Raw genomic sequence first — 113649 nt, forward strand, 5'->3', positions numbered from 1 at the left:
ATCGGGTTTCCCGTGCCGGGCAAAAGAGCGCTCAACCGACGCTTTCAGCGCGGCAATATAGGCCGGATGTTCCGCGTAGTCGCGGATAAAATGCACGTCGGGCAGCGAACGGTAGCCGGCAAAAACGCTGCTGAGACCATCCCATACCGCGGCAACCGTCGAACAGGAGAACTGCGGATAAAGCGGCAGCACAATCAGCCGCGTTACGCCCTGCGCCATCAGGCTATCAACCGCGCTTTTCAGGCTGGGATTGCCGTAGCTCATCCCCAGCTCAACGGGAATATCCAGCTGCGCGGCCAGCGCGTTACGCTGACGTTGACTGAATACCATTAGCGGCGAGCCTTCCTCCATCCATACCGAAGCGTAAAGCTTCGACACGCGCGGAGAGCGGATCGGTAGAATGATGCAGTTCAGGATCGGCCACCACAGCCAGCGCGGCGTATCAACCACGCGCTTATCGCTGAGAAACTGTTTCAGATAACGTTTAACCGCTGGCGTGGTTGGCGCATCGGGCGTACCCAGGTTGACCAGCAAGACGCCGGGTTTATCTTGCCTCATCGTATATCCCTGTTATTTCAATTGGATTAACTTGTTTTTCGCCCTGATTTTACCCTGGCTGAGACCGATAAGCTCGCCGGAAAAACCTTTCCTTACAAGAGATGAAAACGCTTAGCGGCAAAGTATAGAGGAAAGCGCGAAAGCAGCAGAGTGAGCGGGAACCGCGTGCAGAAAAAGAAAGGAATCAGGAATATCCAGCGGATATTCCTGACGGTGGGGCAAACGCGGCGCGTTAGCCCAGGATTTTCGCCAGCTCGGCGCTGACTTCGGTCACTTTACGCGTACCGTCGATTTTATGGTACTGCGTATTGCCCGCCTGCGCTTCCTGCTGATAGTAGGCCACCAGCGGCTCGGTCATTTCATGGTATTCCACCAGGCGCTTACGTACGGTCTCTTCCTGATCGTCTTTACGCGTGGTCAGCTCTTCGCCGGTGACGTCGTCTTTACCTTCAACCTTCGGCGGATTGAAGGTAACGTGATACACGCGGCCTGACGGCGCATGCACGCGACGACCAACGATACGCTCAACGATCAGTTCGTCAGGCACATCGAACTCCAGCACGCAGTCAATCTTGATGCCGGCGTCTTTCATCGCATCGGCCTGGGGAATGGTGCGCGGGAAACCGTCCAGCAGGAAACCGTTGCGGCAATCTTCCTGCGCAATACGCTCTTTTACCAGCGCGATAACCAGCTCATCGGTAACCAGTTTGCCTTCATCCATAATGGCTTTCGCCTGTTTGCCCAGCTCCGTACCGGCTTTTACCGCCGCACGTAGCATGTCGCCCGTGGAGATTTGCGGAATACCGTATTTCTCCATAATGAACTGAGCCTGTGTGCCCTTACCTGCGCCCGGAGCGCCGAGCAGAATAATACGCATTGCGTAAATCCCCTTGCGAATTCATGATCTAACTGAGAAGGCCAAGAACATACCATTAAGCCCCGGTCATCACAAGGAAACGGGACTGGAAGCGGCTCTGGCGATAATGGGTGCGTTACCTGCGGCTATCATTAACCGATTTATCCTCAGGATCCAGCCTGACGGCGGAGAACCGCTGTTTTTCAGAATCGATGCCGCGATAAAAAAGCCGGCTCGCAGGCCGGCTTAACGCTTAACTTAATGATACTCAGGCCAGCAGCAGCTGGTTCATACGGCGAATAAACTGGTTCGGATCTTCCAGCGTGCCGCGCTCAGCAAACAGCGCCTGATCCAGCAGCAGCTCAACCCATTCAGCGAAGCGCGCTTCATCTTGCGTATCCGCCGCGCGTTGCACCAGCGCGTGATCCGGGTTCAGCTCAAAGATATATTTTACCTCCGGCGCCGCCTGCCCGGCCGCCGCGAACAGTTTGGCCATTTGCGTGCTCATTTCATTGGCGTCGGTGGTCACGATAGCGGGCGTATCGGTCAGACGATGCGTCAGGCGCACCTCTTTTACCCGCTCGCCCAGCAGCGATTTCACGCGATCGACAAACGGCTCCAGCGCCTTTTCCGCTTCCTTCTGCGCTTCGTTCTCTTCGTCAGCCAGCTTATCCAGCGTTTCGTCCGCCTTGCTGACCGACTGGAAGGCTTTACCATCGAACTCGGTCAGGTAGCTCATCATCCACTCGTCGATACGATCGGAGAGCAGCAGAACCTCAATGCCTTTCTTACGGAACAGTTCCAGGTGCGGGCTGCTTTTCGCCGCGGCGTAGCTGTCGGCAGTGATGTAATAGATCTTCTCCTGCCCTTCCACCATCCGGCTGACGTACTCTTCCAGCGAGACGGTTTGCGTCGCGCCTTCGCTGCTGGTGGTGGCAAAGCGCAGCAGCCTGGCGATCGCCTGCTGGTTCGCATGATCTTCTGCCGGCCCCTCTTTCAGCACCAGGCCGAATTCGCTCCAGAACTGCTGATATTTCTCAGCGTCATCTTTCGCCAGCTTATCCAGCATCTGCAGAACGCGTTTGGTTAACGCGCTGCGCAGGTTTTGCGTAATGCGGTTATCCTGCAGGATTTCACGCGATACGTTCAACGGCAGGTCGTTGGAGTCGATCAGGCCGCGCACAAAGCGCAGGTAGTTCGGCATAAACTGTTCAGCATCATCCATAATAAAGACGCGCTGTACGTAGAGTTCCAGGCCATGCTTATGATCGCGGTTCCACATATCCCACGGCGCGCGCGCCGGAATATAAAGCAGGCTGGTATATTCCTGCTTGCCCTCTACCCGGTTGTGGCTCCAGGCCAGCGGATCGCTAAAATCGTGAGCGATATGCTTATAGAATTCGTTGTACTCTTCGTCGCTGACCTCCGCCTTGTTGCGGGTCCACAGCGCCTGAGCCTTGTTGATTTTTTCCCAACTGGTGGTGTCGCTCTCTTCATCTTTCGTTTCGATCTCTACCGGCAGCGCGATGTGATCGGAATATTTACTGATGATATTGCGCACGCGCCAGCTGTCGAGGAACTCGTCTTCGCCTTCACGCAGGTGCAGCGTGATTTCACTACCCCGATCCGCTTTGGTCAAATCGTCGATGGTGTACTCACCTTCGCCCGCAGATTCCCAAAACACGCCCTCTTCCGGCGCGGCGCCGGCGGCGCGGGTGCGTACGGTGACCTTATCGGCGACGATAAACGCGGAGTAAAAGCCGACGCCGAACTGACCAATCAGCTGGCTGTCTTTCGCCTGATCGGAGCCGAGCGACTCAAGGAAAGCTTTGGTGCCTGATTTAGCGATGGTGCCGAGGTTCTCGATCACTTCATCGCGACGCATACCGATGCCGTTATCGCTCAGCGTCAGGGTGCGGTTTTCCTTATCGACAGAAACCCGAACGCGCAGCTCACCGTCGCCTTCATACAGATCCGGCGTGGAAAGCGCGCGAAAACGCAGCTTATCCGCCGCATCCGAAGCGTTGGAAATCAGCTCGCGCAGAAAGATCTCTTTATTCGAATAGAGGGAATGGATCATCAGGTGCAGAAGCTGTTTAACTTCTGACTGGAAACCACGCGTCTCTTGTCCTTTCATGGTTTTGCTACCTCAACTGATACAGGTTTATCGAACGTTGAGGAAGAGATGGGGATGGGAAAAATATTTTCAAGCTGGCACAGGCGAATGTGCCAGCAAGTGGTCAATATTTAATCTTGTGGCGTCCGGCAAGCGAATGCGACAGCGTGGTGCCATCGACCATTTCCAGTTCGCCGCCGACCGGCACGCCGTGTGCGATGCGGCTGGCATCGACGCCGTACTGCGCGCAGAGCCCGGCAATATAGTTCGCCGTGGCTTCCCCTTCCACCGTGGGATTGGTCGCCAGGATCACTTCCTGAATGGCTTCTTTTTCCAGCCGCTGTTCCAGTCGATCCAGCCCAATATCATGCGGGCCGATGCCGTCCAGCGGTGAAAGATGGCCCATCAGCACAAAGTAACGTCCGGCAAACTGCCCGGTTTGCTCGATGGCATGAATATCTGCCGGACTTTCCACCACGCAGATTTGCCCGTTTTGCTGGCGACGCGGGTTCGCGCAAATGGTGCAAATTTCCTGTTCGGTAAAGGTGTGGCAGTCCGTACAGTGTCCAATCTCTGACATAGCGCGCGTCAGCGCCTGAGCCAGGCGCATGCCTCCGCTGCGATCGCGCTGCAATAGCTGAAACGCCATGCGCTGCGCTGATTTCGGGCCAACGCCCGGCAAGCAGCGCAGCGCTTCCATTAGCGACTCCAGCAAAGGGCTGGTTTGCATCAGAACGGCATCTTAAAGCCCGGCGGCAACTGCATGCCAGCGGAAACGGAAGACATTTTCTCCTGCTGCGCTTCGGCGATACGGCGCGCTGCATCGTTGAACGCGGCAGCAACCAGATCTTCCAGCATATCTTTGTCATCTTCCAGCAGGCTTGGATCCACCTCTACGCGACGGCAGTTGTGCGCACCGTTAATGGTGACTTTAACCAGGCCAGCGCCAGATTCGCCGGTCACTTCCATTTCAGCGATCTCTTGCTGTACCTGCTGCATTTTGTCCTGCATCTGCTGGGCCTGTTTCATCAGGTTACCCAAACCGCCTTTACCAAACATAGTTTTCTCTCTTTGCTCAGGCCGCGTAAGCCGTTACCGGTTATGCGGCGATTCAAACGGGGCGAATACTCTCCTCATCCAGATCGGCGTCAAAAAAACGACGCAGCGTCTGAATATGGCTATCCGCAATGATGGCCTGGCGCGCCTGCGCCAGTTTTTCTTCATAAATCTTCTGACGCCACTCCAGAGGCGTCAATATCGCAGGATTATCATCTTCAATGATAGTCAATTCAACCGGCTTACCGCTGGCGCTGCTTAATGCCTCGATTAACACCTGCTGCGCTGAAGCGGAGTTAAGATGACGCTGGCTGCTGCGTAAATGCAGACGGAGGCCCTGCGCCGTTTCCTCTTTCCAGGCATTAAGCGCCAACTGCTGCACCAGTTTCGGCAGCGTCAGGGAGGCAATCTCTGCGGCCCAGGCGTCGCGCTGCAGCGCTTCCTCGGCCAGCCTGGCGGCCAGCTCCGGCGTTTTTTCATGCTCCAGCGCGGAACGCAGCGCCTTCGGCGTGGCTACCTGCGGCGCTTCGATTTCGGTGGCCGTATTCTGGGCTTTCCAGCGGTAGGCCTCTTTCTTAACCGGCGCCGCCGGTTCTGCCGCCGGTCGTCTGGCTGCGCGTTCCGTTACCTGAGCGAGACGTTCCAGCGCCGAGCCTGCCGGCCGCGCGTTTTGCGCTGCCGGCTCACTCTTTTTTGTTTTGTTTGCTCCCTGCTGGCGCAACAGCTGAGTACGCGCCTGCAGTAGCTGGCTGGTGGTGTCTGGCAGAGGCGATCCCGGCGCGCCGGAGGCTGTCGCCGGTGGCGCTTTCGTCGCCTCCGGCGCGGAAAACGCCGCGGCGGCGGAAGGCGGCGCCTGCACGTTGGGCTGCGGCGTTATCACCGGTCGCGTGACCGGCTCGGCGATTTCTACCTGCGGGTGAAAAGCCAGCGCGCGCAGCAGCGTCATTTCTACGCCCATGCGGCGATCGGGCGCCAGCGGCAGCTCTTTACGCCCCATCAGGATGGTTTGGTAATAAAGCTGCACATCGGCTGGCGGAACAACGCGCGCCAGTTCGCGCAGGCGTTGTTCAACCGCCGCATACTCATCGCTGAGCGCGGCAGGCAAGAGTTGGATCATGGCGATACGATGCAGCAGGCGTAGCATTTCAACCAGCAGCGCCTCCCATTCAACGCCACGGCTGGCCGCCTGCTGCAGCAGCGACATGGTTTGCTGACCGTCGGCGGCCGCTAATGCCTCAATCAACGCCAGCGGCTGATCGTCATCCAGCGTTCCCAGCATCGCGGCGACGCTTTCGGTGGTCACCTGCCCCTCTCCGCTGGCGATCGCCTGGTCGGTCAGGCTCAGCGCATCGCGCATACTGCCGTCCGCCGCACGCGCCAGCAGCTGTAACGCACGCAGCTCCGCCGTAATGTTTTCCTGCTCCAGCACATATTCCAGCTGCTGCCGAATTTGTTCGACATCCAGCGCTTTAAGATGGAATTGCAGGCAGCGGGAAAGAATCGTCACCGGCAGCTTTTGCGGATCGGTGGTTGCCAGCAGGAATTTAACGTGCGCCGGCGGCTCTTCCAGGGTTTTTAGCAGGGCGTTGAAGCTGTGACGCGACAGCATATGCACTTCATCGATCAGATAGACTTTAAAACGGCCGCGCGCGGGCGCGTACTGCACGTTGTCCAGCAGATCGCGGGTATCTTCAACTTTGGTGCGCGAGGCGGCATCGATTTCAATCAGATCGACAAAGCGGCCCTGTTCGATTTCACGGCAGTTATCGCAAACGCCGCACGGCGTCGCGGTAATGCCGGTTTCGCAATTGAGCCCTTTGGCCAGCAAACGCGCAATGGTGGTTTTCCCGACGCCTCGGGTGCCGGAAAAAAGATAAGCGTGGTGGATTCGTCCCAGCGACAGGCCGTTCGCCAGCGCAGTCAATACATGCTCCTGACCAACGACATCGGAAAACGCTTGTGGACGCCACTTGCGGGCAAGGACCTGATAACTCATTCGTTCACGAGATGTGTTGAAAACCAGTGGGACATGCTAACACAGCCCCGCCGCTACGGCGAGGCTGAAGGCGGGTAACTCAATGACCCGGGAAGGCGACCAGGCTGTAGCAATCAATACCCAGCGCGTTAAGGCGGGCTTCGCCGCTTAAATCGTACAGATTAATCACGAAGGCGGCGTCTTTCACTTCTCCACCGGCGCGGCGGATAAGCTTAACGGTGGCTTCAATCGTGCCGCCGGTAGCCAGCAGATCGTCTACTACCAGCACCACATCACCCGGCTTAATCGCATCGCGATGCAGCTCAAGCTGGTCGCTGCCATATTCCAGAACGTAGGTTTCGCTCCAGGTTTCACGCGGCAGTTTGCCCGGCTTACGTACCGGCACGAAGCCAACGCCCAACCCCAACGCTACCGGCGCGCCAAACAGGAAACCACGCGCCTCGGTGCCGACTACCTTAGTAATTCCCCGATCGCGAAAGCGCGCAATGAACAGATCAATCGTTGTGGCGAAAGCGCGCGGATCTTCAAGCAGGCTGGTGACATCACGAAACAGGATACCCGGCTTCGGATAGTCCGGAACGCTTTTAATACTGTCTTTAAGAAATTCAAGCTGCTGTGCAGTCGCGGTCATAATGTTATGCCTGGTGAATACTAAACTGACTCGCGCAGCTTCGCCTTACGCTGACGGACAATTCCGCAGACGAAAAATAATGAAATCAGGGAAGCCACGCACGAAAACGAACAAATCTAAGCAAACCGCAGGACAAATGCAACTCTGATTGCCATGCTGGCAGTTTAAGTATTTGAAAATAGATAAGGTAAAAAGTTAATTTATGTTTTTCTCGTCGTTTTTTTCCCGCGCGACTACCGGCATTCGCCACATAAACAGCAACAGCGCCGCTAACATGCACAGCAGCATAATGCGCAGCCAGAATAGGTTCACCAGCCAAATCGATACGGCGAAGGTGCCGATCATAAGTAGCGTGGCGCGCAGCTTAACGCCCGGCGGCAGCGCCCGATGCTGCTGCCAGTGGCGGATATAGACGCCGAACCAGGAACGATACAGCAGCCACTGATGAAAGCGCGGCGAAGAACGGGCGAAACACCAGGCGGCCAGCAAAATAAAAGGCGTGGTAGGCAGCAGCGGTAAAACCACGCCCAGCGTGCCCAGCACGATAGCCAACCAGCCAATAATAAGTAAGATGATGCGCTGCATACTCTGTCCCGTGAAAAATCTATCGGGATCACTTTATCACAGCCCCCAGGCTGTGCTGCAGCCGCTGACGGGCTATTTTATCTATTGTTATTTACAGGTTTAAAATCGGCGCTTAATAAGGACTTCATTATGGGACTGTTATCCTGGCTACTTGTTGGCCTGTTGGTTGGCCTGGCGGCGGGCAAACTGATGCCGGGCCGCGGCAGCTGGCTGCCGACGCTGATTTTAGCGACGATCGGCGCTCTGGTCGGCGGCTATGTTAGCGTCTATTTTAACTGGGGAACGTTAGCCAGCCTGCACCCACGTGCGCTGTTGCTGGCGCTTGCGGGCGCATTACTGCTGGTGGCGGTATCGCGAATTATACGACGTTAAGGAGCAAAGCATGTCGCTGGAAAACGCCTCTGAAGACATTAAACTGGCGGTAGAGCTGATTATGCTGCTTGAGCAAAACGAAATTGCGCCAGAAACCGTGCTGGCTGCGCTGGAGATCGTGCGCCGCGATTTTGAAAAAAAACAGCAGAAGCCAACGCTTACCTGACAGCTGGCGGGCTCAGGCTGGGACTGGTTTTTAGCATATCAATCAGCGTTTCCACCAGTACCGGCGCATCCTGCTCAATGTCGAAGCTCTCCGGCATAAACAGCCAGTTTTCCATAATGCCGGTGATATAGCCGCGAATAATAATGGCCGCCCGTCGTATATTGAGCTCGGCGGGCAGCTGGCCTGCCTTAATGCAATGACTCAGCGACCGCTCTATCTTTTCGTAACATTCAAGATAAAGATTCTGCTGCATAATTTGTAACGGCAGCATTTCTCCCACAAACTCGCATTTATGGAAAATAATTTCCAGCAGTGAGCGCCGCCGCTGGTCGCGTGCCGGGGCTTCAAAAACATAACGCAGTATCGCGCGCATGACAGAAAGTGGATCGTCCGGGTATTTTGCCTGATACTCTTGCTCAACGTCCTCCAGGCCAGATTCAGACTGCGCCCAGATCTCATTCAGTAGATCGGTCTTGTTTTTAAAATGCCAATAGATAGCGCCACGCGTCACGCCAGCCGCAGTGGCAATATCAGCAAGCGAGGTCGCCGAAACACCGAATTCCGAAAATCGTGCAATAGCGGCATCAAGTATTTGGTGCCGTGTTTCAAGGGCTTGCTGTTTGGTTTTTCGTGCCATAGTGAGTGCTTTTACCAAGCGGCAGATTTACATACATTTGCGAATGTATGTACCATAGCATGACCATAATTTAAATGCAGCAATGGCTCAACGGTTTGTGATCCATTGACCGATCGATATTGAACAATCGAGGTTGATTTATGAAAAATAACAGAGGGTTAACGCCTCTGGCGGCCGTCCTGATGCTTTCAGGCAGCTTTTTGCTAACAGGATGTGATGATAAGTCTCAGCAGGCAGGCCAACAGCAGCAGGCACCTGAGGTTGGCGTAGTAACACTGAAAAGCGAACCGTTGAAAATTACCACTGAGCTACCGGGAAGAACTTCCGCTTATCGCGTGGCTGAAGTACGTCCGCAGGTTTCAGGCATCATTTTGAAACGCAACTTTGTTGAAGGCACCGATGTTAGGGCTGGCGAATCGCTGTATCAGATCGATCCGGCACCTTATCAGGCTGCCTATAACAGCGCGAAAGGCGACCTCGCTCAGGCCCAGGCCAATGCCCAAATCGCTGCGGTAACGGTAAAACGCTATCAGCCGCTGCTGGGAACGAAATATATCAGCCAGCAGGATTACGATCAGGCGATGGCCACGCAAAGCCAGACGGCCGCCGCTGTCGCGGTAGCCAAGGCCAGCGTGGAAACGGCGCGTATCAATCTGGCCTACACCAAGGTAACGTCTCCGATTAGCGGCCGTATCGGCAAATCCTCCGTGACCGAAGGCGCGCTGGTGCAGAGTGGCCAAACCACCGCCCTGGCTACCGTACAACAGCTCGATCCGATGTATGTCGACGTTACGCAGTCCAGCGATGAATACATGCGCTTGCGTAAGGAGCTGGAATCGGGCCAGTTACAGCAAACCGACGGCAAAGCCAACGTGACGCTGATGATGTCTGATGGTAGCGACTATCAGCAGCCGGGTACGCTGGAATTCTCGGATGTTACCGTTGATGAGACCACCGGCTCGATTACGCTGCGTGCGGTCTTCCCGAATCCGGATAATCGTCTGCTGCCGGGAATGTTCGTCCGTGCGCGTCTGGAAGAAGGCACCAATCCAAACGCTATTCTGGTTCCGCAACAGGCGGTAACCCGTACGCCAACCGGTCAGGCAACGGTGATGGTCGTGGGTCAGGACAACAAAGTGGCCGTGCGTACCGTAAACGCTCAGCAGGCCATTGGTGATAAGTGGCTGGTAACCCAGGGCGTACAGGCTGGCGATCGCGTTATTTCGGTCGGTCTCCAGCGTGCAAAACCTGGCGTGCAGGTCACACCGCAGGAAGTAACAGATGACGCTAAAGCGAATCAACAGTCGCCAACGCAATCTGAAAAACCTCAGTCTTAAACAGGAGCCACTGATACATGGCTAAGTTCTTTATCGATCGCCCCATATTCGCGTGGGTAATCGCCATTATTATTATGCTGGCGGGTGCGCTATCGATTCTTAAGCTGCCGATTGAGCAATATCCGAACGTTGCTCCTGTAGCGATACAGATTAACGCGACCTACCCAGGGGCGGATGCTAAAACGCTGCAGGACTCGGTAACGCAGGTTATTGAGCAAAATATGAACGGCATTGATGGACTGATGTATATGTCCTCAAGCAGCGATTCATCCGGCTCGCTGCAGCTTACCCTTTCCTTCCAGTCTGGTACCGATGCGGACATCGCCCAGGTGCAGGTGCAGAACAAACTGCAGTTGGCGATGCCGCTTCTGCCGCAGGAAGTTCAGCAACAGGGCATCCAGGTTAAAAAATCCTCCAGCAGCTTCCTGATGGTTGCGGGCTTTGTGAGTGAAGATGGCAGCATGACGCAGAACGATATTGCGGACTTTGTCTCTTCTAACATCAAAGATCCTATCAGCCGTACTAGCGGGGTGGGCGACACGCAGCTGTTTGGTGCGCAGTATGCTATGCGTATCTGGATGGATCCGCATAAGCTGAATAACTATCAGCTGACGCCGGTTGACGTGATAAGCGCGATTTCCGCGCAAAACGCCCAGGTAGCGGCCGGTCAGCTGGGCGGTACGCCGCCGGTGAAAGGCCAACAGCTTAACGCCTCGATTATTGCGCAAACGCGCCTGACCTCCACGGAAGAGTTCGGTAAAATCTTACTGAAGGTTAATCCGGATGGATCTCAGGTTCGTCTGCGTGACGTGGCAACTATTGAGCTGGGCGGTGAGAACTATGAAATCATCGCGCGCTTTAACGGTCAGCCTGCCTCCGGTCTCGGGATTAAGCTGGCAACCGGCGCCAACGCGCTGGATACTGCCGAAGCGGTAAAAGCCGAGCTGGCACAGCTTTCCCCTACTTTCCCCGCCGGGCTGAAAGTGGTTTATCCTTATGACACCACGCCGTTTGTTAAGATCTCTATCTTTGAGGTTGTAAAAACGCTGTTCGAAGCCATTGTGCTGGTGTTCTTGGTGATGTACCTGTTCCTGCAAAACTTCCGCGCCACGCTAATCCCAACGATTGCGGTGCCGGTTGTTCTGTTAGGAACGTTCGCCATTATTAGCGCGTTCGGCTACTCGATAAATACCCTGACCATGTTCGGTATGGTGCTGGCTATCGGCCTGTTGGTGGATGACGCCATCGTGGTGGTAGAAAACGTCGAGCGCGTCATGGCTGAAGAAGGGCTGTCGCCAAAAGAGGCGACGCGTAAATCGATGGGGCAGATCCAAAGCGCACTGGTCGGTATCGCGCTGGTTCTCTCCGCCGTATTTATACCGATGGCCTTCTTTGGCGGCGCGACCGGGGTTATCTATCGGCAGTTCTCCATTACGATTGTTTCCGCAATGATATTGTCGGTTATCGTCGCATTGATTCTGACCCCCGCGCTCTGCGCCACCATGCTTAAGCCGATCAAAAAAGGCGATCACGGCAAAACCACCGGTTTCTTCGGCTGGTTTAACCGCCTGTTTGACAAAAGCACTAACCACTATGTGGATAGCGTTGGGCATATCGTGCGCAGCACCGGTCGTTATCTGCTGCTCTATCTGCTGATTGTAGTAGGCATGGCCGTACTGTTTATGCGTCTGCCCACCTCGTTCCTGCCGGAAGAAGACCAGGGGCTGCTGTTGACGCAGGCTCAGCTGCCGGCCGGCGCAACGCAGGAGCGTACCCAGAAGGTGCTCGATCAGATCTCTCACTATTATCTGACCAAAGAGAAAGCTAACGTCCAGTCGGTGTTTACGGTTAACGGCTTCGGCTTTGCGGGTCGTGGACAGAACACCGGTATCGCCTTCGTCAGCCTTAAGCCGTGGGAAGAGCGTAGCGGCTCAGAAAACAAGGTGCCGGCGATTGCGGGTCGCGCCATGCAGGCGTTGGGCGCGATTAAAGATGCTATGGCCATTCCATTTAACCTGCCAGCAATTATCGAACTGGGTAACGCTACCGGCTTCGACTTTGAGCTGATCGATCAGGCTGGCCTGGGGCATGATAAGCTGATGCAGGCGCGTAATCAGCTTCTGGGCATGGCGGCACAGCATCCTGATACGTTAGTCGGCATGCGTCCTAACGGTCTGGAAGATACCCCGCAGTACAAGCTGACGGTCGATCAGGAAAAGGCTCAGGCGCTGGGCGTTTCCATTTCCGATATTAACACTACGCTGGGTGCTGCCTGGGGTGGCTCGTACGTTAACGACTTTATCGATCGTGGCCGCGTGAAAAAAGTGTATGTGATGGGTAAAGCCGAGTCACGTATGCTGCCGAACGACATCAATAAATGGTATGTACGCGCCTCTAACGGCGAAATGGTGCCCTTCTCGGCCTTCTCTTCCGCGCAATGGCAATATGGTTCGCCGCGTCTGGAGCGCTATAACGGTCTGCCATCCATGGAGATCATGGGTCAGGCGGCACCGGGCCGCAGTTCGGGTGATGCGATGGCTCTGATGGAACAGCTTGCTTCGAAGCTGCCTCAGGGCATTGGCTATGACTGGACCGGTATGTCCTATCAGGAACGCCTCTCTGGTAACCAGGCGCCTGCGCTCTATGCCATTTCGCTGATTGTGGTGTTCCTGTGTCTGGCGGCGCTCTATGAGAGCTGGTCAATTCCGTTCGCCGTTATGCTGGTAGTGCCGTTAGGGGTTATCGGTGCCCTGATCTTTACCACGCTGCGCGGACTGAGTAACGACGTCTACTTTGTGGTGGGCCTGTTGACTACCGTGGGGCTGTCGGCGAAAAACGCCATATTAATTGTTGAATTCGCCAAAGATCTGATGGAAAAAGAGGGCAAAGGACTGGTAGAAGCCACGCTGGAAGCAACCCGCATGCGTCTGCGTCCTATCCTGATGACCTCCCTGGCCTTTATTCTGGGCGTATTGCCGTTGGCTATCAGTACCGGCGCAGGCTCCGGTGCTCAGAACGCGGTAGGTACAGGCGTAATGGGTGGTATGGTTACCGCTACCATTCTGGCTATCTTCTTTGTTCCGGTGTTCTTCGTTGTGGTGCGTCGCCGCTTCGGCAAACATAAGGATGAGCTGGAACAAGGCCATCCTGTTGAACAGCAACATTAATTAACGTTATATACTCTCCGGAGGCCACTTAGGTGGCCTCTTTTTTTATGCATCGTCAGGCTCCGCCAACCCTCCCCTCACGCCTTTTATCCCCGGCGCGTGTTTAAGAATCTTTGTACGTACTGTTCCAGCCCGTTGCATAAACCAAATGAAAGGCGCATAATAATTGTTATGATATAACATATCAAAAGGAGCAATAATGAAACCGGGTATTCATCCTCATTACCGTACCGTCGTTTTTCACGACACCAGCGCCGATCACTATTTTAAAACCGGTTCGACGATTAAAACCGATCGGACGATGGAAATTAATGGCGAAATCTTCCCTTACGTTGCGCTGGAGGTTTCTTCCGCTTCCCATCCGCACTATACGGGCAAGCAGAAAGACTACAGCCGTGAAGGGAGCTCTGCGCGTTTCAATCAACGCTACGGCCGTTTTTTTGCTAAGAGTGATTAAGGAGAAGGAAGGATTATGAAAGTTTTAAGCTCGTTGCGCGCCGCTAAGTTACGCCATAAGGAGTGCAAGATAGTCCGTCGGCACGGTCGCGTATATGTGATTTGTAAAAGTAATCCACACTTTAAAGCGGTTCAGGGCGGAAAGAAAAAACGTTAAACGCGTGCAGGCTGGCGATTCTGCTGGCCTGATATAACCTGCTTTTTCTTCAGCGTTTTTTAAATACCTGATTCCGGCCGCAATAACAATGAGCGATCCGCGGTGGTTTAAGCCGTGATTGTAAGAAAATTGTATCCTTTTATGTCAATAAAACAGGCTATTTAACCCTTATTGTTGCTTTAAACTCAGAAAATTCAACAGGCTGTGTTTACATTAGCTACCCAGAATCGAGTTAATGCGTGACATCTACTGGCATAAAATCAGGTCAACCTTTAATTAACCTTGCTTGTCTTCTGGCATACTTAATCTCACTCTTATCTTAACCCCTGATAAACTCTGCGGAGGTAAAGTGCGAAAAATTATCCCGTGCGATATTTTGCAAGTTGACAGAGATCCGCTAAAATTAAAAAATATCATTTTACAGAATATTCCCAAAATAGAAAAAATGCTGATCGGAGACCTACAATGGTATTCGCAAAATGCACTTTTAGTTCCGGGATCGGTTAACGTTATTTCTGTAGAGCCCATAAGTAACGACAGATATAAACTGTACTATCAATTCGACTGGAATGTATTCAATGCCTGTCTTGACATTAATCAGACAGAAACCCAACGGGAAAGTGTTGAATTTGAAGTAATTCCTGGCGCACTGGCCTTTAACTTTATTGATGATACGCGTCCTTCTACTGCCGATGAACTATAACTTTACTCATACCTTATCTGAAAAGAGCAAGCTTACGTTATATTTACCTTGTCTGATTAACTAACGAAACTTAATATTAACCATATAGTACAGTGCTTTTTTCGCTGTTTCGCATGCAGACAATGGTCGATGTATGGAGGGAAAAAAGATGGACGAATACTCACCGAAGCGGCATGATATTGCCCAGTTGAATTTCTTGTGTGAGAATCTGTACGACGAAAGTATGGCAACGTTGGGTGACAGCCATCATGGCTGGGTCAACGATCCTACGTCTGCTTCTAATTTACAACTTAATGACCTAATCGAACATATTGCTTCATTCACTATGAATTATAAAATAAAGCATGCTGGCGATGAGGATCTCATTGTTCAAATTGATGATTACCTCGATGATACTTTTATGCTATTCAGTAATTACGGCATTAATGTTCAGGATCTGCAACGCTGGCAGCGTTCTGCCAGACGTTTGTTTAACCTTTTCGCAGAAGAGTGCGCCCAGCTTCCTTTACAGCCAAGCCATTCGTTTTAGCAACCATTCATTTATTATGGTTTAACCATGACAGAAAAAATTATGACCAAAACTGACTATCTGATGCGCTTAAGGCGTTGCCGATCAATTGATACGCTTGAGCGTGTTATTGAAAAAAATAAATATGAATTACCGGATGATGAGTTGGCCGTTTTTTATTCCGCCGCCGATCATCGCCTGGCTGAATTAACGATGAATAAGCTGTACGATAAAGTACCGGTATCCGTATGGAAATATGTACGCTAAATAGATAATAAATTGCGGGATGGGTAAAAATGGTGGGGGCCCTGCCAGCTACATCCCGGCACACGCGTTACCTGCTGCGGCTGCTTCCTTCCGGACCTGACCGAATTCACAAGTTAGCGTTGCGGGAGAACCAACCGGGCCCCCATTGACGCGCTCCGTTACAGAGCGGAGGCATTATCAATGATGCCCGGGGTAAATGCAAGCCGCACGCCCGCAATCGTTGTTTTATTAAACAACTTCCTGCTTTTCTTTGATAATTTTCTCTCGTCATTCGTTTACAGGTTTTGCATATTTCTTCAGACGCTGCTTTTTGCGAGGATAAAGCGCAGGCCATAAAGCAGGAGCAGCTATGGAAAATGATTCTTTCTCACAGCGCGTTATACAGGTTATCGCCGCTATTCCCTGCGGAACCGTTGCCACCTACGGCGACGTAGCGCGACTGGCCGGCTCGCCGCGTGCAGCACGCCAGGTTGGCGGGTTGCTAAAACGTCTGCCCGCCGATAGTCGCCTGCCCTGGCATCGAATTATTAACCGCCACGGACAAATTTCGCTGCAGGGCGATGATTTACTGCGCCAGCGTGATGCGCTGGAGGCGGAAGGGATTGAAATCAGTGACGAAGGACAGGTCGATCTGGCGCGCTACCGCTGGCAATGGTAAGGGGCCAGCAACGCTGGCCCAATAAACGCGCTTAAAAGCTGGTTGGCGCAGGTATCGATGAGGATGGCGTAACCTGAGTCGGCGACGTTGCCGGAACGGTAGTCACGGCGCCGCTTTGGGTCGGTATCGCTACCGATGTCGCAGGCACCAGAGTTAAATCGATTTTTGTACCGCCATGATTAACTGCCGTTTTAACCGAGTCGGTCATAAAGATGACTTTATTATTCTGCGTGATCGCGGCGCTTAAGAGAATGCGCGCGTCAGGCTGAATATCGGCCGGATTAAAGGGCAAGACGAAATGGAACGGCGCCTGTTTGCCCTGGGTAACGACAACGCGCTGCGCCAGTACTTTGGCCGGTGCGTTAGCCAGGGATGCGTCTGAAAGCGTTACCGTTAATGCCGCGTCGGGCGGTAACGCTATTTTTTGCCGAATATAAATCGAACCGCTCACGTTTGGCTGGGCAATAACCGGTTGTCCTGCTAACTCTGCGCCCGGAGCCGGAACGGGAATATTTGCACTTTTATCTGCACAACCTGCAAGGGCAACGGCCAGCGCTGCTCCGCTCATTACATGCCAGAATTTCATTGATAACTTCTCCTTCTGATCAATGTCGTATCGGCGACAAATTGGCCGAAACAGCTATAAGGGGCTGTATGTGCTTAATTCTGGCACAGGATCTACTTTTTTACCTGGCGGCTGCCGGGTTCATTTTTATTAACTGAAACTTTAGCGTCTGTCGACGGTTGCAGGAACTGGTCGGATCTCGCAAACTAAACCGGTAATGTTATCGAGGAACGTCTCATGAGCCAGGCATTAAAAAATTTACTTAATCTGTTGCAGCTGGAAAAAATTGAGGAAGGCCTGTTTCGCGGCCAAAGCGAGGATTTAGGTCTGCGCCAGGTATTTGGTGGGCAGGTAGTCGGCCAGGCGCTGCATGCGGCCAAGCAAACCGTACCTGCCGAACGTAATATTCACTCTTTCCATAGCTACTTCTTACGTCCCGGCGATAGCCAGAAAGCGATTATTTATGACGTCGAAACGCTGCGTGACGGTCACAGCTTTAGCGCGCGTCGCGTTGCCGCTATTCAGAACGGTCAGCCTATTTTCTATATGACCGCCTCTTTCCAGGCACCGGAAACCGGTTTTGAACATCAAAAACCGATGCCTGACGTTCCTGGCCCGGAAGGCTTACCCGACGAGACGGAAATCGCCCAACGGCTGGCCGCCATGATCCCGGAAAAGATCCGCGCGAAGTTCCTCGCCGAGAAGCCGTTAGATATTCGTCCGGTGACGTTCCACAATCCGTTAAAGGGCCATGTCGATTTGCCGACGCGCCAGGTATGGTTACGCGCTAACGGCGTAATGCCTGACGACGCGCGTATCCATCAATATTTGCTGGGCTACGCTTCCGATCTTAATTTTCTCCCGGTTGCGCTTCAGCCGCACGGCAAAGGTTTTCTTGAGCCGGGCATGCAGGTAGCCACCATCGATCATTCTATGTGGTTTCATCGGGCGGTCGATTTAAATCAGTGGCTGTTATACAGCGTGGAAAGCACCTCGGCCTCCGGGGCGCGCGGCTTTGTACGCGGAGAATTTTATACGCAGGAAGGAATACTGGTTGCTTCAACCGTGCAGGAAGGCGTAATGCGCCAACGCAGCTGATACGATCAAACAGGACGATGCCGGGCATCGTCCTGTTTTGGTTAATTCAGATTACTGATTATAGGCATTCTCGCCGTGGCTGTTGACGTCAAGGCCTTCACGCTCCTGCTCTTCCGGCACGCGCAGTCCAACCAGCATATCCGCGACCTTGAAGCCAATAAAGGCCACCACGCCGGTCCAGACGATAGTCAAAATAACGCTAAGCAGCTGTACCCAAATCTGATGGCCCATGGTAACGCCCTCGGCGTAACCGACGCCGCCCAGTGAAGAAGAGGCGAAAACGCCGGTCAGAATGCAGCCGATAATGCCGCAAACGCCGTGTACGCCGAACACATCGCAAGGGTCGTCAACACGCAGCCATTTTTTCAGCACCGTGACGCCCCACAAGCCGGCCAGGCCGCCGATCAAGCCGATAAGCAGCGCACCGCCAACGCCAACGTAGCCACAGGCAGGCGTGATCGCGACCAGCCCCGCGATAAAGCCTGAACTGGCGCCAAGCAGCGAGGGTTTGCCACGCAGCGCCCATTCGCCAAAGGTCCATGTCAGCACCGCACCCGCCGTCGCCACTACGGTATTCAGAAAGGCCAGCGCAGCAATCTCGTTTGCCGCCGCCGCTGAGCCGGCGTTAAAACCAAACCAGCCAACGTAGAGGATGGCCGTACCGGTAAATACCATCGGCAGGTTGTGCGGCTTAAAGGCCTCTTTGCCAAAGCCCGCGCGTTTACCGACCAGGTAAGCGCCAACCAGACCGGCAACGGCAGCGTTAATATGAACCACGGTCCCGCCAGCAAAATCAAGCGCGCCATCCTGCGCCAGGAAGCCGCCCGCCCAGACCATATGGGCAATAGGCAGGTAAGACAGCGTCAGCCAGATGACCACAAAGATCAGGACGGCCGAAAAGCGGATACGCTCGGCAATAGAGCCAACAATCAGCCCTACGGTAATACAGGCGAAAGAGGCCTGGAAAACCACATGGATATATTGATAGAAGGTGCCGCTTAACGCAGTCAGGCTGATATTTTTCAGCATGAGCCAGTTCAGGCCGCCGAAAAAAGCGTTACCCTCGCTAAACGCCAGTGAATAGCCATACAGCACCCAGATTACGCAGACCATGGCGAAGGTAACAGCAACCTGCGTCAGCAGTGAAAGTACGTTTTTAGCGCGGATCAGGCCACCATAAAAGAGCGCTATCCCCGGAATTGACATAAACAGCACCAGCGCGGTGCAAATCATCATAAAAGCGTTGTCCGCCTTATCCGCAACGGCAGGCGCCGCCATCGCCAGCGATGGTAACAGCGCCAGGCCAGCGAGGCCTTTGGTCATTAATTTATTCATTTTTATTCCATCCCATCACAATATACAGAACCCGGTTTAAAGCGCGGCTTCGTCAGTTTCACCGGTGCGAATACGGATAACGCGCTGGAGCTCAGCAACAAAAATTTTGCCATCACCGATTTTGCCGGTGTAGGCCGCCTTGCTAATAACATCAACTACTTCATCCAGTTGATCGTCGGCAATGGCAATATCGACTTTGACTTTAGGCAGAAAATTCACGTTATATTCAGCGCCACGATAGAGTTCAGCATGGCCTTTTTGACGGCCAAATCCCTTAACCTCTGTTACGGTCAGTCCCTGAATGCCGACAGAAGAGAGCGCTTCGCGCACGTCCTCCAGTTTGAATGGCTTGATGACTACGGTAACCAGCTTCATATGCTCCCCTCGCTTAATCATGTTGAACATGCCACTGACACAGGTGACTAAAGCAAAGGCTGTGCCATTCGTGAGGAAAAAGTAAAAGAGCCGCAGGAAGCCGCGCAGTCAGGATAAATACGCTCTTAACGAGGAAATATGGCAGGTGAAATAAGAAAAAACGCACCGTTATGGTGCGTTAGGGAACTTTAGCGTGCATTTACCGGGAAGATGCTGGTAATCGCGCCTGAAAAAGGTGCAAAAAAGCGTTATGCCCCTTCGCCAATGCCCGTTGTCAGCTCACGGCTTACCTGCTGCAGCTGATACATCTGCCAGTAACGACCCTGCTGCGCCAGCAGCTGCTGATGCGTCCCCCGCTCAACAGCCTGTCCCCGATGCAGCACTAAAATCGTATCGGCTTCCGTAATCGTAGAGAGACGGTGCGCGATAACCACCAGCGTGGTTTTCTTTCTGACTTCCTGCAGGGCACGCTGAATCGCCTGTTCGGTGCCGGAATCAATATTCGCTGTCGCTTCATCCAGAATCAGGATCTGCGGCGCGGCAACCAGTACGCGCGCCAGCGCCAGCAGCTGTTTCTGCCCTACCGACAGGTTATTGCCTTGTTCATTGAGGCGCGTATGGATGCCGTCGGCGAGGCCGCGCGCCAACTCGGCCAGCTGTACAGCTTCCAGCGCCTCCCATACCTTCTGCTCGCTGATAACGCGGCCCAGCGTAACATTGGCAAAAAAGCTGTCAGCCAGCACCACCGGATCCTGCTGCACCATCGCCACGCTCTGACGCAACGCCTGATGGCTGAACTGTTCCAGCGGACGTCCATCCAGAAAAATGCGGCCATGCTTCACCGGGTAGTAGCCCATCAGCAGGCTGGCAAGCGTGCTTTTACCGCTGCCGGTATGGCCGACAAGCGCGACAAAACTTCGTGAAGCAACCTGAAGTGAAATATCTTCCAGCACATTGCGTCCGTCGCGATAGGCAAAACTAAGATGTTCAATATCGATGCGGCCACTTTGTAACGGCTGCTGTTCCTGACCGTAATGCTGACGCGGCGCATCCATTAATTCAAAAATACGCTCGCCGGCCACGATAGCCTGCTGCAACATCGATTGCTGGGTGGTCAATTCGATTAGCGGCTCGTTTAACCGTCCCAGGTAGCTGATAAAGGCGTACAGCACGCCGACTGCAAATACGCCGACCGAAGAGAAACTAAACAGCATCAGCAGCCCGCACAGAATGGTGGCTGAAAACAGGCTTAACAACGGACGCAGCAGAAAACCGTCCAGTCTCAACGTCTCCATGCGCGCCAGATAGTGCGAACGACTGGCCTCACCTATCCGCTCGCCAAACCGTGCCTGCTGACGAAACTGCTGGATAACGCTCATGCCATTAATGACTTCATTGAAACCATTATTAATATCAGCCAGGTAGCTGCGTACCCGCCGAACAATCGGCGTGCTGTAACGCTGGTAAATCAGCATCACGGTGAGCACCAGCGGGAAAATCACTACCGCCACCAGCGCCATGCGCCAGTCCAGGCTAAACATGGCGATCAGCATCGCGCCAATCAATGCGGCGCTGCGCAGCACGGTCGCCACAACCGTTATCCACAGATCTTTTATCACTTCGGTATCATTGGTAACGCGTGAAATAATCTGGCCAACCGGCTGCCGATCAAAGGCGCTGAGCGGCTGACGCAGAGCCGCATCCATCACATCGGATCGCAAGCGCTGCACAACCCCCACCGCCGCCTGGTTAAACAGCAGCGCCTGCCAGTAATGCAGCAGTGCCGCCAGCCCCTGAAGCAGAATAAAAGCGCAGGCCAGCCCAATTGCCAGCCCAACGGGCATCCTGTGCCGGGCGATTAAATGATCGATAAAATAACCAATCAGAACCGGCCCCAGCACCTCAGCGGCGGCAGCGACCCACAGCATAAGCACCGCCAGCGACAGCGCTTTGCGCCAGGGCTTGCCATAGGAGAGCAGCCTTTTCAGCGTCGGCCAAAGTTTTCTGGTCTCAGCCATGATGTTTTTCCTCGCTGCTGCGGCTAACTTCGTCCTCATTCAACGCCGCCTCCAGCTGCTGATAGCGATACATATCGCTATACCAGCCCTGCTGCCGTAACAGCGCGCTATGATCGCCGCGCTGCGCCACGATGCCCTGCTGCATAACCAGGATTTCACTGGCCTCGGTAAGCGCCGACAGGCGATGGGCGCTGATAATGACCGTACGCCCTTGCCCCCAGCGGCGTAAATTATGCAGAATTTGATGTTCGGTACGTCCATCCACCGCCGAAAGCGCATCATCCAGCATCAGGATTTCGGCATCCAACAGCAAGGCGCGCGCGATGGAGATACGCTGTTTCTGACCGCCGGAAAGCATCACGCCACGTTCGCCCACCTCGGTTTCGTATCCCTGCGGCAAACGCAGAATATCGTCATGAACGCTCGCCAGCTTAGCCGCGCGTTCGATGTCATCGCGGCTGGCGCCGGGGCGACCCAGCGCAATATTGTTCGCTACCGTATCGGAAAACAGAAACGGCGTTTGATTCACTACCGCCAGCCGCCCACGCCAGCTATCGATTCGCAGCTGCGTCAGCGGGATGCCGTGATAGCGAATATCGCCCTGAGAAATATCGAAATGGCGCTGGATCAGGCTCAACAGCGTACTTTTCCCTGCCCCGGTCGGGCCGCACAGGCCAAGCATTTGCCCTGGCTTGAGATTAAAATTCAGATTCCGTAGCGCAGGTTGCGCGCTGCCGGGATAATTAAATTCACGAATCGCCACCTGCAGCACGCCGCGTCCTTCCGGCAATATTTTACTGCCGTCTTCCACCGCAGGCGCTTCTGACAGCAGCGTGCGGATGCGGCTCCATGCCGCACTGCCGCGCTCAACGATGTTAAACATCCACGCCAGCGCCAGCATCGGCCAGATCATCAGGCCCAGATACATAACGAAGCTGGTTAACTGACCCAGCGTCATCTGCTGGTGCCAGACTAACCAGCTGCCGCCGCCAATAGCCAACAGATTAGAGAAGCCAATAGCGATATAAATAGTGGGATCGAAACGGGCGTCCACGCGCGCCACGCGCAGATTTTTCTCACCGGCATCGGCCGCTATCGCCGCAAACTGTCGGGACTGGTGATCTTCCAGGCCGAAGGCTTTCACCATGCGAATGCTGGTCAGGCTTTCCTGCGCCTGATCGTTAAGGGAGGAAAACGCCGCCTGCGCCAGCTTAAAGCGCTGATGCAGCTGTGACCCATAACGCTTAATCATTAGCGCCATTATCGGCATCGGTACCAGCGCCAGCAGCGTGAGCTGCCAGCTGATTTGGGTACTCATCACAATCAGCACCGCGCAGCCCATCACCAGCGAATCCACCAGCGTTAACACCCCTTCACCGGCGGCAAAGACTACGCGATCGACATCATTAGTCGCCCGCGCGATAAGATCGCCGGTGCGGTGGCGCAGATAAAATCCCGGATGCTGCCGACTCAGCTGGCGATAAAAATCTTCCCGCAGCTCTACCGCCAGCTGATAGGAAGCGCCAAACAGCAGTACGCGCCAGACGTAGCGCAGCAGATATACCACCAGCGCGGTCGCCAGCATAATGCCGATCCACATCATGACAGAGCCTGCGCTCAGGCGATGCTGCGTAACGCCATCAACGATAATGCCCACAATTTTGGGCGGCAGCAGTTGTAAAATCGCAATCACGATTAACAGGGAAACCGCACCGAAATAGCGCCGCCACTCGCGGAGAAAATACCAACTTAACTGGCTAAACAATCGCACAAAAAATTGTCCTGCAAGGTTAAACGATCGGCCTTAAAAGGCGGTAAAAAATCAAGGTTCAACAGGTAATGCCGTAGTATATTTTATCTCTTCCATAGCAAAACTGGAGGTAACGTCGATAAGGCCGCTGACGCCGTTGACCAGACGTTTATAGAGCGCATCATACTGCTTCATATCAGCAACCTGGATGCGTAACAGATAATCATACTCGCCCGCCATACGATAAAACGCCATGACTTCGGGCTGGCCTTGCACCACGCTAACAAACTCCTGATACCATTCACGATTATGCTGTTGCGTTTTAATCAACATAAAGGCCGTTAGTCCCAGCCCCAGCTTTTCACTATCCAGCAGCGCTACGCGCCCGCGGATAATACCGTCATCTTCCAGCTTTTTAAGCCGCTTCCAGCAGGGCGTAGTCGTAAGATTAACGGCATCGGCCAATGTCTGCAGCGATAGCGTGCAATCCTTTTGCAACAGCGCCAGCAGCTTGCGATCGATTTTATCCAACACCTGCCCTCTTTGGAGAAATTTTTGCTAAGGATCCTTTATTATACAGGAAATAAGGCAAACCTTTTTCCCGCTGAATGCCTTACGCTTATGGCGTTTATCGCCGGGGGAACAGGATAATGAACAGTCAGTGGGTTAAATACGCTATTAATGAAATCAATGCGGATTTTCAGCGTTCCGCCGAAACGCATCTGATCCGTTTCACGCTGCCCCAGTTTCCGGGCATCTGGTTTTATCTTAAAGATGAAAGCACGCATCCAACCGGTAGCCTGAAGCATCGTCTGGCCCGTTCACTGTTTCTCTACGGCCTGTGTAATGGCTGGATTAAGCCAGGAACGACGATTGTCGAAGCCTCTTCCGGCAGCACCGCCGTTTCTGAAGCTTATTTTTCGCGTTTGCTGGGCCTGCCGTTTATTGCCGTAATGCCTGCCAGCACCGCGCGACGCAAAGTTGAACAAATTACTTTTTACGGCGGACGATGTCACTTCGTTCAGGATCCCTGTGCCCTTTATGAGGAGTCTGAACGGCTGGCGCGCGATCTTAACGGCCATTTTATGGACCAGTTCACCTACGCTGAACGCGCTACCGACTGGCGCGGCAATAATAATATTGCAGAAAGCATCTTTCGGCAGATGGCCAGCGAACCTTTCCCCATCCCGGATACGATTGTCATGTCCGCCGGTACTGGCGGCACATCGGCGACTCTTGGGCGTTACTTACGCTATCAGGGACACGCAACGCGTCTGTTGGTCGTGGATCCGGAAAACTCAGTTTTTCATGATTACTGGCACAGGCGCGATCTCTCCTTACGCAGCGGCGGCGGCAGTCGCATTGAGGGAATTGGTCGTCCACGCGTGGAGCCTTCTTTTATTCCCGATGTGATTGACGAGATGATGCGCGTTCCCGACGCGGCTTCCGCCGCCGCAATGCACTATCTGGCCCAGATCCTCGGCAGGAAGCCCGGCGCCTCTACCGGCACCAACTTCTGGGGAGCGATTCAGGTGGCTCAACGTATGCGCCAGCAGCAGCGTGAAGGCGCTATTGTGACGCTGCTATGCGACAGCGGCGAGCGCTACCTTGATACCTGGTATGATCCGCAATGGGTCGAAAGTCAGGTGGGCGACCTGACGCCATGGCTGCAGCAGTTGCGCGGTTAACCAAACCCTATACGCCCGCCCCTGCAGCAGTAGCCGCCTTAATCCGAACAGCCAGCAGGCTACCTTTCTTGCGTCACAGGCATTACCATAAGCCCGGATACGTTTAGTAAGGCTAAAAAATGAAACGAGCAGTGGTAGTTTTCAGCGGCGGGCAGGACTCCACAACCTGCCTGATTCAGGCGTTAGCGCAATATGACGAAGTTCACTGCGTTACCTTTGATTATGGTCAGCGTCATCGTCAGGAGATCGACGTAGCGCGCGAACTGGCGATTCGGCTTGGCGCGCGCGCCCATAAGGTGCTGGACGTTACGCTGCTGAATGAGCTGGCTATCAGCAGCCTGACGCGCGATAACATCCCGGTGCCGCAATATGACGCCAACGCCAGCGGTTTGCCCAGCACCTTTGTTCCGGGACGCAATATTCTCTTTCTTACCCTGGCCTCAATTTATGCTTATCAGGTTGAGGCAGAGGCGGTGATTACCGGCGTTTGCGAAACGGATTTCTCTGGCTATCCGGACTGTCGCGATGAGTTTGTCAAGGCGTTAAATCACGCCGTGGAACTGGGTATGGCCCGGCCCGTACGTTTTGAAACCCCGCTGATGTGGCTGAATAAAGCGGAAACCTGGGCGCTGGCGGACTACTGGCAGCAGCTGCCTTTGGTACGGCAGGATACGCTGACCTGTTATAACGGCATTAAGGGCGACGGCTGCGGTGAATGTGCTGCCTGTCATCTGCGGGCGAACGGACTGAAAAACTATCAGGAAGATAGCGCTGCCGTGATGCACAGCATGCAGCAGAAAACCGGTTTACGCTAAACGTTCGTGAAAAACAGCCGGGCCCTTCCCGGCTGTCATCGTTAGCCAAGCAATGTTTCCATCCGCGTCAGCAATTCGCCTTCCAGCGGCAAGGATTTTTGCGTATTAAGATCGATACAGACAAAGGTTAACGTCGCATCGGCAATCGCCGAGCCATCCTCTGCCAGCGTAACCTCCTGTCCGATAACCCCGCTCTTGCTGTTCAGCTGCAGCAACCGGCTATTGATGCACAACACATGGCCCAGCAACGCCGGGCGTCGGTAGTTAATATTGATATTAACTACCACAAAGGCCAGGTTGTTTTTCATAAGCCAGTGAAGCGCGTTTAGCTTTTCCAGCCATTCCCAGCGCGCCTCTTCCAGGAACTCCAGGTAGCGCGCATTATTAACATGTTGATAAACATCCAGATGATAGCCACGTACTTTTATTAACGTCTGCATAGCGCCTTGCCTTATCATTGTTAAAGGTCATACGATCTGGTACGACCTCTTCAGATTAGCAGTGGCCCGCGGTGGACGGAAAAGTTGTCATTCGCGCCGGGAACAGGATCACAATTTAAGCCGTGCCAGATTACGCTCCACCAGCGCGCTGCCAATCCCCGGCACCTCTTTTAGCTGTTCCAGTTCCGTAAAGGGACCAAACTGCTGACGATAGCTAACGATCGCTTCCGCTTTTTTTAACCCAATACCGTTCATTACCGAAGCCAGCTCCTGCGCCGATGCGCTGTTGATGCTCACCGTGGCTTCAGCCGTCGGTGGCCTGGTGGCCGTCGGCGTCGTGTTAGCATTGCTGGCTGCTTTTGGTTGAACAGCGCTGCCGCTCTCCCTGGCCGCCAACGCGCCGGGAACCGTCAATGTCCAGCAGAATGCGCCCATCGTTAATGATAAGCAGAGCGCTGAAAGTAAATTCTTTTGCATGCTGATTTCTCCTTGTGTGTAACAGCAGGAGAAACAGTAAGGGCACCCGGTTTTCAATACAAAAGGCAAAGTTAAGATGTGGAAAAGGCCGCGAAAGCGGCCTTTTCATTTGCAACGGATTGCATTTTTTATGCGGGATTTACTGCATTTGTACCGCAGCGCCGTACTTAATTTTTGCATCCTTACGCAGGTTGCTTAACAGCGCATCAAATACCAGCTGCGCATTATTTTGCGCCACGCCCTGCGCCATCGCTTTTTTCTGCGCTTCCGGCAGGCTTCCGGCTTTTACTTCATCCAGCGCCAGCAGCACAATGTTGCCCTGCATATCTTCGCTGGTGCCATAAACCGGTTTACCCGCCTGCGGCTGCGGCAGCGTAAACAGCGACTGGACAATCGCGTCACGATCGCTACGCGTGAAGGTTTTCGCCTCACCGAACGCCAGACCCGCTGCCGTTAACGCATCCTGTTTGCCCGCCTTCAGATCGGCAAGAATTTTTTCCGCCTGCGCTTTAGCCTGTTTTTCAGCCTTGTCATGCTTCAGCGTTCCCGCGATTTGCGCTTTCACTTCATCAAGCGCTTTTACCGCTTCCGGCTTATGCTCGTTTACCCGCAGGATAAAAGCGCGATCGCCATCAACGGTGATCATATCGGAATTGCTACCCGGCGTGCCGTTTTCACCCTGCAGATTACCGTTGAAAATCGCATCCACAACCGGTTTAAAGTTCAGCTCTTCCGGAACGTTGTCGCGACCAAACCACGCCGTCTCAACGGCCTTAACGCCTGCCGCCTGCTCTGCGCTGGCTAACGATTCGTTATCGTTGCTTGCCGCATCGCTGACTTTTTGCTGAAGCTTATAGTAAGCATCCAGCGCTTTTTCCTGCTTCACTTTATCCGCGATCGCGTCATGCACTTCCGCCAGCGGCTTCACCTGTTCCGGCTGAATATCATCCAGACGCACAATCAGGAAACCGACGGAGGATTTCACCACGCCTGACAGCTGGCCTTTGCTGGTCAGGTTAGCCTCTTTCAGCTCATCCGGCGTAGTAGAAGGTTCCAGCCAGCCCATATCGCCGCCCTTGCGCGCGGAAATAGGATCGGCGGATTTCTCTTTCGCCAGCGCGGCAAAATCCGCGCCCTGCTTCAGCTGATCCAGCATCTTCTGGGCATCAGCTTCGCTTTTAGCCTGAATAATGCTGTAGCGGTTACGCTGAGGCTGGGCATACTCTGCCTTATGCTGCTCGTACCAGCTCTGAATATCCGCTTCGCTGGCCGCTTCCTGCATGCTGGCCGCGTCGAGCTTGAGGTAGCTTACGCGGAACTGCTCCGGCGCCAGAAAACTGCTTTTATGCTGAGCATAATAGTTTTTGATTTCATCATCGCTAACCTGCTGCGCAGCGGCCAACGCATCCACATTCAGCGTGGCCTGACGTACCACGCGCTGCTGGGAAACCAACGCCGCCAGCGCATCTGTTTCACCGCTCAGCATGAAATCAGTACCGGCGATAGCTGAAATAAGCTGTTGGGTGGTTAACTGCTTGCGCAGCGCTTCGGCATACTGATCGGCAGTAAAGCCCATGCTGTTAATCAGACCAAGATATTTGGCGTTATCAAATTTACCGTTGGTCTGGAACGCCGGCTGGTTAAAGATGGCCTGTTTGATCTGCTCATCGCTGATGCCCAGATTTAACTCTTTCGCATACTGGTCCAGCAGCGTTTCATCTACCAGCTGAGAAAGCGCCTGCTGACGCATCTGCTGCATATAGCCTGCATTACCGGCCAGCTGCGAAAACTGCTCGCCCAGCATTTGCTGTTGGCGGCTACGCTCGTTGTTAAACGCGCGATCCAGCTGGGCGCGGCTGATTTCCTGGCCGTTGATTTTGGCGGCGTAATCGCCGTTACCGCCGATCAGATAGTTGCCAACGCCGGTCAGCACGAATGACAGGATAATCAGTCCCAGAATAATCTTGAGCACGACATGGTTCGACGCCGCGCGTAAATTGTCCATCATGGTATGACAACACTCCGCTGTAATGTGAATGTAAACCTCACGCAGGCACCCCATCCCTGCAGGCGTGCGCGTTGCTGCTTTCAGGCCGACAGTGCCTGGCCATGCTCTGACATCCGCTGCTGACGTTTGTCACCTGTCAGAATAAAAAAGGCACATCAATTGTCTGATGTGCCCGTATGTTACATGAGAACGCAATATCAGTCCTCTCTCCACCGAAGAAATTGCTTTAATGGAGTTGACCGTAAATCAGTTTACCGCGTCTTTCAGCGCTTTACCGGCACGGAAGCCAGGTACTTTGCTGGCCGGAATGGTAATTTCTTTACCCGTCTGCGGGTTACGGCCAGTGCGTTCAGAACGCTCGCGTACAGAAAATGTACCAAAGCCAACCAGAGCCACTTCTTCGCCTGATTTCAGTGAATCAGAAACTGAGCCAATAAAAGCATCTAAAACACGTCCTGCTGCCGCTTTAGAAATATCAGCGTCTGCGGCAATTTTGTCGATCAATTGTGACTTATTCACTCTATTCATCCCCTCTTTTATTATTCACTATCGCAGCCGACTTCCAGCCAGACGCGAACGCGCAGCCAGTTATAGCAAGGTTGTTGAGCCGAAACAACGGGAATTCTCTGGGTCGCTGTTTCAACAGCCCTCTAAATTAGCGGCACAAAAAAAAGCTGGCAAGTCCCATTTGACTTGCCAGCTACGCTTTTTAACTGATTTTGTCTTTAGTCACTATTTCGCCGTAGCGACCTGCATCCCATAAGGTGCATTTTGCAGCGCCAGCGTCAAAACATCCTCAATACGTTTGACCGGATGAATATCCAGATCGGCCAGCACGTTTTCCGGAATCTCTTCCAGATCGCGCTTATTGTCATCCGGGATCACTACCGTTTTAATCCCGCCGCGATGCGCTGCCAGCAGTTTCTCTTTCAGGCCGCCGATAGGCAGCACCTGACCACGCAGCGTGATCTCGCCGGTCATGGCGACATTAGCGCGCACCGGATTGCCCGTCAGGCAGGAAACCAGCGCGGTGCACATGGCAATACCGGCGCTGGGACCATCTTTCGGCGTTGCGCCTTCCGGCACGTGTACGTGAATATCGCGCTTCTCGTAGAAATCGCCGTTGATGCCCAGTTTCTCTGCACGCGCGCGCACTACGGTTAATGCCGCCTGAATCGACTCCTGCATTACCTCGCCCAGCGAACCGGTATAGGTCAGCTTGCCTTTGCCCGGAACGCAGGCGGTTTCAATGGTCAGCAGATCGCCGCCCACTTCCGTCCACGCCAGACCGGTTACCTGACCAACGCGGTTTTCGTTGTCGGCACGACCATAGTCGAAGCGCTGCACGCCGAGGAAATCTTTCAGGTTATCGCCGTTGATCTCGATATGCTTCAGATTTTTATCCAGCAGCAGCGCTTTTACCGCCTTGCGGCACAGCTTGGAGAGCTCACGCTCAAGGCTACGCACGCCGGCTTCACGCGTGTAGTAACGAATGATGCCCACGATCGCGCTGTCGTCTACGCTAATTTCATTGGATTTCAGCGCGTTACGTTCGATCTGTTTCGGCAGCAGATGCTGCCTGGCGATATTCAGCTTTTCATCTTCGGTATAGCCGGAAAGCCGAATCACTTCCATACGATCCAGCAGCGGCGCCGGGATATTCATTGAGTTAGAGGTCGCAACGAACATCACATCAGAGAGGTCGTAATCCACTTCCAGATAGTGATCGTTAAAAGCGACGTTCTGCTCAGGATCCAGCACCTCCAGCAGCGCTGAAGCCGGGTCACCGCGCATATCAGATGACATTTTGTCGATCTCATCCAGCAAAAACAGCGGGTTTTTCACGCCAACTTTCGCCATTTTCTGGATCAGTTTGCCCGGCATGGAGCCGATGTAGGTACGACGATGCCCGCGAATTTCTGCCTCATCGCGCACCCCGCCCAGCGCCATACGGATATACTTACGGCCGGTCGCTTTAGCGATGGACTGCCCCAGCGAGGTTTTACCCACGCCCGGCGGCCCTACCAGACACAGAATCGGCCCTTTGATTTTATTGACGCGGCTCTGTACCGCCAGATATTCCAGAATGCGGTCTTTCACGCGCTCAAGGCCGTAATGATCGGTATCCAGCGTTTCCTGAGCCTTACGCAGGTCTTTTTTCACCTTGCTGCGCTCATTCCAGGGAACCTGAACCATCCATTCGATATAGCCGCGCACCACCGTCGCTTCCGCAGACATCGGCGACATCATTTTCAGCTTCTGCAGCTCGGCTTCCGCCTTTTCGCGCGCCTCTTTCGGCATTTTGGACGCGTCGATTTTACGCTTCAGCGCTTCATATTCATCCGGCGCATCGTCCATTTCGCCCAGCTCTTTCTGAATGGCCTTCATTTGCTCGTTCAGATAGTACTCGCGCTGGCTTTTTTCCATCTGTTTTTTGACGCGATTACGAATACGTTTTTCTACCTGCAGCAGGTCGATTTCGGATTCCATCATCGCCATTAAATATTCCAGGCGCTCATTGACGTCGGACATTTCCAGCACGGACTGTTTATCGGCCAGCTTCAGCGGCATATGCGCCGCCACGGTATCGGCCAGGCGCGCGGCATCATCAATGCTATTCAGCGAGGTCAGAACTTCAGGCGGGATTTTTTTATTGAGCTTGATATAGCCTTCAAACTGGTTGATGGCGGTACGCACCAGCACTTCTTGCTCGCGCTCTTCAATCTCAGGAGAAGCCAGGTATTCCGCCTGGGCGGTAAAATGTTCGCCGTTATCGGCCAACGTGGTAATACGTGCCCGCTGTAACCCCTCAACCAGCACTTTTACGGTGCCGTCCGGCAGTTTCAGCATTTGCAAAATAGAAGAAACGGTCCCTACAGAGAAGAGATCGTTAATGCCAGGTTCATCCGTTGAAGCCTCTTTCTGTGCTACCAGCATGATCTTTTTATCATGATCCATTGCGGCTTCGAGGCACCGAATCGATTTTTCCCGACCAACAAACAACGGAATTACCATGTGCGGATAAACCACTACGTCGCGCAATGGCAACACAGGGATTTCAATGCGTTCAGAACGCTCAGGATTCATAGAGCTCTCTCTTAGTTTAAAGTCCGCCAGGTGATGGGTACCGCATAGTGCAGGCTATGTGCCAGGGAACCCACAGGTATTTGAGTATATGGGGATGTTTGCCAGACATTCAATGTCCGGGACATGAGAAAAACAAAAGGGGGACAATTTCCCCCTTTTATAACTAACTTGCTGGTTGTGTTGACGAATTATTCGCCAGATGCCTGCTGCGCTTCGTGAGATCCGTAGATAAGCATCGGTTTTGACTGCCCTTCAATCACGGACTCATCAATAACCACTTTTTCTACATCGTCCATCGAAGGCAGATCGTACATCGTATCCAGCAGAGCGGCTTCTACGATAGAACGCAGGCCACGCGCGCCGGTTTTACGCGACATCGCTTTCTGCGCAATTGCCGTCAGCGCTTCGTCACGGAACTCCAGCTCAACGCCTTCCAGGTTAAACAGCGCCTGATACTGCTTCGTCAGCGCGTTTTTCGGCTCGCGCAGGATCTGAATCAGCGCTTCTTCACTCAGCTCATTGAGCGTTGCCACTACCGGCAAACGGCCAATAAACTCAGGAATCAGACCAAATTTGATCAAATCTTCCGGCTCAACCTGCTCCAGCAGCTGGCCTTCCGATGCTTTCTGCGATTTGCCTTTTACCGTCGCGCCAAAGCCGATGCCGGAGCCGGTTTCCACACGCTGGGAAATGACTTTATCCAGACCGGCAAAGGCACCGCCGCAGATAAACAGAATTTTAGAGGTATCAACCTGCAAAAACTCCTGCTGCGGATGCTTACGTCCGCCCTGCGGCGGTACGGCGGCAACCGTGCCTTCAATCAGTTTCAGCAACGCCTGCTGCACGCCTTCACCGGAGACATCACGCGTAATCGACGGGTTGTCTGATTTGCGGGAAATTTTATCAATTTCATCAATGTAGACGATGCCGCGCTGTGCTTTTTGCACGTCGTAGTCACATTTCTGCAGCAATTTCTGGATAATATTCTCGACGTCTTCACCCACATAACCGGCTTCGGTCAGCGTGGTGGCGTCAGCCATGGTGAAGGGCACATCCAGCAGACGCGCCAGCGTTTCCGCCAACAGCGTTTTACCGCTACCGGTCGGACCAATCAGCAGAATATTACTTTTACCCAGTTCGATACCGTTGCTGGTATCGCCGTTGCGCAGGCGTTTGTAATGGTTGTACACCGCCACCGCCAGCACTTTTTTCGCCCTTTCCTGACCGATAACGTAATCGTCAAGATGATGGCGAATTTCGTGCGGCGTCGGTAACGCGCTACGCTCGCGATGCGGCGCGACTTCTTTTATCTCTTCGCGAATAATGTCATTACATAAATCGACACATTCGTCGCAGATATACACTGACGGCCCGGCAATCAGCTTGCGCACTTCATGCTGGCTTTTACCGCAAAAAGAGCAGTACAGCAGCTTCCCTGAACCGTCTTTGCGCTTATCTGTCATCAGCTAACCTCTTCATTTATCTCGTCCGCAGTCAAATGCGGCGATGGCAGCCAGATTGACTGCCCTCATTCGTAGCCACTCTTCACCCGTTATCTGCTGTAACTATAGCGTATGCAGCGGGATGGAGTCTTATTGGCGATGCGTAAGAATAGAATCAACTAAACCATACTCTACCGCCTCACTCGCCGAGAGGAAACGGTCACGCTCGGTATCACGCTCGATTTGTTCAAGCGATTTACCCGTATGTTCCGCCATCAGTTCGTTCATGCGCTGTTTAACTTTAAGAATTTCACGGGCATGAATTTCAATATCCGTCGCCTGGCCCTGATAGCCGCCCAGCGGCTGGTGGATCATCACGCGAGAGTTAGGCAGGCAGTAACGCTTACCTTTGGTGCCCGCCGTCAACAGGAATGCACCCATCGAGCAAGCCTGTCCCATACAAATGGTGCTGACATCCGGCTTAATAAACTTCATCGTATCGTAAATCGACATACCTGCGGTGATAACGCCGCCCGGTGAGTTGATGTACAGATAAATATCTTTTTCTGGGTTTTCCGCTTCCAGAAACAGCATCTGGGCCACGATCAGGTTCGCCATATGATCTTCAACCTGACCGGTAAGGAAAATGACGCGCTCTTTTAACAGGCGGGAATAAATGTCGTAAGAACGCTCGCCGCGCGAGGTTTGTTCGACCACCATAGGCACCAGCGCCATATTAGGTGCGGAAAATTCACGTTCGCCATTGTATGACATTACCGTCTCCTGGATAAATTTCATTGGCAACATTCTGTACCGATTCTACTTAAGTGAGAACATGAAAACCATGCTTCACGTTGCCACTCTCCGACGCTATCCGGACGGTCAATCAGCCAGCCTTTCACTTTTCACAATATTCGGAAAACTATCTGGGGGCATGCGCCCGCTGTTTCAAGCATAACAACGTTTTCTTCAATCGCTAACCCGGAATAACATCATACCGAATAACCTGACGCTTAATTAGCCAAAAAGGTACACAAAAAGAGTTTTCTGAAAGGGATAAATAAAAAGCCCGCTCCTTACGGCAGCGGGCTTTCAGCACTTAAGGCTTGAAAAATCAGGCCATTGAAGTCTGATTCATCAGTTCCTGGAACTTAGTGGCTTTCTCAGTCACTTTCGCTTTTTCCAGTACCGCTTCAACTGCCTGCTCTTCCAGAGCGACGTTGCGCATATTGTTCATCAGCTCATTATTTTTGCTGTAGAACTCGATCACTTCCTGCGGATCTTCGTAGGCAGACGCCATCTCTTCGATCAGCGTTTTCACGCGATCTTCATCCGCTTTCAGTTCGTTGGTGCGGATCACTTCGCCCAGCAGCAGACCGACCACTACGCGACGCTTAGCCTGCTCTTCGAACAGTTCGCGCGGCAGCTCCAGAGCCTGGTTCTCATTGCCACCGAAGCGCTGAGCAGCCTGACGACGCAGCACGTCGATTTCGCTGTCAATCAGCGCAGCAGGCACGTCGATGTCGTTGGCTTTAACCAGGCCGTCAATTGCCTGCGTTTTAACACGGTTACGCACGGCGCCTTTCAGCTCGCGCTCCATGTTTTTACGCACTTCCGTACGCAGGCCAGCAACCGAACCATCTTCCACGCCGAAACGCTTGATAAATTCTTCGGTCAGTTCCGGCAGCTCGCGCTCTTCAACTTTTTTCAGCACGATAGCGAACTTCGCGTCTTTCCCTTTCAGGTTTTCCGCGTGGTAATCTTCCGGGAATTTCACGTCGATGGTGAATTCGTCGCCGGCTTTATGGCCAACAACGCCTTCTTCGAAGCCTGGGATCATGCGGCCCTGGCCCATAGCCAGTACGAAATCAGAGGCTTTGCCGCCTTCAAACTCTTCGCCGTCTACGGAACCGGTGAAATCAACGGTAACGCGATCTTCTGCGGCCGCTTCACCTTCTTTCTCTTTCCAGTTCGCCTGCTGTTTACGCAGGGTATCCAGCATGGCGTCAACGTCTTCATCAGTCACTTCAACAATCGGTTTTTCAACTTCGATTGCGTCCAGACCCTGCAGCTCAACTTCCGGATAAACTTCAAATTCTACAGAGTAGGTGAAATCTTCACCCTGTTTGTATTCGCCCGGTACGTAGTTCGGTGCGCCGGCCGGATTGATTTTCTCTTTGATGATGGCATCAACAAAGTTGCGCTGCATCAGATCGCCCAGCACATCCTGACGAACGGATGCGCCGTAACGCTGTGCCACTACGCTCATCGGCACTTTCCCTTTACGGAAACCGTCGATACGGACTTTCTTCGCTACATCGACCAGCTCTTTTTTCACAGCGTTCTCGATGCTGTCAGCAGCGACAGTAATCGTAACGCGACGGCCCAGGCCCTGAGTGGTTTCTACTGAAACTTGCATCTTGTTACCTCAAAAAATCACGAGCTCGGTCAACTTCAGATAGCGCAAACGAAAGCCTGCACTATCCAACAACCGGGACGGCCTCTGATGAAGAACCCATTCCCTGTTACCAGAAGCGTCCCGAAGCAATTCCGGAAAAATAGACGCCGCATTATAGCGGCATCGTTTTACCGCGTCGAGAACGCAAACCGGGCACCGGTTCGCAGTTTGGCGGAAAATAAGCGAAAAATGACCTCAGCAACGCGCCGGAGCGCGCAAAATTCAGACAAAAGAAAACGGCCCTCAGGCCGTTTTGGTTAATTCCTCGCTTCGATTCAGGCTAACATCCCTGCCCCGCGACAGTTAGGTGAGGAAAGTACCGTATCCTGCAGTCCTTCCCACTCTTTTAGCGTATAGGTATGCAACGCCAGTGCGTGTACGCTGCCTTCCAGCTCTTCGCTCAGAGTGCTGTAAATAGCACGATGACGCATTAAAAAGCGCTGATCGGTAAAGCTATCGCTGACAATCACCACTTTGAAGTGGCTCTCCGATCCCGCAGGGACATTATGACGATAACTCTCATCATGAACTTCCAGGTGGGCCGGTTGAAAGGCGGTTCTTAACTTTTCTTCTATTTGTTCGCGAATCATGACATCCACTCCTCTACGGCAGAGAGCTACGCCCCATCCCTTTAAATATTAGTCGGTTTTGATCCGTTTCCACGGCTAATGCGAAAAAAACTGTACCGTTTGTTACAAGCGGACAGCGCTACCGCGTCGCGAACCGCAGCAAATCGCGTTCCGCCACGTTGAAAAAACAAGCGGAGTGATGAATTTACACGCCGCCGGGGCTTTCTTCACGGAAACGCAATGATATGATGCCCGCTGTTTTGTCAGCAATATCATTCAGACTTACGAGAAAATAAGCATGCTAAAAAAACTTTTCTTCCCTCTGCTGGCTGCCTTTATCCTGGCTGGCTGTGCGAACAACAGCAATACAATTGATGTACAACCCGCTATTCAACTGCCTCAGCAAGATCCCAGCCTGATGGGCGTTACGGTTAGCATCAACGGTGCCGATCAACGTTCCGATCAGGCGCTGGCCAAAGTCACCCGTGACGCGCAGCTGGTGACCCTGACGCCAAGCCGCGATCTGCGTTTCCTGCTGCAGGAAGTGCTGGAGAAACAGATGACCGCCCGCGGATATATGGTCGGCCCTAACGGCGCGGTAGATTTGCAAATCGTCGTGAACAACCTGTATGCCGATGTGACCCAGGGCAACCTGCGCTACAGCATCACCACCAAAGCGGACATTTCTATTATTGCCAGCGCGAAGAACGGCAATAAGCAGGTAAAAAACTATCGTCAGACCTACAGCGTAGAGGGCGCATTTAACGCCACCAATGAAAAAATCACCAAAGCCGTTAACTCTACCCTGAGCGATGTCATTTCCGATATGGCGCAGGACACCAGTGTTAGCAGTTTTATCAAGCAGAACGCACGTTAATGATTTGCGGTAGCCCGGCGGGATGCCGGGCCTGCCTACAGGAAAAAAGTCGTTATGGATAATCAGTTTCTGCGTATTTTTACCCAGCGCAATGCAGCCATCCTGCTCCTGCTGGGTTTTGCTTCCGGCCTTCCTCTTGCTCTTACTTCCGGTACGCTACAGGCGTGGATGACGGTAGAGGGCGTGGATCTTAAAACCATCGGCTTTTTCTCGCTGGTTGGACAAGCCTATGTTTTTAAGTTTCTCTGGTCCCCCCTGATGGATCGCTTTACGCCCTCTTTTCTGGGACGGCGTCGGGGCTGGCTATTGATTACGCAGCTTCTGCTGATCGGCGGCATTGCGCTGATGGGCTGTATGGAGCCTTCGCATCATCTGACCTTACTGGCCGCGCTGGCAGTGCTGGTCGCCTTCTGTTCCGCCTCGCAGGATATTGTATTTGATGCGTGGAAAACCGATATTTTGCCGCCGGAGGAACGCGGTAGCGGCGCGGCGATCACCGTACTGGGCTATCGTTTGGCGATGCTGGTTTCGGGCGGGCTGGCGCTGTGGCTGGCGGATCGCTATTTAGGCTGGCAGGCGACATACTGGCTGATGGCGCTCATGATGCTGCCCGGACTCATTGCCACCCTGCTGGCGCGGGAGCCGACCGACGTGGCTACCCGACCGCATACGCTGGAAGAAGCGGTCATGGCGCCGCTGCGTGACTTCTTTAACCGCAACAACGCCTGGCTTATGCTGTCGCTGATCGTCCTTTATAAGCTGGGAGATGCTTTCGCCGCCAGCCTGACGACCACTTTTCTTATTCGCGGCGTCGGCTTTTCTGCCGGCGACGTCGGGCTGGTTAATAAATCGCTTGGGCTGCTGGCGACCATTATCGGCGCGCTGTATGGCGGAATGCTCATGCAGCGCCTGAGTCTGTTTCGGGCGCTAATGCTGTTTGGCATGCTACAGGCCTTCTCTAATCTTGCCTGGTGGCTGCTTTCCGTTACGCCGCCCCATATGTGGAGTATGGCCAGCGCGGTATTTGTGGAAAACCTGTGTGGCGGGATGGGCACCGCCGCCTTTGTCGCGTTGCTGATGAGCCTGTGCAACCGTTCGTTTTCCGCTACGCAGTTCGCTTTGCTGTCGGCGCTATCGGCAGTGGGCCGCGTTTATGTCGGTCCGGCGGCCGGTTGGCTGGTGGAGCTGTGGGGATGGCCAACGTTTTACGCTTTTTCCGTGGTTGCCGCCCTACCCGGTCTGCTGCTGCTGGCAGCCAGCAAACAGAGCCTGCTGCAGTCGCAGGAGAGCCAGCCATTTAACCCACGTCAGCACTGGCCTTCCGGCTATCGCTGGGCGCTGCGTCTGTTGGTGACAGGCGGCGCGCTGCTGGCGCTTTGGCTGTTAGCGCTGGCGCTTGGGGCCAGCGGATTGCTGAGGCTGCCGTCGCTGCTTCCTTTATTTAACGTCGGCTGTTTACTAATGTTGATCGGTATATTTACCGGTACGTTGCTGGACTATCTGGCGCAGCGCAAAACGTTATCCGCTTAATTAAGCCGGACGGTAAAAATAGTTTCCGTCCGGACTCAAAATAGTCCCCGGTGTTAAATTTTTTTACCTACTAATTCCGCAAAAAAAAATTATCCGTCCGGTTTAACCAACAGCGTCTAATATTAAAAAACGGTGCGTAATTATTTATGTTTAATAATTATCACTCAAATGATACAAATTTGTTAAACTGTTGAGGCCCGATTTCGTTTTTTAGAATCATCCTTTCATGTAACTCATTTGAGTCATCTTTTTTCGTTATATTAACTCAAGCGCCTGTCTCTATTAATATTCTGTCACTTTCTGCAACAGATGTGACACCCTTGGCAAAAGGTGTCAACACCCCGCTGACACGTTCTTAAGCTGGTTTACACTGCATAAACCTTCCCGTAAAATGCCGCCACACTTAAACGACAATAGAGCCCTTGTCATTGAGGTCGTTAAATGAGACTCAGGAAATACAATAAAAGTTTGGGGATTTTGTCATTAATTGCAGGCACTTTATTGTTAAGTGGCTGTGATAGTGCGTTGTTAGATCCCAAAGGACAGGTTGCAATGGAGCAACGTTCGCTGATACTGACAGCCTTTGGCTTGATGTTGATCGTTGTTATACCTGCAATTCTGATGGCCGTGGTGTTCGCATGGAAATATCGTGCGTCCAACACGAATGCAAAATATAGCCCTAACTGGTCACACTCCAATAAAGTGGAAGCGGTGGTCTGGACCGTTCCGATCCTGATCATTCTTTTCCTCGGCGTGCTGACCTGGAAATCAACCCACGCGCTGGAACCTGGCAAACCGCTGGTTTCTGACGTGAAGCCGGTTGAGATCGATGTTATCGCTCTGGACTGGAAATGGTTGTTCATTTATCCGGAACAGGGTATTGCAACGGTTAATGAAATTGCATTCCCGGTAAATACTCCGGTGAACTTCAAGATCACCTCAAACTCCGTAATGAACTCCTTCTTCATTCCGACGCTCGGCAGCCAGATCTACGCGATGGCGGGGATGCAGACCAAACTGCACCTGATTGCTAACGAAGCGGGTACCTTTAAAGGCATCTCGTCTAACTTTAGCGGCCGTGGTTTCTCAGGAATGAAGTTTAACGCTATTGCGACTCCCGATCAGGCAAGCTTCGAGCAATGGGTAGCCAAAGCGAAACAGGCACCGAATACCTTAACCACTATGGATGAGTTCGAGAAACTGGCTGCGCCAAGCGAAAATCATCCGGTTGAGTACTTCTCCAGTGCGAATCCTGAATTGTTCAAGCAGGTTATTGATAAATTCATGACGAACCACGGGAAGATGGACATGTCAGGTCATGAAGGCATGGACATGAGTGAAGCCTCTCACGCGGGAGCCGAGGAATAATACGATGTTCGGAAAATTAACACTGGATGCAGTGCCGTACCATGAGCCAATTATCATGGTTACGGTGGCCGCCATCATTCTTGGTGGTCTGGCCCTTGTCGCTGCGCTGACTTACTTTGGTAAGTGGAAATACTTGTGGTCAGAATGGCTGACGTCAGTCGACCACAAAAAACTGGGTATCATGTATGTGATCCTGGCATTTGTCATGCTGGTGCGTGGCTTTGCGGATGCCATCATGATGCGCGGCCAGCAGATGTTGGCCTCTGCCGGGGAAGCGGGCTTCCTGCCTCCTCATCACTACGACCAGATCTTTACCGCCCACGGCGTGATTATGATCTTCTTCGTAGCGATGCCGTTCGTTGTTGGTCTGATGAACATCGCTGTTCCTCTGCAGATCGGCGCGCGCGACGTGGCGTTCCCTTTCCTTAATAACCTGAGTTTCTGGTTCACGGCCGTTGGTGTGATCCTGGTTAACCTGTCTCTGGGCTTGGGTGAGTTTGCTCAGACCGGTTGGCTGGCCTATCCGCCGCTGTCAGGCGCTGAATACAGTCCGGGCGTTGGGGTAGATTACTGGATCTGGAGTCTGCAGCTTTCCGGTATCGGTACGACATTAACGGGTATTAACTTCTTCGTTACTATCCTGAAAATGCGTGCGCCGGGCATGACCATGTTCAAAATGCCGGTTTTCACCTGGGCATCGCTGTGTACTAACGTCCTGATCATCGCCGCGTTCCCGGTACTGACCGTTACGCTGGCGCTGCTGACCCTTGACCGTTATCTGGGCTTCCATTTCTTTACCAATGATATGGGTGGCAACATGATGATGTATGTCAACCTGATCTGGGTATGGGGCCATCCGGAAGTTTATATTCTGGTTCTGCCGGTCTTCGGCGTGTTCTCAGAAGTTGTTGCTACGTTCTCGAAAAAACGCCTGTTTGGTTATACCTCACTGGTATGGGCAACGGTTGTTATTACCATTCTGTCCTTTATCGTTTGGCTGCACCACTTCTTCACCATGGGTGCAGGCGCGAACGTTAACGCCTTCTTCGGCATTATGACGATGATTATCGCCATCCCGACCGGCGTTAAGATCTTTAACTGGCTGTTCACCATGTACCAGGGCCGCATTCAGATGCACTCTGCCATGCTGTGGACCGTAGGCTTCCTGGTCACCTTCTCTGTAGGTGGTATGACCGGTGTGCTGCTGGCGGTTCCGGGTGCTGACTTCGTGCTGCACAACAGTCTGTTCCTGATCGCGCACTTCCATAACGTCATCATCGGTGGTGTGGTATTCGGTTGTATGGCCGGTGTGACCTACTGGTTCCCGAAAGCATTTGGTTTCACCCTGAACGAAACCTGGGGTAAACGCGCTTTCTGGTTCTGGATTATCGGCTTCTTCACCGCCTTTATGCCGCTGTACGCGCTGGGCTTTATGGGTATGACCCGTCGTCTGAGCCAGGACATCGATCCGCAGTTCCATTCTCTGCTGGTTGTTGCCGCTGTAGGTGCTGGCCTGATTGGTCTGGGTATCATTAGCCAGATAATCATGTTCTGGGTTTCTATCCGCGATCGTCATCTGAACCGCGATCTGACGGGTGACCCGTGGGGTGGCCGTACGCTGGAGTGGTCTACTTCTTCTCCGCCGCCGTTCTATAACTTCGCAGTGGTTCCGCACATCAATGAGCGTGATGCCTTCTGGGAAATGAAAGAAAAAGGCGAAGCGTATAAGCAACCTGCTCATTACGAAGAGATCCATATGCCGAAAAACAGCGGCGCGGGCCTGATTATCGCCCTGTTCGCTACCCTCTTTGGTTTCGCTGCCATCTGGCATATCTGGTGGCTGATGGGTCTGTCCTTCGTGGCGATGATTGTTAGCTGGATCGTTAAAAGCTTCGATGAAGACGTTGATTACTACGTTCCGGTCAAAGAGATCGAAGCAATTGAGAATCAGCACTTCAAAGATATCAGCAAAGCAGGTCTGAAATAATGGCACAAACACTGTCTAAACAGCACGACGCCCATGCGGAGCATGGGCATCACGATGCGGGAGCCAATAAGGTTTTTGGCTTCTGGATCTACCTGATGAGCGACTGCATTATCTTCGCAACGTTGTTTGCGACCTATGCAGTCATGGTCAATAACACTGCCGGTGGACCGGCAGGTAAAGACATTTTCGAACTGCCGTTCGTACTGGTCGAAACCGCCCTGCTGCTGTTGAGCTCCATTACTTACGGTATGGCCGTTATCGGCATGAACAACGGCCGCAAAGGTGCGGTTAACCGCTGGCTGGCGCTGACGTTCCTGTTCGGTCTTGGCTTTATCGGGATGGAACTCTATGAATTCCATCATCTGATCGAAGAAGGCTTCGGCCCGAATCGCAGCGGCTTCCTGTCCGGCTTCTTTACGCTGGTCGGTACTCACGGTCTGCACGTGACTTCCGGTCTGATTTGGATGCTGGTTCTGATGTTCCAGATCGCTAAAAATGGTCTGACTGCGACTAACCGCGCTCGCGTTATGTGTCTGAGTCTGTTCTGGCACTTCCTCGATGTGGTATGGATCTGCGTATTTACCGTTGTCTATCTGATGGGAGCCATGTAATGAGTCATTCTGTTAACGAACATGGCGCATCTCACGGTAGCGTGAAGTCGTACATGATTGGCTTCATCCTCTCTATCATCCTGACGGCTATTCCGTTCTGGATGGTAATGGATGGCGGCGCTTCGCATGGCACAATTCTCAGCGTGGTTCTGGTGTGTGCGGTAGTTCAGGTGCTGGTTCACCTGGTCTACTTCTTGCACCTTGATACCAAATCTGAAGGCGGCTGGAACTTTGTGGCGATTATCTTCTCCGCCATAATTATTCTGATTGTCGTCGTCGGCTCGCTGTGGATCATGTGGAACCTCAACTACAACATGATGATGCCCCACTAAAGAGTCGCTCGTAATGATTAAGCAATACCTGCAAGTAACAAAACCAGGAATTATTTTCGGGAATTTAATTTCTGTTATCGGGGGTTTTCTGCTGGCTTCGAAAGGCAGTATCGATTACACCCTGTTTCTCACCGCCCTGGTTGGTGTCTCACTGGTGGTCGCATCAGGTTGTGTTTATAACAACTTTATCGACCGCGACATCGACAGAAAAATGGAGAGAACCAAGAATCGAGTGCTGGTAAAAGGCCTCATCTCTGTGAAAGTAACCCTGGTTTATGCAACCGCATTAGGTATTGCTGGCTTTGCGTTGCTGTATTTCGGAGCAAACCCGCTGGCCATGTGGCTGGCGGTCATGGGCTTCGTGGTATACGTCGGCATTTACAGCCTCTATATGAAGCGTAAATCAGTCTACGGTACGCTGATTGGTAGTCTGTCCGGCGCTGCGCCGCCGGTCATTGGCTACTGCGCAGTGACTAACGAGTTTGATGCTGGCGCGCTGATCCTGTTGGCTATCTTTAGCCTGTGGCAGATGCCGCATTCCTATGCGATTGCTATCTTCCGCTTTAAAGATTACCAGGCGGCGAATATCCCGGTTCTGCCGGTAGTGAAAGGGATCTCCGTGGCAAAAAATCATATTACGCTCTATATTCTGGCGTTTATGATTGCCACGCTGATGCTGACGCTGGGCGGCTACGCTGGCTACAAATATCTGGTGGTTGCGGCGGCAGTAAGCGTTTGGTGGCTGGGCATGGCGCTTTCAGGTTACAAAACGTCAAACGATCGCGTTTGGGCTCGTAAACTGTTTGTGTTCTCCATCGTCGCTATCACGGCGCTAAGCGTGATGATGTCGGTCGACTTTATGGCGCCGGCGTCGCAGAATCTGCTAACTTACGTACGCTAATCGTAAGCAATATCACTAAGGGCGCTTATTGCGCCCTTTCTTTTTGTTACGACTGCTTAAACACTTCCGTTTTACCCGCCCTGCCCTGCTCCTTAAAATAGTGTCAGTGATAATACTGAGGTTGCAATGAACGATAACAAAATGACACAGGTTGAGCTGCGCGCGACCTGGGGTTTAGGCACCGTATTCTCTTTGCGTATGTTGGGCATGTTTATGGTTTTGCCGGTGCTGACCACGTACGGCATGGCTTTACAGGGTGCAAGCGAAGCGCTCATTGGTTTGGCGATTGGTATTTATGGGCTGGCTCAGGCTATTTTCCAGATACCTTTTGGCCTGCTTTCCGATCGTATTGGCCGTAAACCGTTAATTGTCGGCGGCCTGCTGGTTTTTGTGCTCGGCAGCATCATTGCGGCCAGCACCACCTCGATTTGGGGTGTCATCCTTGGCCGCGCCCTGCAGGGCTCCGGGGCGATTGCCGCCGCCGTTATGGCGCTGCTCTCTGACCTTACGCGTGAGCAGAACCGCACCAAAGCGATGGCGTTTATCGGCATCAGCTTTGGCGTGACGTTTGCTATTGCGATGGTGCTGGGCCCGATAATTACCCATGCGCTCGGCCTGCACGCGCTGTTCTGGATGATCGCCATCCTGGCCAGCTGCGGTATTGTGATTACGCTGCTGATCGTGCCTAACGCTCCGCACCATGTACTGAATCGCGAATCGGGCATGGTAAAAGGCAGCATTCGCGAAGTGCTGATGCAGCCGCGCCTGTTGAAGTTGAATATCGGCATTCTCTGCCTGCATATTCTGCTGATGTCGAGCTTCGTTGCCCTGCCCGGCCAGTTTGAACAGGCGGGTTTCCCGGCGGAGCAGCACTGGAAGGTTTACCTGATCACCATGCTGGTGGCGTTTGTTGGCGTGGTGCCCTTTATCATCTATGCCGAAGTTAAGCGCCGCATGAAGCGGGTATTTATCTGCTGCGTCGCGTTGATTTTAATCGCCGAGATTGTTCTGTGGGGCGCCGGCAATCATTTTTGGACGCTGGTCGTTGGCGTGCAGCTATTTTTCCTCGCCTTTAATCTGATGGAGGCCATTCTGCCTTCGTTAATCAGTAAAGAATCACCTGCCGGTTATAAAGGCACGGCGATGGGCATTTACTCCACCAGTCAGTTTTTAGGCGTGGCGATAGGCGGCAGCATGGGCGGCTGGGTGTTCGATCGCTTTGATGCGCAAACGGTATTTCTGCTGGGCGCCATTGTCGCTACGCTGTGGCTGCTGCTCAGCAGCACCATGCAGGAGCCGCCCTATGTCAGCAGCCTGCGCATCGTACTGGATGATAATGCGCTGAACAATCCGCGCCTTGAACAGCAGCTCAAAGCGCAGCGCGGCGTCTCTTCCGTGTTTATCGTGCCTGAAGAGCGCAGCGCCTATATCAAAATTGACAGTAAGGTTACCAGCCGGGTTGAGCTGGAGGCGCTGATAGCCAGCGCATAAGGGTTCGCCACTCGCCGCCAGGCTGCGCATCAACCAAAACCGGGCCGTTCGCGGCCTTTGAATTCGGATATGGTGCCCGCTCAGGAAGGCCGGTCCGATCGTAAAGACGCAAAAAACGTCATCCCTGACAGCTCGGCCCGCGGCGTCCCTGCCGCGGGACGCTTTACTCTTCTGCCCGGCCTTCCTGCGCCTCAACGCCGGTGATGTTTGCGGGCCGTATTTAGCGGTCTTGCTTACCGATATGGCGTAATCGAACAGATCAATTTCCCGGCCTCCCTGCGCCGCAAACGTCGGTGATGTTTACAGGCCGTATTTAGCGGCCTTGCTTACCGATACGCCGCTATCGAATAAATCAATCGCGGAAGTTTTTGAACTGGAACGGCTGCCCCAGATTGCCGCCGCGCACCAGCGCAATAGCGCCTTGCAGATCGTCGCGAGACTTACCGTTAACGCGCACTTCTTCCCCCTGAATTTGCGCCTGAACTTTAATCTTGCTGTCCTTGATAAGCTTAACGATCTTCTTCGCCATATCGGTCTCAATGCCCTGCTTCAGCTTCGCATCCAGGCTCCAGCTCTTTCCGCTATGCTCGATCTGCTCCGGAACTTCCAGCGCTGCGCCTTCAATACCGCGCTTAAGCAGCTTTTCACGCAAAATATCTACCAGCTGTTTAACCTGGAAATCGGACTCGGTGGTGATTTTAATCGTCTGCGCTTTTTCATTCAGTTCAATGCTGGCGCTGACGTTACGAAAATCGAAGCGGGTTGACAGCTCGCGGTTGGCGTTTTCTACGGCGTTTCTTACTTCCTGCATGTCGATTTCTGAAACGATATCGAAAGATGGCATAATTTTTTCTCCAGACTCGAAAGTGACAGGCATAATACCTGCTTGTGCATGGCAAGGAAAATAGCCCTTAGGCATAGCTATACTCAATTAACTCGCCGGTAAGGCTCTGAAAACGCGCCTGCGGGAGGACGCATGAAAATTACGGTACTCGGCTGCGGCGCGCTCGGCCAGCTCTGGCTGGCGGCGCTCGATCGGCAGGGACATGAAGTACAGGGTTGGCTCCGCGTTCCACAACCCTGGTGTTCGGTTAACGTTATTAATACGGACGGATCGGTGGTGAATAAAACCTTTATTGCCAACGATCCGCTGTTTCTCAGCCAGTGCGATCTGCTGCTGGTCACGGTCAAAGCCTGGCAGGTTTCCGGCGCGGTCAAAAACCTGCAAAGCCTGCTGCCGCCTGATTGCCCGATTCTGCTGCTGCATAACGGTATGGGCACGCTGGAAGAGCTGAAAGGTTTAACGCAGCCGTTATTGCGCGGGGTAACCACCCATGCGGCAAAACAGGACGGCACGGTAATCCTGCACGTTGCCGGCGGCATTACGCATATCGGGCCGGGCTCAGCCGACAGCGCGGCGTTAAGTGAGCTGGCAGTGACGCTGCATCAGGCGCTGCCGGACGTCGCCTGGCATACCAATGTTTTATCCGCCTGCTGGCAAAAACTGGCCGTTAACTGTGTTATCAATCCCCTCAGCGCGCTACATGGCTGCTTAAACGGCGAGCTGATCGCCTGGCCGGAGCAAATTACCCTGCTGTGTGAAGAGGTTGCGGCGGTGATGACGCGGGAAGGTCTGCATACCAGCGCGGATCAGCTGCAGGAATATATTTATACCGTGATCGCCAGCACAGCACTAAACGTCTCGTCGATGCTGCAGGATATTCGTTCCCAGCGCCGCACTGAGATTGAATATATTACCGGCTATCTGCTGCAGCGGGCGCGGGCGCAGGGGATCGCCGTACCGGAAAATGCCCGGCTGTATGAACTGATTAAGCGTAAGGAACAAGATTATGAACGCGAACGTATCGGTGCTGGTCTGCCTGGCACATGGCACTGAAGAAACCGAAGCCGTAACCACTATCGATCTGCTGGTACGCGGCGGGATTAGCGTCACCACCGCCAGCGTTAACGGCGACGGCAACCGCGAAATTGTTTGTTCGCGCGGCGTCCGGCTGCTGGCGGATACGCCACTGGTCGAGGTTGCGGACAATGACTTTGCAGCTATCGTGCTGCCGGGCGGGCTGAAAGGCGCGGAAGCCTTTCGCGATAGCCCGCTGCTGGTGGAAACGGTGCGGCAGTTTCATCTTTCCGGACGCCTTGTTGCCGCTATTTGCGCAGCGGCCGGTACGGTGCTGGTGCCGCACGATCTGTTTCCGCTGGGAAATATGACCGGTTTTCCCGGACTAAAAGAGACCATTCCGGCGGAAAAATGGGTAGAAAAACGGGTGGTTTGGGATCCCAGGGTTAATTTACTGACCAGTCAGGGACCGGGCACGGCGATAGATTTTGCGCTGAAGCTTATCGATCTGCTGGTGGGAAAAGAGAAAGCGCGAGAAGTCGGAGAACAGCTGGTGCTGGCAGCGGGCATTTACGATTACCGCGACCCGTTTTAAGCTTTAACAGGCCAGCCGGGCGGCTGGCCTGTTTACACGATTAAGGACGATAGACCTTAACGTTTTTAAATCCCTGCTCACAGAGATAGAGCGCCTGCAAACGGCTCATCACGCCGCGATCGCAATACAGCAGCCAGGTTTTGCTCTGGTCGAGATCGCCAAACTGCGTGGCAAGTTTGAAAAACGGCAGCGATGTTATCTCAATCCCTTCCACCTTCAACGGTTTAGACTCCTGCTCGTCCAGCGAGCGGATATCCAGCAGCGCATCGTTAGCGGAGAAAGAGGCGACGGTTTCAACTTCAGCGACCTCCTCTTCAGCCTGTTCCGCGATGGTACGAATATCCACATTCGTCGCTTCCTGCACCACCCGATCCAGCACGGCGAAATCGAAATTACCCTCTTCCGCTTCGATCTTGCTCTTCACCGCTTTTACCGTCGGGCTTTTCGAGATCACCCCGCAATATTCCGGCATGGTACGGGCAAAATCTTCCGTGCCGAGCTGTCGCGCAAGATTGATAATATGTTCTTTATCATGCGAAATCAGCGGACGCAGAATCAGCGTATCGGAGGCGTTATCAATCAGGCGCAGGTTGGTTAGCGTCTGGCTGGATACCTGGCCCAGCGCTTCACCGGTCACCAGCGCCTGAACGCCGTAGCGCTCGGCGATTTGGGAAGCAGCACGCACCATCATGCGCTTCAGCACCACGCCCATCTGACCGTCATCCACTTTTTCCAGAATCTCTGCCACGACCGGCTCGAAGTTGATAGCCACAAAGCGCACGCGATGCGAGCGACCAAAACGATGCCACAAATAGTGCGCGACCTGACGAACGCCAATTTCATGCGCTGCGCCGCCAAGGTTAAAGAAGCAATAATGTACGCGACAGCCGCGACGCAACAGCATATAGCTGGAAACGCCGGAATCGAAGCCGCCTGAAATCAGCGACAGCACATCTTCCTGCGTACCGATAGGGAAACCGCCCAGGCCTTCATAGCGTCCGGTAACCAGCAGCAGGCGATCGTTTTCAATCTCCAGATTGACCGTTACCTGCGGATGCGAAAGTTTTACCTGCGCGCTGGCGATATGCTGATTCAGCCCGCCGCCGACGTAACGCTCTACGTCCTGCGAGCTAAACGGATGCTGTCCACGACGCTTAACGCGTACGCAGAAGGTTTTCCCTTCCAGGCGCTCATGGTTAACGGCTAACGTCTGCTCGAAAATATCATGCATATCGGTCCAGGTCCGATCCTCGACCGCCAGCACATGATGGATACCAGGGATCCGCGTTAGCTCATCAACATACATTGCACGCAGGCTCTCATTTTTGGAGCGCACTTCAATATGATCCCAGTGACGTACCACCGCCAGGGTTTCATCAAGATCCTTCAACACGTTACGAATGTTACTCGTAAGGATTTTGATAAAGCGCAAGCGCACCGACTGACTCTTGATGGTGATTTCGGGAAATAATTTAATGATAAACTTCATGGCAGCACAGCTCTGAGATAATTAAATGCTAAAAACAGCGGCACTTAACTGATAAAATCAATGAATTGCAAAGTAACCTGCGTCCTTTGCTTCCGAGGCGCGGCAGTATATCACTTTTGTCTTTGAGCTGCCTGTTTTACCGTCATGCTCTATCATTATTTTGCTAATCATTTCGAGTCGGCTACCATGTCCGCTTGCTATAGATAAAAAACCTGTGAGCCAATAATCACTATGCCAAAAAAAGCCGAACAGCCCATCAGTTTTGAAACTTCCCTGCAGCAGTTGGAACAGATAGTTACCCGTCTGGAAAGCGGCGATCTGCCGCTGGAAGAGGCGCTGAATGAGTTTGAGCGCGGCGTACAGCTGGCAAAAGTTGGGCAGAAAACCCTGCAGCAGGCGGAACAGCGCGTCCAAATCCTGCTTAACGATGATAAAGATGCTGCCCTGACGCCTTTTACGCCGGATGCTGAATAATGGATTTTGCTGAATTGCTTGCCCACTATCATCAGCGGGTGAACCTTGCGCTGTCGCGCTTTATCGCTCCCCTGCCCTTTCAGAGTTCTCCTCTGGTTAATGCCATGCAATATGGGGCATTATTAGGCGGTAAACGGCTGCGTCCATTTTTGGTATATGTCGTCGGCGATATGCTGCAGGCCGACGCTGACAGCCTGGACGCGCCCGCCGCCGCCGTTGAATGCATCCACGCCTACTCGCTGATTCATGACGATCTTCCCGCCATGGATGACGATAGCCTGCGCCGTGGACAGCCAACCTGCCATATTAAATTTGGCGAGGACACCGCCATTCTGGCGGGCGATGCGCTGCAAACGCTGGCCTTTTCCATTCTTGCCGATGCGCCGATGCACGGCGTTCAGCCGCAGGACCGCATCGCCATGATTTCTGAGCTGGCGCAGGCCAGCGGCGTGGCCGGCATGTGCGGCGGACAGGCGTTGGATCTGGCGGCGGAAGGCCAGCGGATCGACTTAGCGGCGCTGGAAAAAATTCATCGTCATAAAACCGGTGCGCTGATGCGTGCCGCCGTGCGTCTTGGCGCATTGAGCGCAGGCGAACGTGGGCGCGCAGCTCTGCCGCTTCTCGATCGTTATGCCAATGCGATCGGGCTCGCCTTTCAGGTTCAGGATGACATTCTGGATGTAGTGGGCGATACCGCGGTAACGGGAAAACAGCAGGGAGCCGATCAGCAGCTTGGCAAAAGCACCTACCCGGCCCTGATGGGACTGGACGATGCCCGCCAGAAAGCGCAGGACCTGTATCAGGAAGCGCTCGGCGCGCTGGATCAGTTGGCCGCACTTTCTCTGGACACCTCCGCCTTACATGCGCTGGCAGGCTTCATAATCGAACGCGATAAATAACTTCCACAATGAGTCTCTGATGAGTTTTGATACTGCAAAATACCCGACGCTGGCGCTTGCCGATACCGTGCAAGAACTGCGTAAACTGCCGAAAGAGAAGCTGCCGACACTGTGCGATGAGCTACGTCAGTACCTGTTGGATAGCGTAAGTCGCTCCAGCGGCCATTTTGCTTCGGGCCTCGGGGTGGTTGAGCTGACCGTCGCGCTTCACTACGTCTATAACACGCCGTTCGATCATCTGGTGTGGGACGTCGGCCATCAGGCCTACCCGCATAAAATTCTGACCGGACGCCGCGACCGCATCGGCACGATCCGTCAAAAAAATGGCCTGCATCCTTTTCCCTGGCGGGCGGAAAGCGAATATGACGTGCTGAACGTTGGCCACTCCTCCACCTCGATCAGCGCCGGTCTTGGTATGGCGGTGGCCGCAGGCAAAGAGGATCTGGGCCGACGTACCGCCTGTATTATCGGCGACGGCGCGATTACCGCCGGGATGGCCTTTGAAGCGATGAACCACGCGGGCGATATTAAAGCGGACCTGCTGGTCATTCTGAACGATAACGAAATGTCGATCTCAGAAAACGTCGGCGCGCTCAACAATCGCCTGGCGCAAATCCTCTCCGGTAAAACCTATGCGCGCCTGCGCGAAGGCGGCAAAAAGGTGCTGACCGGCCTGCCGCCGATTAAAGAGCTGGTCAGACGTACCGAAGAACATCTGAAAGGCATGGTAGTGCCGGGAACGCTGTTTGAGGAGCTGGGCTTCAACTATATCGGCCCGGTAGATGGCCACGATGTGCTGACGCTGGTGCAGACGCTCAGTAATATGCGCGATCTGAAAGGTCCGCAGTTCCTGCATATCATGACTAAAAAAGGCAAAGGCTATGCGCCGGCGGAGAACGACCCTATCGCCTGGCACGCCGTGCCTAAATTCGATCCGGCCAGCGGCGCGCTGCCCAAAAGTTCGGGCGGGCTCCCTACTTACTCCACGATTTTCGGCGACTGGCTGTGCGAGACCGCGGCAGACGACGATAAGCTGATGGCGATTACGCCAGCGATGCGTGAAGGGTCCGGTATGGTGGGCTTTTCGCGTCAGTATCCGCGCCAGTATTTCGACGTGGCGATTGCCGAGCAGCATGCGGTTACCTTTGCCGCCGGGCTGGCTATCGGCGGCTATAAGCCGGTGGTGGCGATCTATTCCACCTTCCTGCAGCGCGCTTACGATCAGCTGATTCATGACGTTGCGATTCAGCAGCTGCCGGTGCTGTTCGCTATCGATCGCGGCGGCATCGTCGGCGCGGATGGACAAACGCATCAGGGCGCTTTCGATCTGGCTTTTCTGCGTACTATTCCTGGCATGGTCATCATGACACCCAGCGATGAGAACGAATGCCGTCAGATGCTCTATACCGGCTATCATTATCAGGCCGGGCCAAGCGCGGTGCGTTATCCGCGCGGCACCGGTACCGGCGCGCCCATGCAGCCGCTGGCATCGCTGCCGCTGGGGAAAGGCGTGGTCAAACGCCGCGGCGAAAAGCTGGCTATTCTCAACTTCGGTACTCTGCTGCCGGAAGCGCAGGCGGCAGCCGAAGCGCTGAACGCCACGCTGGCGGATATGCGTTTCGTGAAACCGTTGGATGAAGCGCTGGTACTGGAGCTGGCGGCCAGCCATGAATCGCTGGTTACGCTGGAGGAAGGTGCGATCAAAGGCGGTGCCGGCAGCGGCGTTAATGAACTGCTGATGGCGAAGCGTGTTGCGGTTCCGGTATTAAATATCGGCCTGCCGGATGAGTTTATTCCGCAGGGCACGCAGGATGAAATCCGCCACGACTATCAGCTTAATGCAGAAGGCATTCAGCAGCAGATCGCCGGCTGGCTGGCACAGTAACGGGTCGCTCCGTGAAACGCCGTTTACCTGCTACGCTTGGAATAATCCGCTGTTAAATCGTTTCCCTGGCCGCTGGAGCTTTTATGAAAACTATTCAACTGGGCAGCACCGATCTGCAGGTTTCCCGCCTGTGCCTTGGCTGCATGACATTTGGCGAGCCCGATCGCGGCACGCATGCCTGGACCCTGCCTGAAGCAAGCAGCCGTCCCTTGATTAAGCAGGCGCTGGAGGCGGGAATTAATTTTTTCGATACCGCCAACAGCTATTCCGACGGCAGCAGCGAAGAAATTGTCGGGCGAGCGCTGCGCGACTATGCACGCCGCGATGAGGTTGTGGTCGCGACTAAAGTTTATAACCAGATGAGTAATCTCCCGCGCGGGCTGTCACGTAAGAATATTATGCAATCCATTGACGACAGCCTGACGCGCCTTGGCATGGACTATGTCGATTTGCTGCAGATCCACCGCTGGGATTATGAGACCCCGCTGGAAGAGACGCTGGAGGCGCTGCACGATGTGGTGCAGGCGGGCAAGGCGCGTTATATCGGCGCATCATCCATGTACGCATGGCAATTTGCCAAAGCGCTGTATACGGCCGACTTACACGGCTGGACGCGCTTTGTCAGCATGCAGGATCAGTACAATTTGATCCAACGAGAAGAGGAACGTGAAATGCATCCGCTGTGCCTGGCGGAAAATATTGCCGTTCTGACCTGGAGCCCGCTGGCGCGTGGTCGCCTTTCGCGTCTCTGGGGAGAAAGCACGGCGCGATCGGTATCGGATGAGTTTGGCAAAACGCTGTATGCCAGCAACGAAGAGAATGACGCGGCGATAGCCCGACGGGTAGAAAGTCTGGCCGCAGAGAAAGGGGTCAGCCGGGCGCAGATCGCGCTGGCGTGGCAGTTAACTAAACCAGCGGTAACCGCGCCGATTATCGGCTCTTCACGCGCTGAGCAGCTGGCGGATTTGGTTAAGGCGGTAGAGCTTACCCTGACGCCAGCAGAGGTTGCGGAGCTGGAAACGGTATATCAGCCGCATCCGGTGGTCGGCTTTCAGTAATCGGCCCTGCGGCGAAACCTTTCGCCGCAGACGTTGACTTATCACAGCGGCCAGTGCTGCCCGGTAAACCACAGCAGCGCGGCGGAGATAATCCCGGCAATAACATCATCGACCATAATCCCCATCCCGCCGTGCACGTTGCGATCGAACCAGCGGATCGGCCAGGGTTTCCACATATCCAGCACGCGGAAAATAACAAAACCGGCCAGCACCCATTGCCAGCTATTGGCCGGGATCGCCATCAGCGTAATCCACATACCGATAAATTCATCCCAGACGATACTGCCGTGGTCATGAACGCCCATATCTTTAGCGGTACGGTGACAGAGATAAACGCCGATGCAGATGCCGAACATCACCAGCAGCGAATAAATATCCTGCGGCAAAAAGGTCATCAGCCACCAGAAAGGCAGCGATGCCAGCGATCCCATCGTGCCCGGCACCCACGGGAAAAGGCCGCTGCCGAAACCGGTAGCCAGCAGATGCCACGGATTGCTCAGACGCAGGCGGCTTTTCGCCAGATCTTTATCGCGCGTCAAAATGGTCGAATCCTTTCAGATTAAACGTGGTTGGCTTGCCGTCCTGCAGCAAAACCAGCCCTTCTGATTCCGGTGCCAGCTGGCCGATACAGGTATAGGGCACGCCCAGCTTACCCAGCGCCACATCCAGCGCGCCACGGTTGATCTCCGGCACGGTAAAGCAGAGCTCGTAATCCTCGCCGCCGCTTAATGCCCAGCGCAGCGCCTGTTCCGGTTCGAAATGAGCGCGCAGCACGGAAGATAACGGCAGAGCGTCGATATTCACCCGTGCGCCGCACTCGCTGGCCTTCAGGATATGACCCAAATCGGAAACCAGACCATCAGAAATATCAATGGCCGCACTGGCAAGATTACGCAGCGCCTGGCCCTGTAAAATACGCGGCATTGGACGCAAATGGCGCTTAATCAACGCCTCGTGGACTGCGGGATCGGTAATGCGTACCCGATGCTGCAACAGCGCCAGGCCCGCGGCGCTGTCTCCCAGCGAGCCGGTAACGTAAATCCAGTCGCCCGGACGCGCGCCGCTGCGGCGTAAAGCCCGGCCGACCGGCACCAGGCCGTGAATACCCAGCGTCAGGCTGCGCGGCCCGCGCGTGGTATCGCCGCCGATCAGCTGCATATCGTAATAATCCAGCAGTTCAAACAGGCTGTCGCTGAACGCTTTCAGCCAGGCTTCATCAACGTTCGGCAGCGTCAGCGCCAGCGTCAGCCAGGCAGGATCGGCGCCCATCGCGGCGAGATCGCTCAGATTGACCGCCAGCGCCTTATAACCGAGATCGGCAGGATGAATATCGCGCAGAAAGTGGATGCCTTCCACCAGCGTATCGGTACTGATGGCCAGGGTCTGCTTTTCCGGCACGTTCAGTAACGCGCAGTCGTCGCCAATGCCCTTTTCCACATCGCGACGTGAGCTCGTCACGCGGTTAAAATAACGCGCGATCAGTTCAAATTCGCCACATGACATAATGAAATTCCGCTGAACCTGAATAGAAAAGGCCGGAAAGAATCCGGCCTCGATGGCTTATTTTTTGTTGGGGCGGATTTGCGGAGCGGCTTTATCCAGCACGCCGTTAACAAATTTATGGCTGTCTTCAGCGCCGAACACTTTCGCCAGCTCAATACCTTCGTTGATAGCCACTTTATAAGGCACATCGCTACGCTTGCTCAGTTCATACAGAGAAACGCGCAGAATGGCTTTTTCCACCTGGCCCAGCTCTTCCAGCTGACGCGACAGGTAAGGCTTCATCAAACCGTCAAGGTATGCGCTGTTGGTCGCAACGCCAGCCAGCAGCTCGCGGAAATAGTTGATGTCGACATCTTTGACATCCTGTTCCGCGAGAAACTGATATTCAATATCAGCAATGTCATTATTGGACAACTGCCAGGAGTAAAGCGCCTGGACAGCACACTCACGGGCGCGGCGACGAGCAGCAGGTTTCACAAAAATCCCCTTACAAAAATCAGGCTTTAATGGCTTGCAATACGTTAATCATTTCGAGCGCGGTCAGTGCGGCTTCCGCACCTTTATTGCCCGCTTTGGTACCAGCGCGTTCAATAGCCTGCTCGATATTTTCAGTGGTCAGGACGCCAAAGGCGACCGGGATTTCGCTATTCATAGCGACGCTGGCAAGGCCTGAGCTGGCCTCACCGGCAACATATTCGAAGTGCGCAGTGCCGCCACGGATTACGGTGCCCAGGGCGATAACCGCATCGTGTTTTCCGACATTGGCAACGGCGCGTGCCGTTACAGGTAATTCATAGGCGCCCGGCACCCAGATAACGGTGATATTTTCTTCTTTCACCTGACCAATGCGCTTCAACGCATCGATCGCACCATCCAGCAGGCTGTCATTGATGAAGTTGTTGAAACGCGCAATGATAATTGCGACTTTCGCTTCCGGCGTAGCAACAGCAGCTTCGATAATTTTCATAATTTTCCTTTCAGGGTTCTTATTGGCCCCGCAGGGGGGCGGATTCTACCACACTCTTTCGCACTCTGCTTCCGCTTTTCCGCAGGGCGTTAAACCGGCCTGAGCGTCAGGCGAAGATCCGGGCCAACCTGACGCACATCACTGAAGCTGAATAGCGGCGCGTCACGCAGCTGACTCAGGCCCGGCAAGGCGCACAGCCCACGGGCGCTATCGCCCAGTAGCTTAGGCGCAAGATAAACGATCAGTTCATCCACCACGCCCGCTGCCAGCAGCGCTCCGGCCAGCTGCGCGCCCGCTTCGACCCACACCTGATTAATTTGCTGCTTACCCAGCAGCATCATCAGCGAGACCAGATCGAGCCGGTTATCGCGCGCCGGAACCCGCAGCTGTTGTACCGTCTGCGGCCAGGCCTGCTGCTCATCCACCTGCAGGCGCGCCAGCCAGCTTTCGCCCGGCTGATGCAGCAAGCGATGCTGCGGCGTCACCCGGTTCTGGCTGTCAATAATCACTCGCACCGGCTGGCGTAAATTTTCCTGGGGATAGCAGGCCTGCGTGGCCGCGCCCAGCTCATCCCAGCGCACCGTCAGCGCCGGATCGTCAGCCAGCACGGTCGCGCTGCTGCTGAGGATGGCTGAACTTAGCGCGCGCAGGCGCTGCACATCGCGTCGCGCCTCAGGCGAGGTTATCCACTGGCTTTCGCCGCTGGCCATCGCCGTGCGGCCATCCAGCGACGCGCCCAGCTTTAACTGAACGAACGGAAAGCCGGTGCGCATCCGCTTTAAAAAACCGCGGTTCAGCGCTTCGGCTTCCGCCATCATGACGCCATGACTGACGGCGATGCCCGCCTGCTGCAGGCGATAAAGCCCGCGTCCGGCCACTTCAGGATTGGGATCCTGCATCGCTGCAACCACCCGACTTACGCCAGCGGCAATCAGCGCCTCGCAGCACGGCGGCGTACGACCGTAATGGCTACAGGGTTCTAAGGTGACGTAGGCGGTCGCGCCTTTTGCCCGATCGCCCGCCATGCGCAGCGCATGTACTTCCGCGTGCGGCTCACCGGCGCGCTGATGCCAGCCTTCGCCCACGATAACGCCATCGCGTACGATAACGCAGCCGACGTTGGGATTCGGCGTGGTGGTAAAACGACCGCGGCGCGCCAGTTCCAGCGCGCGCGCCATATACTCTTCATCGCGCATAGCTTAATCCTGTAAACGGGCGATCTCTTCGCCAAATTCACGAATATCTTCAAAGCTGCGATAGACGGAAGCGAAACGGATATAGGCCACCTTATCGAGCTTTTTCAGCTCATCCATCACCAGGTTGCCAATCATTTTGCTGGGGATTTCACGTTCGCCGGTAGCGCGCAGCTGGGTTTTGATATGGCTAATGGCATTTTCAACGGCATCAGAGCTGACCGGGCGCTTTTCCAGCGCTTTAACCATGCCGCTGCGCAGCTTATCCTCATTGAACGGCTCGCGAACATCGTTGCTTTTAATTACGCGCGGCATCACCAGTTCCGCCACTTCAAAAGTGGTAAAGCGCTCATGACAGTCCAGGCATTGACGGCGGCGGCGCACGGAAGCACCTTCGCCAACCAGACGGGAATCAATCACTTTGGTATCCACGGCGGAACAGAATGGGCAATGCATGACATATCCTGATTCTTCACGAAATTAAACCTTAGTGTACCCCGAAGCCCCTGACAACCAAAGCCTCGGCGGGCGGGCTGCGCATTTTTCTGTACGCCCCGCGCGCTTTTTCACTCTCCCGCGCGCTTTCACCTAAGCTTGTTAGTAAAAGCGTTAAAAGGAGAGCGAAGATGAAAAAGAGGCTTTTTCTGCTGCCGTTACTGACCGCGATGCTGCTTAACGGCTGCGCCGCACCCTCCCCGGCAAAAAATCAGGCGCTGCATGGGGAAATCAATCAGCTTAATCAGCAGGTAAATCAGCTCACCCGCCAGGCCGACGCGCTGGAACAGCAAAATCAGTTAAACAGCCACTCCAGCCAGGGCGCATGGCTGCTGGCGGCAGCCAATACGCGCGTTGAGCTAAAAAGCCTGGCCGGACCGCTGATGCTCACGCTGACGCGCATTGAGCCAGAGGCGAGCGGCACGCGTGCCCTGCTTACGCTGCGGTCGGCGGACGATCGTCCTTTGCAAAGCCTGAGGATGCAGGTCGAATGGGGTGAGCTGGATGGCGTCACCGGCAAACCGCTGAGCGCCGGTGCGCTGTCGCAAACGATTGAGGTACGCAATACCCTGCTGCCTAAAGCCGAACAGCCGATTCCGCTTCGCCTGAGCGGCGTAACGCCGGAGCAGCTGGGCTACGTACGGGTCCATGATGTTGAGCCGCTGAACTGACCGGCGGAATAGCTGAGTAATCCCCATTAAACCGCGTTCTGCAGATGTGAAGAAGGCCGCTGGCGCGGCCTTTGCTTAGCTTACAACCGTTGCCTTACGGCAGAATGGAAGGCTGGTCAGCCCCTTCTTTCTCTACCTTCTGCTGCAGCATATGTTCACGCTTCATGCCCAGCTTCAGCGCCAGCGCAGAAGCAACGTAGATAGAAGAAATCGTACCGATAGAAACGCCGATCAGCATCGTCAGCGAGAAACCTTCCAGCAGCGCGCCGCCAAAAATAAACAGCATCAACACCACGACCAGCGTTGTCGCCGAGGTCATAATGGTACGGCTCAGCGTCTGCGTCAGGGATACGTTGAAGATTTCATAAGGCGTTCCGCGACGGATCTTACGGAAGTTCTCACGGATACGGTCGGAAACCACAATACTGTCGTTCAGTGAGTAACCGATAACCGACATCAGCGAGGCGATGATGGTTAAATCGATCTCAATATGAAACAACGACAGGATACCGAGCGTAATGATCACGTCATGCGCCAGCGCCAGCACCGCACCAAGTGCCAGACGCCACTCGAAACGGAAGCCAACGTAAACCAGGATACAGATCAGCGCCACCAACAGCGCCATGCCGCCCGCCTGCGCCAAATCGCTGCCGACGCTGGGGCCGACAAACTCAATGCGCTTAACGGTCGCGTTTTGACCGGCAGCCTGATTAATGACCGAGACCACTTTATTCCCCAGCTCCTGCCCCGCATTGCCGGCATTCGGCGACAGACGGACCATGACGTCACGACTGCTGCCGAAATTTTGCACCTGCGGTTCAACAAAGCCTGATTTTTCCAGCGCGCCGCGCAGCGTATCCAGCTCGGCCGGTTTTTCCAGGGAAATTTCAATTACCGTACCGCCGGTAAAATCGAGTCCCCAGTTAAACCCGCGCACGCCCATGATAATCACTGACGCGATCAGCAGCAGCCCGGAAAGGGTAAAGGCCAGCGTATCCCAGCGCATAAAGTCATGGACTTTACGGCCATAGTTTAATTGTTCAACACTATATTGCTGTGCCACAACCTACTCCTCAGATAGACAGCTTGTTGACGCGTTTGCCGCCATACAACAGGTTAACGATGGCACGCGTACCAACAATGGCGGTGAACATCGAGGTTCCCACGCCAATGGCGGTCGTGATGGCAAAGCCCTTAATCGAGCCGGTGCCAACCGCATACAGAATAATCGCGGTGATAAGCGTGGTGATGTTGGCATCAACGATACTGGAGAACGCGCCTTTATAGCCTTCATGAATCGCCTGCTGAATGGTACGCCCATTCTTCAGCTCTTCTTTGATACGCTCGTTTATCAGCACGTTGGCATCCACCGCCACCGCCAGCGTCAGAACGATACCGGCGATCCCCGGCATGGTTAACGTGGCACCCGGCAGCAACGACATAATGCCGACGATCAGGATCAGGTTGGCGACCAGCGCGCTGGTGGCGATAACGCCGAACTTTTTATAGTAAACCACCATAAACACAATCGACGCGATCAGGCCCCACAGGCAGGCTTGCAGTCCCTGAGTAATATTCTGCTGGCCCATGGTCGGACCGATAGTGCGCTCTTCAACAATCTGAATCGGCGCAATCAACGCACCGGCACGCAGCAGCAGCGAAAGCTGACGCGCTTCGTTCGGGTTGTTGATACCGGTAATGCGGAAGCTGTTGCCCAGACGCGACTGAATATTCGCCACGTTAATCACCTCTTCCTGTTTCACCAGGATGGAGCGACCGTTGGCATCTTTCTTACCGCTGTCTTTATACTCAACGAACAGCGTCGCCATTGGCTTACCAATATTATCTTTGGTAAAGGTCGACATCATATTGCCGCCCGCGCTATCGAGCGAAATATTAACCTGCGGCTGATTATATTCATCGGTGCTGGAGGTGGAGTCGGTGATATGGTCACCGGTCAGGATCACGCGTTTGTACAGCACAACCGGCTGGCCTTCACGCGTTTGCTTCACTTCCGAATCGCCCGGCACGCGGCCTTTAGCCGCAGCACTGGCATCCACTACCGTATTGACCAGACGGAATTCCAGCGTTGCCGTTGCGCCCAAAATCTCTTTCGCGCGCGCGGTATCCTGAATGCCCGGCAGCTCAACGACGATGCGGTCAGAACCCTGACGCTGCACTAACGGCTCCGCCACGCCCAGCTGGTTAACGCGGTTACGCAGGATATTGATGTTCTGCTGAACAGCGTACTCACGCGCTTCACGCAGGCGCTCGTCGCTCATAACCGCACGCAGCAGGTTATCGCCACGGCTGCTAATCACCAGATCGCGATGACGGGTTGAAAGGTAGCTGACGGCATTGTCACGCGCATCGCCGTCACGGAAACGAATTTCCACGCCGTAGTTTTCGATTTTACGCACGTTGGTGTAAGCAATGCCTTTATCACGCAGATCGCTGCGCAGGCTGTCGGTATTCTGCTCCTGCAGCTTACCCAGCGCGGTATCCATATCCACTTCCATCAGGAAGTGTACGCCGCCGCGCAGATCCAGACCGAGTTTCATCGGCTGCGCCGCCAGCATTTCCAGCCATTTCGGCGTGGCAGGCGCCAGGTTGAGCGCAACGACGTAATCTTCACCCAGCGCTTTTACCAGCGCTTCACGGGCGCGCAGCTGCACATCCGTATTGGCGAAACGCGCCAGGATGGCGCCCTGCTCCAGCGCAATAGATTTGCTTTGAATATGTTCTTGTTTTAATACGTTTTGGATCTGGTCCAGCGTTTGCTCACTGGCGGCGCTTCCGCGCGCGCCGGTGATTTGAACAGCCGGATCCTCTCCATACAGGTTGGGAAGTGCATACAGCAGACCGACGGCAAGCACCACGATCAGCATAATGTATTTCCACAAAGGATAACGGTTTAACACGGCAGTTCCCTTAGGGAAAACAAAGAATTACAGCGCCTTCATAGTACCTTTCGGCAGGACGGCAGCCACGAAATCACGTTTGATAATCACTTCATTGTTATCGTTGAGCGCGATAGCAATGTAGCCGCTTTCAGCCACTTTGGTTACGCGACCCACCAGACCACCGGTAGTCAGCACCTCATCGCCTTTGCCGATCGAGTCCATCAGCTTTTTATGCTCTTTCGCACGTTTTTGCTGCGGACGCAGGATCATAAAATAGAAAATCAGGCCAAAGACCACCAACATAATGACCATCGTGTAGGGGCTTCCCTGCGACGGTGCGCCAGCTGCTGCCACTGCGTCAGAAATGAAAAAACTCATCAACTTTCCCTCATTGTTTAATTATTAAGCGTTTAATGGCGGAACCGCTTTGCCCGTCCGCGTATAGAATTCACTGACGAAGCACTCTAATTTACCTTCTTCAATAGCCTTGCGTAAACCCGCCATTAAGCGCTGGTAGTAACGCAGGTTATGAATGGTATTCAGACGCGCACCGAGTATTTCGTTACAACGATCAAGATGATGCAAGTAGGCGCGACTGTAATTGCGACAGGTATAGCAATCACATTCCGCATCCAGCGGCGACGTATCATCTTTATGTTTGGCGTTGCGGATTTTAACCACGCCGTCCGTGACAAACAGGTGACCGTTACGCGCGTTACGCGTCGGCATCACGCAGTCGAACATATCGATACCGCGACGTACGCCTTCGACCAGATCTTCCGGCTTGCCAACGCCCATTAAATAGCGCGGCTTATCTTCCGGGATCTGCGGGCAGACGTGCTCCAGAATACGGTGCATATCTTCCTTCGGCTCACCCACCGCCAGGCCGCCCACAGCGTAACCATCAAAGCCGATCTCCACCAGCCCTTTGACAGAGACATCGCGTAAATCTTCGTAAACGCTGCCCTGAATAATGCCGAACAGCGCATTTTTGTTGCCCAGCTTGTCGAAGTGGTCACGGCTGCGTTTTGCCCAGCGCAGCGACATTTCCATCGAGCGTTTGGCATAATCCCAGTCCGCCGGGTAAGGCGTACATTCATCAAAGATCATCACAATATCGGAGCCGAGATCGTACTGGATCTCCATCGATTTTTCCGGATCGAGGAAGATCGCATCGCCGTTAATCGGATTACGAAAATGCACGCCCGCCTCGGTGATTTTGCGAATGTCGCCGAGGCTGAAAACCTGAAAGCCACCGGAGTCGGTCAGAATCGGCCCCTTCCACTGCATAAAATCGTGCAGATCGCCATGCAGCTTCATAATCTCCTGGCCCGGACGCAGCCAGAGGTGAAACGTGTTGCCCAGCAGGATTTGCGCGCCGGTTTCTTTAACCTCTTCCGGGGTCATGCCTTTTACCGTGCCGTAGGTGCCCACCGGCATAAAGGCCGGGGTTTCTACGACGCCACGATCAAAAACCAGACGACCGCGACGCGCGCGGCCATCTTTCGTATCTAATTCAAACTTCACGTTGCCTCCATCAGAGAAACAGTCTGATGATTGATAAAAAGGAGCGCATTCTAACAACCGTGTAAGCCGCGACACAAGCCAGCCCGCGCGTTATGCGCATATCATGCGTTGCGGATTTATGCCGTTTTGTGTCAGCGTTCCGACACAAATTTGTCACAGCGCCATATTTTAACACGCAAAACTTTGGCAAAGGTCACAACCTTGCGTATCTCCAATTTTTCTCAACTACCATCCCAATCATACGACGGCAGAAAAAACGGCATAAATCACATCCTGGATTTTCGTTTGCGGCGAAAATTGCAACCAGACGGTAAGAGAGTATTATCTGACTGGATGAATAATGTGGGGTCATATTCTAAACAGGAAGTAAGAAAAAAGGGTGTCAGGGATGAGCAAACGTTCAGATATTATTGATGGAAGTAAGGCTACGACGGAAAAATATGGATTAGTATATACCGAGGTACTTGGCTGGATTGACCTTGGACATGCACAAGGAAAAGATATACGTGCATTGCTGGATAATATAAATCGGGGTGAGGCGTCTGGTCAGCAATATTACGACGTTACTTACTCTCAGGGTATGACATCACCCTATGGATTAGCCCGTGCAGGTAAGCTTGTAACCTGGCGCATCAAGCGTGGCCGTCCATACTGGGAACGAAAAAGCATTGCACTTTCGATGATGATGACCGTGGCGCGAAAATTTGAAGCCTTTCAGGGCGCTTTCCCTAATAATTTCGTGACAGACAGCGGATTCAGCGGCGAAGATCTGGTTTCCGATTTGCTGGGTTTCTATCGCGTTGTGTCGATTGACCGGCCATTTGAGATGTTGCGCCCGGTCAGCAAACAGGAAGCGCTGGGATTATTACGGTAAAATTGGCAAATGGAAAAATGAGTCTTTCCAGCCGCTGCTGTTTCCCGATCCTGAGAAATTTCCTCGCGTCATGCCATATAAAGGCGTATTGCCCTCATTTATGCAGTCCGTGGTCCCTTATAATGATTTTTTATCAGGGAACGTAATTTTACCAAAGCATGATAAAACTTTTGTCATATTAGGCGCTGACAATGGCAGGATGGGATTATGAAAAAAATGCTAAGAGTACTGTCTTGCGTAATTATTCTATTTTCCTCTGCGTTATTCATCGCCTGGCCATATATAAAAATGATGTTCGCGGGCAGCGCATATTATACCCAGCAGGATAAACGGGAGTATGAATTTTACACCCCGGCGTTGCTAAAAAATATGCCCAGAATATCAAAAAATTACCGGTTTGAGTTCGGAAATATTACCGGTCCGGAGGCGCATGTCTTTACTGTAAGATTCGATGGCACGACTGAGACTACCAGGATCCGTAATTACCTGATCTCTGTTGGTTATGAACCACAGGCTGAATGTGATGTTAAAGCGGAGTGCTGGCTAAGCCCGCGCACTAAAGATATTGTAACATTGATCAAGTACACAGACACAGATAGCGTCGCGGTTCAGATCTACCGCATGCCAGAACCGATCACCGCAAAATTTTAAGCGGATAAGGCTAAAGCCGGTTTTAAACAGTAAGCGGGATTCGCGAATCAACCGTACGAAAACGTACGCCATGAGCAAAACCAGTATCTGAAAATCCGGTAAACGGACCGTTAAATATCCATTTTTGGCTTAATTGACATGGACTTAAGGGCATTTTTCAGTGCTCATTATGTGCAAAAAATACAAAGTCAGGTAAAGCAGGTCCGCTTCCACGCAACGATAAAGCGGTGGAATTAATGCGCAACCTGCCTCACGCGACAGTGAATAATCAAACGCCGACTTTTTCGTCCGGCGCCTGGGGATTGCGGGTGATAAACATCGCATCGCCATAGCTGAAAAAGCGATACTGCTCGGCCACCGCCTCGTGATAGGCGCTCATGGTGTGGCGATAGCCAGCAAAAGCGGAAACCAGCATAATCAGCGTCGATTCCGGCAAATGGAAATTGGTAATCAGCGCATCGATCACCTGATAGCGATAGCCGGGATAGATAAAGATTTGGGTATCGTCGAAAAAGGGCGCAATCAGCGTATTCTGTGCCGCCTGCGCCGCGCTCTCCAGCGATCGCACCGAGGTGGTGCCCACGGCGACCACGCGATTACCGCGCGCCTTACAGGCTAAGACCGCATCCACAACCTCCTGCGGCACTTCAGCATACTCGGAGTGCATGATGTGATCTTCAATGCTGTCAACGCGCACCGGCTGGAAGGTCCCCGCGCCCACGTGCAGCGTAACAAACGCCATCTCGACGCCTTTTTCCCGCAGCGCGGCCAACAGCGGCTCGTCGAAGTGCAGACCGGCGGTCGGCGCGGCAACCGCACCCGGCTTCTGGCTGTAAACCGTTTGATAAAGTTCGCGGTCAGCCTCTTCATCGGGACGATCGATATAGGGCGGCAGCGGCATATGTCCGATAGCGTTGAGAATATCCAGTACGCTGCGCGCATCATCAAACTCAATTTCAAACAGCGCATCGTGACGCGCCACCATCGTTGCACGCACGCTTTCATCATCGCCAAACAGCAGTTCTGCGCCCGGCTTCGGCGCTTTCGAGGCGCGTACGTGCGCCAGCACACGCTTATCATCCAGCATGCGCTCCACCAGCATTTCGATCTTACCGCCGCTGGCTTTACGCCCGTAAACACGGGCCGGGATAACGCGGGTGTTATTGAACACCAGCAGATCGCCGGGGTTAAGCTTATCAAGCACATCGGTGAACACGCCGTGGCTTAAAGCGCCATCGGGGCCGTTCAGCGACAGCAGCCGACATCCGCTACGCTGAGGCTGCGGATAGTGAGCAATTAATGATTCAGGTAATTCAAAAGAAAAATCAGCGACGCGCATGCTAAATGTCTTACGGCTAACAAACAGGCGGCATAGTCTAGCGGAAAAGCGGGAAATTCTGAACTGTTACCCGGTAACCATTCTGTTAGCGTATACTGCCAGGATGAACTTTCTTGCTCATCTTCATCTGGCCACGCTGGCCAACAGCTCGCTGTCAGGCAACCTGATGGCGGATTACGTGCGTGGCGATCCGCAACTGCAGTGGCCTGCCGATATTGCTGCCGGCATCGTGCTGCACCGCCGTCTTGATGCCCTTACCGATTCCTTACCTGAAGTCCTGAGCGCCAAACGCCTGTTTCGTGACGAAACGCGCCGGGTTGCGCCTGTTACGCTGGATGTCGTTTGGGATCATTTTTTATCGCGTCACTGGGATCGCATTGAACCTGACCTGCCGTTGCCGCTGTTTCTGGCGCGCGCGCAGGCGCAAATCGAACCGATGCTGGCGCAGTCGCCAGAGGGCTTCCAGCGCCTTAACGGCTATTTATGGCGTGAGCGCTGGATGGAACGCTACGCCGATGCGCATTATCTACAGCAGGTTTTGCGCGGTATGGCGGCACGGCGACCGCGTCTGGCGGCCCTGGTCGATTCCTGGCAGGATTTTTACGATAACTACGCGGCGCTTGAAACCTTTTTCTGGCAGTTTTATCCGCAGTTAATGGCGCGCGCTGCCGCCCAGCAGCTGTAGCGCTTTCAGGCCCCGGCCATTGTTGATTCCCGGCGAGCCAGGCCTGTTTCGCACGGCTGAAACAGACGCAGCGGCACTCAGTCTGACTTTTATAATTCAAAGCCGGTCTGTTTAACTGCTGCGGGATTTTAATTTTATCAGGATAAGCACTATTCTCAGGGAGATAATATGCAACACCAAATCCTTTTTTGGCTTCATCATTTTGATGTGCCTTACGCCACTCCGCTCTCTTTAGCGATGGTCATAGCGATCGTATTATTGGTTTCGCTGATCGCGCACTGGCTGCTTCATCGTGCCGTGCTACCGCTGCTAAAACGTCGCGCCTACGCCTCAAGCCAGCAATGGCCGAAATCTTTAATCGATAACCATCTTTTTAACCGCTTTGCCTTATTACTGCAGGGCGTTCTGCTGAATATCCAAATCGATCTGTTTTTACCCCACGGTGAACCGCTGCACGCCGTTCTGCTGGTGGTATCGCAGGTCTGGATGATGCTGTTCCTGCTGCTGATGCTCTTTTCGCTGCTGGATATTCTGCTGGAGCTCTCCGCTAACAGCGCTCTTGCCCGACAGCTGCCGCTGCGCGGTATTCTCCAGAGCATTAAGCTGGTGGCGGCTATCCTGTTCGCCATAATGATTATTTCAGTTCTGTTGGGTAAATCACCGCTGGTGCTGATTACCGGCCTGGGCGCGATGACCGCCGTACTGATGCTGGTATTTAAAGATCCTATTCTGGGTCTGGTGGCCGGTATTCAGCTGTCGGCAAACGATATGCTAAAGCTGAACGACTGGCTGGATATGCCTAAATACGGCGCGGATGGCGCAGTGATTGATATTGGGCTGACCACGGTAAAAGTGCGCAACTGGGATAACACCATCACCACTATTCCCACCTATGCGCTGATCGCCGACTCATTTAAAAACTGGCGTGGCATGTCGGAATCGGGCGGACGTCGGATTAAGCGCAGCATTAATATCGACACCACCAGCGTACATTTCCTGAGCGATGACGAGCTGGCGCAGCTACAGCGTGCGCAGCTGTTGACGCCCTATATCAAACAGAAAATTTCTGAGATCGAGCAGCATAATGGCCGTTTAGGTTGCGATTTAAACACGCCGCTAAATGGACGCCATCTGACGAATATCGGCACTTTCCGTGCCTGGCTGGAAGCCTGGTTGAAAAACCATCCGCAGATTCATCAGAACATGACGCTGATGGTGCGTCAGCTGGCGCCCGGTTCCGAAGGGCTGCCGCTGGAGATTTACGTTTTTACCAATACGACGGTATGGCTGGAATATGAGCGTATTCAGGCTGATATTTTTGACTATATCTATGCGGTACTGCCGGCCTTTGGCCTGCGCGTACATCAAACGCCGACCGGGCATGATTTACGTTTTTTTGCCGTTAACGCTGAAAATAGCGCTCGCCTTTCATAAGCCCGGTAGCTGCAGGTAACAGGTGGCCCTGGACATAACATCCTGGTTTTGGGCCACGAACCAGAAGGATGGCACTGCCTGCCGCAAAGGCAATAAAAAAGCCGCATCGCTGCGGCTTTTTGCAAATGCTTACTTACGGCGCACCAGCTTATAGCCCGCCAGCAGCAGCACTATCCAGCCAGCACCCACGTATAGCGAAACGCGGGTATCCGGAAAGTAACCGATCAGGCCGATAATAAACACCAGGAACAGCACGCCGAAAATGGCGGTATAGCTGCCGCCCGGTAGCGCAAACTTCAGCGTCTGCGCCTGCTGTTTATTCAATGTGCGACGGAAAGCGATCTGCGAGCAGAGGATCATAATCCACACCCAGACGGTGGCGAAGGTAGCCAGCGAGGCGATGACCAGGAACACTTTCTCCGGCATCAGATAGTTCAGATAAACCGCGATCAGCATCGCCAGCATCATCACGACAACCGTTACCCACGGGATCCCTCGCTCGGAGACTTTCATAAACATCTTCGGCGCATGGCCCTGCTGCGCCATGCCGTGCAGCATGCGCCCTACCCCGAATACGTCGCTGTTAATCGCCGACAGCGAGGCGGTCAGTACCACAAAGTTCAGAATCGACGCCGCTGCCGCAATGCCCAGATGCTGGAAAGTCAGCACAAAGGGGCTGCCCTGCGTGCCCACCTGGTTCCACGGATAGATCGACATAATCACAAACAGCGTACCGACGTAAAACACCAGAATACGCCACGGCACCGAGTTAATGGCCCGCGGAATGGACTTCTCTGGGTTTTCCGCTTCACCGGCGGTAATACCGATAATTTCGATACCGCCATAGGCAAACATCACCATCTGCAACGACAGCAGCATCCCGACGATGCCGTGCGCAAAGAAACCGCCGTTGGTCCACAGATTATGGATGCCGGTTGGCTGACCACCGTTGCCGATCCCCCAGATAATCATTCCTAAGCCCGCCACGATCATAATGATAATGGTGGCGACCTTAAAGAAGGAGAACCAGAACTCGACCTCGCCAAAGACTTTGACGCTCATCAGGTTGATGGCGCCGATCACCAGCACCACGCTCAGCACCCAAATCCAGTGCGGCACGTCCGGGAACCAGACGCCCATATAGATACCAAACGCGGTCACGTCGGCAATCGCGACAATCAGGATTTCAAAGCAGTAGGTCCAGCCGGTGATGTAGCCCGCCATCGGGCCGAGGTAATCCTGTGCGTAACGCGAGAAAGAGCTGGACTGCGGATTGTTAACGGACATTTCGCCCAGCGCGCGCATAATAATATAGGCCACGACGCCGCCGATGATATAGGCCAGCAGCACACTCGGCCCGGCCATTCTTATCGCATCGGCGGAGCCGTAAAACAGCCCGGTTCCAATCGCCGAGCCCAGCGCCATAAAACGAATATGGCGCGTGCTCAATCCCCGTTTGAGCTTATTGGTTTCTTGCATAATGACATCTTACCTGTGGAAATGAAAAACCACGGGCATGCCCGTGGTTAAGACCGAGTTGTATCAGGATTAACGATGCGCTCTGACTTGCTCTTGCCCCATCATGCGATCGGCTAATGCCGTAATGATCAGCATAACCAGCGAAGGCGGCAGCCAGGCAAGCCCTTGCTCGGCCAGCGGCAGGTGCTGGCTGAAGGCGGGCAGCATATCGTTAAAGCCGGTAGTTTTAATCGCGTCGATGATACCAAATACCAGGCTAACAAGCATGGTTGGCGCGACAATCCGCGTACTTTTATTCCAGCGGCTCAGGGTAAAGCTCAGCACCACCAGTACGATGCACGGCGGATAAATAGCCGTCAGCACCGGAATAGAGATCTGAATCAGATGGCTCAGGCCCAGGTTAGAGACCACCATTGAGAACAGGCCCAGAATAAATACCAGCGTTTTATAGGAAAACGGCAGATATTGCGCAAAAAACTCGGCGCAGGCGCAGGTCAAACCGACTGCCGTAACCATACAGGCGATAAAAATCAGCGCGGCCAGGAAGAAGCTGCCCATACCACCGAAGGTATGCTGCACATAGGCGTGCAGGATCGCCGCACCGTTGGCATTCTGATCGGCCAGCGCACCGCTGCCGGAGCCAAGTTTAAACAGACTCAGATAGACCAGCGTCAGGCCTACGCCGGCAATCAAACCTGCCAGGATGGTATAACGCGTCAGCAGGCGCGCATCTTCCACCCCGCGTGAACGCGCAGCATTAACGATAACGATGCCGAAGACCAGCGCACCCAGCGTATCCATCGTCAGATAGCCGTTAACAAAACCGCTGGAAAAAGCGGCGTTCTGGTAGGCATCGGTAGCCGGAATATTGCTACCCGCAGGCCACAGCAGCGCTGCCACGCCCAGAATAAACAGCGCAACAATTTTCAGCGGCGCCAGAATATGGCCCACGGTATCCAGCAGTTTGCCCGGATAGAGTGAAATACCGATCACCAGCGCGAAATAGATCAGGCTGTAAACCAGCAGCGGCATCGCGCCATCGCCGGTCAGCGGAGCAATACCGATTTCAAAGGAAACGGTAGCGGTGCGCGGCGTAGCAAACAGCGGCCCAACGGCAAGGTAACAGACCGTTGCCAACAGTACGCCAGCCGCTTTGCCAATAGGCGTGCTTAGCGCGTCAATACCGCCGCCAACGCGCGCCAGCGCAATCACGGTAATCACCGGCAAACCTACAGCGGTAACCAGGAACCCAAGCGCCGCCGTCCAGACATGTTCGCCTGACTGCAAACCAACCATGGGAGGAAAAATAATGTTGCCTGCGCCGACAAACAGGGCAAAAGTCATGAAGCCCAGCGCGATGATGTCTTTCGACGTTAAACGATGTGTCATAAAGCTGAATTGCCTGCTACTGATGTTGCGGTGGATGTTGTGTGAATGCTTACTGCTCCCTCCCTACGCTAAAATGCTGTCGGCTCAGGCAATTATCTAAATAATGCGTGTTCACGACCGCAAACGTAGTGATATAAGCTAATTTTGTTATTTTCACAGAGGAAAACCGCAATAAGCGGCGTAAGTAAAACGTTTATAGCGGAGAAAGGCAATACGGGATCGAAAAAGCAGAGTGATATACCGTATATAGGCTCCAGGCCAGAGAATCACTTCAAACTATGCCTGAAGCACATTACATGATGTGACTTTTTTTCATCAGCGCGGCGTTATTTTCTTCATTACAGCCTGTGGAAATGCACAAAAGGCGCGTTTTCACGCGCCTGTTTGCGCAACTTTACACCGGTTACCAGACGTTTTTTGCAATATCCACTACCAGACGTAGTTTATTCCACTGCTGCTGCTCGGTGAGATTATTGCCTTCCTCGGTGGAGGCAAAGCCACACTGCGGGCTGAGGCAAATTTGGTTGATATTAATATACTGTGCCGCTTCCGCAATGCGCGCCTTCACGCTTTCCGGCTCTTCCAGCTCTCCCTCTTTGGTAGTAATCAGCCCTAACACTACCTGCTGATTGCCCGGCTTAATGAAGCGCAGCGGTTCGAAGCCACCGGAGCGCTCGTTATCATATTCAAGGAAGAAGGCATCGATATTAACGCCGCCAAACAGAATCTCGGCAACCGGCTCATAGCCGCCCTCAGAAATCCAGGTAGAGCGGAAATTGCCGCGGCATACATGCAGCCCGACGGTCAGATCGGCTGGCTTGCCCTCCAGCGCTTTGTTCAGTACGCGAGCATAGGTACGCGCCAGCTCTTCCGGATCGTCGCCGCGTTCGCGAATCTGACGTTTCTGATCTTCCGAACAGAGATAGGCCCACACGGTATCGTCCAGCTGCAGATAACGGCAGCCCGCAGCATAAAAAGCTTTAATCGCATCACGATAGGTTAGCGCCAGGTCGTCAAAATAGTCCGCCAGGTCAGGGTAAACCTCGGCATCTATCGTTTTACGACCGCCCCGGAAATGCAGTACGCTCGGGCTGGGAATGGTCATTTTAGCGACGGCATCGCCGCTGATGCTGTTAAGGAAGCGAAAGTCTTCCAGCATGGGATGTTCGCCGAAGCCCAGCTTGCCGGTAACGCGTATGCCGCGCGCCCTGGTTTGTATGCCGTTGAACTGAATGCCCTGCTCCGCCTCGTAGCGTTCCACGCCCTGCAGACCATCAAAGAAATCAAAGTGCCACCAGGCGCGACGAAATTCGCCGTCGGTCACGACCTGTAAGCCACAGGCGCGCTGCTGTTCCACTACGTGGCGGATCTCTTCATCTTCTACGCGACGCAGCGCAGCGGCATCAATTTCCCCAGCGGCAAACTGCTCACGGGCGCGCTTAATCGCAGCCGGACGTAAAAAGCTGCCAACCACGTCGGCACGGAAAGGGGCGGTTGTTCTTTGCATGATGTTCAACTCCTGTTACGAGGCGATCCCGCCCCGTTGATTTACCGGTGAAACAGTTTCAGACTTGTTTTTAAGACTTCTGGATGTCTATATGTCTTAAAGCAGCGTCGCACGCCTTCCCGTACGCAGCAAGAGAAGATGATTCATCTGACATGAAAAATATTCATGACCCGCTTCAGACAAGAAGCGGACAAGGGAATTGTGATGAGCACTAATAACTGAGCAGGTACAATATGTTAAAACAGCCGAAAAAATCACGTTAGTAGCCTTATTTCTATCCTGATAACAGCGAATAAGGAAAATTCAGCTTATGACGTTACACTACTATTTAAGAAACATTCTCATCGGAGTTCTTTGTTTAGTAGCTATTGGCTATAAATTGCTAAACAGCCCTGATGATTTAAAACATCAGCTTATGTTATCGCATGCAATAATCAGCAGCCTATTATTTCCTTTTTCTAAGTTAACAGTTGAAACCATGGCATTAAAATTCACTACTAAAGATTTCTGGCATAGAGGTTTATTTAAAGAAGATATAGGAAAAAACGGTTTGTATGCGATCTTTTGGGTGTTCTGCTTTTACTTTGCCATACCACTGAGCATTGTTTTTTTATTGATCGTTAAAAAAACGACCCGGCAAAGCTGGTCGGTTTTCGCCATGCCTGTTAAATACCTAACCGTGAATTAACAGAATTAATCAAAGCGTCATTAACAAAAGCACCCGCTAGCGCCATAATTAATGCAAAACCAATAATACCTAACGGCAAACCTGTGATAATGCTGAAAGTAAAGGCCACCAAAGCTATTGCGGCCCTGTTTGCATACGATCGCCTGCATGCCCCTTAGAACCGCCGCCCGGCTCAGGATCCGATCCACGTTCTGAACTCCAGTTCGTACCATCGCCGTAGTTAGAGCCTGCCATATGCTTATCCTTTTGCTTGTTGATATACAGTTCTTATGAAAAACCAGAGGTGCGATTTAACACCTACAAGCTATCGACAGTGACGACATTACAGTCCATCGTATATCTTTCAATATTATAAAATTAAAAAAACGTCCTGCATCACAAATAAAAAAATGAATAATTCCCTCTTACTGTGCCAACAAAAATTAACTTCACAGGCACCGTTTAGATGTGGATATTTCCGATTATTAATATCATTAACGCCAGCACATCTTATCTCTTAGCTCAAAATCTGTTTTTATCAATATGATACTACCGAAAACTATAATACGGTTCTGTAATATTCATCCTGAACGCATTACAAAAAATCCAAAATTTTTGGAAAATAATTTAATAAATTACATCGAACATAGTTATAAGCGTTTTGAAAAAGGAACAACATTTAAAAAACCACGGACTCTTACGAGCCGAAAAACCATTGCGATTGCGGATAATTATCTTAAAGGCAATCCTTTCCAGGCTATATTCCTTAGCAAATAATCCTGTTGTTATTGCTATGCCAGATCGCTGTTATTATAAATTTTGGTAACGCAGCACAGGAATATAACGCACGCATCATAAGCGTTTAATTAACCATTAAAATAGTTAGTTGCATCGTTTGCGCAGGGCTGGACACAAACCCGATAAGAATAGCGGAATAGGTCAGGGAGAGAGTAACGCCCTCGCCTCGGCAATCTGTTGGTCGGAAAGCGGCAGATAGCCGGCCTGGCTGACCAGCGCCTGACCCTGCGGAGAAAGCACGTGGCGTAAAAAGGCGGCGGTGAGCGGCTCCGGCGCCTTGCCCGGCGGTTTGTTGATATAGATATAAAGCGGGCGCGCATAGGGATAGCGTCCGCTGCGAATGGTCGCGGCATCCGGCATCACGGCTTCGCCCTCTTTCGCCAGCGCCAGCGTTTTCGCACCGCTGATATGAAAACCAAAGCTGGCGTAGCCAATGGCGTTAAGGTTGCGCGCCACCGCCTGCACCACCGCCGTTGAGCCGGGATACTCGCCAACGTCACGACGAAAATCGCCGCTGCAGAGCGCCTGCTGTTTGAAAAAACCCCAGGTGCCGGACGCCGAGTTGCGGCCCAGCCGCTGTAGCGATCGCTCACGCCAGCTGGCCTGCTTTAACCCCACATCACCCCAGGTTTGTGGTGAACGGGCCGCGCCGCAGCGCCGCGTCACGGAAAAAATCGCGTCAAGCTGCTGCGCGTTAAGCTGGGTAAGCGGATTGTCCTGATTGACCACAACCACCAGCGCATCCAGCGCGACCGGCACCGCCAGCGGCGGATAGCCATAGCGCTGTTGAAACAGCTGACGTTCTGAAGGCTGCATCGGTCGGCTCATGGCGCCCAGCTGTGCCGCGCCTGCGGCCAGCGCGGTAGGTGCGGTGGAAGAGCCGGCGGCCTGAACCTGCACATTAACGCCCGGATACTGCAGGTTAAAACTTTCGCCCCACAGCGCCATTAAATTTCCCAGCGTATCTGAGCCGACGCTGCTGAGATTTCCCGCCAGCAGGACGGTTTTCGCCTGCAGCGCGCCGGAAAACAGCAGCAGCAGCACCATGATGATTTTCATACTTTGCATCCGTCAGATTTTATGCGCCGCATTGTCCGGCAGATGCTGGCTGACAATCAACCTTGTCGGCAGGATAAAACTGAAACAGGTCTCTTTATGCGGCTGGCTGGTAATATTAAGGCGCGCGCCATGATGGCTCAGAGCATGTTTAACAATCGCCAGCCCCAGCCCGCTGCCGCCGGTCGCGCGCGATCGTGCCTTATCGACCCGATAAAAACGCTCGGTCAGGCGCGGCAAATGTTCCTGGGCAATGCCTGGCCCGTTATCTTTCACCGCAAACAGCGCGCCCTGTTTGCAAAACTGCCAGCTGACTTCGATACGCGTGCCTTCCGGCGTATGGTTAACCGCGTTGTACACCAGATTGGAAATGGCGCTGCGTAGCTGCTCTTCGTTGCCGAACACTTTCAGCTGCGGATCGGTATGAAATTCAATCTGATGACGGCCGTTACTCAGGGTTTCCGCCTCGCGCTGCAGCAGCCGCAGCATCATCGGCACATCCACTTTCTCCGCCAGATCGATGGCGGGCGCGGCCTCAATACGCGACAGCGTCAGCAGCTGTTTCACCAGCCCATCCATTCGGCGTGTCTGCTCCTGCATGGTTTGCAGCGCCTTTTCGCGTGATTTCCCTTCCAGCACCGCATCGCTCATCATTTCCAGATAGCCCTGCAGCACCGTTAGCGGCGTGCGCAGCTCATGGCTAACGTTGGCGAAAAAGTTACGCCGTGCGCCCTCCAGCTGATGCATCTGCGTGACATCGCGCGCCACCAGCAGCCACTGGCCTTCGCTATAGGGCATCACGCGAAACTCCATATGCAGCTGATTATTGATTACCAGCGTCAGCGGACGGACGAAATCCTGCTGGCGCAGATAGCGGGAAAATTCAGGATAGCGCAGCAGGTTAAGAATATTTTGGCCGTTATCTTCCGGCCAGCGCAGGCCAAGATGCTGCTGCGCCAGGCCGTTGCACCAGAAAATAGCGCCTTCATCGGTGGTCAGCACCACCGCATCGGGCAGGGATTCCGCCCCGCTGCGAAAGCGTTTAATCAGGTTCCCCAATTCGCGACGGCGACGGCGGTTGCGTAGCTGCATCTGGTAAAGCCCGTAAAACAGCGGCTCCCAACTCCACTGACCTGTGGGCGGCGTCATGGTGCGATCGGTCCACAGCCAGTGCGACAGACGCAGCAAATTCCAGAAGTGCCAGCCCAACAGCAGCAGCACGGCGCACAGCAGGAACCACGGCAAATAACCGATAACCAGTCCAGCCAGCAGCGCGGGCAAACAGACAAGCAGCAGTTCCAGTAATAGTCTCTTCCAGGAGAGGCGTTCCAGCACGAGGCAGACTCCGATCAGTAACGAGCGGAGAAACGGTAGCCCGTTCCACGAACGGTTTGCACCATTCGATCGTGGCCGGTCAGCTCCAGCGCCTTACGCAGCCGCCGAATATGCACGTCAACCGTGCGATCTTCAACGTAAACGTTAGTGCCCCAGACGTTATTCAACAGCTGTTCACGGCTGTAAACGCGCTCCGGGTGCGTCATAAAAAAGTGCAGCAGCTTATATTCCGTCGGGCCCATCTCCAGCGGCGTGGTTTCCGACATCACGCGGTGTGAAGAAGGATCAAGGCTCAGCCCCTGAATTTCAATCACATCCTCAACCGCCATCGGCGAAATCCGGCGCAGCACCGCCTTAATGCGCGCCATCAGCTCTTTTGGCGAGAAGGGTTTGGTGATGTAATCATCAGCGCCCACTTCCAGACCCCGTACGCGATCCTCTTCTTCGCCGCGCGCGGTCAGCATCATGACCGGAATATCGCGCGTCATCGCTTCGCGCTTGAGATGTTTAATAAACTGAATGCCGCTACCGCCGGGCAACATCCAGTCAAGCAGGATCAGATCGGGCCAGGGTTCGATTAGCAGGTTGACGGCGCTGTCATAATCATCCGCCTCAACAGGCTGATAATCATTTTGCTCCAGCACGAAACACAACATTTCCCTGATGGGGGCTTCATCTTCGACAACCAGAATGCGCTTAGCCATTATTGCTCCTGCGAATGTGACTCTCAGTCACGGGAATTTGCGGCGTCATTATGCGTCAGTTTTATGACAGATTTATGAAAAATGCACGGCCCCTGTGGCGCTTTAATAACGCTTTTGTGAAGCAATCAGAAGGTGCTTTCTAAAATGCTGAGCCAGCCAACGCACAGGATATTATCAATCCAGTTCCCTTCTGCGGCTTAGCTCTGGTTATAATCGCCCCCGGAGATCTGCTATTAGCTGGGAGTTCTATGCGCATTATTCACACTTCAGACTGGCATCTCGGTCAGTTTTTCTATACCCGCAGCCGTGCCGCCGAGCATCAGGCCTTTTTTAACTGGCTGATTGAACGGGTTGAAGAACACCGGGTCGATGCGGTGATTGTCGCCGGGGATATTTTTGATACCGGATCGCCGCCCAGCTATGCGCGCGAACTCTATAACCGTTTCGTGGTGGATCTGCATCGCACCGGCTGCCAGCTGATTGTGCTGGGCGGCAACCACGATTCCGTTGCCACGCTAAACGAATCGCGCGAACTGTTGGCCTGTCTGAACACGCGGGTCATTGCCGCCGCCAGCAGCGATCCCGAAGAGCAGGTTCTTACGTTGATGACCCGTCAGGGCGAGCCGGGCGCGGTGCTGTGCGCCATCCCTTTCCTGCGTCCGCGCGATATTATGCGCAGCCAGGCGGGCCAGTCCGGCGAGCAAAAGCAGATCGGCCTGTTGAACGCCATTACGCAGCACTATCAGCGCAGCTATCAGCACGCCCGCCAGCTTAGCCAGCAGGCAGAGCGACCGCTGCCGGTGATCGCCACCGGCCACCTGACCACCGTCGGCGTAAGCAAAAGCGAAGCGGTGCGCGATATTTATATCGGCACGCTAGATGCGTTTCCGGCGCAGGCGTTTCCCGCCGCCGATTATATTGCGCTCGGTCATATTCATCGTCCGCAGCGCATCGCCGGCAGCGAACACATCCGCTATAGCGGCTCGCCGCTGCCGCTCAGCTTCGATGAGCTGGGCAGCGAGAAAAGCGTGTTTCTGGTCAGTTTCGCCGACGGCAAGCTGGACTGCGTCGAACCTTTGCCTGTGCCCGGCTTTCAGCCGATGCAAACCATCAGGGGCACGCTGGCGGAGATCGAACAGCAGCTGAAACCGTTTGCCGATGCCTCTCCGCCTCGTCCGGTGTGGCTGGATATTGAAATTACCACCCAGGAATATCTGCATAATATGCAGCAGCATATCCAGGCGCTGACCGCGGGTTTACCGGTCGAAGTGCTGCTGATACGCCGCAGCCGCGAGCAGCGTGAGCGGGCGCTTGCTCGTCTGCAAAACGAGACGCTGAGCGAACTGAAAGTAGAAGATGTCTTTGAACGGCGGCTGGAGCAGGAAGAGGAAACGGACGAGGCGCGGCGCACGCGCGTACGTCAGCTATTTAGCGGCACGCTGGATGCGCTTTATCAGGGCGAGGAGAACCAGCCATGAAAATTTTGTCCCTGCGTTTTAAAAACATCAACTCGTTAAAGGGCGAATGGAAAATCGATTTCACCCGCGAACCCTTTGCCAGCAGCGGACTGTTTGCCATCACCGGCCCGACCGGCGCCGGTAAAACCACCCTGCTTGATGCGATTTGCCTGGCGCTGTACCACGAAACCTCGCGTCTGGGGAAAATCTCCCAGACGCAAAATGAACTGATCAGCCGCGATACCGCTGAATGCCTCGCCGAAGTAGAGTTTGAGGTTAAAGGTGAAGCCTGGCGCGCCTTCTGGAGCCAGAACCGGGCCCGCGGCGCGGTGGACGGCAATCTGCAGGCGCCGCGCGTAGAGCTGGCGCGCTGCGCGGATAACGTTATCGTCGCCGATAAGGTGAAAGACAAGCTGGAGATGATCGCCCAGCTGACCGGACTCGATTTTGCCCGCTTTACCAAATCGATGATGCTGTCGCAGGGGCAGTTCGCCGCCTTCCTGAACGCGGACGCCAACGATCGCGCCGAGCTGCTGGAAGAGTTAACCGGCACCGAAATTTACGGCCAGCTCTCATCGCGTATTTATGAACAGCATAAGCAGGCGCGCATTGAGCTGGATCGGCTGCGGGCGGGCGCGGCGGGAATGGCGCTGCTGGATACAACGGCACGGCAGCAGCTTGAACATGAATTACAGGCGCTGACGCAGCAGGAAAATCAGCTGCATCAGCAGCTTAACCACCTGCGGCAGCAGCAGCAGTGGCTTAGCCAGCAACAGCGTCTGGAGCAGGAAAAAAACCAGGCGATCGACGCGCAGCAGCAGGCGGAAAGCCGCTGGCAGCAGGCAGAAGCGGAACGTCAGCGACTGGCGCGATCGGAACCGGCGGAAAAGCTGCGTCCGCTCTGGCAACAGCGCCAGCAGCTACGGCAGGATCTGGTGCAGCTTAACCTGCAGACGCAGCAGCTTTCCGCTTCACTTCAGCAGGCCAGTGAGCAGTTACAAACCTTGCACCACCAGCAGCAGCAGGCTGAACAGGCGCACCAGCAGCTGCATACGCAATGGCGGCAGCAGGAAAGCCTGATCAACGAACAGGTGATCCCGCTCGACCATCAAATCGAGACGCTGGCGCAGCAGCTCACCCTTCAGCAGCAAACGCTGCAGGAAAACCAGCTCGCACTACAGCAGCGCCAACAGCGTCAGCAGCAGCTAAGCAACGAACATCAGACGCTGCATACGCAGCAGCAGCAGGAGCAACGGTGGCGCCGCGAGCGTGCTCAGGTGGCGAACTGGGGCGATCTGCTGGGCGGCTGGCGTGAGCGTTTTCAGCAACAGCTGCAGCTACAGGATAACCTCAACGCGTTGCAGGCAAAGCAGCGGCAGTATCAGCAACAGCGCGATGAACAGCAGCAGCAGCTCAGTCAGCTGATGGCGCAAGCCGCCCCGCTGGAAAGCGAGCTGGAACATGCCCGCCAGCAGGTGCAGCAGGCAGAGCAAGCACTTACTGCACTTCAGCAACAGCCGGAAAGCACGCTGCGTCTCCAGCTGGAACAGCTACAGCAGCAGCGCCCGCTGCGACAGCAGTTAGCTGTCGTCTCCTCTACTCTGCGTCCGCTTAGCCAGCGTTACGCTCAGCAACAGCAGGAGCTGCAGGCGCTGGACGCGCAGATCCTGCAGCAAACGCAGCAGCTGGAGCAGCAGCGTCAGGCGTGGAAAGAGAAGCATCAGCATCGCGTTGACCTGGAAAAGCGTCTGGAGCTGGAGCGCCGGATTGTCAGCCTTGAGCAGGAGCGCGCACGCTTAGTCGCCGGTGAACCCTGCGCGCTGTGCGGCTCCACCGAACATCCAGCGGTGGAGCGCTACCAAACGCTGACCTTAACGGAAAATCAGCAGCGTCTGGAAGAAATTCGCCAGCAGGAAGAGCAGTTAAAAATTGCCGGCGTCACCAGCAGCGAGCAGCTAAAGGCGCTACAGGGCCAGCAGGCGCGGCTCAGCCAGCAGCAGCAGACGCTAAACGGCGAACGGTTGCGCCAGCAGGATGAATGGCAAACGCTGCTGGCTGCTGCGAGCCTGACGCTGGCGCTGGAAGATGAGGCGGGACTCAACGCCTGGATCGGCCAGCAGGAGCAGCAGGAAAAAGCGCTGCAGCAGCAGCAACAGCTGCAGGAACAGGCTACGCGCAGGGTGCAGCAGGCGAAAGAGGCGCTGGCGGCCTGTCAGCAACGCTGGCAACAGCAGCATCAGGCGCGCCAGCTGGCGGAGCAGCAGCTGCGCTACAGCCAGCAACAGTGGCAGGATGCGGAGCAGCACTGTCAGCAGCTCGTGGCACAGCGGCAACAGTTCACAGAAACCCTGACGCAGGAACTGGCGCAGCATCAGCTTACGCTGCCGGAGCCTCAGGCGCAGCAGGTCTGGCTGGAGGAGCGTCAGAGCGAATGGCGGCGCTGGCAGAAAAGCGAGCAAGTGCTTACCGATATAGCGAAGCGCCTCGCCGCCTGCGATACGGCCCTGAGCGCCAGTAATGAGGAGCTGGCGCAGCTGGCGCAGCAGAAACTACGGACCGAAACGCTGATGCAGTCACAGCAGCAGCAGCTGGAGGCGCTGCGTCAGCAGCGTCATCGTCTGCTGGGCGACAGCGCTATTTCTGAAATCCGCCAGCAGTGGCAGCAGCGTCTGTTGCAGGCGGAAACCGGGGCGCGCGAACAGCAGCAGCGCTGGCAGCAAAGCCAGGATCGGTTAAATAACCTGACCGGACAGCATAATTCTTTGGCGCAGCAGCTCCAGACCACGCAGAAACGCCACGACGAGCGGCTGTTGCAGTTTACTCAGGCATTGCAGGAGAGCCACTTTAGCGATGAAGCGGCTTTCCGCGCCGCGCTGCTGGATGAGCAGGAGGCGCTGGCGCTGCGTGAGCGCTGTCAGCAGCTGGAAGCGCAGCGCCAGCAGGCGATTACGCTGGCGCTGCGCGCTGAACAGAGCCAGGCGCAGCATCTGCTGGATCGCCCTGATGAGGTCAACGTTACGCTGCCGACGCTGGAAACCCTGCTGGAGGCCCAGCAGCAGCAGCTGCATGATAACGTGCGTCAACAGGGGCAGCTGCGTCAGCAGCTTGAGAGCGATAACGCGCAGCGTCAGCAGCAGCAAAGTTTGCTACAGCAAATCGAAGAGAACGCGCAGCAGGTGGAAGACTGGGGCTATCTTAATCAGCTGGTCGGCTCCAGCAGCGGCGATAAATTCCGGCGTTTTGCGCAGGGCCTGACGCTTGATCACCTGGTATGGCTGGCAAATCAGCAGCTTGATCGGCTGCATGGCCGTTATCTGCTGCAGCGTAAATCAAGCGATACGCTGGAGCTGCAGGTGATGGATACCTGGCAGGCCGACGCAAAGCGGGATACGCGCACGCTGTCAGGCGGGGAAAGCTTCCTGGTTAGCCTCGCGCTGGCGCTGGCGCTTTCGGATCTGGTTAGCCATAAAACCCGTATCGAATCGCTGTTCCTTGATGAAGGTTTCGGCACGCTGGATGCGGATACGCTGGACACCGCGCTGGATGCGCTGGATGCGCTAAACGCCAGCGGTAAAACCATTGGCGTGATCAGCCACGTCGAGGCGATGAAAGAGCGCATCCCGGTCCAGATAAAAGTGCGCAAGGTTAACGGCCTCGGCTACAGCCGTCTGGACCGGCTATTTTCAGTCTGATGCGCCTGTTTCCGGCGCGCGCCAGCTAAGCCAGCGGCCACAGCCAGGCGGCGCCGCGCACGCCGCTGGAATCGCCGTGCTGCGCCCTGACCACCGGCGTTTCGCATTCACGGCCAAATACCCAGGGTTTTATTAATGTCGGCAGCGTCTGATACAGGCGCTCAACATTACTCATGCCGCCGCCAAGTACGATAATGTCGGGATCGAGCAGGTTAACCACCTGCGCCAGCGATTTAGCCAGGCGCAGCTCATAGCGGCTCATCGCCAGTTCAGCGACAGGATCCTGCCGGGCCAGCAGCGCGACGATCTCCGCACCGCTTAAGCTTTTCCCGCTCAGGCGTTGATAATCGATAGCAAAACCGGTGCCGGAAACGAAAGTTTCGATACAGCCTTTCTGGCCGCAGTAGCACGGCACTTCCTCGCGATAGCGAAGCTCATCCTCATCCATCCACGGCAAGGGATTATGCCCCCATTCTCCGGCGTTGCCGTTGCCGCCGCTGTGCGTCGCCCCGTTAATGGCGATGCCCGCCCCGGAGCCGGTACCGATAATCACCGCGAAAACCAGCGCCCTGCCCGCCGCAGCGCCATCCACCGCCTCTGAGACCGCCAGGCAGTTGGCATCGTTGGCAATACGGACTTCGCGCGCCAGCAAGCGCGCCAGATCCCGATCCAACGGCTGGCCGTTCAGCCAGGTTGAGTTGGCATTCTTCACCCGCTGGCTGTAGGGCGACAGCGTACCGGGAATGCCCAGCCCCACGCTGCCCTGCTGGCCGGTTTTCTCCTCGGCCAGCCGCACCAGATCGACAATCGCCTGCAGCGTTTGCGGATAGTCGTCGCGCGGTGTCGGAACGCGATGGCGAAACAGCGTCTCGCCTGCATCAGAAAGGGCAATCACTTCCGTTTTGGTGCCGCCTAAATCAATGCCAATACGCACAGGTTGTTCCTCATTTTTTATCGGGATGAGCGTTACATTAGAAGCCAGCGCCAGGAAAGGCAATGACCCATCGCCGATGTTTCGCTATCATGCGCGCACCGTTTATGACCTGTGAATTTATACACATCCGGCAAAGGAAAACCCTATGTTGTGGTTTAAAAACTTGATGATTTATCGTCTGAATCGTGACATTCCGCTGTCCGCAGACGACCTGGAAAAACAACTCGCTGCGTTTTCCTTTTCCCCGTGCGGCAGTCAGGATATGGCGAAAACCGGCTGGGTTTCGCCGATGGGTTCGCGTAGTGAAGCCCTGACGCATGTCAATAACGGACAGATGCTGATTTGTGCCCGTAAAGAAGAGAAAATCCTGCCTGCACCGGTGATCAAGCAGGCGCTGGAAGCCAAAATTGAGAAACTGGAAGCGGAGCAGCAGCGCAAGCTGAAAAAAACGGAAAAAGATTCGCTGAAAGATGAGGTGCTGCATAGCCTGCTACCGCGCGCCTTTAGCCGTTTCAGCCAGACTTATCTGTGGATCGACAGCGTTAACAACCTGATCATGGTGGACTGCGCCAGCGCGAAAAAAGCGGAAGATACGCTGGCGCTGCTGCGTAAAAGCATCGGTTCACTGCCGGTGGTGCCGCTAACGCTGGAAACACCGATTGAGCTGACGTTAACCGAATGGGTACGCTCCGGCGATCTGCCGGCAGGCTTTGCACTGATGGATGAGGCGGAGCTCAAAGCCATTCTGGAAGACGGCGGCGTCATCCGTTGTAAAAAGCAGGATCTGGTATGCGATGAGATTGCCAACCATATTGAAGCGGGCAAGCTGGTGACAAAACTGGCTCTGGACTGGCAGGAACGTATTCAGCTGATGCTGGCGGACGATGGTTCTCTGAAGCGCCTGAAGTTTGCCGATACGCTACGTGAACAAAACGATGATATTGATCGGGAAGATTTTGCGCAGCGTTTCGATGCGGACTTTATCCTGATGAGTAGTGAACTGGCCGCGCTGGTAAGTAACCTGACCGAGGCATTAGGCGGCGAAGCGCAGCGTTAATAAGCGCTGCATGGCGCGGGACGCCTGGCTGGATTTCTCGCGCTGTGGCTTAACCTGATGTGCGCCGCTGGCGGCGCACATTTACCCTTAAAGATAACGGCACAGGTAGGACGTCGGCTCCGCAACCTGTAAATGAAATTCACTGTGGCCGGGAACGTGAAATACGCTGCCCGCTTCATAGATCTTCCATTCGGTCTCGCCGGGTAACAGCACGTTTAACGCGCCGCTGATCACCGTCATCTCCTCTGGCTGACCGGTTCCGAAGGCGTACTCACCTTCCACCATCACCCCAACGCTGGCGCGTCCGGTGCTGGCGCTGGTAAAACCGATCGACTTCACTTTTCCCTCAAAGTACTCGCTTACGTTCAGCATGCATCGTCCCCCGAAACCACAATAGATGAATCGGCAGTGTAGGGGCTAAACGCGTGTTTTGTCACCTGAAATTGTGGATTATGCCAGCAGCTCGGCTGCCATTTTCGCCAGCAGCCGCCAGGAGAGCAGCACCGGGATACCCAGCAGCTGTTGCAAAAGATCGCAGTGAGATGGGTGATAGCCCGGACCATCCAGCACCACCACATCCGCACCCTGTTCCAGCAGCAGTAGCCCGGCATCGATTAACGCCTGATTATCGCTCTGGAAAGGATTGGCGACGGCAAAACTGGCGGGCTTGCTCAGGCTGCGCCATTTTCCTGCCTGCTGACGCAGCAGTTCATCAGCCGAAACCATAATGCCGGCCTGATGGTTACCAACGATAGCGCTTATCAGCGGAGGGATCAGACGATCTGGTTCCATTAGCACCGCGCTGCGGGATTGCAGCGCGGTGAACGGTCCGCAGCCCAGCAGCAGGATATTTTCAACGCCACGCGTCTCCAGCTGGTTGATAAGCCGCTGCAGCCCCCGCTCAATCCGGCTGGTAGCAAGCAACCTCTCTGCGCCATCAGCTAACCGCACCACCAGCGTCTTTTCATCCTTCCTGGGAGCATATTTTTCGGTTATCTCTTCGCTGGTTAGCCCGTTCAGCAGGCTGACAGGCTCAAGCTGTTCTTCAGTCAGCGTTTCCAACAGTAGCGGCGTTATATCGTCGTCCGGGGAATGCGCGATGGTCAGTATTACCAGTGTCTGTTTCATATTTACTTCTTCATTACGAGTAAATTGCCGGGCCGGTTACCGTCCAGCTTTACCAGCGGTTTGCCATTGCTGCGCCTTTTTTATCGGTAACTGGCGTAAACCGGACGGCGGCAATATAATTATTTCCGCCGCTGATTTTAATTATTTCCGCCTGGTGAAAACCGCTTTTTTATAAAGGTTATTTAACCTTAACGTTGATAAAAAACACCGGGCTCGTAACGGCATCGCCCTGATATTTCGTTTTAGTCAGGTTTATTAACTGCCATAACGGCAAATCAAGTAAGTTGTATCCTGCCGATAAATCGATGAGCGCGGCGATATTATTCTGGCATAGCGACCGTTTAAAAACCACCGGTAAAACGGGTTATTACAGCCTGAAAAAAACTTATTTCCGTTCATAATTCTCGTTAAGTTAATATTGCCTGAATAGCAAGCGGGTAAACGCCTCTTTTCTCAGCGTATCTCGCTGTGGGTCAAGGCGCTGTGCGGGAGCGGGCTTAACGAAAAAAGCGCAGTCAGGCGCTGACTGCCGTGAGGCGTGGATAATAGCGGATTTATTAAGGCCGCAACGGAAAATAAAATAACCGCCTGACTGAGTCAGGCCGTAGTCCCTATTTCTGGAAAAACTTTTATGCTATCAAACAAGATGACAGTTTTAATCTATTATCATTTAGCCAGACGATGGCAATAACAGAAAGCTGTAACAAAATAACGCAATAAATAGAAGAATTGACTTATTTGATTAAATAATGTGCTTATTTATAGTGATATTATCTGGCCGGAAATTTTACAGGCATCCGTGCCCGACCTGGCTATTCTTTATCGCTATTCTCGTAACGTTCTTTCGCATCCAGCGCTTCCTGTTCGCTTTCATGCTCACTAATCAGCGAGTTTGGTTTTGGGTGATCGGCGCGTAGTTCATAGCGCGTTGCACCTTGTCCTGCAGCGCCGTTATTAACCGGTACAACCCGGGCTACACGTGGATAGGGTGGTCTTGTTGGCATTTTTCTTCCCTCTTATGGTGAAAATGTTTTCCGCTATTCTCCGGCCGCCTGCTGCGGAGAACGGTCGCTTTTGCACGTAAGAGTAAGTATAGACAACGGCACCGATGCGCCAGGCGCATGGAAAAGAAAGGTAACAAAAACAGGCGGGTTAATAACAGCCAGCCCCGCAGGCGAGCTTAACGTCTAGCTGGCGTGCGCCGGTGATAAAGCGCTCAGGATCTGGATGACAACCTGTTCAGGCGTCTGCATCGCATCAATGACATGATGCGCGCTTTGCTGGTAAAGGCCTGCACGCTCGTCAAGTATTTCAGCCATCTCTTCGGTAATAGAACGGCCGGTTAAGGTAGGACGCTGCGAGGTTTGCGGATAATGGGCCAGACGAGCCGCCAGTACCGTTGCGCTGGCCTGTAACCAAATAACCTGGCCCCGCTGCTGCATAAAGCGGCGGTTGGTTTCCGCCAGTACCATACCGCCGCCGGTAGCGATAATGGTTTCCGGCGCGGTAACGGCGATTAATGCGTCAGTTTCTCGCAGGCGGAACCCTTCCCAGCCCTCGGCGGCCACAATCTCCGCTACCGTTTTTCCCGTGCTGTGCTGCAGATAATGGTCGGTATCGCAAAAAGCATAGCCCAGCGCCTGCGCCAGTAATTCACCCACCGTGGTTTTACCGCAGCCGCGCGCGCCGATTAGAAAAATGGGTAACGACATGACAGGCATTCCTCCGCCATTACTGCGTTCCGCCGCAGCTGGCCATCAAATTATGCATGGCGGGCATCATACCGAGAAAAAATATCCTGGGCCAGCCGTAACGTTGTTTTTACGCTGCGGAAAGCTGCTTAGCCGCCAGAAGAGACTTTGCTCAGCCAAACATCCGGCCCCCGGCTCGGCAATATTTACTTACGCAGTGCTGATTTACTTTCGTCTTATAGCGACCAAAATAAAGAGATAACGCTTGTTTAAGGAGGTTTCCATGCAGAGCGAAGAACAACGTCTAATCGAAAGTCTGTTTAGCCGACTGAAACAGGCTGAGAGCCAGTCCGCGCCACGCGATGCGGCGGCAGAGCGCCTGATTGAGCAGCAGCTGCGCCAGCAGCCTTCTGCGCCCTACTATATGGCGCAGGCGGTTCTGATCCAGGAAGCGGCGATGAAAAAACTGAGCGCGCAGGTTAAGGAACTGGAGCACCAGCTGACGCAGGCGCAGCAGCAGCTTTCACAGGCGCAGCAGCAACCGTCTCGTCAAAACAGCGGCGGCTTTCTTTCCGGCCTGTTCGGCGGCGGGCATCGTCAGTCCGCGCCACAGCAGCCGGTATGGAATAGCGCCCCGCAACAGCAGCCTTACGCACAGCCCTATAATGCTCCGCAGCAACCGCAGCAACCCTACGCTCAGCAACCCTATGGCGCCGCACGCGGCGGTAGCGGTTTCCTTGGCGGTGCGCTGCAAACGGCGGTTGGCGTGGCCGGTGGTGTGGTCATGGCGGATATGCTGACCAGCATGTTCCATCATTCCCAGCCAGAGGAGATCGTTAACATTATTAACGAACCTGCCCTGCCCGATCCGCAGCCGCTGGATACCAGTCTGGATACCTTTAATAACGTTGACGATCGGACGTTTTTACAGGATGCCAACTGGCAGCAGGATGATAATGCCGGTTTCGACAGCGATGATTTCGACAACGACGATTTTAACGACGACGACAGCTTTATCTGAGACGCCGCCCGGCGGCGGATGAGCGGAATGGCTCATCCTGTCTAAAAAGTCGCTTCAAATGCAAAACGCCGGTGGGCCGTATCCTGCCGGCGTGTTGTCAGCAAAGGCGTTTATCCCGCCGCGTTGGGTGTGGATTTACCTTGCTCACGGTTACGGCGCTGTTGCAGCAGCAGCCATTTATCCAGCTCCGCCGCGAACTGCTGCCTGTCGCGCTGATTTAGCGTCGCCGGCCCGCCGGTCTGCACGCCGCTGGCCCGCAGTGTATCCATAAAATCCCGCATTGTCAGGCGTTCACGAATGGTGGCCTCGCTGTAGCGCTCGCCGCGCGGATTAAGCGCCGCCGCACCTTTCGCCAGCACTTCCGCCGCCAGCGGAATATCGGCGGTGATCACCAGATCTTCGCGGTTTACGCGCTGTACAATTTCATTATCCGCCACGTCAAAACCTGCCGCGACGCGCAGCGTACGAATAAAACGTGAAGGCGGCACGCTAAGCGGCTGGTTAGCCACCAGAATCAGCTCTGTCTGGCTGCGCTCTGCGGCGCGATAGAGCACCTCTTTTATCACTTTTGGACACGCATCGGCATCCACCCAAATTGGCATCGGCTTTCCTGTCAGGATTGAGGAATAATGCTGATTTTGCCGTTCTTCTCCAGAATGGCAAACTTTATCTGATCGAGACGCTCCAGCCCCTGCGTGCTTCGCGCCGAGGCCAGAATATCCTCTGCGGTAATGCCCGCCTTTTTGGCGCGACGATTTAACAGCTTGCCATCTTCCACCAGGATCAGCGACGCGCCGTCAATCAGCATCTCCAGACTGGGGAACCATCCCTTAAAAATACCCAACAGAATATCCATCACGATTAATGTGGTAATCGTCAGCGCCGCGCCGGTAACCGAAAAATCATTGCCCAGCAGCGCCTGCTGCGTCGCCTCGCTGATAATCAGCAGCAGGATAAAGTCAAAGCTGGTCATTTCCAGTAGCGTGCGGCGACCGGCAATTTTCAACACCACCATTAATATGAAGTACATACTTACCGCACGTAATACCGTTTCCATACCCTTTCCCCTATGGATAAACCCATTGTGTAAACTGCACCTGCGCCCCTTCGCTGTCGCTAACCGCAAAGGTACTTTTCCCCGGAGTCTGCGGCTGGCCGCCGAGCCAGACGGAGGCGCCGTGGTTAAGGCTTTGCGTTTGATACCAGAGCGTCAGAGAATGGTCGCGGCTTTCCGCACGCAGCGGCTGCGGCTGAATGCTTTGCAGCTGGAAATTATCGACGCCGTTGCCGCTGATGGTAATGCGGTACAGGCCACCGCGCAGCGGATGCAGGCGGATCGTCATCGTTACATCGCTCTGCTGACGAGCAAAACGCTCATACTCAACCCGCAGCTCGCCGTTTGGCGAGACGGCATGCCGATCGCTAAGAAACCCTTTTGAGAACAGGCCACAGGCTCCGCTGACCACGATAGCCAGCAACAGGACATAACCTACCCGTTGGATCCGCCATTCAATCCGCTGCCAGCGCATATTTTCCTGCACGGGATAGTGACGCTCTTTATCTTCATCTTGCTGAAAATTTTCCATTTTCCTCTCCTTTGGCCTCGCTTTGAGTGTAGCTGAAGCTGGATAAAGCGGCAGAATGACGTAAGCTGTTGCGAAACTGAAAATGGCTACGCAGAAGGAAAAACCATGCTGGAGAAAAAAATAGGCTTTATTGGCTGCGGAAATATGTCCAAAGCGATTATTGGCGGACTGATTGCGGGTGGCCAGGTTGATGCGGCGAAAATCTGGGTTTATGACCATAAACCGGCAACTAACCAGGCCATGGCGCAGCAGTACGGTATTACGCCAGCGCAAAGCGCCGAAGAGGTGGCGCGCGAAGCGGATATTTTATTCGGCGCGGTAAAGCCTGATGTGATACTAAAAGTGCTTAAGGAGACGGCCGGCGCGCTGAATAAAGAGACGCTGGTGGTTTCCATTGCCGCAGGCGTAACGCTGGATGCCTTAGCCATGGCGCTGGGACACGATCGTAAAATCGTCCGCGTGATGCCCAATACGCCCGCGCTGGTCAACGAAGGCATGACATCCGTTACGCCAAACCCGCTGGTGACGCCGGAAGAAATCGAAGAAGTGCTGGCGATTTTTAACAGCTTTGGTAAAGCCGCCGTCGTGCCGGAATATCTGATCCATGCGGTGGTCGGGGTTAGCGGCTCAGCGCCTGCCTACGTATTTATGTTTATTGAAGCCATGGCGGATGCGGCGGTGCTGGGCGGTATGCCGCGTGCCCAGGCTTATAAATTTGCCGCGCAGGCGGTAAAAGGAGCGGCGCAAATGGTGCTGGAAACCGGTAAGCATCCGGGCGAGCTGAAAGATAAGGTTTGTTCGCCGGGCGGCACCACCATTGAGGCGGTTAAAGTGCTGGAAGAGAAAGGACTGCGATCGGCGGTGATTGCCGCAATGGAAGCCTGTATGGCGCGCTCGGAAGCATTAAGCAGGCGTTAAGATGGACCAGCCACACCGCAGGCCGCGATGTGGCTGTTTTACTCTCAATAGCGGGGATGATTAAGCAGCTTGTCGATATAGCCATGCAGCAAAGAGGCATCCTCGGCGCTGGCGCCGTCAGAGGCGGTAATTAACGCCTCGCTGATCCCTCTGTTTAGCTCCTGACGCTGTTCGTCACCCAGTTTACGCAGCAGCGCCGTTACCACAATTTCCAACGCTTCAACCTGGGCAACCAGCTCTTTAGACTCTGCTTCTTTTTCCGCCAGCTTAACCAGTAGTTCTGCAATGAGCTGTTTCATCACATCATCTCAGTAACAATGTAAACGCAGACACTATCACTACAGTTAACAAAATAACAGCAGATGATGCTGATATTTTTCAATATTTCTAAAACGCCCGCGCTAAAAAAGGTCATTTTGTCGCCTGGTAATTTGCTATCAAGCCGTAGCTATTCTCTGTGCCGCCCGAACGTCTCTCCACTAAACAAGCGCAGCGAAATAAAGCATGAAAAAGTTAAGATTCATCCTGGAGCCATAAGAAAAAGCTTTGGTTCGTTATTTTTTATTTGCTTAACCATCAGGAAGTTATATAACCGGAAAATATTAAATTTCATTAAAGAACTTTAAAAACAATCATTTAAATAAGCGAAACCGCAAATCTCACTCACTGGAAATATTAACTACGTCATCTACAATTTATATCGCTACAACGCAGAATATGAATTACCCGGGTAATAATACATATTCTAAGATGCTTACCAAAACTGGAAAAGTAATCAGGAGACGATTATGGCAGAACATCGTGGTGGTTCAGGCAATTTCGCAGAAGACCGAGAAAAAGCGTCTGAAGCCGGTAAAAAAGGCGGTCAGCATAGCGGCGGTAACTTCAAAAACGATCGCGAAAAAGCGTCCGAAGCGGGTAAAAAAGGCGGACAAAACAGCCATGGCGGCCGTAAGTCCTGACCCGTTAGCATTGCCACCACGTTTATCGTGGTAATGCAGTAGCCTGTCAAGCCCTGGAGCAGCAACGCTGTTCCGGGGTTATTTTTTTCGACGACTCAGGCAAGGCTAGCCGCTAAACAGCTCGCCATCAGCCTGACGGCGAAAAAAGGCCATAAAAAACCGCCATAAAGGCGGGTTTTTTGAATTCTGGCAGCTTAGCGTACGTTTACGTTAGCAGCAGCCGGGCCTTTCGGACCGTTTTCAATGGTGAACTCAACGTTCTGACCTTCTTCCAGAGTTTTGAAACCCTGGTTCTGGATGGCAGAGAAGTGTACGAACACGTCTTTGCTGCCGTCAGCCGGAGAAATAAAGCCGAAACCTTTCTCAGCGTTGAACCATTTTACTAAACCAGTCAGTTTTGCAGACATTTGTCTTTCCTTCATTCGATATTAACGCCCTGAGGGCAACAGGTTTGTGTACAGATGTTATGAGGCACTCAGGAAGGCGATACTGAAGAAGGGATATCAGAGATAACTCTTACACTGCAGACTGCTTTACTAAAACTGCTCGCATACCCGGTTCTGTTTAACAAACCGACGGTGCATTTACTCATAATCGCTAATGCAATGCAAGCAGGATTTTACTTAACGCTGATAAATAAATGCCCGCTTACGGCACAAAGCGCATGAGCGCTGAAGTGATATTTGTTATTCCCGTTACGCGATCATAATCAAGCGCTAAAAATATTTCAGGTTGTTACTGACTTTTCGCTCCCACACTTCTATGTTTAAAAAATAGCCGCCATTTGCAGGCAGCGGCAGCTTTTTAAGATTTGCCTGAGTAAGGCGTTGGTCCTGCTAATAATCTGGCGGCCCGTTTCGTTGCGGGTCAATGCTGCGTTTTTGGAGGTTGAGAATGCGAACACAATCCACCAGCGCTAGCCGGGAAATAACCGACTATTTTAACAGCCCGGCATGGCACGCCCCCAAAGAAGCGGAGCTGTTAGCAATCATCATGACGGAGCTGATGCAGACTGGCCAACCCACTACCGATAAGGCGCTGATTGCCAGCGTGATCAAAAAGCTGGATTTGGAAAAAGATGAAAGCGTCCTGCAAAGCTATCGCAATGTGCTGGCGCAGCTGATGAGCGGCACCGCTGAAATATAACCGGCTTTATCCGGCGCGCCGCAACCTCCCTCCTTTCGGGCGGGGAGAATGTCACTTAAACCATAGATACCAGTAAAGGGCGGTTTCCGCCGGATGCGCATGCAGCGCCCGATAGAGCTGACGATCGATGCCGCCCAGTTCAAATCCCATGTTTTCATACAGCAGGCAGGCGGCCACGTTGGTATTTTGCGTTTCCAGCGTCACGCCAGCCAGCTGTTGCTCACGTGCCCAGCTTATTGCCCGCTGCAACAGCGCCCAGCCGCAGCCGCAGCGCCGAAAAGCGCCGTCAACGGCGGTATCTTCCACCAGCGCCAGGCCATTCCAGTTACGGCTCACCGCCAGATAGCCTGCGGGCTGATTATCTACCAGCGCCACGTACAGCGCTCCGTCACGGCTGTTAAGCAAGGCGCTAAACTGCTGTGGATCGTTAAAATAATTTTTTTCCCGTGGCGCAACGGAATAGAGGCCGTCACGCACCGGACGATCGAACACGGCATCCAGCTCCTGGGTCACGGTAAAGCGATAGTCCAGCGACTGTAACGCCTGTAGCAAACCGGCCGTGGCCTCGATTACCTGTATATTTTTCTGCTGCATTCTCCCTGCTCCCCCCTGTCGCCATAACTATCCGGCCGTTGCGCGCCGTTTTTGTCAAGCGTAGCCGATCGTGGCCGCGCTGCATCCTGCGGCATAAAAGCGATAAAAAAAATCCCGCACGCGGCGGGATGAATAAGACGAGCATTGCAGTGTTATATGACGGGGAGATCATTCTGTTTCCCTGTATCCTGACGGCTAATGATGACAGCAGCGTGACAGCGGCGGCATAAAAATTTTTCGCCGACAGCATTTCCCCGACCGCAGCGCTAGCCGCAATAGACGCGGGTAATCACGTTATCTTTATCACCCAGAAAATTCAGTCGATTAAGGTTAAAATCCATCGTTACCGCCGAGTGATAAGGGATCGCCCGTACCGGATGCTCAAAATGCAGCTTGCTCAGCGCCGACAGCGGCTGCCCAACATAATTTTGATAAGCGGATGCGCCGCAGCGATCGGCATCAGGATCGGTAACCGCTGCGGTAGCGCGATTTTTTTGCCCATGCTGACAGGCCGCCAGCGTAAAAAGCGCCATAATCAGCGCAGCCTTTCCATAAAATTTCACCGTACTCCTCCTCTTTGGCCTGGTCGTTCAGTAATGAACCTTAAAGCCTGATGGATTATCTGGCACGTACTGAAAGGATGACTCCACGGCAAAATGTGATCCAACGCAAATAAAAGGCACGGATTGCGCAAATTCCACCCGCCCCATTCGTATAATTTTCTAAGATTATTCTCAGGAGGTGCTGTATGGAACTGGTTGTCTTTATCGGCTTTGCGGTGCTGATGACCTGCGTGGCCATCCGCGTTCGTTAAGCGCCTGACGGGTCAGCCTGGCTGGCCCGTTTCGTTAATGGCTTCGTTCTGCTCAGCGGTTTCCAGTAAACGCATAAAATCCACGGCCGGCATCGGCCTGCCAAGATAATAGCCCTGCCCTTCATCACAGGCGATCGCCCGCAGCTCCGCAAACTGCTCCGCGTTTTCGATCCCTTCAGCGGTAATCACCAGCGAGAACGCTTTGCCCAGCCCGATAATTCCGTTAACGATAGAGTGCGCCTGCTGCGAATGCGGAAAATCTTTCATATAGGAACGATCCATCTTCAGGCCATCGAACGGGAAGGCTTTCAGATAACCCAGCGAGGCATAGCCCGATCCAAAATCATCCACCGTCAGCCGCACGCCAAGCACCTTCAGCCGCTGCATAATCAGCAGCGCTTTTTCAGGGCGTTCAAGCGTGACATTTTCGGTAATCTCCAGTTCAAGTCGCTCAGCGGGCAACCCGGTTACCTGTAAAATAGTCGCTATCCGCCCGGCCAGATCGCCACGGCAAAACTCAACCGGCGAAATATTTACCGAAACGTAAAACCGATCGGGCCAGCTCAGCGCATCGCGGCAGGCGCGCTGTAGCACCCAGTCGCTAATCGGGATAATCAGCCCGGTCTCTTCCGCCAGCGGAATAAAACTGTCGGGCATTACCAGCGCAGGCGGCGATGGCTGCCAGCGCAGCAGCGCTTCCGCGCCGTCCATTTTGCCGCTGTGCAGCGAATAGCGCGGTTGATAAAACAGGCGCAGCTCATCGCGCGTTACGGCCTGGCTCAGCGCGCGCTCCATTTCACGTCGCTGCACCAGCTGCTCGGACATCTCCGGCGAATAAAAGACCCAGCGGTTGCGTCCCAGGTTTTTAGACTGATACAGCGCAATATCGGCCATTCTGAGCAGCTCCTCCGGCTGCAGCGCATCCTGCGGCGCGCGCGCAATACCAATGGAGGCGCCAATATTAACGACCTGGCCCACGACGTTGAAAGGTTTGCGGATCTCATCCATCAGACAATGGCAGCGCGCTTCAATCTCTTCATCGCTGGTCAGCCCGCTCAGCAGCAGAATAAACTCATCGCCGCCCTGCCGCGCCAGCAAATCCTCTGCGCCAAGACAAACGCGTAGCCGCTGCGATACCTCGTTTAACACCCGATCGCCGGCGGCATGTCCGTACAGATCGTTAATCGGCTTAAAGTGATCGAGATCGAGACTGAACATCACCAGCGGCTGCGCTGCGGCTGGCTGCACCTGTAGCTTTCCGCTCAGAAATTCATTCATGCGGTGGCGGTTTGGCAAGCCGGTCAGCGTATCGTGCTGCGAGAGATACTGGATACGCGCCTGGGCTTCAACTTCCAGCGTAATATCCGAGACGGTGCCACGAAAGCCGACTTTGTTGCCCTGTATCTCTATCGGCTTCGCCACCAGGCTACAGATACGCTCCTCGCCCTGCGCCGAATGGAAATGACAGCGCAGCGTCCGCCGGTCGCTGCCGCTATTCTGCCGCTGCATCCATTCCGAGACCGGCTGGCTGCTGCTGATCAACAGGCAATCGATCGGCTTGCCAAGCTGTACCGCAACGTCATAGCCGGTTACCGCAGTAAAACGTGAGGAAAGATAGGTCAGCACGCCCCGCGCGTCGGTCTCCCATATCCAGTCAGAGGAGGCTTCCGCCACGTCGCGAAAGCGCGCCTCGCTGTCGCTCAGCTCGCGCTGGCTCTGTCGGAGCTGCTCAAAGCGCCAGTCGGAAAGCCGGGCGTTATCCATCGCGTGACGGATGACCCGTCGGGAAATAATGCCCAGCATCAGCATGGTCAACGCCAGCAGCGGTAGGGTAACAATTAACAGATGGTCCCCTGATTTACCGCTATCCCAGACGATCTGCACCGGCTCGCTCTGCTCTACCGCCAGCGCCAGGCCCATCGATGATGCCTGTGGTCCAACAGCGACGCGCATATTGCTGATGCCGATGCTGTTACCCAACGCCAGCAGCTTATTCTGCGTATAGCGATCGATAAAAATCATCACCGACGGCGGTCCCGGCATCATGCTCAGCCCCGGTACTTTGCCGGTGGTAATCGGCGCGGCGGCAACAATCGCCGGCGAGCCGCCAATACGCGTATTTTTAACCAGCGCCCTTTCTTCGCTGATAAAAGCGCGCGCCTGTTGTACGATTACATTGCTCTGTTTGCCCAGCCAGGCCTCCAGCGGTATATCCGAAAGCTGGCCGTTAATCACCGCATAGCGCGTCCGTCCGCTGCCGTCCACCACGAATACTCCTTCATAATGGTATTCCTGGTATAAACCTGGCCCAAGATTCTGTTGCGTAAAGGCCCAGTTTTTATCCACCCGCAGGTGCAGATGTTCCCAGGCCTCGCCCCAAAATGCGTAATCGCGAATATCGGTCAGGATCGAGCGCTGGCGCTCCTGCCAGGCATTGCGCAGCAGGAATTTCTCCTGCGCCAGCGCGGTACTGTTTTGCCGCACCGCGATAGCGATAATGATCAGGATGGTGGTCAATAATACGGCGGCAAGCATGCAGCCCAGCACCAGCAGCGTCCGACGCGTAAAAAGCGTCGCAGGCGTTTCCGCCGTGCGAAGATTAAAAGGTAATAAAGAAGGTAAATTCATCAACAAAGTCCCGGTAACAGTGCGTTTACTTAACCTCCGCTATCGATTACGCAGCAACTATCGCGGCGCGGCGCATGCTCCTGCTTTTTTCACGCTTACAGCCCTTATCGGCCCATACTGGCGACTATTTAGTAAAAAAGCGCGCTTTTGTGAGCGTCTCGACAGCGATCCTGGCGGTTGTTACACTCCCCTCCTTCCCCTTTGGTTTAAGCCGCCTATGAAAAGCCAACGCAACAGGGTCTTTCTGACGCTGTTTTACCTCGGCAGTTTTGCCCTTTATTACCTGATTACGCTGGCGATTACCTGGTTTCCCAATTACGGCGCGCTACGACAAAAAGGGTTACTGGTGCCGGTGCTCTGCCTGTTTGAGTTTGCGGTGCTGTGGCCGCTGTATCGTTATTATCAGACGCGCCGCAGTGATATTCCGCTGGGGCGGCTGCAGCCGAAATCAACGCTACTGTTTATGCTGCTGTTGCTGGGCCTGATGGTCGCGCAAACCCAATTTTTACAGCCGGAGCGCTGGCTGGAGGATCAGGCGCAGCAGACGCTGTTTTCGCTGTGGGTCCTGCTTTTTTCCGCCGTGTTGCTGTCACCCGTTTTTGAAGAGATCCTGTTTCGCGGCTTTCTGCTGCAGTCGTTTCTGCTGTGGGCGCCGCGCAGCCGCTTTGCCTGCATTCTGCTGACATCGCTGCTGTTCGCCGCCATGCATACGCAATATATCCACTGGCAAACCCTTGCGGTGCTGACGCTGTTTTCCATGCTGCTTTGCTATGCGCGCCTGCGCGCCAACGGTTTGCTACTGCCGGTATTGCTGCATATGCTTAATAATCTGATTGCCCTGCTGCCTTCGATCTGGTTTGTGCTGCAATCCTGAAGAATGCCTTTATAACTATATTAACGGCCTTATGATTTTTCCTGCTAAGCATGGCGAATAATCTACTATCAGCCTGTCAGGTAGTTCCCTTACACTCGCGAAAAAAACGGTAAGGAACGTCATGAAAATTTTTGTTCCCGCAGTTCTGACGCTGGCCCTGAGCGCCAGCTTTGCCGCCAGCGCGGCGACGCCTCCCGATACGCTGGTCATCGCCCAGTCAATAGATGACGCCAGCAGCTTCGATCCGGCCGAAGGTTTTGAACTGACCTCCGTACAGGCGTTTACCAACCTTTATCAACGTCTGCTGCAGTCCGATCCGCAGAACCCTAACGAGCTGAGGCCCACCCTGGCAAGCCACTGGGAAGCGGGCAAAGATAACCGCAGCCTGATTGTCACGCTGCGCGACGGCGCTACCTTTGCCTCCGGCAATCCGGTGCGCCCGGAAGATGTGATGTTTTCACTTTCGCGCGTGGTAAAGCTGAACCTTGATCCCTCCTTTATTCTTACCCAGCTCGGCTGGACCAAAGAGAATGTGGATAGTCAGCTGAAAAAAATCGACGATCGACACGTTCAGATTAGCTGGCAGGCCAATGTCAGCCCGACCTATGTGCTGAGCCTGCTGGCCGCGCCGGTCTCCTCGATTGTAGACGCCAAAACCGTGCTGGCTAACCAGCAAAATAACGATCTGGGCAATAAGTGGCTGGCCACCCATTCCGCCGGCAGCGGCCCTTTCCAGATCCGTCGCTATGTGCCGCACGAGGTGGCGCTGTTAACCGCTAATCCCCGTTCGCCGGGCGATGCGCCGAAGCTGAAAAATATTTTAATTAAAAACGTCCCGGAAGCGGCAACCCGCCGCCTGCTGCTGGAACAGGGCGATGCGGATATTGCCCGTAACCTGGGCGTCGATCAGATTTCCGCGCTGAAAGGCAAGCCGGGCGTCAGGCCGCTGGCGATCCCAATGGCATCGATCTACTACATGCAGTTCAATATCGACGCGCAGCCCGCGTTGAAAAATCCGGCGCTGTGGCAGGCCGCGCGCTATCTGTTTGACTATCACGGTATCGCCGACGACCTGCTGAAAGGCCAGTTCCAGGTGCATCAGACCTTCCTGCCGGCAGGCTTCCCTGGGGCACTGAATGAAACGCCGTATCAGTACGACCCGGAAAAAGCGCAGGCGATTTTAGCCAGGGCAGGGCTGAAAAACGTCAGCTTTAAGCTTGTGGTCAGCAACCAGCCGCCCTATCTGGATATTGCCCAGGCATTGCAGGCCAGCTTTGCTAAAGGCGGCATTAAAATAGAGCTGATCCCCGGACTGAGCACGGAAGTCTCGACCAACGTGAAGGCGCATAAATATGAAGCCACGTTAAACGCCTGGGGCGCAGACTATTTCGATCCGAATACCAACGCCTCCGCTTTCGCCTATAACCCGGAAGATGGCAGCAAAACGCTGGCCTGGCGCTCTAACTGGCATATTCCTGAGCTGAGTAAGCAAACGCTGGCCGCAACGGCGGAAAGCGATCCGGCGAAACGCATTGCGCTTTATCAGGCGATGCAGCGCGAAGTGATGAAAAACTCCCCCTACGTGATCGGCCTGCAGGCGCGTAATCTGATCGCCGTACGCGATAATCTGAAGGGCTACGTTCAGGGCATTAACCCCGATATGGTTTACTACAGCCAGGTCAGTAAGTAATGGCAACCAGCGCAACGCATGCCGGGCTTGCCCGGCAATTCTGGCGCAGCGGTAGTCGTTTCGTTACCAGCCTGCTCTCCCTGCTGGTAACGCTGCTGGGCCTGCTGGCGTTCACCTTTATGCTCTCCCATTTGTCGCCGGTCGATCCGGTATTGCAGGTGGCAGGCGATCACGCCAGCGAATCCACCTATCAGCAGGTGCGCCACGATTTAGGGCTGGATAAGCCGCTGCCGGTGCAGTTCTGGCGCTATCTGGAACATCTGGCGCACGGCGAGTTGGGCATATCCAATATTACCAGCCAGCCGGTCGCCAGCGATCTGGCGCGAACCTTCCCGGCCACTTTAGAACTGGCAACCTGCGCGATGCTATTCGGTGCGATAGTCGGCATTACGCTGGCGCTGCTGGCGGCCTGGAAGCCGGGTAGCGTGCTGGACAATCTGGCGCGCCTGATTTCGCTGCTGGGCTATTCAGTTCCGGTTTTCTGGCTCGGCCTGCTTGGGCTGCTGCTTTTTTATGCGGTGCTGCACTGGTCCGCCGGACCGGGTCGGCTGGATGATATTTGGGCCTATACGCTGGAGCCGAAAACCGGCCTGGTGCTGATTGATAGCTGGCTGTCGGGCGACAGAGAGATGTTCCGCAACGCCATCGCGCATTTATGGCTGCCGGTGGTGGTGCTGGGGATGCTGTCGATGGCGGGCATTACCCGCCTGCTGCGCGCTGCCCTGCTGGAAGAAAACAGTAAAGAATATGTCACATTGGCGCGCGCGAAAGGCGCCAGCCGTGGGCGTATTCTGCTGTGCCATATTTTCCCCAACGTGCGCGGCACGCTGATCACCGTGCTGGGGCTTTCCTATGCCACGCTGCTTGAAGGCTCAGTGCTAACGGAAACCGTCTTCGCCTGGCCCGGCGTGGGCCGCTATCTGACTACCGCGCTGTTCGCCTCCGACGTGCCCGCCATCCTTGGCGCAACGCTGCTGATCGGCAGCTGCTTTGTGCTGCTAAATGCGCTGGTTGATGCGCTGGCCTGGTTAACCGATCCGAGAACCCGATGACACAACATTTATCCGATGCGGAAATCGTCACGCCGGTAGCGCGTCGCCGTCGGCTGACGACGCTTGCAACTGGCGCCACGCTGGTGGCGATTCTGGTGCTGACCGCCCTGCTGGCGCCGCTGCTGGCGCCTTTCGATCCCAATGCGCAAACCATATCCGCCCGTTTGCTGCCGCCTTCTGCCGTCCACTGGTTTGGCACCGACGGTTTTGGCCGTGACCTGCTGTCGCGGGTGATTTACGGTGCGCGCCCGACGCTGCTGCTGGTATCGCTGATTTTAGTGCTGACCATTCCGGTCGGGCTGCTGACAGGCATTGTTGCGGGCTATCTCGGCGGCTGGACCGAGCGCGTGCTGATGCGTATCACCGATATTTTTCTTTCGCTGCCTAACCTGGTGATTGCGCTGGCGCTGGTCTCGATCCTCGGCCCCGGCCTGCTTAACGGCGCGCTGGCGCTGGCGTTAACCAGCTGGCCGCCGTTTGCGCGCCAGGCGCGAGCGGAAACGCTGGCGCTGCGGCGCAGTGATTATCTGGCCGCCGCGCGTATGCAGGGGATTACCGGGCTGCGTCTGATGTCTGGACATATTCTGCCGCTTTGTTTGCCCAGCGCCGTGGTGCGCGCCGCGCTTAGCCTCGGCGGGATTATTCTTTCCGCTGCCGGTCTCGGCTTTCTCGGCATGGGCGTACAGCCGCCAACTGCCGAATGGGGCTCGATGGTGGCGGAAGGCAGTAAAGTAATTTTCGATCAGTGGTGGGTGGCGGCTGCGCCGGGCGGCGCCATTTTGTTCGCCAGCCTGGCCTTTAACCTGACAGGCGACGGCCTGCGCGACCGACTGGATACCCGTCATGGCAACTGAACCTTTAATCATCGCCGGGAACCTGACGATTCACAGCGGCGTCACGTCACTGGTAAAGCAGGTCAGCTTTACGCTGGGCCGCGAGCGCGTGGCGCTGGTCGGCGAATCCGGTTCGGGTAAATCGCTGACGGCACGTTCCCTGATGGGGCTGCTGGCGCCGGGCCTGCATTTACAGGCGCGTCAGCTGCAGCTGGCGGGGCGAGATGCCCTGACGCTGAATGAAAAACGCTGGAACCAGCTGCGCGGCAGCGAACTGGCGATGGTCATGCAGGACCCTAAATATGCGCTCAATCCCACGCGCACCATTGGCTGGCAGGTTGAGGAACCGCTGAGATTGCATCAGCGTCTGAGCCGCGCCGAGCGTCGGGAAAAGGTTACAGAGATGCTGGCGGCGGTAGGTCTGCCGCAGCCGACTCAGCTCATGACGCGCTATCCGCATCAGCTTTCCGGCGGCATGGGACAGCGCGTGATGCTGGCGATCGCGCTGATCGCCGATCCGCAATTTTTGATCGCCGATGAGCCAACATCCGCGCTCGATCATGCCATGCGCGATCGGGTGCTGGCGCTGATCCATCGGCTGGTGGAAGAACGCAATATGGGATTACTGTTGATCAGCCACGATCTGCAGCAGGTTTCAGAACACTGTGAACGGGTCATGGTGATGTATAAAGGTCAGCTGCTTGATACGCTGCCCGCCGCCGAGCTGTCGCGCGCTACGCATCCCTATACGCGTACGCTGTGGTCGTGCCGTCCCGGCAAAGCCACGCACGGTCAGATGCTGCCGGTGCTGGACCGCAGCGCGCTGGAGAGGGAACTTAAGCATGATTAATTTGCAACATCTCAGCGTGGCGCACCGCCAGGGTTACGATCTGCGTACCGTGGTGCATGATGTTTCGCTGACGGTGGCCGCCGGTGAATGTTTCGGGCTGGCAGGGCCTTCAGGCTGCGGCAAGTCATCGCTGCTGTGGGCGATGGCGGGCCTGAATCCGCACTGGCAGGGAGAGATGCAGCTGGCCGGTCATCGGGCGCTGCCGGGTAAAACCTTTACCGGCGACCTGCGCCGCGAGGTGCAGATGGTTTTCCAGGATCCGTATGCCTCGCTGCATCCGCGCCATCGGCTGCGCCGCACGCTGGCCGAGCCGTTAAAACTGCTGAAGCAGGACAATATTAACGACCGCATCAATGCAGGCTTGCGCCACGTTGGGCTGGATCCGGCGCTGGCCGAGCGCTACCCGCATCAGCTTTCCGGCGGACAGCGTCAGCGGGTCGCTATCGTGCGCGCGCTGCTGTTAAAGCCGAAAGTGCTGCTGCTGGATGAGCCGACCTCCGCGCTGGATATGTCGGTGCAGGCGGAAATCCTTAACCTGCTTAATCAGCTAAAGCAGCAGGATGGATTAACGATGGTGCTGGTCAGCCACGATGCGGATGTGATCGATCATATGTGCGATCGTGCGGTACAGATGGCCGCAGGCCGCATTGGCGCTACCCGCGCCGCCGTACAGCGCGGGTAGCGCCTGATACTTTCTGCACCTTCAAGCGGGTATCAGGAAATCGCAGAATCCGAGGCGTCTTTCTTCTTATCGGATTCAAAATGCGTTTTGAACTGCTCATAGATAGAGATCATGTTGCTTGCATCGCCCTGCAGCGGGCTTAGCTTGCCGGCGCGAACCAGTTCAATCACCAGCTGTAGCGCAGCCTGTTTCGGACTGCTGGAAGGATGAGCAATTTCATTCGACATAAAAACGTTCCTGTCATTAAGGGGGAAACGGCAAAGTTTAGCGTAAACGCCGACAAAAAACCGCGCCTGAGCGTGAAGTCAGCCGGTCGTTTTTCATGGTTTATTTTTAACAACGCGAACAATGCGTTTTATATGCCCGCCGGATGATGCCGGACCGTTAAAAATTCAGGCTTCCTGTTTAGCGTAACGTTAGAGCCATGCTTAAATCAGGTAAACAAACTGTAAAACAGCCTTATCAGCTATACTTAACGACGGAAGAAAAAAGAACCCGATGCCGGGCGCGCAAAAGGAGCTAAGAATGTTGATTGGATTTGTGCTTTTAGTTAGCGCCTGTGGCCATGACGCCTGTGATGCCCTGCCGGTTACCGAACATATTTATCCAACCCGCGCCGCCTGCGAGCATATGGCCGCGCGTATTCACCAGCGCCGTCCTGATGCGGTTCTGCTTTGCGGTGAAGTCCATCGTTAATGGTGCCCGTGTGGGCGCCTTTCTCATCACGGAGCTGTCAGGTAAGAGTACGTAAAAATGCCCTTTAACGTTGGATCGCAGGTTGCTATCCAACGGCGAAAAGGTCAAAATATGAGCTGTTATTGCACTTACTAACATCGTTGTGAATCCCATGAAAAATCGTAAGCCCCGTCGTCCCAGCGGCCGATGGATTTATTACATTCTGGAAGGTGGTATTCTCTGGCCCTGCCCGGTGCGCTGGGAATGGGAAAGTGGTTACGGCGGCTGGCTGCCGTTCTATTTCTCACCAACGCTGGAGTTTGTGGCGGGCGATCCGACTAAGGCCTGGCGCGTTCCCGGTTCCGGTAATCGTCCGGCTCGTCGTCTTCACTGGCCCGAAGCGGCCTGAAGGAGTGAATCTGTCTGTCACGCATGATTTTCTCCGGTAGCCGATGAAAAGCCCGACCGTAAATACGCGTCGGGAAACGATTTTCATACCGCAAAGGGGAAAAGCCATCGGTAAATGGCAAACTGAAGCGCACAATGCCACATCACGAGCAGTGCGCAAATAAGATAACATAATCTTAACTATTTTTGCGTTAAGAAATCGCAGGAAAAATTCCCCCAGGCCGCTTTGAGTCAGCTTTTCAGGGCAGTTCCCTTTCTATTCGCCGCTGCACAGATAAACATTTCAATAAGATTTATTACTGTAGTTAAAACTCTGGCCTGGCTGTGCGCAGGGCCGCTTTTATCGTGCGCCTGCCCTTTTACCCAGCGGTTCTCTCTCCGCTAAGCGCGTGCTGGCGTCCGCACGGCGGTAAAAGTGCTCCTCATACCGCAGACGGTAAAAACCGGTCCGCGCCGGGCAGGGAACGGGAGTTTTCGTTCTTTTTTTGACAGCAACTCACTCAGCATTATTCACTTTTTATCAGGATGTGCAGCCGTTAAGGTAAGCGCCTCTGCCATAAGAATATTTGAGGGACGGTTATGTCATTTTCACCAGAAACGCACGCTATTTCGCGCAATCCCGCCAGCAATGAAGTTCTTTCTGCCCGCCCTTACAGCAGCGAACAGCAGATTGACGCGGCGATCGCCGCAAACTATCAGGCCTTCCAGCAATGGCGTCGGCAGCCGCTGACGCTGCGGGCGCAAAAACTACGCGACCTGGCTGGCGCTATCCGCGCTCGTCGCGAGGAGATGGCGCAAATGATTACCGCAGAAATGGGCAAACCGATTCTGCAGTCGCGCGCTGAGGTAGAAAAATCGGCGCAGCTCTGCGACTGGTATGCTGAACATGGCCCCGCCATGCTGGCAACCGAACCGACCCAGGTGGAAAATAATCAGGCGGTAATTGAATATCGTCCGCTTGGCCCGGTGCTGGCGGTAATGCCGTGGAACTTTCCGCTGTGGCAGGTGCTGCGCGGCGCCGTACCGATTTTGCTGGCGGGCAACAGCTATCTGCTGAAACATGCGCCCAACGTTATGGGCTGCGCCCTGCTGATCGAAGCGCTGTTTAACGATGCCGGATTACCGGCAAATGTGTTCAGCGTGGTTAATGCCACTAACGCGGGCGTCAGCCAGGCGATTAACGATGCGCGTATTGCGGCGGTAACGGTGACCGGCAGCGTGCGCGCCGGATCGGCCATCGGCGCGCAGGCTGGCGCGGCGCTGAAAAAATGCGTGCTGGAGCTGGGCGGTTCCGATCCCTTTATTGTATTGCAAGATGCCGATCTGGATGCTGCGGTGCAGGCTGCCGTTGCCGGACGCTATCAAAATACCGGGCAGGTTTGCGCGGCAGCCAAGCGTTTTATTATCGAACGCGAGATTGCCGATGCCTTTAGCGAAAAGTTTGTCGCCGCGGTACAGCAGCTGAAGATGGGCGATCCGCGCGTTGAAGAAAACGCTATCGGCCCGATGGCGCGTTACGACTTACGCGATGAGCTTCATCAGCAGGTCACGGCGACGCTGGCAGAAGGCGCAACGCTGCTGACCGGCGGGAATAAGCTGGCCGGCGCAGGCAACTACTATTTACCGACCGTGCTCGGCAACGTGACGCCAACGATGACGGCGTTTCGCCAGGAAATGTTTGGACCGGTCGCGGCAATCACCGTTGCGGAAAATGCTGAACATGCGTTACAGCTGGCCAACGCCAGCGATTTCGGCCTGATGGCCACTATCTACAGCGCTGACGAAGCGCTGGCGGCTGAAATGGCGGAGCGTCTGGAGTGCGGCGGCGTATTTATCAATGGCTACAGCGCCAGCGATGCGCGCGTTGCCTTCGGCGGCGTGAAAAAAAGCGGCTTTGGCCGTGAGCTGTCGCATTTTGGCCTGCATGAGTTTTGTAACGTGCAGACCGTCTGGCGCAACCGCCGTTAACTTTCCTCTGCGGCCTGAAGCCTTCTGCTACAGGCCGCTGTCTGGGGTAATCTGGTCGTGACTCCAGCGCGTCGCCTGCATAGCAATAACGCAGCGGCATTTCACCTCGCTTTTCAGCATCCGCCTAAACATCGATTCCACCTCACCCTGCCCCATTAATTAGCAAAAGAATAATTTAACAATCATATAATGATCCGCATAATAGCCTGACCTGTTAACTCACTCTGGCTGCGCAGACGAGCAGCGTCTATTCCTGTTAACTTTACGCACGCGGCGATGCTGCGCTGGCTGGCAGGAAATTATCAGTTATCTGAAGGAGAACCCGGTGGCGGTAAAATTGGTTGCGGTTGATATGGACGGAACATTTCTTGATTCCACCAAGCGTTATAACAAAACGCGTTTTTTGCGTCAGTATGCCCAGCTGAAGGAACGCAACATCCGTTTTGTTGTGGCCAGTGGCAATCAGTATTATCAGCTGCACAGCTACTTCCCTGAAATCGCCGATGAAATTGCCTTTGTAGCGGAAAACGGAGCCTGGGTAAGCGATCGGAATGAAGAGGTGTTTTGCGGTGAGCTCAGCGCGGATAAAGTCCGGCAAGTGCTGGCGATGTTAGCTGGTGAACCGGAAATCCATACCGTTGTCTGCGGCAAACGTAGCGCTTATATCTCTCCGTCGATGCCGGACGAGGTGGTGGAGTTACTTTCAAACCATTATCGTCGCCTGGAGAAATGCGCCGATCTCAACAGCATCGACGATACCATCTTTAAATTTTCGCTTAATCTGCCGCACGAGGGCGTGACTCCGCTGATTGAACGGTTAAGCAAAGCGCTTAACGCGGCGAATAATATCGTGCATCCGGTTTCCAGCGGCTTCGGCTTTGTTGACCTGATTATTCCCGGCCTGCATAAGGCGCACGGCATCGGCCTGCTACAGCAACGCTGGGGGATTGATGATTGTGAGGTGGTGGCCATCGGCGATAGCGGCAACGATATTGAAATGCTGCGCCACGCGGGTTACAGCTTTGCTATGGCGAACGCCACGGAAGCGGTAACGGCGGCGGCGCGCTACCGTACGGAAAGTCATGATGATGAAGGCGCGCTCAACGTCATTGCGCGCCTGCTGGCGAAAGAATATCCCTTCGGCTAATTCCGTTTTCCTGAATAACGGCAGCGGGCGCTGCCGTCATATTTCAGGGTGCGGCCTTCGCATATGGCGCGATACAGAATTGGCGTTGTCTGGTCGAACTCTTTCACTATCGTAATAGGACGATGAACGCGCGGGCCGGTAAGTTTTTCCCAGCTCGGATCTACAGGGATGGTTACACCATGCGAGAATGATTTTAGTTCGATAGAGCCTAAGCGTAGAGGTATTAAACAACTGCCAACAACAGGGGAGCCGTTTTCATCTTCAAGCCATAAATGTGCGGGAGTAGACATATTATTTCTTTATAAATTAAATTTAAATAACCTAATGGCCAGGTGCTCACCATTTTACGTAACGAGCAAATATAAACACCATGAATATAGCGAATACCCCTACCGGCCAGATAGGACCATCAGGAAAAATTTGCACCAGAGCGACTGCAAATATGAGTGTTAATACTGCGGGGCCGTAAAGCGAAATTAAGGACTTAAACAGCCGTTTAAAAAAACGTTTGATAAGATTCATCATGGTTATCGAATCATCCTGGTGATAATGTCTGCAATGTCGCCATCTGATGCCCACTGTGCTTTAAGCGCACCTGCCCGCTCAAATAAGGGTTCTGTCAGGAAGTACATCATTTCCAGTTCCTGAGCATATAGCGCGGCGTAATAGTCCGGATAGAGATAATGAAGCCGATGAGCACTATCTGCCGCCTTCTGGACGATGCCATACAGGCCAGCTATCGCTACCCCCGTACCCGCTGCGCGCCCGGCTAAGGCGCTCATATCAAGGCTCAGGTTCAGGCCAATTGCGACCGAGGCGGCGACCGCTAACGTGAATCCGTGACTGGTGAGAGAGCTGGCGGCAATATGAATATTGACCGCCATTAGCCTTTGTTTGATATGCTCTATTTGATCGGATGTTTTTTATTTAAATATTTCTTCAAAGTAGATTTTGAGCATGTCATACACGACATCGCCATGTCGCAGAAGATAATAAACCCCTTTAGCGAATCGAATATCTTCGGTCTTTTGCTGCTGGCAGACATCCTGATATTCATCAGTAAAACAGGATGTATAATACAACGCGCGTTTTGCGCCTGCTCCTGTCGTTTCAATCTGACTGGATACAGCCTTTCCGACACCCGTTAATGCGTGGTCGAACTTTAATGCGAGGATTTTATTAGACTGTAAATAACTTATGACTTCATTGCTGTAGTACATAACCGCTCCATGTTAATTTCCATTAAGTCCTGATAAAAAGCGTATGCCTTCTGCGTTGATTAAGCCGTCGGGCATTCAATTGAAAACTTCCATATAGCCATAACTAACCTGTAACGGCCAAACATTACCTTTTCTGTCTGAGGTAATCGGCAGGCATAATCATGAGCTATTTTGTCAATTGCAACTGCTCTGTAGTTAAGCCGATTAATTTCGTCCCGGTGAAAGTGTCCGATAAACAGCTGGCCGTAATATCGAAAATAATTCAGCCAGGTCACTGAATGAATACTGTCCGGTTTCATGCATCCGGCATAATTCTTTCTGCTGTAAGGAGCTTATTGACCTGGATGCGCTGGTTGCCGGCCTGAAACTGGGGTGACGGAAATTTTGGCGGTTCCGGCGTAGAACCCCCATTTATTATTCAGTCGGTGGCGCGATATAAACCGCTTCGACTGAATAACCGAGATAGTTAACTCACTCGTAACGCAAGCGCAGGCGCATTATCCCTGGTAAACCGGCAGCACATTCAGGCGGCTCCAGGTGCGCTGAATATCCTCCAGCTCCACGCCCTGCGTCAGCATCGACAGCGTGCCATCCGTGATCAGAAACAGCCGACACTGGCGATCGTACAGCACATCAATGACGTTAATAAAACGCTGCTGAACGGCGGGCGATACCCTGGCTAACGGCGGCACATCTTCAATCAGCCACTGCGGGTATTGCTCGCAGAGCTGCAGATAATCCATCACCGCCGTCGGCGCTTCGCACAGCGCGCTGAAGGAAAAATGTAAAAACGCCTGAGCAGGCGAAAGCGTCTCCAGGGTGCGGTAGCCTACCTTGAGCGGCAGCGGCGACGCTACCGGAGCAGGCAACCCCAGCCGTTGCCGTTGCGCCAGCGTGGCGGAAACCAGCAGCCCGCCGTCGCTGAACGCCCCCTGGGCTGCATGGTTTAGCGTGCGGTAATCTTTCTCTCCCGTCAGCGCTATCACCTCCATCTGCTGCCTGATCAGCGCAATAGACGAGACAAAGCGCTGATGATACAGCGGGTTGGCCAGCAGCTTTTCCGGTGGCTGGTTTGAAGTGGCGATCAGCAAGACGCCGCGCTGAAACAGCTGTTCCAGCAGCGGTTTGATCAGCATCGCATCGCCAATATCGTGCAGATGAAATTCATCAAAGCAGAGCAGCTGACAGCGACCAATACTGGCCTCGATAGCCGCCTCAACGCGGCTGCCGCGCGCAATAATCTGGTGCAGTTCGCGAAAAAAGAGGTGAAAATGTACGCGTTTTTTCTGCGCCAGCGGCGCCCAGTTAAAAAACGCATCGGCAATAAAGGATTTACCGCGTCCCGGCTCGCCCCAAATATACAGCCCGTGATGGCTCTGCGGAGCGCGCGTTAGCAGCGGCGCGATCAACGCATCCATACGGGCAATAAGCTGCAGCTGTTGCTCATCCAAAACGATGTTTTTGTCTGCGGCCTGCTGCTGCATGACCTGTTGAAAAGCAGATGCCTTCTGCCGCCGTGCTTCAATCATCTCGCTGCCCTGTAGGTTTATCCGTCCGCTATCATAGCCAGGGCCGTCGGCAATAGCAGCAAGGGTAAGGCAGTTGCGCACTGAAAAAGGTGAGCGTTAAGCAGCCACGGCCGGTTATATGGGCACTATTTGAAAAAGTGAGATAACAGTTCACACCGGGTTCGGAATTCAGCGGCAGCCTGTTTGGTAAACATTACCGCAGCGCAAAAATTAACAGAAGAGACAAAAAAAGAGCGTATCCACTAATTACTGAGGAAAGCGCTACGGTATTTTTATTAATTTTATCTATTCAGCCGTTTAATGACTTAGCGCTCTTTTCTTTAATAAAGCAGCTGGAGCTGTCGCCGTGCCGCTTATGGCAAAAATAACATTAATTATATTAATCATTTCGACATGGCAAGAATAAGGAAATTCTTAACCTATCCGGTTAAATGTGCATTCCTTGCGCAACGGCCAGCGTTATCTATACTTAACTTTACCGATTTCTCTACGAAATCATTTAACGATATAAATATAAACAAGCGTAACCGCGCTTAATTATTTATCGCTTTTTCACTTTAACAGGGCCCCCCTACCTCTGCTGTTGCTTATCACTGTGAATACGATGCGCTCATCAGGCAGGCTTTTTTAATGGCTTGCCAAACCTGAGCAGCTTTGGCCGTTGTTTTTTTGTCCTGATTCAGTGAATGCGGTTGTCAGCCTCTTTTTATGCTGGCAGAGCCACAGGAGGAATAATGATGACAGCTTTTACCTCATTCTGGCAGGCAGGTTACGAAGGTGCGGATCATATTAACCCGCACGGTACGCGGTTGGCGATGAATGAAACTAACGCTCACCTGACGCGGGTAACAGAAGATTATGCGGCGCTAAAGGCTTTCAATATTACGACGGTGCGCGAGAGCGTCGGCTGGCGGCTTATCGAGCGCGGCGGCGAATATGACTTCTCCTCGCTGGTTTCGCGTATCGAGGCGGCGCAGGAACATGATATTCAGATCTGCTGGACGCTCTGCCACTATGGCTGGCCGGAAGATCTCACTCTGTTTTCTGATGATTTTATTCCGCGTTTTGCCGCCTTTTGCGCCGCCGTTGTACGTTTCCTTGCGCCTTATTCCACGCAGCCGCCGGTTTATTCGCCGATCAATGAAATCTCTTTTATGAGCTGGGGCGTTGCCGTTGGGCTGTTCCCCTGCGCTAACCTGCCGGAGCACGATCCCGCCGACGCCTGTAAACGCCAGCTGGTTAAGGCCACGCTGGCCGCCTGCGACGCTATCTGGCAGGTCGATAGTCGGGCGCGCATTCTGCACTGCGATCCAATAATCCATCTGGTTACTGAAGAGGATACGCCCGAAGCAAAGCGGCTGGCGCAGTCGCAGAGCCATGCGCAGTTTCAGACATGGGACATGCTGTGCGGCAGGCTGGCGCCGGAGCTGGGCGGCGCGCCGCGCTACCTCGATCTGATTGGCGCAAATTACTATCACGATAATCAGTGGGGAATTCCGTCGATGACGCGGCTGCACTGGCACCTGGGCGATCGACGGCGTAAGCCGCTGCATCAGATGCTGGCGGAGCTGCACCAGCGTTATCAGCGCCCGGTGCTGCTGTCTGAAACCAGCCACGTAGGCAGCGGACGCGGCGCCTGGATCGCGGAAGTCACCGCCCATGTTGCTCAGGCGCAGCTCGCTGGCGCTGAGCTGTGCGGGGTCTGCCTCTATCCCATTATTGACCGGCCGAGATGGGACGACCTGCTGGCCTGGCCGCGTAGCGGGCTGTGGGATCTTGACCACGACGGCCCCGACCCTTTTCTTCGCATCATCAACCCACCTTACGCCACGGCGCTGCGCCAGGCGCAACGTACTTTACAGAACTTTCAGTCGTTTATTGCTCCGGCAGCGGAGAATAAGGAGAATGGTATGCAGCAAAAAACTTTGATCGTTTTTAGCCATTTGCGTTGGGGTTTTGTTTTTCAGCGTCCGCAGCATTTGCTGTCTCGTCTGGCGCAGCATTATCGCGTGCTGTTTATTGAGGAGCCGATTCACGATACGGGATCGCCAACGCTGCATTATTCGCATCCCGCCCCCAACGTTACCGTGATCCAGCCGCATACGCCGATCTCCGCTCCCGGCTTTCACGATGATCAAATCGCGACGCTGCAGCTGCTGCTAACGACGCTGGTTGATGAACAGGATCGGCCGATCGTGTGGTTTTATACGCCGATGGCGCTGCCGCTGCTCACGCCCTTTACGCCGTCGCTGGTGATTTATGACTGCATGGATGAGCTTTCCGCCTTTAACCTGGCGCCGCGTCAGCTTCAGCAGCGCGAATCGGCGCTGCTGGCGCGCGCCGATCTGGTGTTTACCGGCGGCTCCAGCCTGTACGAGGCGAAAAAGAATAAGCATCATGCTATCTACTGTTTCCCCAGCAGCGTGGACGCCGTTCATTTTGAACAGGCGCTGGATCGCAGCAACGGGCATCCGCAGCAGCAGGCGCTGCCGCAGCCGCGTCTTGGCTATTATGGCGTGATTGATGAACGTCTCGATCTGTCGCTGGTGGCCGCGCTGGCCGATGCGCACCCGGAATGGCAAATTGTAATGGTAGGCCCGGTGGTGAAAATCGATCCGGCGACGCTGCCGCAGCGCGCCAATATCCACTGGCTGGGACAGCAGCCTTACGAGGCGCTGCCGCAGTTCCTTGCCGGCTGGGACGCATGCCTGATGCCCTTTGCCTTAAACGCCTCGACGCAGTTTATCAGCCCGACCAAAGTGCTGGAGTATATGGCGGCGCAGCTGCCCATCGTCAGTACCGTCATTACCGATGTCGCGCGTCATTACGCTGAGCTGGTCGCTATCGCCTGGAGCCCTGAAGAGTTTGTTCACGCCTGTGAACGGGTGCTAACCATGAGCCCGGCGGATCGTGAGCAGATGACGCAGCGCATGCAGGCGGTAGTTGCTGCCACATCGTGGGATGCGGCGGCTGAGCAGATGCATTCGCTGATGAAAAAAGGCACGGCCACAACGCGTACGCCCGTGCCGGAAGCCGCACCGCCGGTTATCGCCGATGAGGTACAGCAAATTACCCGCCGCCTGAAGCCGGTCGCCGAGCAGCTTACGACCATCCCCTGCCTGATTATCGGCGCCGGGCCAACCGGGCTGAGCGCGGGCTATCATTACGGTAAAGGCGCGGTGGTGCTGGAAAAAAATGCCACGCCGGGCGGCTGGTGCCGTTCGATTACGGACAAAGGTTTTACCTTCGATTACGCCGGACACATTATGTTTTCGCAGGACCCTTACGTGCTGAAAATGTATGAGATGCTGCTGGGCGATAACCTGCACTGGCAGTTGCGCGAAGCGTGGATTTATAACGACGGCATTTATACCCGCTACCCGTTCCAGGGTTCGCTACATGGTCTGCCTGCCGAGGTGATTAAAGAATGTATTCTTGGCGCGATCGAAGCGCGCTACGGCGTCAGCTGCGAAACGGCGGCGGCGTCAAACGATACGCTGCCGGTCGTTAAGCGCCATGACTGCTGCGCCGACGGCACGGTGCCGGATGGCGACGTTTATGCCGATCCGCAACACCAGACGCAGCCGGAGAACTTCGAGCAGTTTATTTTCCGCACCTGGGGCCGGGGCATCGCCAGGCATTTCGCGCTGCCGTATAACCGAAAACTCTGGGCGCTGCCGCTAACGGAGATGGAAACCTCCTGGCTGGGCGGACGCGTGCCGCTGCCGGATCTGGCGCAGATCATTGAGGGCGCGCTGGCGCCGCTGGAAAAACCGATGGGGCCGAACGCGCGCTTTGGCTATCCGCTAAAAGGAGGTTTCCAGGCGCTGATGCACGGTTTCCTGCCGCATTTGGCCTGCGATCTGGAGACCAACAGCATGCTGGCCGAGCTGCATCCTGAACAGCATATCGCCGTGCTGACGGACGGACGGCGCTATCGCTACGATCGGCTGATCAGCACCATGCCGCTGCCGCAGCTGATTGCGATGATAGGCGATGAAGCGCCGCAGGAAATTCATGATGCGGTGGCAAAACTGCGCCATGTTTCCATTCGCTGCGTCAATATCGGCGTCGGGCGCGCTAACCTTACCGAGAAGCACTGGATTTATTATCCCGGCGATACGCTGTTTCACCGCATTTTTGTGCAGGGCAACGCCAGCCCGCACTGTAATCCGCCCGGCGGCTGCGGCTTAACCTTTGAGATCAGCTA

Annotated in this window: 110 protein-coding genes, 1 other RNA gene, 3 pseudogenes and 1 other annotated feature (2 of these 115 running past the window's edge); of the genes and pseudogenes, 51 read left to right on the top strand and 63 right to left on the bottom strand. The window is 54.3% G+C overall.

The annotated features are described in order from the left end of the window. The 8 genes from hemH to COO59_RS05470 all read right to left on the bottom strand — a co-directional run. Window positions 1-558 carry the 5' portion of a ferrochelatase gene (gene hemH, locus COO59_RS05435; RefSeq protein WP_103058804.1) on the bottom strand. It extends 402 nt beyond the left edge of the window, so 558 of the gene's 960 nt are visible here — the first part of the coding sequence; the start codon lies at window positions 556-558; its stop codon lies off the left edge, out of view. A gap of 232 nt (window positions 559-790) precedes the next feature. Beyond that, window positions 791-1435 carry an adenylate kinase gene (adk, locus tag COO59_RS05440; protein ID WP_103058805.1) on the bottom strand — a complete coding sequence of 215 codons (645 nt, stop codon included), beginning with the start codon at window positions 1433-1435 and terminating at the stop codon, window positions 791-793. A gap of 247 nt (window positions 1436-1682) precedes the next feature. Then, window positions 1683-3551 carry a molecular chaperone HtpG gene (gene htpG, locus COO59_RS05445; RefSeq protein ID WP_103058806.1) on the bottom strand — a complete coding sequence of 623 codons (1869 nt, stop codon included), beginning with the start codon at window positions 3549-3551 and terminating at the stop codon, window positions 1683-1685. A 103-nt stretch (window positions 3552-3654) separates the two neighbouring features. Continuing rightward, on the bottom strand, window positions 3655-4260 hold the full coding sequence (gene recR, locus COO59_RS05450) for a recombination mediator RecR (RefSeq protein ID WP_103058807.1): 606 nt from the start codon (window positions 4258-4260) through the stop codon (window positions 3655-3657). After that, a complete protein-coding gene (locus COO59_RS05455) occupies window positions 4260-4589 on the bottom strand; it encodes a YbaB/EbfC family nucleoid-associated protein (protein ID WP_085067684.1) in 330 nt (109 codons plus the stop codon). The genes recR and COO59_RS05455 overlap by 1 nt, the downstream gene beginning before the upstream one ends. A gap of 52 nt (window positions 4590-4641) precedes the next feature. Continuing rightward, window positions 4642-6582, bottom strand: a complete 1941-nt coding sequence (dnaX, locus tag COO59_RS05460) for a DNA polymerase III subunit gamma/tau (RefSeq protein ID WP_103058808.1) — start codon at window positions 6580-6582, stop codon at window positions 4642-4644. Then, window positions 5238-5300: a sequence feature (DnaX frameshifting element), on the bottom strand. Its footprint overlaps the gene before it by 63 nt. Before the next feature lie 79 nt (window positions 6583-6661). Then, entirely contained in the window at window positions 6662-7213 is a 552-nt protein-coding gene (apt, locus tag COO59_RS05465; protein WP_103058809.1) for an adenine phosphoribosyltransferase, read from the bottom strand. A 195-nt stretch (window positions 7214-7408) separates the two neighbouring features. Further along, a complete protein-coding gene (locus COO59_RS05470) occupies window positions 7409-7798 on the bottom strand; it encodes a DUF454 family protein (protein ID WP_103058810.1) in 390 nt (129 codons plus the stop codon). A 129-nt stretch (window positions 7799-7927) separates the two neighbouring features. Here COO59_RS05470 and COO59_RS05475 point away from each other — a divergent pair, with 129 nt between their 5' ends. Together COO59_RS05475 and rsmS are read left to right on the top strand one after the other, a co-directional pair. Beyond that, window positions 7928-8170 carry a hypothetical protein gene (locus COO59_RS05475; protein WP_103058811.1) on the top strand — a complete coding sequence of 81 codons (243 nt, stop codon included), beginning with the start codon at window positions 7928-7930 and terminating at the stop codon, window positions 8168-8170. A 10-nt stretch (window positions 8171-8180) separates the two neighbouring features. Next, complete coding sequence (gene rsmS / locus COO59_RS05480) at window positions 8181-8336, top strand: pleiotropic regulatory protein RsmS (protein WP_103058812.1); 156 nt, start codon at window positions 8181-8183, stop codon at window positions 8334-8336. Here the strand turns inward: rsmS and acrR are convergent. After that, window positions 8329-8973: a multidrug efflux transporter transcriptional repressor AcrR gene (gene acrR / locus COO59_RS05485; RefSeq protein WP_103058813.1), complete on the bottom strand. Its 645-nt coding sequence runs from the start codon at window positions 8971-8973 to the stop codon at window positions 8329-8331. The two genes, rsmS and acrR, sit on opposite strands and share 8 nt — an antisense overlap. Window positions 8974-9113: 140 nt before the next feature. Here acrR and COO59_RS05490 point away from each other — a divergent pair, with 140 nt between their 5' ends. The 7 genes from COO59_RS05490 to COO59_RS05520 all read left to right on the top strand — a co-directional run bounded on the left by COO59_RS05490 (window position 9114) and on the right by COO59_RS05520 (window position 15568). Next, a complete protein-coding gene (locus tag COO59_RS05490; RefSeq protein ID WP_103058814.1) occupies window positions 9114-10310 on the top strand; it encodes an efflux RND transporter periplasmic adaptor subunit in 1197 nt (398 codons plus the stop codon). A 17-nt stretch (window positions 10311-10327) separates the two neighbouring features. Next, entirely contained in the window at window positions 10328-13477 is a 3150-nt protein-coding gene (locus COO59_RS05495) for a multidrug efflux RND transporter permease subunit AcrB (protein ID WP_103058815.1), read from the top strand. A 199-nt stretch (window positions 13478-13676) separates the two neighbouring features. After that, window positions 13677-13934: a type B 50S ribosomal protein L31 gene (locus COO59_RS05500; protein ID WP_103058816.1), complete on the top strand. Its 258-nt coding sequence runs from the start codon at window positions 13677-13679 to the stop codon at window positions 13932-13934. 15 nt (window positions 13935-13949) lie between these two features. Then, the gene (ykgO, locus tag COO59_RS05505) at window positions 13950-14090 is read left to right on the top strand and encodes a type B 50S ribosomal protein L36 (RefSeq protein WP_103058817.1); all 141 of its coding nucleotides are present in this window, start codon (window positions 13950-13952) and stop codon (window positions 14088-14090) included. A 349-nt stretch (window positions 14091-14439) separates the two neighbouring features. After that, window positions 14440-14793: a hypothetical protein gene (locus COO59_RS05510; RefSeq protein WP_103058818.1), complete on the top strand. Its 354-nt coding sequence runs from the start codon at window positions 14440-14442 to the stop codon at window positions 14791-14793. 148 nt (window positions 14794-14941) lie between these two features. Next, window positions 14942-15322, top strand: a complete 381-nt coding sequence (gene tomB, locus COO59_RS05515; protein ID WP_103058819.1) for an Hha toxicity modulator TomB — start codon at window positions 14942-14944, stop codon at window positions 15320-15322. A 27-nt stretch (window positions 15323-15349) separates the two neighbouring features. After that, window positions 15350-15568: an HHA domain-containing protein gene (locus tag COO59_RS05520; RefSeq protein WP_071883698.1), complete on the top strand. Its 219-nt coding sequence runs from the start codon at window positions 15350-15352 to the stop codon at window positions 15566-15568. Between the two features lie 39 nt (window positions 15569-15607). Here COO59_RS05520 and ffs read toward each other — a convergent pair. After that, an RNA gene (gene ffs, locus COO59_RS05525) (signal recognition particle sRNA small type) lies at window positions 15608-15704 on the bottom strand. A gap of 213 nt (window positions 15705-15917) precedes the next feature. Here ffs and COO59_RS05530 point away from each other — a divergent pair. Beyond that, window positions 15918-16226: an MGMT family protein gene (locus COO59_RS05530; protein ID WP_103058820.1), complete on the top strand. Its 309-nt coding sequence runs from the start codon at window positions 15918-15920 to the stop codon at window positions 16224-16226. A 31-nt stretch (window positions 16227-16257) separates the two neighbouring features. Here COO59_RS05530 and COO59_RS05535 read toward each other — a convergent pair whose 3' ends face one another. Then, complete coding sequence (locus COO59_RS05535) at window positions 16258-16812, bottom strand: YbaY family lipoprotein (RefSeq protein ID WP_103058821.1); 555 nt, start codon at window positions 16810-16812, stop codon at window positions 16258-16260. Between the two features lie 216 nt (window positions 16813-17028). Here COO59_RS05535 and tesB point away from each other — a divergent pair, with 216 nt between their 5' ends. Continuing rightward, window positions 17029-17889: an acyl-CoA thioesterase II gene (tesB, locus tag COO59_RS05540; protein ID WP_103058822.1), complete on the top strand. Its 861-nt coding sequence runs from the start codon at window positions 17029-17031 to the stop codon at window positions 17887-17889. 51 nt (window positions 17890-17940) lie between these two features. On the opposite strand, the gene amtB is transcribed toward tesB, so the two are convergent. The 5 genes from amtB to COO59_RS05565 form a co-directional block, all read right to left on the bottom strand. Then, window positions 17941-19224: an ammonium transporter AmtB gene (gene amtB / locus COO59_RS05545; RefSeq protein ID WP_103058823.1), complete on the bottom strand. Its 1284-nt coding sequence runs from the start codon at window positions 19222-19224 to the stop codon at window positions 17941-17943. Window positions 19225-19260: 36 nt separating this feature from the next. Beyond that, a complete protein-coding gene (gene glnK / locus COO59_RS05550) occupies window positions 19261-19599 on the bottom strand; it encodes a P-II family nitrogen regulator (RefSeq protein ID WP_103058824.1) in 339 nt (112 codons plus the stop codon). Window positions 19600-19847: 248 nt separating this feature from the next. Then, on the bottom strand, window positions 19848-21617 hold the full coding sequence (locus COO59_RS05555) for a SmdB family multidrug efflux ABC transporter permease/ATP-binding protein (RefSeq protein ID WP_103058825.1): 1770 nt from the start codon (window positions 21615-21617) through the stop codon (window positions 19848-19850). Beyond that, window positions 21610-23388 (bottom strand): SmdA family multidrug ABC transporter permease/ATP-binding protein, encoded by a 1779-nt coding sequence (locus COO59_RS05560; protein ID WP_103058826.1) that lies wholly within the window; start codon window positions 23386-23388, stop codon window positions 21610-21612. The genes COO59_RS05555 and COO59_RS05560 overlap by 8 nt, the downstream gene beginning before the upstream one ends. 51 nt (window positions 23389-23439) lie before the next feature. Beyond that, a complete protein-coding gene (locus COO59_RS05565; protein WP_103058827.1) occupies window positions 23440-23901 on the bottom strand; it encodes an Lrp/AsnC family transcriptional regulator in 462 nt (153 codons plus the stop codon). A 116-nt stretch (window positions 23902-24017) separates the two neighbouring features. Between COO59_RS05565 and COO59_RS05570 the strand changes: the two genes are divergently transcribed. Both COO59_RS05570 and queC read left to right on the top strand, forming a co-directional pair. Then, window positions 24018-25055: a PLP-dependent cysteine synthase family protein gene (locus COO59_RS05570; RefSeq protein WP_103058828.1), complete on the top strand. Its 1038-nt coding sequence runs from the start codon at window positions 24018-24020 to the stop codon at window positions 25053-25055. A gap of 119 nt (window positions 25056-25174) precedes the next feature. Continuing rightward, the gene (queC, locus tag COO59_RS05575; RefSeq protein ID WP_103058829.1) at window positions 25175-25870 is read left to right on the top strand and encodes a 7-cyano-7-deazaguanine synthase QueC; all 696 of its coding nucleotides are present in this window, start codon (window positions 25175-25177) and stop codon (window positions 25868-25870) included. A 41-nt stretch (window positions 25871-25911) separates the two neighbouring features. Here queC and COO59_RS05580 read toward each other — a convergent pair whose 3' ends face one another. The 9 genes from COO59_RS05580 to bolA form a co-directional block, all read right to left on the bottom strand. Next, entirely contained in the window at window positions 25912-26310 is a 399-nt protein-coding gene (locus COO59_RS05580; protein WP_103058830.1) for a YbgC/FadM family acyl-CoA thioesterase, read from the bottom strand. Window positions 26311-26418: 108 nt separating this feature from the next. After that, window positions 26419-26787, bottom strand: a complete 369-nt coding sequence (locus COO59_RS05585; protein ID WP_103058831.1) for a ComEA family DNA-binding protein — start codon at window positions 26785-26787, stop codon at window positions 26419-26421. A gap of 139 nt (window positions 26788-26926) precedes the next feature. Further along, window positions 26927-28795 carry a peptidylprolyl isomerase gene (gene ppiD, locus COO59_RS05590; protein ID WP_103058832.1) on the bottom strand — a complete coding sequence of 623 codons (1869 nt, stop codon included), beginning with the start codon at window positions 28793-28795 and terminating at the stop codon, window positions 26927-26929. A gap of 246 nt (window positions 28796-29041) precedes the next feature. Next, window positions 29042-29314, bottom strand: a complete 273-nt coding sequence (gene hupB, locus COO59_RS05595; RefSeq protein WP_038627591.1) for a nucleoid-associated protein HU-beta — start codon at window positions 29312-29314, stop codon at window positions 29042-29044. Between the two features lie 213 nt (window positions 29315-29527). Continuing rightward, complete coding sequence (lon, locus tag COO59_RS05600; protein ID WP_103058833.1) at window positions 29528-31882, bottom strand: endopeptidase La; 2355 nt, start codon at window positions 31880-31882, stop codon at window positions 29528-29530. Window positions 31883-32070: 188 nt separating this feature from the next. Further along, a complete protein-coding gene (gene clpX / locus COO59_RS05605) occupies window positions 32071-33345 on the bottom strand; it encodes an ATP-dependent protease ATP-binding subunit ClpX (RefSeq protein ID WP_103058834.1) in 1275 nt (424 codons plus the stop codon). Window positions 33346-33474: 129 nt separating this feature from the next. After that, the gene (gene clpP, locus COO59_RS05610; RefSeq protein ID WP_085067711.1) at window positions 33475-34098 is read right to left on the bottom strand and encodes an ATP-dependent Clp endopeptidase proteolytic subunit ClpP; all 624 of its coding nucleotides are present in this window, start codon (window positions 34096-34098) and stop codon (window positions 33475-33477) included. A gap of 340 nt (window positions 34099-34438) precedes the next feature. Then, window positions 34439-35743 (bottom strand): trigger factor, encoded by a 1305-nt coding sequence (tig, locus tag COO59_RS05615; RefSeq protein WP_103058835.1) that lies wholly within the window; start codon window positions 35741-35743, stop codon window positions 34439-34441. A 314-nt stretch (window positions 35744-36057) separates the two neighbouring features. Continuing rightward, the gene (bolA, locus tag COO59_RS05620; protein ID WP_103058836.1) at window positions 36058-36372 is read right to left on the bottom strand and encodes a transcriptional regulator BolA; all 315 of its coding nucleotides are present in this window, start codon (window positions 36370-36372) and stop codon (window positions 36058-36060) included. Between the two features lie 277 nt (window positions 36373-36649). Here bolA and COO59_RS05625 point away from each other — a divergent pair, with 277 nt between their 5' ends. The 8 genes from COO59_RS05625 to COO59_RS05660 all read left to right on the top strand — a co-directional run bounded on the left by COO59_RS05625 (window position 36650) and on the right by COO59_RS05660 (window position 45448). Further along, complete coding sequence (locus tag COO59_RS05625; protein WP_103058837.1) at window positions 36650-37228, top strand: lipoprotein; 579 nt, start codon at window positions 36650-36652, stop codon at window positions 37226-37228. Window positions 37229-37282: 54 nt separating this feature from the next. After that, on the top strand, window positions 37283-38758 hold the full coding sequence (gene ampG / locus COO59_RS05630) for a muropeptide MFS transporter AmpG (protein ID WP_103058838.1): 1476 nt from the start codon (window positions 37283-37285) through the stop codon (window positions 38756-38758). A gap of 441 nt (window positions 38759-39199) precedes the next feature. Next, complete coding sequence (gene cyoA / locus COO59_RS05635) at window positions 39200-40126, top strand: cytochrome o ubiquinol oxidase subunit II (protein WP_103058839.1); 927 nt, start codon at window positions 39200-39202, stop codon at window positions 40124-40126. A gap of 4 nt (window positions 40127-40130) precedes the next feature. Continuing rightward, window positions 40131-42113, top strand: coding sequence for a cytochrome o ubiquinol oxidase subunit I (cyoB, locus tag COO59_RS05640; RefSeq protein WP_103058840.1), 1983 nt, complete (start codon window positions 40131-40133; stop codon window positions 42111-42113). Beyond that, a complete protein-coding gene (locus COO59_RS05645; protein WP_409371622.1) occupies window positions 42113-42724 on the top strand; it encodes a cytochrome o ubiquinol oxidase subunit III in 612 nt (203 codons plus the stop codon). Before cyoB ends, COO59_RS05645 begins: the two co-directional genes overlap by 1 nt. After that, window positions 42724-43056, top strand: coding sequence for a cytochrome o ubiquinol oxidase subunit IV (locus COO59_RS05650; protein ID WP_103058842.1), 333 nt, complete (start codon window positions 42724-42726; stop codon window positions 43054-43056). Before COO59_RS05645 ends, COO59_RS05650 begins: the two co-directional genes overlap by 1 nt. 13 nt (window positions 43057-43069) lie before the next feature. Next, complete coding sequence (gene cyoE, locus COO59_RS05655; RefSeq protein WP_103058843.1) at window positions 43070-43957, top strand: heme o synthase; 888 nt, start codon at window positions 43070-43072, stop codon at window positions 43955-43957. Between the two features lie 126 nt (window positions 43958-44083). Next, window positions 44084-45448 (top strand): MFS transporter, encoded by a 1365-nt coding sequence (locus COO59_RS05660; protein WP_103058844.1) that lies wholly within the window; start codon window positions 44084-44086, stop codon window positions 45446-45448. A 352-nt stretch (window positions 45449-45800) separates the two neighbouring features. On the opposite strand, the gene COO59_RS05665 is transcribed toward COO59_RS05660, so the two are convergent. Further along, window positions 45801-46292 (bottom strand): YajQ family cyclic di-GMP-binding protein, encoded by a 492-nt coding sequence (locus COO59_RS05665; protein WP_103058845.1) that lies wholly within the window; start codon window positions 46290-46292, stop codon window positions 45801-45803. A gap of 132 nt (window positions 46293-46424) precedes the next feature. On the opposite strand from COO59_RS05665, the gene panE reads away from it, so the two are divergent. Together panE and yajL are read left to right on the top strand one after the other, a co-directional pair. Then, window positions 46425-47345, top strand: a complete 921-nt coding sequence (panE, locus tag COO59_RS05670; protein ID WP_103058846.1) for a 2-dehydropantoate 2-reductase — start codon at window positions 46425-46427, stop codon at window positions 47343-47345. After that, window positions 47299-47901 (top strand): protein deglycase YajL, encoded by a 603-nt coding sequence (gene yajL / locus COO59_RS05675; protein ID WP_103058847.1) that lies wholly within the window; start codon window positions 47299-47301, stop codon window positions 47899-47901. Before panE ends, yajL begins: the two co-directional genes overlap by 47 nt. 40 nt (window positions 47902-47941) lie before the next feature. Here yajL and thiI read toward each other — a convergent pair whose 3' ends face one another. Further along, window positions 47942-49390 (bottom strand): tRNA uracil 4-sulfurtransferase ThiI, encoded by a 1449-nt coding sequence (gene thiI, locus COO59_RS05680; RefSeq protein WP_103058848.1) that lies wholly within the window; start codon window positions 49388-49390, stop codon window positions 47942-47944. Window positions 49391-49621: 231 nt separating this feature from the next. Here thiI and xseB point away from each other — a divergent pair, with 231 nt between their 5' ends. The 4 genes from xseB (at window position 49622) to COO59_RS05700 (ending at window position 53706) form a co-directional block, all read left to right on the top strand. After that, window positions 49622-49864 carry an exodeoxyribonuclease VII small subunit gene (xseB, locus tag COO59_RS05685; RefSeq protein WP_085067726.1) on the top strand — a complete coding sequence of 81 codons (243 nt, stop codon included), beginning with the start codon at window positions 49622-49624 and terminating at the stop codon, window positions 49862-49864. Further along, window positions 49864-50763 (top strand): (2E,6E)-farnesyl diphosphate synthase, encoded by a 900-nt coding sequence (gene ispA, locus COO59_RS05690; RefSeq protein ID WP_103058849.1) that lies wholly within the window; start codon window positions 49864-49866, stop codon window positions 50761-50763. Before xseB ends, ispA begins: the two co-directional genes overlap by 1 nt. 19 nt (window positions 50764-50782) lie before the next feature. Continuing rightward, window positions 50783-52648, top strand: coding sequence for a 1-deoxy-D-xylulose-5-phosphate synthase (dxs, locus tag COO59_RS05695; RefSeq protein ID WP_103058850.1), 1866 nt, complete (start codon window positions 50783-50785; stop codon window positions 52646-52648). Window positions 52649-52731: 83 nt separating this feature from the next. Next, complete coding sequence (locus tag COO59_RS05700) at window positions 52732-53706, top strand: aldo/keto reductase (protein WP_103058851.1); 975 nt, start codon at window positions 52732-52734, stop codon at window positions 53704-53706. A gap of 41 nt (window positions 53707-53747) precedes the next feature. Here COO59_RS05700 and pgpA read toward each other — a convergent pair whose 3' ends face one another. The 6 genes from pgpA to nrdR form a co-directional block, all read right to left on the bottom strand. Then, complete coding sequence (gene pgpA / locus COO59_RS05705; protein ID WP_103058852.1) at window positions 53748-54248, bottom strand: phosphatidylglycerophosphatase A; 501 nt, start codon at window positions 54246-54248, stop codon at window positions 53748-53750. Beyond that, window positions 54232-55209: a thiamine-phosphate kinase gene (thiL, locus tag COO59_RS05710; protein ID WP_103058853.1), complete on the bottom strand. Its 978-nt coding sequence runs from the start codon at window positions 55207-55209 to the stop codon at window positions 54232-54234. Before thiL ends, pgpA begins: the two co-directional genes overlap by 17 nt. A gap of 57 nt (window positions 55210-55266) precedes the next feature. Next, on the bottom strand, window positions 55267-55686 hold the full coding sequence (gene nusB, locus COO59_RS05715; protein ID WP_085067732.1) for a transcription antitermination factor NusB: 420 nt from the start codon (window positions 55684-55686) through the stop codon (window positions 55267-55269). Between the two features lie 19 nt (window positions 55687-55705). Further along, on the bottom strand, window positions 55706-56176 hold the full coding sequence (gene ribH / locus COO59_RS05720; protein ID WP_103058854.1) for a 6,7-dimethyl-8-ribityllumazine synthase: 471 nt from the start codon (window positions 56174-56176) through the stop codon (window positions 55706-55708). 89 nt (window positions 56177-56265) lie between these two features. After that, window positions 56266-57372 carry a bifunctional diaminohydroxyphosphoribosylaminopyrimidine deaminase/5-amino-6-(5-phosphoribosylamino)uracil reductase RibD gene (gene ribD, locus COO59_RS05725; protein WP_103058855.1) on the bottom strand — a complete coding sequence of 369 codons (1107 nt, stop codon included), beginning with the start codon at window positions 57370-57372 and terminating at the stop codon, window positions 56266-56268. 3 nt (window positions 57373-57375) lie between these two features. Continuing rightward, the gene (gene nrdR / locus COO59_RS05730; protein WP_103058856.1) at window positions 57376-57825 is read right to left on the bottom strand and encodes a transcriptional regulator NrdR; all 450 of its coding nucleotides are present in this window, start codon (window positions 57823-57825) and stop codon (window positions 57376-57378) included. Between the two features lie 170 nt (window positions 57826-57995). Here nrdR and COO59_RS05735 point away from each other — a divergent pair, with 170 nt between their 5' ends. Further along, window positions 57996-58535 carry a DUF3251 domain-containing protein gene (locus COO59_RS05735; RefSeq protein ID WP_103058857.1) on the top strand — a complete coding sequence of 180 codons (540 nt, stop codon included), beginning with the start codon at window positions 57996-57998 and terminating at the stop codon, window positions 58533-58535. 94 nt (window positions 58536-58629) lie between these two features. Here COO59_RS05735 and secF read toward each other — a convergent pair whose 3' ends face one another. The 4 genes from secF to tgt are packed head-to-tail and all read right to left on the bottom strand — an operon-like array spanning window position 58630 to window position 62965. Further along, window positions 58630-59598, bottom strand: a complete 969-nt coding sequence (gene secF, locus COO59_RS05740; RefSeq protein ID WP_103058858.1) for a protein translocase subunit SecF — start codon at window positions 59596-59598, stop codon at window positions 58630-58632. 10 nt (window positions 59599-59608) lie between these two features. Next, entirely contained in the window at window positions 59609-61456 is a 1848-nt protein-coding gene (secD, locus tag COO59_RS05745; RefSeq protein WP_103058859.1) for a protein translocase subunit SecD, read from the bottom strand. A 27-nt stretch (window positions 61457-61483) separates the two neighbouring features. Further along, entirely contained in the window at window positions 61484-61816 is a 333-nt protein-coding gene (gene yajC / locus COO59_RS05750) for a preprotein translocase subunit YajC (protein WP_103058860.1), read from the bottom strand. Window positions 61817-61840: 24 nt separating this feature from the next. Next, the gene (gene tgt / locus COO59_RS05755; RefSeq protein ID WP_103058861.1) at window positions 61841-62965 is read right to left on the bottom strand and encodes a tRNA guanosine(34) transglycosylase Tgt; all 1125 of its coding nucleotides are present in this window, start codon (window positions 62963-62965) and stop codon (window positions 61841-61843) included. Between the two features lie 388 nt (window positions 62966-63353). Between tgt and COO59_RS05760 the strand changes: the two are divergent. Further along, window positions 63354-64050 (top strand): annotated as a pseudogene (locus COO59_RS05760) (hypothetical protein). Then, a complete protein-coding gene (locus COO59_RS05765; protein WP_103058862.1) occupies window positions 64047-64490 on the top strand; it encodes a hypothetical protein in 444 nt (147 codons plus the stop codon). Before COO59_RS05760 ends, COO59_RS05765 begins: the two are co-directional and overlap by 4 nt. Window positions 64491-64758: 268 nt before the next feature. Here the strand turns inward: COO59_RS05765 and queA are convergent, their stop codons facing one another. Beyond that, on the bottom strand, window positions 64759-65829 hold the full coding sequence (queA, locus tag COO59_RS05770) for a tRNA preQ1(34) S-adenosylmethionine ribosyltransferase-isomerase QueA (RefSeq protein WP_103058863.1): 1071 nt from the start codon (window positions 65827-65829) through the stop codon (window positions 64759-64761). Window positions 65830-65932: 103 nt separating this feature from the next. On the opposite strand from queA, the gene COO59_RS05775 reads away from it, so the two are divergent. Beyond that, the gene (locus tag COO59_RS05775; RefSeq protein ID WP_103058864.1) at window positions 65933-66514 is read left to right on the top strand and encodes an ACP phosphodiesterase; all 582 of its coding nucleotides are present in this window, start codon (window positions 65933-65935) and stop codon (window positions 66512-66514) included. Window positions 66515-66682: 168 nt separating this feature from the next. Beyond that, window positions 66683-67948: a mechanosensitive ion channel family protein gene (locus tag COO59_RS05780; protein WP_103058865.1), complete on the top strand. Its 1266-nt coding sequence runs from the start codon at window positions 66683-66685 to the stop codon at window positions 67946-67948. A gap of 129 nt (window positions 67949-68077) precedes the next feature. Here COO59_RS05780 and proY read toward each other — a convergent pair whose 3' ends face one another. The 3 genes from proY to COO59_RS05795 form a co-directional block, all read right to left on the bottom strand. Then, entirely contained in the window at window positions 68078-69427 is a 1350-nt protein-coding gene (proY, locus tag COO59_RS05785) for a proline-specific permease ProY (protein ID WP_103058866.1), read from the bottom strand. Window positions 69428-69496: 69 nt separating this feature from the next. Continuing rightward, on the bottom strand, window positions 69497-70816 hold the full coding sequence (gene brnQ / locus COO59_RS05790) for a branched-chain amino acid transporter carrier protein BrnQ (protein ID WP_103058867.1): 1320 nt from the start codon (window positions 70814-70816) through the stop codon (window positions 69497-69499). Between the two features lie 403 nt (window positions 70817-71219). Then, window positions 71220-72323 (bottom strand): cobalamin-independent methionine synthase II family protein, encoded by a 1104-nt coding sequence (locus COO59_RS05795; protein WP_103058868.1) that lies wholly within the window; start codon window positions 72321-72323, stop codon window positions 71220-71222. 310 nt (window positions 72324-72633) lie between these two features. Between COO59_RS05795 and COO59_RS05800 the strand changes: the two genes are divergently transcribed. Then, window positions 72634-73011, top strand: a complete 378-nt coding sequence (locus COO59_RS05800; RefSeq protein ID WP_103058869.1) for a colicin E1 family microcin immunity protein — start codon at window positions 72634-72636, stop codon at window positions 73009-73011. On the opposite strand, the gene COO59_RS05805 is transcribed toward COO59_RS05800, so the two are convergent. The 4 genes from COO59_RS05805 to phoB form a co-directional block, all read right to left on the bottom strand. Beyond that, window positions 72989-73120 (bottom strand): colicin-like pore-forming protein, encoded by a 132-nt coding sequence (locus tag COO59_RS05805; RefSeq protein WP_240614097.1) that lies wholly within the window; start codon window positions 73118-73120, stop codon window positions 72989-72991. The two genes, COO59_RS05800 and COO59_RS05805, sit on opposite strands and share 23 nt — an antisense overlap. Before the next feature lie 809 nt (window positions 73121-73929). Continuing rightward, complete coding sequence (locus tag COO59_RS05810) at window positions 73930-74835, bottom strand: PstS family phosphate ABC transporter substrate-binding protein (protein WP_409371625.1); 906 nt, start codon at window positions 74833-74835, stop codon at window positions 73930-73932. Between the two features lie 24 nt (window positions 74836-74859). Further along, on the bottom strand, window positions 74860-76179 hold the full coding sequence (gene phoR, locus COO59_RS05815) for a phosphate regulon sensor histidine kinase PhoR (protein WP_103058872.1): 1320 nt from the start codon (window positions 76177-76179) through the stop codon (window positions 74860-74862). Between the two features lie 14 nt (window positions 76180-76193). After that, complete coding sequence (gene phoB, locus COO59_RS05820; protein WP_103058873.1) at window positions 76194-76883, bottom strand: phosphate response regulator transcription factor PhoB; 690 nt, start codon at window positions 76881-76883, stop codon at window positions 76194-76196. A gap of 248 nt (window positions 76884-77131) precedes the next feature. Between phoB and sbcD the strand changes: the two genes are divergently transcribed. Then, window positions 77132-78361, top strand: coding sequence for an exonuclease subunit SbcD (gene sbcD / locus COO59_RS05825; protein WP_103058874.1), 1230 nt, complete (start codon window positions 77132-77134; stop codon window positions 78359-78361). Then, window positions 78358-82032 carry an AAA family ATPase gene (locus COO59_RS05830; protein WP_103058875.1) on the top strand — a complete coding sequence of 1225 codons (3675 nt, stop codon included), beginning with the start codon at window positions 78358-78360 and terminating at the stop codon, window positions 82030-82032. Before sbcD ends, COO59_RS05830 begins: the two co-directional genes overlap by 4 nt. A gap of 25 nt (window positions 82033-82057) precedes the next feature. Here the strand turns inward: COO59_RS05830 and mak are convergent, their stop codons facing one another. Next, a complete protein-coding gene (gene mak, locus COO59_RS05835; protein ID WP_103058876.1) occupies window positions 82058-82966 on the bottom strand; it encodes a fructokinase in 909 nt (302 codons plus the stop codon). 145 nt (window positions 82967-83111) lie between these two features. Here mak and rdgC point away from each other — a divergent pair, with 145 nt between their 5' ends. Beyond that, complete coding sequence (gene rdgC / locus COO59_RS05840) at window positions 83112-84023, top strand: recombination-associated protein RdgC (RefSeq protein ID WP_103058877.1); 912 nt, start codon at window positions 83112-83114, stop codon at window positions 84021-84023. A gap of 87 nt (window positions 84024-84110) precedes the next feature. Here the strand turns inward: rdgC and ppnP are convergent, their stop codons facing one another. The 4 genes from ppnP to aroL form a co-directional block, all read right to left on the bottom strand. Then, window positions 84111-84395: a pyrimidine/purine nucleoside phosphorylase gene (gene ppnP / locus COO59_RS05845; protein ID WP_103058878.1), complete on the bottom strand. Its 285-nt coding sequence runs from the start codon at window positions 84393-84395 to the stop codon at window positions 84111-84113. 78 nt (window positions 84396-84473) lie between these two features. Continuing rightward, entirely contained in the window at window positions 84474-85151 is a 678-nt protein-coding gene (locus tag COO59_RS05850) for an AroM family protein (protein WP_103058879.1), read from the bottom strand. Between the two features lie 812 nt (window positions 85152-85963). Continuing rightward, the gene (locus COO59_RS05855) at window positions 85964-86155 is read right to left on the bottom strand and encodes a YaiA family protein (RefSeq protein WP_103058880.1); all 192 of its coding nucleotides are present in this window, start codon (window positions 86153-86155) and stop codon (window positions 85964-85966) included. A 183-nt stretch (window positions 86156-86338) separates the two neighbouring features. After that, window positions 86339-86863: a shikimate kinase AroL gene (gene aroL, locus COO59_RS05860; RefSeq protein WP_103058881.1), complete on the bottom strand. Its 525-nt coding sequence runs from the start codon at window positions 86861-86863 to the stop codon at window positions 86339-86341. 262 nt (window positions 86864-87125) lie between these two features. On the opposite strand from aroL, the gene COO59_RS05865 reads away from it, so the two are divergent. Then, window positions 87126-87863, top strand: a complete 738-nt coding sequence (locus COO59_RS05865) for a DUF2076 domain-containing protein (RefSeq protein WP_103058882.1) — start codon at window positions 87126-87128, stop codon at window positions 87861-87863. Window positions 87864-87973: 110 nt separating this feature from the next. Here COO59_RS05865 and COO59_RS05870 read toward each other — a convergent pair whose 3' ends face one another. The 3 genes from COO59_RS05870 to COO59_RS05880 are packed head-to-tail and all read right to left on the bottom strand — an operon-like array spanning window position 87974 to window position 89449. After that, a complete protein-coding gene (locus COO59_RS05870; RefSeq protein WP_103058883.1) occupies window positions 87974-88465 on the bottom strand; it encodes a YaiI/YqxD family protein in 492 nt (163 codons plus the stop codon). 11 nt (window positions 88466-88476) lie between these two features. Beyond that, window positions 88477-88920, bottom strand: a complete 444-nt coding sequence (locus COO59_RS05875; protein ID WP_103058884.1) for a DUF421 domain-containing protein — start codon at window positions 88918-88920, stop codon at window positions 88477-88479. Window positions 88921-88930: 10 nt separating this feature from the next. Then, window positions 88931-89449, bottom strand: coding sequence for a hypothetical protein (locus COO59_RS05880; protein ID WP_103058885.1), 519 nt, complete (start codon window positions 89447-89449; stop codon window positions 88931-88933). 105 nt (window positions 89450-89554) lie between these two features. On the opposite strand from COO59_RS05880, the gene proC reads away from it, so the two are divergent. After that, entirely contained in the window at window positions 89555-90367 is an 813-nt protein-coding gene (proC, locus tag COO59_RS05885; protein ID WP_103058886.1) for a pyrroline-5-carboxylate reductase, read from the top strand. 44 nt (window positions 90368-90411) lie between these two features. On the opposite strand, the gene iraP is transcribed toward proC, so the two are convergent. After that, on the bottom strand, window positions 90412-90666 hold the full coding sequence (iraP, locus tag COO59_RS05890) for an anti-adapter protein IraP (protein WP_103058887.1): 255 nt from the start codon (window positions 90664-90666) through the stop codon (window positions 90412-90414). 489 nt (window positions 90667-91155) lie between these two features. On the opposite strand from iraP, the gene COO59_RS05895 reads away from it, so the two are divergent. Further along, entirely contained in the window at window positions 91156-91329 is a 174-nt protein-coding gene (locus COO59_RS05895; protein WP_103058888.1) for a con-10 family general stress protein, read from the top strand. Between the two features lie 194 nt (window positions 91330-91523). Here the strand turns inward: COO59_RS05895 and cspE are convergent, their stop codons facing one another. Continuing rightward, window positions 91524-91736, bottom strand: a complete 213-nt coding sequence (gene cspE / locus COO59_RS05900; RefSeq protein ID WP_103058889.1) for a transcription antiterminator/RNA stability regulator CspE — start codon at window positions 91734-91736, stop codon at window positions 91524-91526. Window positions 91737-92223: 487 nt separating this feature from the next. Here cspE and COO59_RS05905 point away from each other — a divergent pair, with 487 nt between their 5' ends. After that, window positions 92224-92475 (top strand): biofilm development regulator YmgB/AriR family protein, encoded by a 252-nt coding sequence (locus COO59_RS05905; protein WP_103058890.1) that lies wholly within the window; start codon window positions 92224-92226, stop codon window positions 92473-92475. A 51-nt stretch (window positions 92476-92526) separates the two neighbouring features. Here the strand turns inward: COO59_RS05905 and COO59_RS05910 are convergent, their stop codons facing one another. From COO59_RS05910 to COO59_RS05925, 3 genes are all read right to left on the bottom strand, one after another. Beyond that, on the bottom strand, window positions 92527-93069 hold the full coding sequence (locus COO59_RS05910; RefSeq protein ID WP_103058891.1) for a GNAT family N-acetyltransferase: 543 nt from the start codon (window positions 93067-93069) through the stop codon (window positions 92527-92529). Window positions 93070-93335: 266 nt separating this feature from the next. Beyond that, a complete protein-coding gene (locus COO59_RS05920) occupies window positions 93336-93632 on the bottom strand; it encodes an I78 family peptidase inhibitor (RefSeq protein ID WP_103058893.1) in 297 nt (98 codons plus the stop codon). 263 nt (window positions 93633-93895) lie between these two features. Further along, window positions 93896-96511, bottom strand: coding sequence for a bifunctional diguanylate cyclase/phosphodiesterase (locus tag COO59_RS05925; protein ID WP_240614087.1), 2616 nt, complete (start codon window positions 96509-96511; stop codon window positions 93896-93898). Window positions 96512-96728: 217 nt separating this feature from the next. On the opposite strand from COO59_RS05925, the gene COO59_RS05930 reads away from it, so the two are divergent. The 6 genes from COO59_RS05930 (at window position 96729) to COO59_RS05955 (ending at window position 102492) form a co-directional block, all read left to right on the top strand. Next, window positions 96729-97385 carry a CPBP family intramembrane glutamic endopeptidase gene (locus COO59_RS05930; RefSeq protein WP_103058894.1) on the top strand — a complete coding sequence of 219 codons (657 nt, stop codon included), beginning with the start codon at window positions 96729-96731 and terminating at the stop codon, window positions 97383-97385. A 121-nt stretch (window positions 97386-97506) separates the two neighbouring features. Continuing rightward, a complete protein-coding gene (locus tag COO59_RS05935) occupies window positions 97507-99075 on the top strand; it encodes an ABC transporter substrate-binding protein (protein ID WP_103058895.1) in 1569 nt (522 codons plus the stop codon). After that, window positions 99075-100127, top strand: coding sequence for an ABC transporter permease (locus COO59_RS05940; RefSeq protein ID WP_103058896.1), 1053 nt, complete (start codon window positions 99075-99077; stop codon window positions 100125-100127). Before COO59_RS05935 ends, COO59_RS05940 begins: the two co-directional genes overlap by 1 nt. Next, window positions 100124-100981 (top strand): ABC transporter permease, encoded by an 858-nt coding sequence (locus COO59_RS05945; protein ID WP_103058897.1) that lies wholly within the window; start codon window positions 100124-100126, stop codon window positions 100979-100981. The genes COO59_RS05940 and COO59_RS05945 overlap by 4 nt, the downstream gene beginning before the upstream one ends. Then, entirely contained in the window at window positions 100971-101810 is an 840-nt protein-coding gene (locus COO59_RS05950; protein WP_103058898.1) for an ABC transporter ATP-binding protein, read from the top strand. Before COO59_RS05945 ends, COO59_RS05950 begins: the two co-directional genes overlap by 11 nt. Further along, window positions 101803-102492: an ABC transporter ATP-binding protein gene (locus COO59_RS05955; RefSeq protein ID WP_103058899.1), complete on the top strand. Its 690-nt coding sequence runs from the start codon at window positions 101803-101805 to the stop codon at window positions 102490-102492. Before COO59_RS05950 ends, COO59_RS05955 begins: the two co-directional genes overlap by 8 nt. 32 nt (window positions 102493-102524) lie before the next feature. On the opposite strand, the gene COO59_RS05960 is transcribed toward COO59_RS05955, so the two are convergent. After that, the gene (locus COO59_RS05960) at window positions 102525-102719 is read right to left on the bottom strand and encodes a hypothetical protein (RefSeq protein WP_085067772.1); all 195 of its coding nucleotides are present in this window, start codon (window positions 102717-102719) and stop codon (window positions 102525-102527) included. A gap of 298 nt (window positions 102720-103017) precedes the next feature. Between COO59_RS05960 and COO59_RS20905 the strand changes: the two genes are divergently transcribed. The 4 genes from COO59_RS20905 (at window position 103018) to COO59_RS05975 (ending at window position 106690) form a co-directional block, all read left to right on the top strand. Continuing rightward, entirely contained in the window at window positions 103018-103188 is a 171-nt protein-coding gene (locus COO59_RS20905) for a hypothetical protein (RefSeq protein ID WP_165786491.1), read from the top strand. A 151-nt stretch (window positions 103189-103339) separates the two neighbouring features. After that, window positions 103340-103576, top strand: coding sequence for a hypothetical protein (locus COO59_RS05965; protein ID WP_103058900.1), 237 nt, complete (start codon window positions 103340-103342; stop codon window positions 103574-103576). A gap of 578 nt (window positions 103577-104154) precedes the next feature. After that, window positions 104155-105543 carry a succinate-semialdehyde dehydrogenase gene (gene sad / locus COO59_RS05970; RefSeq protein ID WP_103058901.1) on the top strand — a complete coding sequence of 463 codons (1389 nt, stop codon included), beginning with the start codon at window positions 104155-104157 and terminating at the stop codon, window positions 105541-105543. A gap of 325 nt (window positions 105544-105868) precedes the next feature. After that, complete coding sequence (locus tag COO59_RS05975) at window positions 105869-106690, top strand: Cof-type HAD-IIB family hydrolase (RefSeq protein WP_133158590.1); 822 nt, start codon at window positions 105869-105871, stop codon at window positions 106688-106690. 41 nt (window positions 106691-106731) lie between these two features. Here COO59_RS05975 and COO59_RS05980 read toward each other — a convergent pair. The 4 genes and pseudogenes from COO59_RS05980 to zapE form a co-directional block, all read right to left on the bottom strand. Further along, window positions 106732-106980: pseudogene (locus tag COO59_RS05980) on the bottom strand (Hcp family type VI secretion system effector); the annotation flags it as partial. Between the two features lie 46 nt (window positions 106981-107026). Then, window positions 107027-107215 (bottom strand): hypothetical protein, encoded by a 189-nt coding sequence (locus tag COO59_RS21545; protein ID WP_103058903.1) that lies wholly within the window; start codon window positions 107213-107215, stop codon window positions 107027-107029. 2 nt (window positions 107216-107217) lie between these two features. Then, window positions 107218-107910 (bottom strand): annotated as a pseudogene (locus COO59_RS05990) (hypothetical protein). Window positions 107911-108407: 497 nt separating this feature from the next. Beyond that, window positions 108408-109439, bottom strand: a complete 1032-nt coding sequence (gene zapE / locus COO59_RS06000; protein WP_103058904.1) for a cell division protein ZapE — start codon at window positions 109437-109439, stop codon at window positions 108408-108410. Window positions 109440-110176: 737 nt separating this feature from the next. Between zapE and COO59_RS06005 the strand changes: the two genes are divergently transcribed. Further along, window positions 110177-113649: the 5' portion of an NAD(P)-binding protein gene (locus tag COO59_RS06005; protein ID WP_103059028.1), read on the top strand. 334 nt of this gene lie beyond the right edge of the window; only the first 3473 of its 3807 coding nucleotides appear in the window; the start codon lies at window positions 110177-110179; its stop codon lies off the right edge, out of view.

It is taken from the genome of Mixta theicola, from assembly GCF_002895925.1.
Classification (GTDB): Bacteria; Pseudomonadota; Gammaproteobacteria; order Enterobacterales; family Enterobacteriaceae; genus Mixta; species Mixta theicola.

What these genes read in the sequence shown, in the direction of transcription:
- adk (WP_103058805.1), bottom strand. Translation starts at nt 1,435, where the DNA reads ATGCGTATTATTCTGCTCGGCGCTCCGGGCGCAGGTAAGGGCACACAG.
- htpG (WP_103058806.1), bottom strand. Translation starts at nt 3,551, where the DNA reads ATGAAAGGACAAGAGACGCGTGGTTTCCAGTCAGAAGTTAAACAGCTT.
- recR (WP_103058807.1), bottom strand. Translation starts at nt 4,260, where the DNA reads ATGCAAACCAGCCCTTTGCTGGAGTCGCTAATGGAAGCGCTGCGCTGC.
- COO59_RS05455 (WP_085067684.1), bottom strand. Translation starts at nt 4,589, where the DNA reads ATGTTTGGTAAAGGCGGTTTGGGTAACCTGATGAAACAGGCCCAGCAG.
- dnaX (WP_103058808.1), bottom strand. Translation starts at nt 6,582, where the DNA reads ATGAGTTATCAGGTCCTTGCCCGCAAGTGGCGTCCACAAGCGTTTTCC.
- apt (WP_103058809.1), bottom strand. Translation starts at nt 7,213, where the DNA reads ATGACCGCGACTGCACAGCAGCTTGAATTTCTTAAAGACAGTATTAAA.
- COO59_RS05470 (WP_103058810.1), bottom strand. Translation starts at nt 7,798, where the DNA reads ATGCAGCGCATCATCTTACTTATTATTGGCTGGTTGGCTATCGTGCTG.
- COO59_RS05475 (WP_103058811.1), top strand. Translation starts at nt 7,928, where the DNA reads ATGGGACTGTTATCCTGGCTACTTGTTGGCCTGTTGGTTGGCCTGGCG.
- rsmS (WP_103058812.1), top strand. Translation starts at nt 8,181, where the DNA reads ATGTCGCTGGAAAACGCCTCTGAAGACATTAAACTGGCGGTAGAGCTG.
- acrR (WP_103058813.1), bottom strand. Translation starts at nt 8,973, where the DNA reads ATGGCACGAAAAACCAAACAGCAAGCCCTTGAAACACGGCACCAAATA.
- COO59_RS05490 (WP_103058814.1), top strand. Translation starts at nt 9,114, where the DNA reads ATGAAAAATAACAGAGGGTTAACGCCTCTGGCGGCCGTCCTGATGCTT.
- COO59_RS05495 (WP_103058815.1), top strand. Translation starts at nt 10,328, where the DNA reads ATGGCTAAGTTCTTTATCGATCGCCCCATATTCGCGTGGGTAATCGCC.
- COO59_RS05500 (WP_103058816.1), top strand. Translation starts at nt 13,677, where the DNA reads ATGAAACCGGGTATTCATCCTCATTACCGTACCGTCGTTTTTCACGAC.
- ykgO (WP_103058817.1), top strand. Translation starts at nt 13,950, where the DNA reads ATGAAAGTTTTAAGCTCGTTGCGCGCCGCTAAGTTACGCCATAAGGAG.
- tomB (WP_103058819.1), top strand. Translation starts at nt 14,942, where the DNA reads ATGGACGAATACTCACCGAAGCGGCATGATATTGCCCAGTTGAATTTC.
- COO59_RS05520 (WP_071883698.1), top strand. Translation starts at nt 15,350, where the DNA reads ATGACAGAAAAAATTATGACCAAAACTGACTATCTGATGCGCTTAAGG.
- COO59_RS05530 (WP_103058820.1), top strand. Translation starts at nt 15,918, where the DNA reads ATGGAAAATGATTCTTTCTCACAGCGCGTTATACAGGTTATCGCCGCT.
- COO59_RS05535 (WP_103058821.1), bottom strand. Translation starts at nt 16,812, where the DNA reads ATGAAATTCTGGCATGTAATGAGCGGAGCAGCGCTGGCCGTTGCCCTT.
- tesB (WP_103058822.1), top strand. Translation starts at nt 17,029, where the DNA reads ATGAGCCAGGCATTAAAAAATTTACTTAATCTGTTGCAGCTGGAAAAA.
- amtB (WP_103058823.1), bottom strand. Translation starts at nt 19,224, where the DNA reads ATGAATAAATTAATGACCAAAGGCCTCGCTGGCCTGGCGCTGTTACCA.
- glnK (WP_103058824.1), bottom strand. Translation starts at nt 19,599, where the DNA reads ATGAAGCTGGTTACCGTAGTCATCAAGCCATTCAAACTGGAGGACGTG.
- COO59_RS05555 (WP_103058825.1), bottom strand. Translation starts at nt 21,617, where the DNA reads ATGGCTGAGACCAGAAAACTTTGGCCGACGCTGAAAAGGCTGCTCTCC.
- COO59_RS05570 (WP_103058828.1), top strand. Translation starts at nt 24,018, where the DNA reads ATGAACAGTCAGTGGGTTAAATACGCTATTAATGAAATCAATGCGGAT.
- queC (WP_103058829.1), top strand. Translation starts at nt 25,175, where the DNA reads ATGAAACGAGCAGTGGTAGTTTTCAGCGGCGGGCAGGACTCCACAACC.
- COO59_RS05580 (WP_103058830.1), bottom strand. Translation starts at nt 26,310, where the DNA reads ATGCAGACGTTAATAAAAGTACGTGGCTATCATCTGGATGTTTATCAA.
- COO59_RS05585 (WP_103058831.1), bottom strand. Translation starts at nt 26,787, where the DNA reads ATGCAAAAGAATTTACTTTCAGCGCTCTGCTTATCATTAACGATGGGC.
- ppiD (WP_103058832.1), bottom strand. Translation starts at nt 28,795, where the DNA reads ATGATGGACAATTTACGCGCGGCGTCGAACCATGTCGTGCTCAAGATT.
- lon (WP_103058833.1), bottom strand. Translation starts at nt 31,882, where the DNA reads ATGAATCCTGAGCGTTCTGAACGCATTGAAATCCCTGTGTTGCCATTG.
- clpX (WP_103058834.1), bottom strand. Translation starts at nt 33,345, where the DNA reads ATGACAGATAAGCGCAAAGACGGTTCAGGGAAGCTGCTGTACTGCTCT.
- clpP (WP_085067711.1), bottom strand. Translation starts at nt 34,098, where the DNA reads ATGTCATACAATGGCGAACGTGAATTTTCCGCACCTAATATGGCGCTG.
- tig (WP_103058835.1), bottom strand. Translation starts at nt 35,743, where the DNA reads ATGCAAGTTTCAGTAGAAACCACTCAGGGCCTGGGCCGTCGCGTTACG.
- bolA (WP_103058836.1), bottom strand. Translation starts at nt 36,372, where the DNA reads ATGATTCGCGAACAAATAGAAGAAAAGTTAAGAACCGCCTTTCAACCG.
- COO59_RS05625 (WP_103058837.1), top strand. Translation starts at nt 36,650, where the DNA reads ATGCTAAAAAAACTTTTCTTCCCTCTGCTGGCTGCCTTTATCCTGGCT.
- ampG (WP_103058838.1), top strand. Translation starts at nt 37,283, where the DNA reads ATGGATAATCAGTTTCTGCGTATTTTTACCCAGCGCAATGCAGCCATC.
- cyoA (WP_103058839.1), top strand. Translation starts at nt 39,200, where the DNA reads ATGAGACTCAGGAAATACAATAAAAGTTTGGGGATTTTGTCATTAATT.
- cyoB (WP_103058840.1), top strand. Translation starts at nt 40,131, where the DNA reads ATGTTCGGAAAATTAACACTGGATGCAGTGCCGTACCATGAGCCAATT.
- COO59_RS05645 (WP_409371622.1), top strand. Translation starts at nt 42,113, where the DNA reads ATGGCACAAACACTGTCTAAACAGCACGACGCCCATGCGGAGCATGGG.
- COO59_RS05650 (WP_103058842.1), top strand. Translation starts at nt 42,724, where the DNA reads ATGAGTCATTCTGTTAACGAACATGGCGCATCTCACGGTAGCGTGAAG.
- cyoE (WP_103058843.1), top strand. Translation starts at nt 43,070, where the DNA reads ATGATTAAGCAATACCTGCAAGTAACAAAACCAGGAATTATTTTCGGG.
- COO59_RS05660 (WP_103058844.1), top strand. Translation starts at nt 44,084, where the DNA reads ATGAACGATAACAAAATGACACAGGTTGAGCTGCGCGCGACCTGGGGT.
- COO59_RS05665 (WP_103058845.1), bottom strand. Translation starts at nt 46,292, where the DNA reads ATGCCATCTTTCGATATCGTTTCAGAAATCGACATGCAGGAAGTAAGA.
- panE (WP_103058846.1), top strand. Translation starts at nt 46,425, where the DNA reads ATGAAAATTACGGTACTCGGCTGCGGCGCGCTCGGCCAGCTCTGGCTG.
- yajL (WP_103058847.1), top strand. Translation starts at nt 47,299, where the DNA reads ATGAACGCGAACGTATCGGTGCTGGTCTGCCTGGCACATGGCACTGAA.
- thiI (WP_103058848.1), bottom strand. Translation starts at nt 49,390, where the DNA reads ATGAAGTTTATCATTAAATTATTTCCCGAAATCACCATCAAGAGTCAG.
- xseB (WP_085067726.1), top strand. Translation starts at nt 49,622, where the DNA reads ATGCCAAAAAAAGCCGAACAGCCCATCAGTTTTGAAACTTCCCTGCAG.
- ispA (WP_103058849.1), top strand. Translation starts at nt 49,864, where the DNA reads ATGGATTTTGCTGAATTGCTTGCCCACTATCATCAGCGGGTGAACCTT.
- dxs (WP_103058850.1), top strand. Translation starts at nt 50,783, where the DNA reads ATGAGTTTTGATACTGCAAAATACCCGACGCTGGCGCTTGCCGATACC.
- COO59_RS05700 (WP_103058851.1), top strand. Translation starts at nt 52,732, where the DNA reads ATGAAAACTATTCAACTGGGCAGCACCGATCTGCAGGTTTCCCGCCTG.
- thiL (WP_103058853.1), bottom strand. Translation starts at nt 55,209, where the DNA reads ATGTCATGTGGCGAATTTGAACTGATCGCGCGTTATTTTAACCGCGTG.
- ribH (WP_103058854.1), bottom strand. Translation starts at nt 56,176, where the DNA reads ATGAAAATTATCGAAGCTGCTGTTGCTACGCCGGAAGCGAAAGTCGCA.
- ribD (WP_103058855.1), bottom strand. Translation starts at nt 57,372, where the DNA reads ATGCGCGATGAAGAGTATATGGCGCGCGCGCTGGAACTGGCGCGCCGC.
- nrdR (WP_103058856.1), bottom strand. Translation starts at nt 57,825, where the DNA reads ATGCATTGCCCATTCTGTTCCGCCGTGGATACCAAAGTGATTGATTCC.
- COO59_RS05735 (WP_103058857.1), top strand. Translation starts at nt 57,996, where the DNA reads ATGAAAAAGAGGCTTTTTCTGCTGCCGTTACTGACCGCGATGCTGCTT.
- yajC (WP_103058860.1), bottom strand. Translation starts at nt 61,816, where the DNA reads ATGAGTTTTTTCATTTCTGACGCAGTGGCAGCAGCTGGCGCACCGTCG.
- COO59_RS05765 (WP_103058862.1), top strand. Translation starts at nt 64,047, where the DNA reads ATGAAAAAAATGCTAAGAGTACTGTCTTGCGTAATTATTCTATTTTCC.
- queA (WP_103058863.1), bottom strand. Translation starts at nt 65,829, where the DNA reads ATGCGCGTCGCTGATTTTTCTTTTGAATTACCTGAATCATTAATTGCT.
- COO59_RS05775 (WP_103058864.1), top strand. Translation starts at nt 65,933, where the DNA reads ATGAACTTTCTTGCTCATCTTCATCTGGCCACGCTGGCCAACAGCTCG.
- COO59_RS05780 (WP_103058865.1), top strand. Translation starts at nt 66,683, where the DNA reads ATGCAACACCAAATCCTTTTTTGGCTTCATCATTTTGATGTGCCTTAC.
- proY (WP_103058866.1), bottom strand. Translation starts at nt 69,427, where the DNA reads ATGCAAGAAACCAATAAGCTCAAACGGGGATTGAGCACGCGCCATATT.
- brnQ (WP_103058867.1), bottom strand. Translation starts at nt 70,816, where the DNA reads ATGACACATCGTTTAACGTCGAAAGACATCATCGCGCTGGGCTTCATG.
- COO59_RS05795 (WP_103058868.1), bottom strand. Translation starts at nt 72,323, where the DNA reads ATGCAAAGAACAACCGCCCCTTTCCGTGCCGACGTGGTTGGCAGCTTT.
- COO59_RS05800 (WP_103058869.1), top strand. Translation starts at nt 72,634, where the DNA reads ATGACGTTACACTACTATTTAAGAAACATTCTCATCGGAGTTCTTTGT.
- COO59_RS05810 (WP_409371625.1), bottom strand. Translation starts at nt 74,835, where the DNA reads ATGGTGCTGCTGCTGCTGTTTTCCGGCGCGCTGCAGGCGAAAACCGTC.
- phoB (WP_103058873.1), bottom strand. Translation starts at nt 76,883, where the DNA reads ATGGCTAAGCGCATTCTGGTTGTCGAAGATGAAGCCCCCATCAGGGAA.
- sbcD (WP_103058874.1), top strand. Translation starts at nt 77,132, where the DNA reads ATGCGCATTATTCACACTTCAGACTGGCATCTCGGTCAGTTTTTCTAT.
- COO59_RS05830 (WP_103058875.1), top strand. Translation starts at nt 78,358, where the DNA reads ATGAAAATTTTGTCCCTGCGTTTTAAAAACATCAACTCGTTAAAGGGC.
- rdgC (WP_103058877.1), top strand. Translation starts at nt 83,112, where the DNA reads ATGTTGTGGTTTAAAAACTTGATGATTTATCGTCTGAATCGTGACATT.
- ppnP (WP_103058878.1), bottom strand. Translation starts at nt 84,395, where the DNA reads ATGCTGAACGTAAGCGAGTACTTTGAGGGAAAAGTGAAGTCGATCGGT.
- COO59_RS05850 (WP_103058879.1), bottom strand. Translation starts at nt 85,151, where the DNA reads ATGAAACAGACACTGGTAATACTGACCATCGCGCATTCCCCGGACGAC.
- COO59_RS05855 (WP_103058880.1), bottom strand. Translation starts at nt 86,155, where the DNA reads ATGCCAACAAGACCACCCTATCCACGTGTAGCCCGGGTTGTACCGGTT.
- aroL (WP_103058881.1), bottom strand. Translation starts at nt 86,863, where the DNA reads ATGTCGTTACCCATTTTTCTAATCGGCGCGCGCGGCTGCGGTAAAACC.
- COO59_RS05865 (WP_103058882.1), top strand. Translation starts at nt 87,126, where the DNA reads ATGCAGAGCGAAGAACAACGTCTAATCGAAAGTCTGTTTAGCCGACTG.
- COO59_RS05870 (WP_103058883.1), bottom strand. Translation starts at nt 88,465, where the DNA reads ATGCCAATTTGGGTGGATGCCGATGCGTGTCCAAAAGTGATAAAAGAG.
- COO59_RS05875 (WP_103058884.1), bottom strand. Translation starts at nt 88,920, where the DNA reads ATGGAAACGGTATTACGTGCGGTAAGTATGTACTTCATATTAATGGTG.
- COO59_RS05880 (WP_103058885.1), bottom strand. Translation starts at nt 89,449, where the DNA reads ATGGAAAATTTTCAGCAAGATGAAGATAAAGAGCGTCACTATCCCGTG.
- proC (WP_103058886.1), top strand. Translation starts at nt 89,555, where the DNA reads ATGCTGGAGAAAAAAATAGGCTTTATTGGCTGCGGAAATATGTCCAAA.
- iraP (WP_103058887.1), bottom strand. Translation starts at nt 90,666, where the DNA reads ATGAAACAGCTCATTGCAGAACTACTGGTTAAGCTGGCGGAAAAAGAA.
- COO59_RS05895 (WP_103058888.1), top strand. Translation starts at nt 91,156, where the DNA reads ATGGCAGAACATCGTGGTGGTTCAGGCAATTTCGCAGAAGACCGAGAA.
- cspE (WP_103058889.1), bottom strand. Translation starts at nt 91,736, where the DNA reads ATGTCTGCAAAACTGACTGGTTTAGTAAAATGGTTCAACGCTGAGAAA.
- COO59_RS05905 (WP_103058890.1), top strand. Translation starts at nt 92,224, where the DNA reads ATGCGAACACAATCCACCAGCGCTAGCCGGGAAATAACCGACTATTTT.
- COO59_RS05910 (WP_103058891.1), bottom strand. Translation starts at nt 93,069, where the DNA reads ATGCAGCAGAAAAATATACAGGTAATCGAGGCCACGGCCGGTTTGCTA.
- COO59_RS05925 (WP_240614087.1), bottom strand. Translation starts at nt 96,511, where the DNA reads ATGAATTTACCTTCTTTATTACCTTTTAATCTTCGCACGGCGGAAACG.
- COO59_RS05930 (WP_103058894.1), top strand. Translation starts at nt 96,729, where the DNA reads ATGAAAAGCCAACGCAACAGGGTCTTTCTGACGCTGTTTTACCTCGGC.
- COO59_RS05935 (WP_103058895.1), top strand. Translation starts at nt 97,507, where the DNA reads ATGAAAATTTTTGTTCCCGCAGTTCTGACGCTGGCCCTGAGCGCCAGC.
- COO59_RS05940 (WP_103058896.1), top strand. Translation starts at nt 99,075, where the DNA reads ATGGCAACCAGCGCAACGCATGCCGGGCTTGCCCGGCAATTCTGGCGC.
- COO59_RS05945 (WP_103058897.1), top strand. Translation starts at nt 100,124, where the DNA reads ATGACACAACATTTATCCGATGCGGAAATCGTCACGCCGGTAGCGCGT.
- COO59_RS05950 (WP_103058898.1), top strand. Translation starts at nt 100,971, where the DNA reads ATGGCAACTGAACCTTTAATCATCGCCGGGAACCTGACGATTCACAGC.
- COO59_RS05955 (WP_103058899.1), top strand. Translation starts at nt 101,803, where the DNA reads ATGATTAATTTGCAACATCTCAGCGTGGCGCACCGCCAGGGTTACGAT.
- COO59_RS05960 (WP_085067772.1), bottom strand. Translation starts at nt 102,719, where the DNA reads ATGTCGAATGAAATTGCTCATCCTTCCAGCAGTCCGAAACAGGCTGCG.
- COO59_RS20905 (WP_165786491.1), top strand. Translation starts at nt 103,018, where the DNA reads ATGTTGATTGGATTTGTGCTTTTAGTTAGCGCCTGTGGCCATGACGCC.
- COO59_RS05965 (WP_103058900.1), top strand. Translation starts at nt 103,340, where the DNA reads ATGAAAAATCGTAAGCCCCGTCGTCCCAGCGGCCGATGGATTTATTAC.
- sad (WP_103058901.1), top strand. Translation starts at nt 104,155, where the DNA reads ATGTCATTTTCACCAGAAACGCACGCTATTTCGCGCAATCCCGCCAGC.
- COO59_RS21545 (WP_103058903.1), bottom strand. Translation starts at nt 107,215, where the DNA reads ATGATGAATCTTATCAAACGTTTTTTTAAACGGCTGTTTAAGTCCTTA.
- zapE (WP_103058904.1), bottom strand. Translation starts at nt 109,439, where the DNA reads ATGATTGAAGCACGGCGGCAGAAGGCATCTGCTTTTCAACAGGTCATG.